Genomic DNA, 115343 nt, shown 5'->3' with positions numbered 1-115343 from the left:
GGATACCTGCTTCCGCCAGATAGGCTCCGATCGCTTCAGCGCCACCAGCAGATGTCGCAGTACCCACAACAATCGCTCCCTGGGCACCCAGCTGCAAGGCAATCGCCTTGCCAATACCGCGGCTGGCACCTGTAACCAGGGCTATTTTTCCTGCAAGACTCATCATGTTCTCCATCTTCAAACCAGTGCCGCCAGGCAGGCAGACAATCCGTCGGGGGTATCCAGGCTGTAGTTGGCCGCGCCTTTCAGGCAGCGCTTGTTCAAGCCACCCAGCACCTTGCCGGGACCACACTCAACCAGCCCGGCAACACCCTGCTCGCCCAGCCACTGCATGGACTCGACCCAGCGCACAGGGCTGTACAACTGGGCCAACAAATTCTGTTTCAGCGCTTCGAGGTCTGCGACCGCAGTAGCCGTCACGTTCTGCACCAGCGGAATCTGCGGAGCCTTGAGGCCAACCGCCTCGATATCGGCAGCAAACTGTTCCGCAGCCGGACGCATCAGGTCGCAGTGCGAAGGTACGCTGACCGGCAGCGGCATGGCACGCTTGGCGCCACGGGCCTTGCACGCCTCGATGGCACGCTCGACCGCAGCCGTGCTACCGGCAATCACCACCTGGCCCGGCGCATTGAAGTTGACTGCACTGACCACGTCGCCTTGCGCCACTTCGGCACAGGCAGCCAGCACGTCGGCATCTTCCAGGCCCAGAATGGCCGCCATGGCACCGGTTCCGGCAGGAACCGCCTGCTGCATCAGCTCGCCACGACGGGCAACCAGTCTGGCTGCACTGGCCAGTTCCATGGCACCGGCAGCCACCAGCGCGGAATATTCGCCCAAGCTATGGCCGGCAACAAATGCAGGACGCACGTCCGTTTTGGCACACCACAAACGCCATAAGGCGACCGATGCGGTCAGGATCGCGGGCTGGGTCTTGTCGGTCTGGTTGAGCTGTTCTGCCGGACCCTGCTGGCACAGCGCCCAAAGATCGTAGCCCAGCGCGGCCGAAGCTTCGGCAAAGGTCTCGGCAATCAGCGGTTCGGCATCGGCCAGTTCGCCCAGCATGCCAACTGCTTGCGAGCCCTGCCCGGGAAAAACAAAAGCAAGTGTTGCTGTCATTCAGAATTCCACCTGGTCAATAATCAGGCGCAGTCTGCCACGCCCATACAGATATAAACAAACCGACCATTGGATGATGGCCCGGGCATGCAAGTCACAACCGGCCGTGCGGTTTGCATCAACGGGCCGCCTTGTGTGTGCCATCCAGTGCATCCAGCCGTTGCGCCAGACGGGCGGGCAGGTCTTCCAGAGACATCCGCGCCGCAGTTTCCAGCGCCGCAAGAAAGGCGCGCTCACCGGCCCCGCCATGGCTTTTGATGACCAGCCCGTTGATACCCAGCAATGCTGCTCCGTTATAACGGTCAGGCGACCAGCGCCGCCCCAGTTCGCGCCACAGCCCGCGATTAAGGACAGCCAGCACCTTGCGCCACAGGGTGCGCCCGGCTTCTTCGCGCAGCTGCGTGGCCATCAGGCGCGCAACGCCCTCGGTGGTCTTGAGCAGCACGTTGCCGGTAAAACCGTCACACACAACCACATCGGCTTCATTGCGAAACACCGCGTCTGCTTCTATATAGCCGGTATAGTTGAGTGTACCGGCCTGCTCCAGACAGGATGCTGCCAGACGTACCTGCTGACTACCCTTGATGGATTCGATACCGATATTCAATAACGCGACCCGGGGCTGCGCCACACCGTCCAGCTCAAGCGCCAGCGAACCCATCAGCGCAAACTGCACCAGCTGATCCGCCGTGGCATCAACATTGGCCCCCAGATCCAGCAGATGGACCGGGCCGGACCGGGCCGGCAGGGATGTCATGATCGCCGGGCGATCAATGCCCGGTATCACCTTGAGCACATGACGCGCCAGCGCCATCAACGCCCCGGTATTGCCGGCACTAACACAGGCATCGGCCTGATGATCATGCACCAACTGCAGCGCGACCCGCATTGACGAATCCAGTTTGCCACGCAACATCTGGGCAGGCGGATCATCCATCAACACCACTTCGCTTGCGGGATGGATACTTAACCGGGAAGAAAGTTCGGAGGGGGTATTTGCCAGCAGCAAGGACAGCTGCGCGGGATCACCAACAAGGATGATCTGCAGGAAGGGATTGCGGCGCAAGGCCGAAAAACAGGCAGGCACAATGATGCGGGGACCATGGTCCCCGCTCATCGCGTCAACTGCAAGCCTGGTTGCAGTCAAGGATTACTCGTCAGCGCCCTGGGCAATGACCTGGCGACCACGGTACATACCTTCGGGGGATACGTGGTGACGCAGATGCACTTCACCGCTCTTGCTGTCGGTGGTTACAGCACGGGCGGTCAGCGCATCGTGGGAGCGACGCATGTCACGTGCAGAACGGGACTTTTTGCTCTTTTGAACAGCCATTTTACAACTCCTGAATTTTCAAATTCTTCACTGCGAAGGAAACTCTGAAAAGCGCCCGCTGACAAACAGCCGGCCACTTGTCGTGTCTGGCGATTTTCAGGGTTTCCTTAACTGCGCCAGCACACTGAACGGGTTGGACTTTGCAATCTCTTCACCGCTCAATTCGGGTTCAACATAGCCATCCGGGTGGTTGCACTCCCCTTCGGGGTGCTTCGGCACAATCGGCAGGCAAAGCAACAGCTCCTCCTCCACCAGCGCCCGCACATCCAGCGGCTCGTCGTCCAGTTCAACAATGTCATACTCTTGCGGCAACAGGCTGGTATCACTGCCCGGGCGAACCACCACATATTGGTAATCCCCGCCTACCGGCAATACCACCTCATCCAGGCAGCGCTGACACAACATGCCAACCTCTGCAGCCAGGTTCATCCGCACCAGCGGCAGCTTTTGCTCATCACGCAAAAAGGACAGCGAAATCTTCACTTCGCCGTCATTTGCAGTGACCAGCTCGCCCAGCCTCTCGAATGCCGAAAGCGGCCACTCGCCGATAAAAGTGAGTGCCCGATCGGCAAATCTGCGCGGGTCGACCTGATTTGGAATTGGACCGTTTGACATAAGCGCGGTATTTTAGTGATGCGCCGGACAACTGTCAAAGGGTATTGCATCAATGCCGGCACAAGGCTGGCTGCATCTTTTGCGCCGCTGGGACTTCTCCTGCCACCGGTACCACACACGGGCAGCACACCAGGGTGTCGCACCATGCTTTATTGCAACCGCATTTTATGCCAGACTTGTACCTTTATTAAAGGACGCATTGACAGGTGAACATGCCCCCGGTTTTGTTGAGTAGTGTCGCCATGGTTCTTTACCTGGCCAACAGCTTTTATCAGATACAGCGCTTTTTTACCCGGCGTCCGCTCTCCACGCCGCTCATGACCGGTTTGAGCCTGCTGGCTGCCGCCTGCCACGGGCTTGGCCTGTACCCCCTGCTGATCAATGACCAGGGACTACTGCTGGGTTTCTTCAATGCAGCCAGCCTGATCGCCCTGTTCATTGTCTTGCTGGTTCTGGTCTGCATGCGCTGCCTGACCGCCAACCTGATGCTGGCCCCCTTCCAGTTGCTGGCGACCCTGGCCATTGCCGGCAGCCTGCTGGTCACAGAAGGCCAGGTACAACCCATCCATGAAGCACCCGGCGTGCTGGCCCATATCCTGCTGTCGATCCTCGGCTACGGCATCATCAGCATCGGCGTGCTGCAATCGATCATCCTGCTGTTTCAGGAGCAGCAACTGCGCAAACGCCCCGTATCCGCCTGGATCCGCAGTTTCCCTCCCCTGCAGAGCATGGAAAACCTGCTGTTTTCACTGCTGTGGGGGGGCTGGATACTGCTGACCCTGTCCCTGGTGACCGGCTGGCTGTTCCTGGAAGACCTGTTCGCCCAACACCTGGTACACAAAACCTTCTTTTCCTGCCTGGCCTGGCTGATCTTCGGCCTGCTGCTCTGGGGCCGTCACCAGCTGGGCTGGCGTGGCCACAAAGCCATCCGCTTGACTCTGGCCGGTTTTTTCCTGTTGATGCTGGCCTATTTTGGCAGCAAACTGGTCCGTGAATTCATCTTGCTAGGTTGAGGCATCCACCATCCGTGAACAGCTTACCGCTAGGCTATCTGCTGGGTTTTCTGCTTTTTCTGATCCTGTGTTCGGCGTTTTTTTCCAGCTCGGAAACCGGCCTGCTCAGCCTTAACCGCTACCGCCTGCGTCACCTGCAAAGGGAAGGCCACAAGGGCGCACAGCGCGCCGGGCGCCTGCTGAACCAGCCAGACCGGCTGCTCGGCACCATTCTGGTCGGCAATAACGTAGTCAACATTCTGGCCGCATCCATTGCCACCGTGGTGGCCGTGGACATGTGGGGCGACGCCGGCGTCGCCATTGCCACCACCGGCCTGACCATTGTGCTGCTGATCTTTAGCGAAATCACCCCGAAAACCCTGGCCGCCCTGCGCCCTGAAACCATCGCCTTTCCTGCCAGCCGCCTGCTGTCGCTGCTGATGCTTGTGCTCTATCCGGTGGTCTGGCTGACCAGCGCAATCAGCAATATCCTGATCCGCATGCTGGGCATCAACCCGAAAGAACGCATCTCCGACGCCCTGTCAACGGAAGAGCTGCGCAGTGTCGTGCGTGAAGCCGGTGACGACCTGCCGGAACAGCGCCAGGACATGCTGCTCGGCATTCTCGACCTGGAAAACGTGACCGTAAACGACGTCATGATTCCACGCAACGAGATCATCGGCATCGACCTCAACGACAACCTGGACCACATCGTCTGGCAGTTGCGCACGACCAGCCACACACGCCTGCCGGTATACCGCGACAACATCAACCAGATCATCGGCGTGGTGCATATGCGCCAGATCGCCCGCCTGCTGACCCTGAACAAGCTGACCCACGCCGTGCTGGAAGCCGCCTGTGTCGAGCCATACTTCATTCCCGAAGACACCCCCCTGTCGGTGCAGCTGCTCAACTTCCAGAAACACAAGAAACGCATGGGCATCGTGGTTGACGAATACGGTGATATCGAGGGACTGGTAACGCTGGAAGACATCCTGGAAGAAATCGTCGGTGAACTGAGCGACAAGGAACAGGACCAGGAAGCCGAAATTACCCAGCAGGCTGAAAACAGCTACGAAATTGACGGCACCGCCTATATCCGCGACATTAACAAGATACTCGGCTGGGAACTGCCCTGCGACGGCCCCAAGACCCTCAACGGCCTGATCACCGAGATTCTGGAAAGCATTCCCGAAGGGGCGGTCTGCGTCAAGATCGGTCCCTATCTGGTCGAGACCCTGGAAGTACGCGACAACCGCATCAGCAAGGCACGCCTGACATTGCTGGAGTGATTCCTGCTGTAGATGCAAACTTGTTCGCACAAATCCTTGTGGCCCGGCACAGCCGGGCTTGTCCGAACAAATTCGGACCTACAATGGATACAAGCTGTTTTGCATACAACAACGCCGCTCAATGAGCGGCGTTTGTGTAGGTGCGAATTCATTCGCACAAGAGCCTTTGCAGCCCGGCATTGCCGGGCATTGCCCGGATAAATCCGGACCTACAAAAATCAGCGCCAGCCAATTCCACACGATAATTGGCGGACCACTGTAGGTGCGAATTCATTCGCAGAAGAGCCTTTGTAGCCCGGCATTGCCGGGCATTGCCCGGATAAATCCGGACCTACAAAAATCAGCGCCAGCCAATTCCACACGATAATTGGCGGACCACTGTAGGTGCGAATTCATTCGCAGAAGAGCCTTTGTAGCCCGGCATTGCCGGGCATTGCCCGGATAAATCCGGACCTACAAAAATCAGCGCCAGCCAATTCCACACGATAATTGGCGGACCACCGTAGGTGCGAATTCATTCGCACAAGAGCCTTTGTAGCCCGGCATTGCCGGGCATTGTCCGGATAAATCCGGACCTACAGCTCAACCTTGATTGCATCAATCACTGCATTGGCCTTGTCTCGTGCCTGTTGCAGGTCGTCCCCGCGGGCCAGCGCCACGCCCATGCGCCGCTCGCCAACCACTTCCGGCTTGCCAAACAACCGTAGTGCCGTGTCCGCTTGTGCCAATGCCTGCTGCAAGCCGCCAAACGATGGCTGCTTCGACTCGCCCTCAACCAGCAAGACGGCAGAGGCGCTCGGCCCCTGCTGACGGATGACGGGAATCGGCAGCCCCAGAATGGCCCGCGCATGCAGGGCAAATTCGGACAGATCCTGGGAGATCAGCGTGACCAGCCCGGTATCATGCGGGCGTGGTGACACCTCGCTGAACCAGACCTGCTCCCCCTTGATGAACAGCTCGACACCGAAAATTCCGCGTCCGCCCAGCGCCTCGGTCACCTTCAGCGCGATATCCCGCGACTTTTGCAGTGCGGCCGGACTCATCGGCTGCGGCTGCCATGACTCGACATAGTCACCACGCTCCTGGCGGTGGCCGATCGGCTCGCAAAACGTGGTACCGCCGGCATGGCGCACGGTCAGCTGGGTGATTTCATATTCGAAGTCGACAAAGCCCTCGACAATCACCCGGCCGGCACCGGCCCGCCCGCCCTGCTGGGCATGGTCCCAAGCAGCCTGCACATCATCCCGGCCACGCAGGGTGCTCTGGCCATGCCCCGAAGAGCTCATGATCGGCTTGACCACACAGGGAAAACCGATCTGTTCGACTGCCTGCACAAACGCCTGGTAATCATCGGCGAAGCGGTAAGGTGAAGTCGGCAGGCCCAGCTCTTCTGCAGCCAGCCGCCGTATGCCCTCACGGTTCATGGTCAGCCGGGCGGCACGTGCCGTCGGGATGACGGTGTAGCCTTCCTGCTCCAGCGCAACCAGCGTATCGGTGGCAATGGCCTCGATTTCCGGCACGATGTAATGCGGCCGCTCCTGCTCGATGATCCGGCGCAGCGCATCGCCATCCAGCATGCTGATGACATGGCTGCGATGGGCTACCTGCATCGCCGGCGCACCGGCGTAGCGGTCCACCGCAATCACCTCGACACCGAAGCGTTGCAGCTCTATCGCCACTTCCTTGCCCAGTTCGCCACTGCCACACAATAGAACCCGGGTGGCGGTCGCCGACCCCGGTGTACCTATTACCACCTGATCCTGATCTGTACTCAACGGATAAGCCCTTGTTCTCGTGCGCGCTGTTCGGTCTTGGCCAGAACAGCACGTCTTTGTTCATTGTCCATTTTTCCCCAATTGCTGATCTCCCGGCCGGTGCGCTGGCAGCCGACACAGAGGTCGCCTTCATCCAGCACACAGATACTGACGCAAGGCGAGCGCAGGGGCTTCTCGATATGGCCCGGCTCAGTCTTCATCGACCGCCAGCTCCTGCTTGTAACGCTGGGCGTTTTTCACATAGTGGGCCGCGTTGGCGCGGATTTTTTCCTTCTCCGCACCGGTCAGCTCGCGCAGCACCTTGCCCGGCGCACCCACCACCAGGCTGCCATCGGGAATCTCCTTGCCTTCGGGAATCAGCGCATTGGCGGCAATCAGGCAGTGCTTGCCCACTTTTGCACCATTCATGACCACCGCATTCAGGCCAACCAGACTGTAATCACCCACGGTGCAACCGTGCAACATGGCGTTGTGCCCCACGGTCACTCCCTTGCCGAGCGTCAGTGGAAAGCCCATGTCGGTATGCAGGGCGCAACCGTCCTGCACATTGCTGCCCTCGCCGACATGAATCAACTCGTTGTCGCCACGCAGGATCGCACCAAACCAGACCGAGGCCCCCTCGTCCAGGCGCACCTTGCCGATCACCGCGGCATCCGGCGCAACCCAGCTGCTTTCATGGGCTTGCACCCGTACATCTCCAAGACGGTATTTCATTCGTTGTTCCTCGCTATAGTTCTTTTTTTGTCAGGGGCGGCGGCACATCAAGCCGCAGCTTGCGGTCGTACAACAGGTTGACCAGTTCGACCACCATGACGGCGGTCAGCCCCCATATCTTGTAGTCACGGAAACGGTAACTGGGAACGTACCAGCTCTTGCCCAGATAATCGATCCGGTGAGTGGTTTCGCGCATATCCTCGGCAAAGAAATCGAGCGGTACCGCGAAAATGGAGTCAATCTCGCCGGCATTGGCACTGTAATTCAGTCCTTGCGGCACAATTCCGACATAGGGCGTCACCTCGATGCCATGGCGTGATACCAGCTGGCTCAGGCTGCCAATGACCTGTACGCAATGCGGGTCCAGCCCGACCTCCTCCTGGCTTTCACGCAAGGCAGTCTGCAGCAGGCTGCGGTCTTCGGGATCACGCCGGCCACCGGGAAACGCCACTTCACCACCATGGGTGGATAGGTCGCGGGCCCGCAGGGTCAGGATCAGCTCGGGATGCTCGGAACGGGTCAGCGGCATGAGAACGGCGGCCTGCGGCAACGGCAGTGCCGGCTGCAGCTTCTTTGGCATATAGGCTTCCAGCCGCTTTACAACTTCTTCTACCATGGAACCATCCCGACCACCCGATTCACTGCATGATGCCACGCCCGGCGGCTGCACCCAATACTGCAAAGGCATATATTACGTCATGCAGATTGTTCCGGCAGGCAAACGCCGGCTTCCGCTTGCAACAAAACCGCCGCCTTCCTAAAATCCGCTTCTTTGCCGATGCATCGGGCATCCGCAGCGAACCGGCACTGCCACGAGTTCTGCCAGCAACCATGAAACCACTGTTAGCCTTTCTTGCTTTTTTATTATGTGCCGGCCCGGTCTTTGCCAGCATCGGTGCCGAGCCGCCACTGGTCGACAAGGTGCTGGTGGTGAAGTCGGAACAGAAACTGCATTTGCTGCGCCAGGACAGGATCATCAAGTCCTACCGGGTCTCGCTGGGCAAGCAGGACGGTCCCAAGCAGTATGAGGGCGACCAGCGCACCCCGGAAGGAACCTACTGGATCAACTGGCGCCAGCACAGCAAGAAATATCACCTGGCCATGCATATCTCCTCCCCCAATGCCAGCGACCTGAAGCGTCCCTCCCAGCTGAACAAGCCGGTTGGCGGCATGATCATGCTGCACGGCACACCCACCGACGAGGAGTATCCGGAGTGGTTTTTCCATACCCTGAACTGGACCGACGGCTGTATTGCCCTGACCAATGACGACATGCGTGAGATCTGGGAGCTGGTGAAAGACAACACCATGATAGAGATCCGGCCGTAACCGAAAGTTTGTCCCGTTTGCGGGCCTGCAATCGCTCCGGACGGCGCCTCCTGCATGCCAGCCACGCACCGCATGCAGGTCCGGATTTATCCGGACAGGCTCGACATCACCAGACAAAAGCACCTGTGCGAATAAATTCGCACCTACACATGCTGCTTGCCGAACAGTTCCTTCTGTATGCCAGCCAAGCACCGCATGCAGGTCCGGGTTTATCCAGACAGACTCGACAGCGCCAGACAAAAGCACCTGTGCGAATAAATTCGCACCTACACATGCTGCTTGCCGAACAGTACCTTCTGTATGCCAGCCAAGCACCGCATGCAGGTCCGGGTTTATCCAGACAGACTCGACATCGCCAGACAAAAGCACCTGTGCGAATAAATTCGCACCTACGCAAACGCCGCCCATAGGGCGGCGTTGCTGGCCCGGACGGCGAGGCCGCCCGGGTGATGCGTTGACTGGTTTCGGGACCAGTCAAACAGCTATTGCTAGTTGACCCAGGCCCGGGCATTACCGAACAGGCGCAACCAGGCAGCGTCTTCCTGCCAGTCCTGCGGATGCCAGCTGTGCTGCACGGTGCGGAACAGGCGCTCGGGGTTGGTCATCAGCAGAGTGACACGGCCATCACGACTGGTCAGGCCGGTAATGCCGTCCGGCGTACCGCAGGGGTTGGCCGGATAGGCCTCGGTGACCTGGCCATGGTTGTCGGTGAAGCGCAGCGCCACCAATCCGGAGGCATTGGCAGCGGTACGCGCATCTTCACTGGCAAACTGCGCACGGCCACTGGCACAGGCCACGGCGACCGGCAGGCGTGAACCGGCCATGCCGGCCAGCAGGATCGACGGTGACTCCTGTACCTCGACCATGGCCAGACGGCCCTCGAAACGTCCGGACGTGTTGTCTGCAAACAGCGGCCAGTGCTCGGCACCGGGGATCAGTTCCTGCAGGCGGGCCAGCATCTGGCAGCCGTTACCGACACCCAGGGTGAAACTGTCGCTGCGGGCGAAGAAGCCGGCAAACTGCTCGCGCAGCTGCGCATCCAGCAAAATGCTGTTGGCCCAGCCGGCACCGGCACCGAAGGTATCACCAAAGGAGAAGCCGGCACTGACAGCCAGGCCCTTCATGTCAGCCAGACTGACCCGGCCGGCGGCCAGGTCGCTGGTGTGCACGTCAATGGCGGCAAAGCCGGCACGGTCAAAAGCGGCAGCCAGTTCGCTCTGGCCGTTGCTGCCCTGCTCACGCAGGATCGCCACCTGCGGGCGGCTCGCCAGATTCAGGTAGGGCGCAACCAGATCCTGATTGATATCAAAAGTCAGCCGGGCACCCAGCCCCGGGTTCTGCTCGTCGAGCAACCCGTCAAACTCCTGCTGTACGCAAGCGCTGTTGTCACGCAGGCGTTCGATCTGATAGCTGGTTTCGCTCCACACCTGATGCAGGCGGCTGCGCTGCTCGCTGTACATCAGCTGGCCGGCCAGGCTGATCCGGATCTCGTTGCCGGCTTGCGGCACGCCAATGACGTGAACGCAACCGGCCAGCCCCTGCTCCCCGAACAGCGCCTGTACTGCCGTGATATCGGAGTTGCGCACCTGAATGACCGCGCCCAGTTCCTCGTTGAACAGCGCTGCCATGATCTGGCTGCCGGCGATCTGCAATGCATCCAGTTCAAGCTGCAAGCCACAGTGACCGGCAAAGGCCATTTCTGCGACAGTGACCAGCAGGCCGCCGTCGGAACGGTCGTGGTAGGCCAGCAACTTGCCCTGCTGGTTCAGCTGCTGGATGCTGTCGAAGAACGCCTTGAGGTCGGAAGCCCGGTCCAGATCAGGGGTGACATCACCCAGCTCGGAATACACCTGCGCCAGGATGGAGCCACCGAGGCGATTCTGGCCACGACCCAGATCGACCAGCAACAGGCTGGTATCGCCCCGGTCCAGCTGCAATTGGGGAGTCAGGGTCCCGCGTACATCAGGTACCGGCGCAAAGCCGCTGATGATCAGGGACACGGGCGAAGTCACGGCTTTCTCTTCGCCGCCATCCTGCCAGCGGGTTTTCATCGACATGGAGTCCTTGCCGACCGGAATGCAGATGTCCAGTTGCGGGCACAACTCCATGCCCACCGCCTTGACGGTGTCGTACAAGCGTACGTCTTCGCCCGGGTGGCCGGCAGCGGCCATCCAGTTGGCAGACAGGCGGATGTCGCTCAGTTTCTCAATGCGGGCCGCAGCCAGGTTGGTGATGGTCTCGCCCACTGCCAGACGACCTGAGGCCGGGGCATTGAGGATGGCCACCGGCGTACGCTCGCCCATGGCCATGGCTTCGCCATGGAAACTGTCGAAGCTCTGGGCGGTTACCGCGCAGTCAGCCACCGGCACCTGCCAGGGGCCAACCAGCTGGTCGCGCACCACCAGACCGGTCACCGTGCGGTCAGACCCGGTGATGACAAAGTTCTTGCTGGCCACGCTCGGATGACGCAGCACGCGCTCGACACTCTGGATCAGGCTCAGCTGGTCGGCGGCAAACAGCTGCGGACAGCTGTCTTCGCGGCTCACATTGCGGTGCATGCGGGGCGGCTTGCCCAGCAGCACATCCAGCGGCATGTCCACCGGCTGGTTGCCGAAGTGGCGATCGCCCAGTACCAGCTGCTGTTCCGCGGTGGCTTCACCAACCACGGCAAAGGGGCAACGCTCGCGGGCACAGATATCGGCAAAGCGCTGCAGGTCTTCGCTGTCCACCGCCAGCACGTAGCGCTCCTGAGATTCGTTGCACCACAGCTCCAGCGGACTCAGGCCCGGCTGGGCGCTGGGCATGTCGCGCAACTCGAAGCGCCCGCCGCGGCCGGCATCGTTGACCAGCTCGGGAAAGGCGTTGGACAAACCGCCGGCGCCAACGTCATGGATGAAGCGGATCGGGTTGTCGTCACCCAGCTGCCAGCAGCGGTCGATCACTTCCTGGCAGCGACGACCCAGCTCGGGGTTGCCGCGTTGCACGGAAGCGAAGTCCAGGTCATCTTCGGCCAGGGTGTCGGCCGACGAGGCCGCACCACCACCCAGACCGATCAACATGGCCGGGCCACCCAGCACAATCAGCTGGCTGCCGGGCCTGATTTCACCTTTCTGCACATGCCCGTCACGGATGTTGCCCAGGCCGCCAGCCAGCACGATCGGCTTGTGATAGCCGCGTACCTCGGCGCCGTTGACGGTCTGCACTTCCTGCTCGAAGCTGCGCACGTAGCCATTGAGCACCGGGCGGCCAAATTCGTTGTTGAAGGCCGCACCGCCTTTCGAGCCCTCGATCAGCACCTCCAGCGCATCGACCATGCGGCCGGGCTTGCCGTATTGCAGTTCCCAGGGCAGCTCATAGCCGGGGATGTTCAGGCTGGACACGGTGAAACCGGTCAGGCCGGCCTTGGGCCGCGAACCGATGCCGGTGGCACCCTCGTCACGGATCTCGCCACCAGAGCCGGTACCGGCACCGGGATAGGGTGCAATGCCGGACGGATGGTTATGGGTTTCCACCTTCATCAGGATGTGCACCGGTTCCTGGTGGGCACGGTACTGGCCATCCTGTGCGTCGGGGAAAAAACGGCCGGTGGTGAAGCCCTCGATCACCGAGGAGTTGTCCTTGTAGGCGGACAATACACCGGCGCTGTTGTTCTGGTAGGTATTCTTGATCATGGCGAACAGCGATTTCTGCTGTGCTTCGCCATCAATGTCCCAGCTGGCGTTGAAGATCTTGTGGCGGCAGTGTTCTGAGTTGGCCTGGGCGAACATCATCAGTTCGACATCATGCGGATTGCGGCCCAGCTTGCGGAAGTTCTCTACCAGATAATCCATCTCGTCTTCGGCCAGCGCCAGCCCCAGCTCGGCGTCGGCCTTTTGCAGCGCGGCCAGGCCGCCACCCAAAACATCCACCACAGTCAGCGGGCGTGGCGCTTCTCCGGCAAACAGGGCAGCGGCAGCCTGCATGTCATCAAGCACGGTCTGGCTCATACGGTCGTGCAACAGGGCGCGTACCGCCTTGAACTGCGCGGCGTCCAGTTGTGCATCCAGGTAATAGGCAACGCCCTGCTCAATGCGGTTGAGCTTGTGCAGGCCGGCATGGCGCAACAGGTCTGTAGCCTTGCTGGACCAGGGCGACAGGGTGCCGATGCGCGGTACCACCAGCAGCAGGCGACCTTCCGGCTGCTGCGCCACCGCATCCGGGCCATAATCCAGCAGCTGCTGCAAGCGCTGTTCTTCTGCTGCATCCAGACCGGCACTCAGGTCCAGGAAATGCACAAACTCGGCATATACCTGCCCGGCTTCCGGCACTATGGCCTGGATTTTCTGCAGCAGGGATTGATGACGAAATTCGGTTAGGGCGGGTGCACCACGCAAAATGAGCATCGTTGAAACAGCCTCTGATCAGAGCAAACAGGAGGCAGTATTTTAATCGTCCATGCGACAAATGACCAATCAATTCTGCCCTTGCCTGTCGGCCGCTCCCGATACGGCTCCAGCCCTGCGGCCTGGCAACCGGGGCGGACGCCGATTATTCCGGAACAAGCTGTGTATTGGCCACTGCCAGCCAAGTTTGTATACTGCCGCCATGCCAGCCCCACACTTCACTCATCGTTTCCTGTCATGGCTATTTCCATTACTGCTTGCCCTGTCAGCCTGCCAGGACGAACACACCAGCAAATCCGTTGCGCCTGACGGCCTGGAGCAGGTCCGCGCCAGCGGCGAACTGGTGGTGCTGACCCGAAATACGCCATCAACCTACTTCCAGGACCGCAGCGACGCCTCGGGCTTCGAATATGACCTGGCCGAGGCTTTTGCCCGCCAGCTGGGCGTGACACTACACATTGAAACAGCCGACACCATCGAACAGCTGTTCCGGCGTACCCTGGCTGACAAGCGCCCTTTGCTGGTGGCCGCCGGCCTGACCAGTCATCCGGCACGTACTCCGGCATTGCTGTTCAGCGATAGCTATTTGCAGGTGACACCGCAGGTCATCTATCACACCAGTGCCAAACGCCCACAGCAGGCAGCAGAGCTAGCCGGCAAGCGCATCCTGGTTCTCAAGGACAGTGTCCATGCAGTCTTGCTGGAAGAGCTGAAAAAAGAACACCCGGATCTCGAATTTGCCGTCTCGGATACGGTCGAAAGCGTTGACCTGCTGCGCATGGTTGATGAAGGACAAATCGACATCACGCTGGTCAACTCCAACGAACTGGCCATGCACCAGGTCTATTTCCCGCACATCCAGCTGGCATTCAGCCTGGAGCCGGCCATCGGCCTGCAATGGGCCATTCGCCAGCCCGGCAACCATGCCGATACCAGCCTGCTTGACGCCATCAATGATTTTTTACAGCAAAGCCGTGATCAGGGCCTGATCGACCGGCTGGTCGAACGCTATTACGGCCATCTGGATGTCATGGGTTACGTCGGTGCCAACGCTTTTGCCAAGCACTTGCAACAACGCATGCCAAAATACGAAGCCCTGTTCCGCAAAAATGCCGAAAAATTCGGCCTGGACTGGCAGTTTCTTGCCGCCGTCGGCTACCAGGAGTCACACTGGGACCCGCAAGCACGCTCCAAGACCGGAGTACGCGGACTGATGATGCTGACCCAGCGCACCGCTGAAGAGCTGGGGGTAAAGGACCGGCTCGACCCGGAACAAAGCATCCACGGCGGGGCCAAATACCTGGCTCAGATGCTGGAGCGCCTGCCTGACAGCATCCAGTATCCCGAGCGCTACTGGTTTGCCCTGGCTGCCTACAATATCGGTCTGGGTCACCTGGAAGATGCACGCCGGCTGACCAGCCAGGCCGGGCTGGACCCGGACAGCTGGGTCGACGTACGCTCGATCCTGCCGCGTCTGGCGCAAAAGCAGTGGTACAGCCAGACCCGCTACGGCTTTGCCCGCGGTGGCGAGCCGGTCCACTTCGTCAACAACATCCGCCGTTATTACGACATCCTGTCCTGGTCAACCCGTCCTGCCAGCGAAGATACCATCCTCGGCGGCCTGCACACTCCGGCCATCAAGGGCCAATAAGCGGCCTGACTCCCGGATGTAAAGAGCCGGCGATCGCTCTGGAGCCGGCGCTGAATGCTGGATGCTGCGCCGTGAGCATTACCGTCTGTCCCGGAAAAATGCCCGCAACATCGCCGCCGACTCGTCCGCCAGCAAACCGCCCTCCACCAGTACCCGATGGTTGAGAAAACCCTGCTCGAAGAAACGCCCCTGGCTGGCGGCAACTCCCGCGCGGGGCTCGCTGGCGGCATACACCACCCGGGCAATGCGGGCATGGATCAGCAAACCCGAGCACATGCTGCATGGCTCCAGCGTGACGTACAGGGTGCTACCGGGCAGCCGGTAGTTTTTCACCGCCCGCGCCGCCGCCCGCACCGCCTGCATTTCCGCATGGGCACTGGGATCATGCAGGCCTATCGGCTGATTGAAGCCCCGCCCCAGCACCACACCATCGCGCACCAGCACTGCCCCGACCGGCACCTCGCCCAGCGCCGCGCCTTGTGCGGCCTGCTCCAGCGCTTCCTGCATGAACCCCCGGTCCAGACTGCGATCGATAATGGCCGGTGCATGGCACCCGACACTGTAACCCGGCTTCACTTGTCGTTGCTCCCCTTGGACAGGGTGATTTGCGGGTCCTGCCAGTCCCCGCTGATGGTATAGCGCACTGCCGCCATGCGGGCGAAACGGTCGCCCACCAGCCGGTCGATCACGAACAGCGCCCCGCCCACTGCTGGCGCCCCGACCGCCACTGCGGCCAGTGGCAGGTTGCGACTGATCGGCATGGCTACCTGCATGTCGGCCCTGATGCTGCCGGCGGGAACATCCAGGCTGCCATTGATGGTCAGGTTGCTGGAGATCCCTTCCAGTGTCAGCGCTTCACGGGTGCTGAACACTCCCCGCTCGATATCGATCACGCCATCAATACGGTCATAGGACAGCCCCTTGCCCCACAGGTCGGTGAAATCAAGCCGCAGCCGCCGGCCGATGGCATCAAAGTTGAGCAACCCAAAGACACGCAGTACCTGGGCGCTGCCATCGGCAGCCTTCAGCTGGCCCTTGCGGAACTTGAGTTGCGAAACACCGCTGAGACCCGCCACGGCAAAGTCCTGTGGCGCTCCCGGCCACTCAAGCTCCAGCCCGATGGTGAAACTCTCGCTGCTCATGGAAGGTACATAGCCCCAGTCCTGTAAAACCTGCTCCAGCTGTCCGCCTGTCAGCTGGCCCCTGAAACTGCTGCGCTGCCCGGGCTGGCCGTACCAGTGCAGGCTGCCCTCAAGTTGCAAACCCTTGAGGTTCGCCGTCAGATCATCGAAACGCACGCCGCCGGCATCATCAGGCACGCTGGCAAACGCCAGTGTGCCCAGCACCTCGTCACCCAGTGCCAGCTGGCGAATGCTGGCCTGTATTGCCGGCACATCAGCAGGAGTCAGCCCGCCTGCCTCCTGCAACAGGTTCTCGCCCGCATCCTGCGGCAGTTGCAGCCAGTCAAGATCAACGAGCAGGGCTCCCGAAGCCGGTATCCGCACCGCTCCTCTGGCCTGCTTGCTGGCAAGCGTAGCCAGCCAGCCGGCAGTATCCGGCCGGACATTCAACTGCGCCTGCTCGAGCGGGATACCGAAGCCTTCCAGACGGGCGATATCCAGCCGTATCTCCTGCAGACCGGCATCTTCGCCACCACCCGGTGCCGGGTTGTAACGTTCGACAGCAGCCAGCCAGTCAGGCAAAGGCAGCTGTGTCAGTTGTCCGGCAATCCACAGTCCGTTGCCGGCCGGTAACCGTGCCGGGCTCCCGCCCAGCATCAACTGGCCACGCACGGCCCGCTCACCGGTCTGTGCCACTGCAAACAGGCCGTTCACACGCGAACCGTGCACCAACCGGTAATGCAGCTCGGAGCCGTCCAGGGTCATGTGCCAGCTGGTTGGTACTTTTTCCGTCGCGGTCTTGGCCAATGGTGCCGGCAGGTCGATGGCCACACCCTGCAGGTCGGTGTTGATGGCCAGCTGACTGCCCTGCCCGGCCAGCGACAGGTCAAGCTGATACTCGAAGGCCCCGGCAAAAGGCAGAGGCTGCGCATGGCCCAGCCAGTCCTGCAAACGCTTGACCGGCATGCTGCCACGCGCCCGGATCTGGCTTGACCATTCCCGGCTCGCCGGTTGCGGACGCATGCTGGCCGTAAAGGGCTGTCCGAGAAAGCGGCCCAGCACGCCATTGCTGGTCATGCCTTTCAGGCTGTCGATGACCAGTTCGCCCTGCAACTGCTCCAGTCGCACGTCAAGATCCGGCATGTACAGACTGTTGTTGTCCAGCTGCATATCAAGCAGGACCTGCATCGTCTGACTGTCGGCAAAAGGAATCTCCAGCTGCAAATCGCCGGCCAGCCCGCCCTGTCCCTGCCAGCCGGCCATCACCGGCAGCTGCTGCGCCAGCGGTGTTTGCTGAACGACCTGCAGGGCATCGGCCATCGAGCCATCAAGCCGGGCCTGGATGCCCAGAGTGGAAGCGCCGGCAGCGTGGTAGGCCACCTCGGCATGGGCGTTGCTGATTTCCGTCTGCAGGATTCGCGCCCGTTCGATCTCGATCTCGACACCCTGGTCATGCACGTAGACCTGCGCCCGCCCGTCTTCCAGTACCGGCCAGCCCGGCTGGTAGGCCAGTTCGGCCTTGCTGACATCAAAATACAGGCTGATCGAGCGGGCACCCGGTGGGGCACCTGCCTCCAGTGATCCCTGATACTGGAAATACCCCTGATGCACATCCGCGCCCAGAATTGCATCATGCAACCAGCCCCACAATTGTGGCTGCTCGTCACGCAATACCAGCGGCAGATAACGGGCCTTGTAAGCGGCATTGCCGTCCCGCATGCCGACCCGCAGGTCCATGTAGCTTTCTTCTTCGTCAGCAGCCGGTAACCAGATGTCAAAATCACCGGCCAGGCTGCCCTCGTCACCCTGTACCTGCAGGTACGGACTGGTCAGCCTGAAGTCGAAGTTCTGGGCCAGAGACCAGGTCAGACGGGCCCGCGCCTGATGGTATTGCCAAGGGTCGGCAAACAGTTCGCGCAAGTACAGGCTGAAACCGCTGCTATCCAGATGCAGTTCGCCACCGGCCAAGCTGCCGAACAACCGCCCACTGATGCCGGTCGCGCCTGGCACATGTTTCCACGGGCTGTAATCCAGCCCTTGCAAGTTGGTGTCATACTCCAGCTGTTGCTGCCAGTGCACACCGGGCGTCCAGCGCAGGCGTGTGTTGGTCAGCCGGCCGCGAAAATCCAGTTGAGCAAGGATGTCGTGCGCCAGCCCGGGCATGGGTACATACTGCAGCACTGCCGTCATCAGCGGCTCCAGCTGCAGATGCCCGATGGTAATCTCGGTGGAGGTCTCCAGCAGGGGGCCGGTTCCTTGCTGGCGTGCCTGCAGCGCCAAACTCTGCATGGGCACTTGCGGCGACCAGCGTACATTCAGGTCAGGCAACCATAGCAGGCGTCCGCCGGCATCGGCCGTCATGCTGGCACGTACCCGGCCGAGTTCCAGATCCAGTTCCCGCTCCTGCCAGCGGCCGCGTACCTGTCCGCCGTCCGAGTCCAGCACCAGGGATCTCAGCTGCCCCTGTTCAATACCCAGCCATGCCTGCAAGGACAGCGCGGCACTATCCAGTTCCATGCCGGCCGGCAACAGCTGCTGCCAGGCCGGTGGCAGCCATTGCAGCCAGTTGCTGCCGGGGACACTGAGATAGGCATCAAGGCTACCCTGCTGCCAGTCGGCCACGTCCCCCCGCGCATGCGCCGCCACCTGCAGCTGCTGCCCGTCCGGCAACACCACGCTGGCCTGCAAGTGCCGGCTGCTGCCCTGTTGCTCCAGGGTAATGCCTGCCTGCTGCAACTCGAAAGGTGGCGTATCCGGCAAACGGATGCGCACACGGGCATCCACCAGACTCAAATGCCCGATGCGGCCTGCCCGCCCAAGTAGCTGTGTCCAGTCGGTGGAGGCCCCGTCTGCAGCACCCTGCAGTACCATGCCGTTGAGCAGCCAGGAATCAGCCTGCTGCTGCAGCTCGATATCCAGTCCCTGCAGGCTGATGGCGGCCAGTGTCCAGTCACCATGCCACAGGCTGGACAGCATGTCCGGCCGAAAATGCAGGCGCTCAATGTGTAGTGGTTGCTCGCCATCTCCCAGGCGCACGTCTTCCGCATAGAAGCGTGGGGACACTCCGTGCCAGCCGGCATGCAACCGGCCCAGATGCAACGGCTGGCCAAGCTGCCCGCCCAGCCAGTCCTGCACCTCGATCCGGTAGGCGTTGAGCATTGGTGTCAGAATGCGGCCGGCACTCACATACAGGGTGAGCATCAGCAACAGCAGCAGGCAAACCCACAGGCCACTGCGCCAAAACAACCGGTTAAGCTGCCGTATCATGAGCGGCCCCTACAGCAGGACGATGTCGTACTGCTCCTGGGAGTACAGGCTTTCCACCTGCAGCTTGATCGGCCGCCCGATGAAGGTTTCCAGATCCGCCAGGTTACCGGCTTCCTCGTCAAGCAACCGGTCAACCACGCTCTGGCTGGCCAGTACCAGGTAACCCTCGGCCTGGTAGGCCCGCGCCTCGCGCAGTATTTCACGAAACACCTCATAGCAGACCGTCTCCGCCGTGCGCAATTCACCGCGTCCCTGGCAGGTGCTGCAAGGTTCGCACAGCAGCTGGCTCAGGCTTTCCCGGGTACGCTTGCGCGTCATCTGCACCAGCCCCAGCTCGGTCAGGCCGGTAATGTGGGTTTTGGCATGATCGCGCTCGAGTTGTCGCTCCAGCGTGCGCAAGACCTGCCGGCGATGCTCTTCATCTTCCATGTCGATGAAGTCGATGATGATGATGCCACCCACATTGCGCAGTCGCAGTTGACGGGCAATTGCCATCGCCGCTTCGAGGTTGGTCTTGAAAATGGTTTCTTCCAGATTGCGGTGACCGACAAAAGCGCCGGTGTTGACGTCGATAGTGGTCATGGCTTCGGTCGGATCAATGATCAGGTAACCACCGGACTTGAGCGGTACCTTGCGCTCTAGCGCCCGCTGGATCTCATCCTCAATACCGTGCAGGTCGAACAGCGGCCGTTCGCCGGGATAATGCTCAATCAGCTCACCCACCCCGGGTACCAGCTCGGTGACAAACTGCAGCGCCTTGCCCAGGGTCTCGCGCGAGTCGATGCGGATTTTTTCCGTCTGCTCGCCCACCAGGTCACGCAGGGTGCGCAGAGCCAACGGCAACTCCTCGTAAATCAGGCAGTTGCCGCTGCAATCATTGATCTGTTCCTGCACCTGCTGCCACAAGCGATACAGGTAGCGGATATCGGCACGCATGTCGGCCTCGTTGACTCCCTCCGCTGCCGTGCGAATGATGAAACCGCCAAACTCGGGCAGAGTTTCCGCCTTGAGACAGTCTGCGACCAGCAGCTTGAGACGTTCGCGCTCGGTCTCGTCCTCGATTTTCAGCGAAACACCGATATGGTCACTGGACGGCATGTGTACCAGATAGCGTGAAGGCATGGAAAAATAGGTGGTCAGGCGGGCGCCCTTGCTGCCGATCGGGTCCTTGGTCACCTGCACCACCAGCGCCTGGCCGTCATGCAGCAGGCCGCTGATGCTGTCGATCTGGCGGCCCTCGGGGATCTGCAGTTCGCCCATGTGAATGAAGGCGGCCCGCTCCAGGCCGATATCGACAAAAGCCGCCTGCATGCCGGGCAACACCCGCACCACACGTCCCTTGTAGATATTGCCGACCAGCCCCCTGCTCTGGGTGCGCTCGATATGAACCTCCTGCAGAACACCGTTTTCCACCACAGCCACACGGGTTTCCATGGGGGTGATATTCATCAGGATTTCTTCACTCATGCCATTTTCCTTTGATCAGGCCGGGCGCCACCTGCACTACAGTACGCCATCCCGTACTGTTTCCGCAAAAAAATGCCGCACTCCGGCCGGGTGCGGCATTTTCCATGATTACTGCAGATTTTACAGCTACCAAAGGTTAAAACACAAAATTGATATGGCGGTTCTCGTCCAGTGTCAATGTGCGTTTTTGCGTCAGGCCCTGATAGCGTACCTCAATGTTGTACACACCCGGATCAAGCATCAATGACAAGGGCGTGGAACCATAAGGCTTCTTGTTGACCAGCACCTGGTCACCGTACTTATTGCTGCGCACGATCAGCGAAATCGATTGCGCTTCGCACAGCTCTGCCGAAGCGGCCAGCAATGCACAAGCCATCATCTTGCGTGGCCGCACATGCGCCCGCACATCGACATCGGCAGTTACAGTACCCTGCAGACTCATGCTGGCTTCAGTAAAGTCACGTGTAACCCTGGTGGTATACCAGTCGGAACTCAAACTGACGGGGCCAACAACGTCCTCCAGCTCCTTGCTCAGGACCTGCTGATAATGCTCTTCAATCCAGGTCTGGATGCGTGCTTCCAGCGGATATTCGCTCAGACAGCTGCCCAGGCTTTTGCTGGCCGGACACTTGAAGCTGATCGTCTCGCGAAAGTGCAAATTGCGCTCCAGTTGCTGCGCGACCTTTTGCACCCTGCGCAACGCTTCTTCACGCTGCTGCGAAGCGTATCGTGTCTGCAGGCGCTCAAGATCACGACGTTTTTGCGCCAGTTTCAACTGCCGCTCAGCCAGCTCTTGCTGCGTTACCAACAAAGCATCGGACAGCTGGCCCTCCTCACGGAGCAGTTCATCATATCGCCCGAACATGGCATCCAGACGGGAGCGCGAAGAACTGTTCTGCAGCACTTCATCCAGCTCGGCACGAATATTCTTCTTGCTCTCTTCCATCTGCAGCCGGGCTGACTCGTAACGGCTGGTCTCGACACTCAGCCGGTTATCCAGCTCTTGCTTGTCCCGCTCCATGCCTTCGACTTCCGCGACCAGCGCCGCGACATCCTTCTCGGTAATCTGCCCGCCGGCAACACCATGCCCGCCATCAGCAGAAGCAGTCTGCTGGCTGCCCGGGACCGGGACAGCCTGCCCGGCTGCTGAATCCGCAGCAGAACTTCCGCCTGCCAGACCGAACAGCAACATGCATCCAAACAGCCCCAGCAACACCATCGTCATTTTTGACCGATGCATTCCACTACGAAGGTTCCCTGCTGCTCCACACCGGCCCCATGCCCGTACAAACATAACAAAACCTGTCTATTATCAATCAGTTATATATAAGCGCACAAAACCCTAACACTCAACCTGCAATAGTTGCGCCACTGTATTACGCAATCCCGCCAGCGCCGATTGATGGCACTTCGCCCCCAAGTGTATAACAGTACACTTTTTTGCCCAAGCATATCCGTACCCGAGGCCTCCACAAAAAACTCTGTGACGAAACTACCGCGTGAAAAATGCCCGGCAATCCCTCCGTTTGTTGCAAACAGCCGTTACAACAAACACGTGAAAAGCTTCACGCACTGACAAAACGGAAAATATTCAGGCGGGCAACGCAAAGCGCCCTATTTGACATCCACCCCCGAAGGAAACAGCTTGCGGCAACCGGAATGCCGGCCCGATCCATGCCGTTTTTTATAGGGGGGGTGAACGCTGAGTTCGGACCAGGCCCGCATATTTTTATGCTAGCGGCCTGAACGGCTAGTTCGTGAACTCAAGTTCGGATGACTGCGGTTTCGAGGCAAGGCGCTGTGACAAGCCATAGCGGGGCTATGGCGAGGAGCAGCAACGCAGCATGAGAGCCTCAGACGCCGAAATTGGCTAATGGAATTAGTCGCACAGACCACTAGCGACGCAATAACCGGTGCACGCCATGCATGGCCAGATAGAACCAGGGCCAGAACAGGCCACTGATCAGGGCAGGCACCATGTATTGCGCAAACTGCTTGGGCGAACCGGTCAGCACATCCAGCCAGAAAGCCATCAGCTGGCCTGCCATGAACACCAGGGTCAGAATAAGCGCCTGCTGCCAGACAGGAAAAATACGCAGTCGCTGTTGCAGCCGGTGAATGGCAAAGGCAACCACAACCAGGAACAGGGCATGCAAGCCCAGCAGGCTACCGTACAGAATGTCCTGCATCAGGCCCGCCAGCCACGCCAGCAGCAGCCTGAAGCCGCCTGGCGACTCCAGCGCCCAGTAGGCAACCACCAATGCCAGCCACAGCGGACGCCAGTCCCGCATGGCTTCCGGCATGGGTGCCACCTCCAGGATAAGGGCAAGCAGCAGGCTGGTCAGGAACAACAGAGCGCTGACGATGGAAAAATGCCTCACGTATTCTCTCCCGCCGGTCTGGTCTGTTCCGGAGCCTGCGGCAGTGATTCATGTGGAACCAGTTCCGGATCCGGCGCCTCCTCACCCATATCTTCCGGCAAGGTCATGTCCATCTCGAGGTCATGCTCAAACTCCGGTTCCCGGCCTTCGGCAAAAACCAGCAAAAAATGACGGCTGCGGTCCAGCGCCGCCGCTGGAGTCGCCTGCACCACTGCAAAAGGCTGTCCGGTACCACGCTGCACATTCGTCACCACGCCGACCGGGTAGCCGGCTGGAAATCGCTGTGCCATGCCGGAAGTCACCAGCAGATCACCTTCCTTGATGTCGGCATTATCGGCCACATGGCGCAACTCGAAAATGCCCGGATGTCCGGTACCGCTGGCAATCGCACGCAAGCCGTTACGTGTCACCTGCACCGGCAGGCTATGGGTACTGTCGGTCATCAGCAACACACGTGCACTGTAGGGCATCACTTCGACTACCTGCCCCATCACACCACGCGCATCGAGCACCGGCTGCCCCTGATAGACGCCACGAGTACTGCCCTTGTTGATCAGCAACTTGTGTGTTTGCGGGTTCGGGTCCACTCCGAGCAGCTCGGCCACAACCACCTGCTCTTCCAGCAGCGCTGACGAGTTAAGCAACTCGCGCAGGCGGACGTTCTGCTCAGTCAGGGCCGCCAGTTTTTGCAGGCGCCGCTGCATGAGCAGGATATCGGCACGCAGCTTTTCATTTTCTGCCAGGATATCGGTGCGGCTGGCTATCATCTGCGACAGGCGGTCCAGGCTGCGACCGGGCAGGTCACCCACCCAGTACAGCGGCGTCAAGACGAGGCCCGCACTGCTGCGCAGCGGCTTCAGCCACTGGCTCTGTGCATCAACCGTCATCAGCAGCACCGACAACAGGGCGAAAAAAATGACGCGGACGGTTAACGATGTGCCTTTGGAAAATATCGGTTTGATGGGTTACACCTTGGGGTGAAAATACTGTGTCTGCAGCGCCCGGGAACGACCCCGGAGCAGGCTGCAGCGGTGTCCGGCATCATGACGGAAGCTTGCAGCTGTACCGGACACAACAACCGTCCCGACGGCCCGAGCCTGCCAACATGTCCAGCCACGGCTCACCGGTTCGCACACACAGCATGCCGGCACCGATGCCGAACAGGCCGGCAAACTGCCGGCTCCCGCATGAATCAGTCAGCCGACAACAGGTCCATGGCATGTTGTTCCATCATCGCCAGCGCACGACCGCCGCCAATGGCCACACAGGTTTTCGGGTCTTCGGCAACGATCACCGGCAGGCCGGTCTCCTGGGCCAGCAGCTTGTCCATGTCGCGCAACAGGGCTCCGCCACCGGTCAGCACCAGGCCACGTTCGGCAATGTCCGATGCCAGCTCGGGGGGTGACTGCTCCAGCGCGCTCTTGACCGCCTGGACAATCTGGCTCAGGGACTCTTGCAGCGCCTCCAGCACTTCGCTGGAGTTCAGCGTGAAGCTGCGCGGCACGCCTTCGGCAAGGTTGCGCCCGCGCACGTCAAATTCGAGCTGCTCGCCACCCGGGAAGGCTGTACCGATATGCTGCTTGATCTGCTCGGCAGTCGACTCGCCGATCAGACTACCGTAGTTGCGGCGCACATAGGTGATGATCGCCTCGTCAAAACGGTCCCCGCCGACACGGACGGATTCGGAATAGACCACGCCGTTGAGGGAGATCAGGGCGATTTCGGTGGTACCGCCACCGATATCAACCACCATCGAGCCACGTGCCTCCTCGACCGGCAGGCCGGCACCGATGGCTGCCGCCATCGGCTCCTCGATCAGGTATACCTCGCGCGCGCCAGCGCCCAGCGCCGACTCGCGGATGGCCCGGCGTTCGACCTGGGTCGACTTGCAGGGCACGCAGATCAACACCCGGGGGCTGGGCTGGATGAAACTGTTTTCATGCACTTTATTGATGAAATACTGCAGCATCTTCTCGCAGACACTGAAATCGGCAATCACGCCGTCTTTCATCGGGCGAATGGCCTGGATGTTGCCGGGAGTACGGCCCAGCATGCGCTTGGCGTCGGTACCGACCGCGACCACGCTTTTCTGGTTGCCCTTGGTGCGGATTGCGACAACAGATGGCTCATCCAGCACAACACCTTTGTCTCGTACACAAATCAGGGTATTGGCGGTTCCGAGGTCAATGGAGAGGTCGCTGGAAAAAATGCCACGAATTTTCTTGAACATGGGTAAAAAACCTAAACGGTGCGCTATTGACAAACGCTGCAAAAAACAATGGGAAACTCTAACAATCATCAGGCTTTTGGGCAAGCGCCGCACTGTGATAGATTGTATCTCTTTTGTAAAAGAACGCATTGCTGACCGACGAGCGGACAACAACCAACATGGACAGCGTATTGTCCGATTCATTCACTTCAAGGTTCCAGCAGGTCATGCGACACAGTGCCGGTGCCATATCCGGCACCGCAACATCACGCAGCAACGGACCTCTTCATGAGCGCAATGCCCCTTGAACCACCACGGAGACCCGACAGATGGCGTTTACATCTACCGACGTGCAAACCCTCGCGCGACTGACCCAGATCCGGCTAGACAATGACGGCCCCGACAGGCTGGCCAGCAATCTGGACCAGCTGACCGCCCTGACAGAATGCATCAGTGGCGTAGCCACCAACGGAATCGAGCCCCTGGTCAGCCCATTGGACATGACCCAGCGCCTGCGTGCCGACGTAGTCAGCGAGCCCAACCAGCGCGAACTGTACCAGAGCCTGGCTCCCGCCACCGAAAACGGTCTCTACCTCGTTCCCAAAGTGCTCGACTAAGGATTTCCACCATGCATCAGCAAACACTGGCCCAACAGGCACGGGCACTGGCCAAGGGCGACTACAGCGCCCGCGAGCTGGCCACCCACTATATCCAGCGCATCGAACAGCTGGACCCGCAGCTCAACAGTTTCATCACGCTGACTGCCGAACAGACACTGGCACAAGCCGATGCGGCAGACAGCGCCCGCGCCAATGGCAGCGCCAGCGCCCTGGCCGGCCTGCCGCTGGCCCACCAGGACACCTTCTGCAGCAAGGGCGTGCGTACCAGTTGCGGTTCGAAAATGCTCGACAATTTTGTCGCTCCCTACAGCGCGCACCTGCTTGAGCAACTGGCCGCAGCTGGCGCCGTCAGCCTGGGCAAAACCAACATGGACGAATTCGGCATGGCCGCCAGTGGTACCTCCAGCTTCTACGGTGCCACCCTCAATCCGCGGGATGCGCAGCGCATCAGTGGCGGCGCGGCCTGCGGCAGCGCGGTTGCAGTTGCCGCAGGCCTGGCTTCTGCCGCCAGCGGCTGCGACAGCTTTGGCGACATCCGCCTGCCGGCAGCCCACCATGGCCTGACCGGACTGAAACCGACCTATGGCCGCATCTCCCGGCTAGGCATGACCGCCAATGCTTCCAGTTTCGACCAGGCCGGTTTCATCACCCGCAGCGCAGAAGATGCCGCCCTGTTGCTACAGGCCGGTGCCGGTTTCGACCCGCGCGACTCAACCAGCGCCAGCGAGCCGGTGAGCGACTACAGCACCACTCTGGGCCAACCGCTCAACGGCCTGCGCATCGGCATTGCCCGCAACCTGTTCGACGAAGCACTGGACGGCCGCATTGCCGCACAGGTGCTGGCCAGCGCCGAACAGCTGCAACAGCTGGGCGCAACCCTGATCGATATCGAACTGGCCCATGCAGACCAGGCCGTGGCCTGTGCCACCATTATCGGCAGTGGCGAAGCCTCCACCAACATGTCGCGCTTCGATGGTGTCCGCTTTGGCCACCGCTGCGACAACCCCGCCAGCCTGGACGATCTCTACCAGCGTAGCCGCAGCGAAGGCTTTGGCCCGTCGGTACAGCTGCAAGTCATGCTCGGCGCATATTACCTGTCGGTCGGCCAGTACGAGCGCTACTACGTGCAGGCACAAAAAGTCCGTCGCCTGATCAAGCAGGCTTTTGTCGCCGCCTTTGATACGGTCGACCTGATCCTGGCCCCGGTCACCGCCGCCCTGCCACGCCTGCTCAGCGAAGCGGCCGATGTTGCCGCCGAACGTGACAGCCAGCGCTATACCGCCCTGGCCAACCTGGCCGGCCTGCCGGCCCTGTCCATGCCCTGTGGCCTGGTTGATGGCCTGCCCGTCGGCAGTCAGCTGCTGGCCCCCTGGTTCCAGGAAGCCCGTCTGCTCAATGCCGCCCACCAGTACCAACTCGCGACCGACTGGCATACCGGCCGCCCCAGCGGATACTAAGGAGATCCCGACATGCAATGGGAAACTGTAATCGGACTCGAAATCCACGCCCAACTGGCCACCAAAACCAAGATCTTCTCCGGCAGCAGCACCGAATTCGGTGCGGCTCCCAACAGCCAGGCCAGCGCCGGTGATCTGGCGATGCCCGGCACCCTGCCGGTACTCAATGAAGAAGCCGTACGCATGGCCTGCCTGTTCGGCCTGGCGGTAGATGCCGAAATCGGCGAAATCAGCCGCTTCGACCGCAAGAACTACTTCTATCCCGACCTGCCCAGCGGCTACCAGACCAGCCAGCTGGACCTGCCCATCGTCGGCAAGGGCCACATGGACATCACCCTGGAAGACGGCAGCACCAAGCGCATCGGCATCACCCGCGCCCACCTGGAAGAGGACGCCGGCAAGAGCCTGCACGAAGACTTCAGCGGCATGAGCGGTATCGACCTCAACCGGGCCGGCACCACCTTGCTGGAAATCGTCTCCGAGCCGGAAATCAGCAACGCCAAGGAGGCTGTAGCCTACGCCCGCGCCATCCACAGCCTGGTGCAGTATCTGGGCGTGTGCGACGGCAACATGGCCGAAGGCTCGTTCCGCTGCGACTGTAACGTGTCGGTGCGCCCGGTCGGACAGAAAGAGTTCGGTACCCGTACCGAGATCAAGAACGTCAACTCGTTCCGCTTCATCGAGCGTGCCATCAACACCGAGATCCGCCGCCAGATCGAACTGATCGAGGACGGTGGCAAGGTGGTGCAGCAGACCCGCCTGTACGATCCGGCCAAGGACGAGACACGCGCCATGCGCAGCAAGGAAGAGGCCACCGACTACCGTTACTTCCCCTGCCCCAACCTGCTGCCGGTGGTGATCGAACCCGGCTATCTGGAACAGCTGCGCACAACGCTGCCGGAACTGCCGGCACAGAAACGCGAACGCTTTCAGAGCCAGTTCAGCCTGTCCGCCTATGACGCCAGCGTGCTGACCGCCAGCCGCGCCATGGCCGACTACTTCGAGCAGGTGGAGAAAATCTGCGGTGATGCCAAGCTCGCAGCCAACTGGGCCATGGGTGAGCTGTCCAGCCTGCTCAACAAGGACAACCTGGAAATCGGGCAGTCCCCGGTCAGCGCGCAACAGCTGGGCGAGCTGCTGGTACGCATCAAGGACAACACCATCAGCGGCAACATCGCCAAGGCGGTATTTGAGGCCATCGCCAATGGCGAGGGCAGTGCCGATGCAATCATCGAAAAACGCGGCCTGAAGCAGGTCACCGACAGCGGTGCCATCGAGGCCATTCTCGACGAGATGCTGGCGGCCAACGCTACCGAGGTTGAGGAATACCGCAACGCCGATGATAACCGCCGCAAGAAGATGTTCGGCTTCTTTGTCGGTCAGGCGATGAAAGCCTCCAGAGGCAAGGCCAACCCGCAACAGGTTAACGAGCTGCTGCTCAAGAAGCTGGAAGGTTAGTTTTTTGCACTGCGGTGTGATGCCGTTCGGGCAAGGCACTACGTTCGGCTGACGGCCGCCCTTCTGTTAAAAGCAGAAGGACAGGCTGATGCCGAACTCCGGCCTTACCCGGACGGCATGACTCTTTGCTAGGTTGGAGGGAATTGGCCCGACTGCGCCGGGCTTTTTGTGCGAACACAACCCGTAGGTGCGAACTTATTCGAACATTGCCCAGCAAGCTCAGCCTTGCGGCTGGAAGCACAGAGTCTCGTTGGCACCCGTTGTGCGAATAAATTCGCACCTACAGAGAGTTCGTGTAAAAAGATCTGTGCGAAGGGACTTGCCCCCGAGAAAGCGCATACTTTCTGCCTCTCGGGGGCAAGCTCCCTCCCACAAAATTCATGATCACACCACGCGACAGCAGGCCGGCGTAGCCGGCCCACTCCCCCACAAACGCATGGGTGAATCTGCAGATTGGTAGAGGCCGTAGCAAAGCATCAGCAACAGGGGCGAAGCTTGCTTCGACACTGGCAGCGTCCGCTTTGCGGAGTGCTCTGGCAAGCTGCCTCACCCAAGGTAAAAACAACTATCACTGGAAATGAATTTTCAGCTTGCCATTCACCACCGGCGGGCACCAGTAATAGCCACCGGTAACCGGCCGGCTGAAACGGAACAGGCCATCGACAATCTCGTCGTCCAGGCCGATCATGCGGCGCAGCTGCACTTCGAACTGATCCAGCGACTCACCAAACGCCAGAAATACCAACCCGGCCACATCACCATCGATGTAGGGCATGGAACGACGCACGACAAAGGCTTCCGGCTCAAAATCTTCCATGGCGGTACGCTTGACATGGGCAAACTCGGGAGCGTCTTCGATTTCCTCGTTGTCACTCAACCGGCGCCCAATGATATGGTCCTGGTCCTGCTGCGGCAGCGACTTGAAATAACCCAGGTCATGCTCCCAGTGCTGGATGGCCGCATAGCTGCCGCCCTCTGCGCCCGTGGCAGTAACCACCGCCACCGCTTCGTCATCAACCGGGTTTTCGGTACCGTCCTCATAGCCGGACAAGTCATGGCCGGACAGGTAACGGAATGCATCAGTGACCTGCACCGGCTTGAACGCCGGCGCCAGCGCCTTGTCCAGCTCCATGGTACGGAACAGCAATTCGCCGCGATCATCGCCACGCAGCCACAGCCACAGCGCCTGCTGGGTGGACGGGATATTGATGCCCTGGTGGCTCAACGCCGGAAACATCCGCAGTGACGCCGGCGATTTGCCCAGTGCCTGCATCACGCCAATGCCCAGCCCGGCCACGACCGCCTCACCGTCAGCCAGTTCCGCCAGGGCAGCCAGCGCCCTTGGCAGGTCGGCCACATCGGCCAACGTATAAAATACATGCCGTGCCACTGCAGGCACCGGTTCAATCAAAATACCCTGTTGACACTTCATGTCGGAATCTCGCTTGCTGAAAACTTCACGCAGCACTATAAAGCAAGCCGGAAATGATTGCAGCCTTGCCCCCTGCTACAGATTTACCCGATATTTACCCGCCCCCGGCTGCCCAAACCGGTAACAACAGGTATCTTGTATACCCGTGACCCATTTTCATTACCCGTAAAGGAAAATACCCATGACCTTACTGAACTGCAAACACAGCCTGATCGCCCTCGCTAGCGCCGCCCTTCTGGCCGGCTGCGCCAGCAACAACCCTTATGAAAACGAGCGCAACGTCAACCGTACCGCAGTCTACGGTGGTATCGGTGCGGCTGCCGGCGCCATTACCGGCGCTGCGGTATCCAGTAAAAAAGACCGCACCAAGGGCGCACTGATCGGTGCTGCCGTCGCCGGCGCTGCCGGTGCCGGCTATGGTTATTACGTTGACCGCCAGGAAGCCGAGCTGCGCCGCGCGATGCAGGGCACCGGTGTCGAAGTGCAACGCGATGGCGACAATTTGACGCTGGTCATGCCTGGCAACGTGACCTTTGCTACCGACTCGGCCACCATTTCCGGCAGCTTTTACGGTGCCCTCAACAACCTGGCCCAGTCATTCCGTGAATACAACCAGAACACCATTGATATCGTCGGCCATACCGACAGCACCGGCGCCTACCAGTACAACATGGACCTGTCCCGGCGTCGTGCGCAGAGCGTGGCCAGCTATCTGCAAGGACAGGGCGTGGACTATTCGCGCATGAGCGTACGCGGCATGGGCCCGGACCAGCCGGTTGCCAGCAACGCCGACAGCTATGGCCGCCAGCAAAACCGCCGTGTCGAGATCAACCTGCGGCCGATGCCGGGCGCCTACCAGTAACGGCCCCGGCCGCACACAACAAAAACAAAAAGGCTGCCCCCGGCAGCCTTTTCGTTCATTCACACATTGACCGGACAAGCCCGGGCTCAAGTACGTGGCAAGGTCACACCCTGCTGGCCCTGGTATTTTCCGCCACGGTCCTTGTAGGACACCTCGCAGTCTTCGTCCGACTCGAAGAACAGCATCTGCGCCACGCCCTCGTTGGCATAAATCTTGGCCGGCAGCGTGGTGGTGTTGGAAAATTCGAGGGTCACATGCCCTTCCCACTCGGGTTCCAGCGGGGTGACATTGACGATGATGCCGCAACGGGCATAGGTGCTCTTGCCCAGGCAGACCGTCAGCACATTGCGCGGAATACGGAAGTACTCAACAGTACGAGCCAGCGCGAAGGAGTTGGGCGGAATGATGCAGTACTCACCCTTGACGTCGACGAAGCTTTTCTCGTCGAAGTTCTTCGGATCAACGGTCACCGAGTGCAGGTTGGTAAACACCTTAAATTCGTCGGCACAGCGTACATCATAACCGTAACTGGATACGCCATATGAAATCAGCCGCTCGTCGCCGTCAGTACGCACCTGCCGCTCGACAAAGGGCTCGATCATGCCGTGCTCGGTTGCCATACGCCTGATCCAGCGGTCCGCCTTGATACTCATGAATCACCTCGACTGATGCCCAATTAAGATCGGCACATCTTACCCGAGCCGCTCCAGTGCTGAAAGCACTACAGTACCGGGTACGAATGCCGGCCATAAAAAAACCCGCCGGAGCGGGTTTTTTGCAATGCTTTCAAGTTCAGATCAGTTGAACTTCTTCAGCTTGCATGCCTTTCTGGCCACGAGTGGCAACGAAAGAGACCTTCTGGCCTTCTTTCAGGCTCTTGAAGCCTTCAGCCTGGATGGCACGGAAGTGCACAAACAGGTCTTCGCCGGACTCTGGAGTAATGAAGCCAAAGCCTTTTTCATCGTTGAACCACTTGACGGTGCCGTTTTGACGGTTAGACATTGCTGTCTCCTTATCTTGAGTAAATAAATGCGGACCACTTGTCCGCGTATACTGAGTGCAAGGAGTAACAGGAGTCGCAATGTTTAAACATCGAATGATCCACGGTGACGCATGCAGCAACAGTGGCGAGTACTTTACCTGATTTTTTGCAGAGTGCCAGTGTTATTTTCAACAAACTCCGCAAATTCTGCCAACAGCTTCACATTCACCAGCGTCAAGCCGGATCATTCCGGGTCAGCAACTCTTCCGGCCAGTGCTCGACATAGTCGTCTTCCTGTGGCGGCATCTGCAAGTGAAACCCTTGATTTTCAAGGTTGTCCAACACCTTGTGGATATCCTCGCTGGCCAGCTTGCGCTCGGGGCTCAGTACCAGGTCAAAGCTGTGGCGGGGCGTACCAAACAGCTTCAACAACTCTGCCGGCACCCGCGCCAGCGCATCAGCCTTGAGCACATACAGGTACATGCCCGGCTTGCGCGGGCTCTGATAAATCGAACAGATCTTCTTCATTACACTTCTCCATCCAGTGCCTGCTGCAACAACGGCCCCAGATGCTCAAGGCGCCAGCCCTGCAACGCATCGGGCAGGTGGTAGGGGCCGGCCGGCCAGCCGGTAGCCAATGCATCCACCAGGATTCTTTTCTTCAGGGCCAGCTCGGGTGCCATCTGCTGTTCGGCGGCAAACCTCTCACCCACTTTTTTCAAACGCTTGAGCGTCGCTCCCGCCTCCAGTGGCAAGGGCTCCGGCAGCACCTGCGGCAGGGCACTGTCGCTCAGCCCGCGCGCCTCCTCAAGCATCGCCAGCAAAGCCCTGGAATGATGACGCAACAACCCCGGTGACAGGCCCTCGACTGCGGCCAGCCCGCTATTGTCGGCAGGCATTTTTTGCGCCAGCGCCAGCAGGGCCTGCTCTTTCAGCACCCAGTTGCGCGGGATATCGCGAGCCTGTGCCTGCTTCTCACGCCAGGCACACAGCAGCCGCAGCGCGGCAGCCTGCTGCGCAGTCAGGGTCCAGGCGAGCTTGACGTTTTTCCACAGCTCTTCCGGGGCCACGGCATGCTGCTGTGCCGCCACCAGCGCTGCGCCGTCTTCCAGCAACCAGGCCCGCTTCTGCGCCGTCAGCAAGGCATCAAGCAAGGGATACAGCCGGGCCAGATAGCTGACATCCTGCACCGCATACAGTTGTTGTTCGGCGCTGAGCGGACGCTGCAGCCAGTCGGAGCGAGTTGCCCCCTTGGGCAATTCGACCGCCAGAAAATGCTGCACCAGACGCGCATAGCCCCAGGAAAATCCCAGATTGGCATAGCCGGCAGCCAGCTGGGTATCGTACAACGGTTGCGGCAAGGCACCCGTGAGACGCTGGAAGACTTCCAGGTCTTCGCCGCAGGCGTGTACCACCTTGGCCACTTGCGGGTTTTCCAGCAAGCACGCGAAGTCGCTCCAGTCATCAATCTGTAGCGGGTCAAGCAAATAATTGCCCGTCAAGGTTGCCAGCTGGATCAGCCCCGTCTGCGGATAGTAGGTATCAACCCGGACAAACTCCGTGTCCAGCACGACAAACGGCTCCGCCTGCCACTGCAGGCACAGCTCCTGCAGCTGCCGGTTACCGGTTACCCAGTGAAAATCTTGCATGAAAACGCCTTGTAGCCAAAAGTGGTTGACCGTAAAACTGCCGTGGATACCGGTTTGCCCCGTTTCCGGAGCAAACCCGCTCAATCAGTCAAAAATGACGGTCTTGTTGTCATGAATGATCACCCGGTCTTCCAGGTGATAGCGCAGTCCCCGCGCCAGCGCCATTTTTTCCACATCCTTGCCCAGCCGCACCATGTCTTCAGTGGTGTTGCGGTGACTGACCCGCATCACGTCCTGTTCGATGATGGGGCCGGCATCCAGGTCCTGGGTCACATAGTGACAGGTGGCACCGATCAGCTTGACTCCGCGCAGCGCTGCCTGGTGATAAGGCTTGGCGCCGACGAAAGACGGCAAAAAGCTGTGATGGATATTGATCACCCGCCCCGCGTATTTTTCACACAGGTCGGGAGGCAGGATCTGCATGTAACGGGCCAGCACCACGCAGTCGGCCTCATGCTCGTCAATCAGCCGGCTGACTTCCTCGAAGGCCGGCTGCTTGTTTTTCGGATCGACCGGCACATGGAAAAACGGGATGCCATGCCACTCGACCATGCTGCGCAAATCATCATGGTTGGCGATCACGCAGGGAATGTCGCAATCAAGCTCCTTGCGGTGCCAGCGGTGCAACAGGTCGGCCAGGCAATGGGATTCCCGACTGGCCATCAGCACCACCCGCTTTTTGACCGCAGAGTCACTGACTTGCCAGATCATGGAGAATTCCCTGGCGATCGGGGCAAACGCCTGACGGAAGCCCTCAAGGTCAAACGGCAACGAGTCGGCACGAATCTCGTGACGCATGAAGAACCAGCCGCTGTGCTCATCCGAGTGCTGGCTGGCCTGATGAATCCAGCCGTTGTAGGTGACCAGGAAGTTGCTCACCTTGGCAACGATGCCCACCCGGTCCGGACAGGCAATCGTTAAACGAAAAGTCCGCATCTGTTACTCCGCAAACCGTAAAAGGCAATATTCTACCGCCTGTCAGACGGCAAGTCATTGGCCAGCTTGCGACACTCGCGCAACTCCGGTCCCGCGCCCCTGCCCGGCCGCCCCTGCCAACCAGTTTTTTTCAAATCTGGCCAATTAGCCGACAAACAACCGGCAAGCGGATTAACTGCAGATTAAAAACCGCAATCATTAGTTACAAACAACCAAATAAATCCCCATGCTCTAATAAATATTTTTACAATGACAATGCATCAACTGTTTACATGATCAAGAGACATAAACTAGAATGGCGGCGAAATACCGGAAACCTTGATACAGGTTGATCGCTGCATACCGTCGGACATCCTGTTTCAACTTGATCAAACCCCGGACCAGCAGTTTCAATCTGCCGGCCAGACGGACACAACTGCCCATCAAACATGGGTGTCATGTCCGGCCTGATTATCCGAATGCTCTCCGGGCCCGGTCAGCACTGGCATTCACGCCATGCTTAACCCATACACTTGTACATTATCAGGAAGTTCAACATGCCTACCAAAATCAATCGTTTTCACAGCACCAAAAAGGCCATTCAGGAACTGCAACAGCAGCTGGAAGCCCTGTCAAACGATCCAGAGCTGAAAAAAGAAATGGAGTTCGAAACCAAGCTGCGCACCCTGATGTCCGACTACAACAAGTCCCTGCGCGACATCAATGCCATCCTTGACCCGCAGCAAGCCGCAGCCCCGGCGCCACGCGCGGCTGCCGGTCGTCGCGAGCGCCGCACCAAACGCTACACCAACCCGCACACCGGTGCCGTGATTGAAACCAAAGGCGGCAACCACAAAGAACTGAAAGAGTGGAAGCAAAAGTGGGGCAATGACACTGTTGAAAGCTGGTCCGTTACCCTGTAATCGGCCCGCGCCAATAAAAAGCCGGGATATCCAGACGGATATCCCGGCTTTTTAATTCATGGCCGGCCATAAACACCAGATGTACCACTACCTGTTCAGCCTATAATGCCCGGGCGACCACCCCTTTCTGCCCAGTACTGCACAAGCACAGCCGGCCCTCCATATCCGCGCAGTTATTTGAAGCTCCTTTAAAGGGCGTGCATGCCTGACTCTGTGCTCGACCTGCTTTTAATTTTTTAGCGGTAGCGCTGCTCCAGCCCGGCTACATATTGCTGCCATTGACGGATCACTTCATTTTCCCGCTCCTCCGGTAACAACTCCGTACAAGCACGGGTAAAACCATCCAGCGTAAGCGGCGCTCCGGCTTGCGCATCATGCAACCGTTGCTGGCAAAACACATACCATTGCTGTTGTTCCGCCGCTGTCAGGGTGTGCGGATAATTGCGCGCACGATACCTGAACAGCAGCTCCGGCAAGCGTTGATCATCAAATGGCCAGACAGCGCCAGCCAGCGCCTGCGCATCACTTTGCACAACCTGCCGACACAGCTCCCGGTCCCGCTCGCCCAGAAACCCGCCATATAGCTGCTGTTCCGGGTCCTGTCGCGACGCAAATGCTTCGGGCCGGAATACTTCCCGCAGCTTTTCCTGCACGGCAGACAGGTTATCCAGCAACAGGCGGCCATTATGGCGCCAGAGAGCATCATCGATCTGCAGCCAGGGCTGCTTCTCTGCGCAAAGGCTGTCCATGCCGGTCAGTGCCGGGCATTTGTTGGCATGAATCTTTTTCACCGGAACCGGGCTTGCCCCGGCCGGCAACTCATCATGCCGGGTGTACAGGCGCTGCCTGATCTCTGCCGCCGGCAACTCCAGCAGCGGGCTGATATCGGCCAGCAAGTCGCACACGACATAGGCGTTCTTGTTGGCCGGATCAATCAGTAGAGGCATGACGATCGACAGGTAGCGCCGCTGCCACCCCTGTTTGCCGGAGACATGCACCACCGGACGACCGATGCGCAAGGCATTGTGCACCAGGTTCTTGTCACGCATCCGGTACAGGTGCGCGTACAACTGGGGTTGCGCCCGGCGCAACAGCCGAGCCATGGCAATGGTGGCCCGCACATCGGCCAGTGCATCATGGGCCTGGCCATGTTCGATACCATTGGCGCCAGTCAGCAGCTCAAGCCGGAAGCTGGTACGGCCTTCATCGTTTTGTGGCCAGTTGATTCCCTCCGGCGCCAGTGCCCAGGCACAGCGCAGGGCATCCAGAATGTCCCAGCGACTGTTGCCGCCCTGCCACTCGCGGGCATAAGGATCATGAAAGTTGCGGTACAGGCCGTAACGTGTAAATTCGTCATCAAAACGCAGGCTGTTATAGCCTGCCGTGCAGGTTTGCGGCTGCAACATTTCATGGTTGAGACGGCCGACAAATTCGGCCTCGGTCAGGCCCTGCTCCTGCACAACCTGCGGGCCGATACCGGTCACCAGGCAGGCACGCGGGTGCGGCAGGATATCGTCACTCAGCCGGCAGTAGATGTTCAGCGGCTCGCCGATCTCGTTCAGTTCCGCGTCCGTACGAATACCCGCCACCTGCATTGCCCGGTCGGCAGCCGGATTGATCCCGGTGGTTTCAAAGTCATACCAGAAAATGCTGGCGCTCATGGTCTTTTCCTTCTTTCGATAGCGGGACCAGCCATGTTAGCCTGAAAACACCGGCCTTCACATCAGCACCACCAGCAGTCCCTCGCGCCCTGCTGCTCACACAGCCGGCAAACCGCTTCCTGTCCGTTACATATATCAGTCCGGAGATCACGCGAAGCCCATGCCATATCTTCACACATGAATATCACTCCCCATATATGAATGAATAAAACTGCGATAAACTGACAGTCATTTAGCCATTGCTGATACATGGTTGTCTGGGAGACTCGCTTAATGAAAACGCGCTTTTATACGCTACTGTGTTGTGGCCTTCTGCTGGGTGGCTGTCAATTGTTGCCCGGCACACCAGACAATGCTCCGGGCAAGCGCCTGCAGGGGGAGCTGGGTTACATCGACGGCCAATGGCAACTGACCACCTGTGATGGTGGCAGCCTGTTACCACTGGAGCTTGCCGAACCCTGGCTGCAGGCCGCCGCCAGTTGTGATGCGGAACAGGGGCAGAGCTGCTTTGCCGATCTCGAAGTACGCCCTGCCGGACAAGTCACCCGGGTTCACCGCATACAACACGAGGGCCACGGTTGTGCTGATGACGAATTCGGGCACCTGCTGATCCGCGCCGCCGGCAACGAGCCGTTCTGGAGCGTGCGTCTGAACAGCCACGGACTTGTCCTGCAGCAACCCGGCCAGCCGGCTATTGCCTTACCCTATATCCACGAGCAGCTCGGCGACGGCCTGCAGTACATCAGCAGCCAGGCCGATCACCATGTCTTGCAGCTCTGGATCAGCCCGCAACCCTGTATCGACAGCATGAGCGGTGCCTGGCATGCGTTGTCCGCCCGCCTGCAGTGGCAAGGCGAAACATTTACCGGTTGTGCCTACCATGGTGCACAACAGATCTCTTCCCCCTGACAGGGTGTTTGTCAAAACCTACAAGGAGCTTCACCATGCTGAGAATCGCCATCAATGGCTATGGCCGCATTGGCCGCAATGTTCTGCGCACCCTGTTTGAACGCGGTCTGCACAACAAGATCCAGATTGTCGCCATCAACGACCTGGGTGATGCGGCCATGCTGGCCCACCTGACCCGCTTCGACTCAACCTTTGGCCGCTTTGGCATCAACTGCCATGCCAGCGGTGATACCCTGCAGGTCGGCTCGCAAAGCATCCGCCTGCTGCGCGAACCCGAACTGGTCAACCTGCCCTGGCAACAGCTCGGCGTTGATGTCGTGCTGGAATGCACAGGCCGGGTCAAGAAACGCGTGGACGCCGAAAAGCACCTGACAGCCGGTGCCCATAACGTCCTGATGGCCCACCCGCTGGCCGATGCCGACCTGACCGTGGTGTATGGCGTGAACCATCAGCTGCTGGGCAACCAGCATATTGTCTCCAACGCATCCTGCACCACCAACTGCCTGGCACCGCTGGCCAAGGTACTGCACGAAAGCGTGGGCATCGAGCATGGCCTGATGACCACCATCCATGCCTATACCAACGACCAGAACCTACTGGACAAGAACCACAACGACCTGTACCGCGCCCGGGCGGCCGCCCACTCCATGATTCCCACCAGCACCGGTGCGGCCAAGGCCATCGGTCTGGTCATCCCCGAGCTGGCCGGTCGTCTGGACGGTCTCGCCGTGCGCGTCCCCACCATGAACGTGTCGCTGGTCGACCTGAGCTTTACCGCCGGCCGCAGCACCAGCATCAATGAAATCAACGAAATCCTGTCTGCCGGAGCCCAACAGTTTCCGGAAGGTGTCATGGAGTGCAATCAGGAGCCGCTGGTCTCCTGCGACTTCAACGGCTACCCGGTCTCTTGCGTCGCCGACCTGACCCAGACCCGCGTCCACGACAATCTGGTCAAGGTGCTGGCCTGGTACGACAACGAATGGGCCTATTCCAACCGCATGCTGGACACCCTGCTGGCCTGGCGCGGCTGATCCGCGGGCGGCCTGCACTGCCAACCCGTGGGCACTCCCATCTAAAACGGCTGTCATTGGCAGCCGTTTTTTATCCTTCAATAATGCGGCGGCGGCTCGTTCGGCACGTCCTGGTACTGCTGCGCATGCTCTTCCTGCCGTTCACGCAGGCGCTGCAATTCAAGATTGAGACGGTCAATCTGCTTCTGCTGGTCGGCCACCACATCACTGAGCATCTGCAGGGCGTCATCCTGAAATGCCTGTCGTATCTCCAGTTCGGCCATGCGCTCGTCCACAGTGCTCATACCTCCTGTACCTCAAGGCCGCTGGCCTCAAGCACCTGCAGCATCTGCCGGCGCATGCCGTCCTGCTCTTCTTCGCTGTAGGGCACCGGCGTGCCACGGCCCCACACCGGCGCCGGCCAGCTCTCATCCCCTTCCCGACGTACTACCAGATGCATGTGCAGCTGGCGCACCACATTACCCAGGGTGGCAATGTTCATCTTGTCGGCGGCAAACGCGCCGGCCATCGCCTGTGCGAGCTGGCGGCTCTCGTCCCACAACTGTTGCTGCTGACCGTCATCCAGTTCAAAGACCTCACTGACAGCTGCAACCCGCGGCACCAGAATCAACCAGGGATAGCGGGCGTCGTTCATCAACAACACCCGGCATAGCGGTAAATCGGCCAGCCAGCAGGTGTCCTGCTGCAGGCGTTCGTCCAGTATAAACATCCTCACCTCACCTTGTAGTTGATTGGGGCAGCGTGACAGACTCCAGTTGCCCTTGATAACGCTGATGGCGCAGGCTGCGCTGTCCCTGCAGCATGATCTGCAGGCAACCCCGCAGCCCAAGCGTCCTTGTGCGAATGAATTCGCACCTACCGGGTTGCGCCAGCCAACTGTAGGTCCGGATTTATCCGGACAAAGCCCGGCAGCGCCGGGCCACATCGATGCCTGTGCGAATGAATTCGCACCTACAGCTGCACCTGCAATTCCAGGTCACGCACTATGCGCAAGTCATTCACCGCGCTGGCCGGCCCTTCGCTGTAATTCAGCCGAAACAGCTGTTTATCGGCAGCCGCCAGCCCCTGATAAGCAGCAATCACCTGGTACAGCCAGATCTCGGCATCCCACTCCAGCTTTGAGCCCTGCAGCCAGTCCAGCGCGCTGCGCGCCTGCTGTTGCTGCCAGACCTGCAGGAAGAAACCTTCCACATCCTGCTGCAATGCCCGTCGCCGTGCCAGCACTACCTCATGCTCAGCATGGCTGACCGCCCCCACCGCCTCCGCGGGCATGGCACGCGGGCGGGGTGCCGGCGGCAATGCCTGCAACAGCTCGCGCAGCACATCGCCGTCCTGCAGGCGGTCCAGCGACAGGCCGGCGGCGGCCTGCAAGGAGCGGGCCTGATTGAACAGTGGCGGCACCTCGGTGCGCTGGGCATAGTCGCCCGGCTTGAAATTGGGGTGGCGCTGCAAATGCGCCAGCATGCCACGCACCAGGCGGTTACGGGCATGTTGCTGGCGGAAGCGGGCCAGCAGTTCGATCAGCCGCTGCTGCACTTCGCGCAGACGGTTAAAGTGCTCGCTGACCTGCGCCTGCAGCTCGCGCACCAGCAAATTGCGCAGTCGCGCATTGCTACCGCACAGGTTGATCAGCTCGGCAAAGTCGATCATCTTCAGGCCTTCCAGCCAGCGCTCCACTTCCTTGCCGGCCTTTTCGTTTTCGGCCATTTTTTCCGGCAGGCTGCTGACAAAGGCAAAGTCGCTGTTGAGCCGGTTCCACAGGCTTTCCAGCCCATTGATGATGCGGCTGTTGAGGTCGTCCACGTCCTGGCTGAGGCCGCCAAACAGATAGTCGGCATGGCTGTGGTTGCCCTGCTGCTGGGCCTGATTGACTTCGTTGGCCAACCGGCGAATTTCCTCCAGAAAGTCGCCAATTTCCGGATTCACCTTGCGCCGGCGTTCGTCGGCAATCAGCTGGGCAATCAGCTGGCGGGCCGGTTCGCCCAGTTTGGGGCCGCTATGTTCATCCACATGGGAAAAAATCCGCGCGCCGAGCAAACGCTCGATGGACTTGTCCTGGCCCAGCTCATCAATCGGCTCGCCGTAATAACTGCGCATCACCAGTTCGGCGTGCTTGCCCAGCAGCTTGAGCCGCTCAACCCCCTGGCGGAAACTTTCGCCCTGATAATCCAGGCTGCTCATGACAGCAGCGCCTCCTGCTGCGCGGCGGGCTCGTCGTCGAGCTGGATGCGTTCTTCTTCCTGGATAAAGCGTACCAGTTCCAGCAGGTAATCAATCTTGCCGGTAACGACAAAATGCTGGCGGTCCTTGTGCGGCTGCAGCAGGTAGCCCTGCTGACGCAGGCGCTCGAACACCAGCTTGAGCTGGCCGCCGGTGTCCTCGCTCTGCGACTGGAACAGACGGGTGGTACACAGCTGTTGCAGTTGCTGGCGCAGGCTGGGGTTGTTTTCAATGCGCGCGGCCAGGTCGTGCCGGTTGAGCACGTCATGGGCACTGAGCACGCGGTCGCTGCCGGTGGTGTCCTGCACCAGCTGCATCAGGGTCAGCATCGGCATCAGGCTGTCCAGGGTGTCGCGCAACTGCTGGCTGAGGCTGTCGCGCAGTTCCTGGTTCAGCTCCAGCCAGGCCAGATACCAGACTGCACCGTCGGCACTGCTGGCCAGCCGGCGGTTGAGCGGACGCAGGTACTGGTCAAGCTGCTCGCGCAGCGCTTCATTTTGCAGACGCTCGTGGTTGTGGCTATCGCGCACCTGGCAGACAAAACCGCCGCCCAGCAGGTCTTCAAGCAAGGGGCCGTACTGGATCATGGGGTTACCTCCTGGCGTTGTTGCTGCAGCAGCTGGCTCAGGCGGCTCAGTTGCGGCTCGATGCGCTTGAGCCGGGTCGGCTGGCCCGGTTTGCGCTCAATCAGGTAACGCTGACGGAACAGCGTCAGTACGTCCGATTCGGGGTTGGGGAAGGCACCGACAATATAGATATTGTTGTTGGCACAGGCGGCAAACAGTTTTTCCACGTTGTGGTAGGCCAGCGTGCCGATCTCGTCAATCGGCCAGTGGATGGTCACCCTGGCTTCGCCACGCAGCAGGCGGGTAAAGGCCAGCAGGTATTTGCACAGAATCAGGTAGGCCATGCCATGGCTGGATGATTCCAGCAGCTGACGGTCATTGCGGATAACCAGGTCGGAGCCGCCCTCATTGAGGTGCAGTTCCAGCCGGATCAGGCTTTCAAAACTGAACTGCTGGTCACTGCGCAGCAGCTCGGCCACATCGCCCAGCTGCTTCAGGTAGCTTTCCGGCGGCAGCTCGCCCGGGTGTTGCTCCCACTGCTGGTGCAACGCTGAAAAGGCTTTCAGCGGCTGCCAGAAACCCAGCTCGTCAATGGTGGACTGGATACGCACCTCGGACTTGCCGATGCCTTCCAGTGCAAACTCCTCGGTGACTTCAGCACTCAGGCGACGGCTTTGCTCGCTGATATGGCGGTTGAGATCGCGGAATACGGTGAAGAAGTTATACAGGTCGCCGCCATAGTTGCGGCCCTGCTGGATCAGGTTTTGCTGCTGGTCTTCCAGCAGGCGCAGCATGCCGGCAAAGCCCTGTAGCAGCGCACGGGCTGGCGGCTGTTCACCCAGCTGGTGCAGTTGCTGCTGCCAGGTATCCATGAAATCGGCGGCGCTGTCGCGGATCAGCTCGCGCTCGAACTGCTGCAAGGCACTGCTCACCGCACCGGCCCGTTCGCTGCGTTCGGCCAGCGCCTGCTGCATGCGGGCAATGCGTTCGCGGCAGTCGGCGCTTTGCAGCGGCTCGCCTTCGGGCACGGCCGGCAGCTGCGGTAACTGCTCCAGCTGGCGCAGCAACTTCTGCACACTGTCCAGTTGCTGTTGCAGGGTCTGGGCCTGCTGGCGACCGTCCTTGATGCGCTGTTGCTGGTGCTTGCGCTGCTCGTTGAACGCCTCACTCAACGCACGCAGGGCTTCTTCCAGCGTCACCCGCCGCTGGTGCAGTTCGTACTCGCTGGCTACCAGCTGCGGCTTGCGCTGTTGCCAGTCCACACGGATAAATTCCTGGTAATCCTTCAGCTCGTCGCTGCGCTCTTCGGTAGTGCGGATGCGCTGGCGCAGCTCCCTGAGTTTGGCTTCCAGCTGGCTGACCCGCTCCGGGTCGATGCCCTGCTCCAGCAGTTCCTGCTTGAGCGCCTGTTCCAGCTGGCGGATCTGTTCTGCACAGCTGCGCTGGCGCGCCTGCAGGTTTTGCTCATGCTGGCGGTAGGTTTCCTTCAAACGGCCCAGCTGTTCGTCCGAGTCGGCCAGTTCTTCCAGTTTGCGGGTATTAAAGGCGGATTCGCGTTCGCGCAGCAGTGACTTCTGGCGCTCCTGCTGCTGGTGCAGTCGCTGCTCCAGCTCCTGTAGTTGTTGCTGCAGGTCTTCGCGGCGGCGGCGCTTGAGCTGTTCCAGCTCCTGGCGGTATTGCTCCAGGCTGCCCCTGGCCATATCCAGATCGCCGCGCAGGCGCTGTACCTGCTGACGGGCCAGACTGACATGGCGCGCCGCTTCGTCGCTGGCCTGATTGAACAGCTTTTGCTGTTTTTCCAATGCTTCCAGCAGGGCCTGCTCTTCACGCACCCGGGCCATGGCCTGTTTAAGTGCCAGCGCCAGCTGCTCGTCATCACGGGCATGGGGCGGCAGCTCCAGCCGGCTCAGGTCCAGCTTGAGCTGATACAGGCTGGCCTCGGCCTGCGGCATCAGTTGCGGGTTGAGGTCAGTGCGCTCCAGTAACTCGGCGCGGATCACCTTGCCGATGCGCTGTTGCCAGCCCGGTTGCTGCTCCTGCAAAAAAGCGCGCAAACTGCCGGCTTTCGGCTCACTCTGACGCTGCAGCTCCTCATGTTCCTGCTGGGCCCGCTGCAGGCTCTGGCGCTGATTGCCGACCTGCTGCAGGTGGCCATCCTGCTCGCGGCGTGCCCGTTCATGCTCCTGACTCAGACAATCCAGCTCGGCGGTTTTCTGGTTGAGTTGGTCCTGGGCGCTGTCCACCCGTGCCTGCTGTTCTTCCAGTCGTTCCAGCTCCAGGCTTTCCAGCAGGCTGCCTTCCAGCCGAACCTTGACTTCTTTTTGCTGGCCAATCAGTTGCAGGCGCTGTTCGTTGAAGCGCTCGCGCTCGACATTGACCTCGCGCTGGTAATCCTCTTCCAGCTCACGGCGCTTGCGTGCCTGCTCATCACGCACGCGGTTTTCCTGCTGGCGTACCTGCTCCAGCTGCTGGTCAACCTGGTTGCGAAACTCCAGCAGCTCGTCCTGCAACTGGTGGCGGCGCGACTCGAAACGCTGGCGCGAACTGCCCTCGGCCTCGCGCAACAGCAACAGCTCCTCATCCAGCCCGTCACGCTCGGCACGCCAGATACCCAGCTGGGCCACCGCCTGCTCGAGCGCCTGCATGTCGCGCAGCTCGTAGTCGTGAAAACGCTGCTCGATGTTGTCCAGCGTCAGCTGGGTCTGCTGCTGCTCGCTTTTGACCTGGCTGAGTGTGTTGTCCTGCTCCAGCCGCTGCGCATCATAGCTGTCTGCCTGCTGTTGCAGTTCACCCTGCCACTGGCTGATCTGCTGTTCAAGGTCGGCATGCTGGCGCTTGAGGTCGCCGGCATCCTGCTGCAACAGCGGCTGCAAGCGGGCAATCAGCTGCTCGCAATCTTCCAGCTGCAACACCTGGCCGTCCAGCTTGCCGAACTGCTGGCGCAAGCCCTGCAGCCGGCGTGACTGGCGCACCTGTTGCACCCATTCGCGCACCTGGGCGCTCTTGATGCGGGTGCTGGGCAGGTCGACGCCCTCCTCCTCAAAGATGGCCGCCAGCATGGTTTTCAAAGTATCCATCTTGCCTTCCTTGGCATGCACGGCACTGACCAGTTTTTCGATATGGCGCAGACGGTGCGGGTTGTCGCACAGGCTATAGCGCAAGGCGTCCTGGCGCAGACGGTTGACTGCCAGCCGATCCAGTTTCAGGCCACCGACATCGTTCTGGATGATGGCACGGTAATCACTGATGCTTTCGATCTTGTTGGAAAAGCCGATATTTTCCACCCGCAGGTGGCGGACAAAATCCGCATAGCTGCGGGCATGCAGCTCGCCGTTGTCCTGCTGCTGCAAAAACAGGCTGCTGTCGTAAGGAGCGGCCACCAAACGGTAATCGACGCCCTCATCGGTCCGGCGCATCAGTACCGCCATGCACTGCGCGCCGGACTCGCGGCGGTATTCGTATACCAGATAGGAGTTGGCGTGCGGCAGGTAATAACGGTCGAATTTCTGCCTTGTGCGCGGCACCACGGCATTGGGCCGCTCGCCGTAAAACACCGGAACCAGCCGCTGCAGAGTGGTCTTGCCCGAGGCATTGCTACCGCAAATATTGCTGTGCCCCTGCACATCCAGTTCCACCACGCCATCGAGGTGGCCGTTGATCATGATGATGCGTAACAAGTGCGCCATGGTGTCATCCTGAACTGCGATCGAAACGGGCAAGTTTACAGGAAATTTGTCTGGTTAAGCGGGGGATTGATCGCGCGCGGCGGTATTTGCGCGGCGGTGGGGTTTGTGGCTACGCTCTGCCACCCTGCAGATTTATTCCTTCCAGGGTGCTTGCAGGTAACGGGTGCGGTTGAAGGTTTCCAGCCATTCCGGCTTGAATACTACCAGCGCGGTTATCAGGGTGCCGTTGATGAAGGCTTCGGGAAAGGCCACCAGCAACACCATGCCGAAGAAGTCGTCGAGCCAGGGCGGAAATTCGTACAGGCCGTTGAGCCAGAGCAATGCAAAGCCGCAGCTGGCGCATAACACCGCCGTCAGTGCGGCCGGAAAAAAGCAGGAGCAAAAGATGTAGACGAACAGGTTGTCCGGTTTGAAGCGCTCAACCCAGGCTGCCGCCAGCTCGGCGATCAGCACCGGCAACAGCACCAGCAACAAACCATTGATGCCCACTGCGACCAGCTCCGGCTTGCCGAAAAAAACGATCACCAGTTGGGCAAACAACCCGGCCAAAATGGCCAGCGGCCAGTGCAACAGCAGGGTAATTGCAGTCATACCGATGAAATGTATCGCCACGCCACTGGGAAAGTCGCGACGCAGCAACCACAGCATGCACAGGCAGAAAACGGTACCAAACAGCAAGTGCTGGCGCCGGGTATCGCTGAATAGCTCGACCCAGGGGGCCTTGCACAGCGCCAGCAGGATCACCGGCCCATACAGCAGCCAGCCCAGCCACAGGGTCAGGTCATTGAGCACCATGCTTGCAATCATTGTTTATCCTGTTTGTCTCGGTTTTGACTGCACACTAAAAACTGTCAATCACAGGTCTGGATTTATTCGGATAAAGCTCTTGTGCGAATGAATTCACACCTACAGATGTGTTTCGCCGGCCAATTGTAGGTCCGGATTTATCCGGACAGATCACGTGTGCGAATGAATTCGCACCTACAAATGTGGTTCGCCGGCCAGCTGTAGGGCCGGATTTATCCGGACAGATCACGTGTGCGAATGAATGCGCACCTACAAATGTGGTTCGCCGGCCAGCTGTAGGGCCGGATTTATCCGGACAGATCACGTGTGCGAATGAATGCGCACCTACAAATGTGGTTCGCCGGCCAGCTGTAGGGCCGGATTTATCCGGACAGATCACGTGTGCGAATGAATGCGCACCTACAAATGTGGTTCGCCGGCCAGCTGTAGGGCCGGATTTATCCGGACAGATCACGTGTGCGAATGAATGCGCACCTACAAATGTGGTTCGCCGGCCAGCTGTAGGGCCGGATTTATCCGGACAGATCACGCGTGCGAATGAATTCGCACCTACAAATGTGTTTCGCCGGCCAGCTGTAGGTCCGGATTTATCCGGACAAAACCCGGCAACGTCGGGCAACAAAAGCTCTTGTGCGAATAAATTCGCACCCACAGCGCCCCCTGTTAATGCATGCCCTGGGCAAAGCCGACCATCTTCACCGGCTCGGCCTGGCTGCCGGGCAACGGGCCATTAAAGATATGCGGCTTGATCTTGCCAATCACATGCATTTCGCAGGGGCGGCAGTCGAATTTCAGCGTCAGCACTTCATTGTCATGCACCAGCTGCATGTCACTGGCGTTATTGCGCACGCCAGTGAAGCCCTTGGCCTGTTTGGGGCACAGATTGAACGAGAAACGCAGGCAGTGCTTGGTAATCATCACCGGCACTTCGCCCTGCTCCTGGTGCGCTTCAAAGGCAGCATCAATCAGTTGCACGCCGTATTTGTGATAAAAGGCGCGGGCTTTTTCATTGTACACATTGGCCAGAAACGACAACTGAGTGTCGGGATACACCGGCGGCGGATTGCTAACCGCCTTGCGGCTGCCCTTGGGGCGTGCCTGCTCGCGGGCGGCATCCAGCAGGGCAATCGCTTCACGGCGAAGCTTTTTCAGCGCGGATGCCGGCACAAACAGTCCGTTTTGTACTTGGGTATCTATCTGTGTGGCGTGATAAATGGTGGTGCCGAGCTGGGTAAATGCATCACGCAACTGCTCGTCCAGCGGCTGCGGCTTGCTGGCGGTGGCAAAGGGCCCCTCCAGTTTGGCGGTCACGCTGACGCCTTCTTCGCTGGTTGCGGTGGCGCTCAAGCTGTGCTCGTCCAGCATGAGCTGCCAGCGCAGCCCGACGCGGCGTTCGGCAGAAGTCTTTTGCAACGCCTGTTGCCAGTTGTGATCCAGATTGCGGTTTAGCGCATGGCCGGCGCGCAACTGGCGGATTTCATCTGGCAACTCGTTGGGCAGCAGACGGTATTGATAATGCGGCTGGCCGTCCTGCTCGTATTCGGCAAGCAATTGTGCGGTATTGACGCGAAAACCGCTGATTTCGCGTTTGTACAGCACGTTCAGGCCATCACCGTTATTCAGTGGCGTGGTGGTTTGCACCATCAGATCGTTTTTGCCCACGCTGAGGATTTCCCCCACCGGCAGGCCGATAAACTTGGGCGAATCGAAAGCGCCAATGTCGATTTTGCGCTCGGTGACAAAATAGTCGGTGCTACCACGATGGAAGGTCTGCTCGGGGTTGGGTGCAAAGAAATGCTCGGTGCGGCCACTGGACGCGCGCGCCAGCTCAGGCTGTTGCTCCAGAATGGCATCCAGCAACTGCCGGTAATGAGCGGTGATGTTTTTCACATAGCCCATGTCCTTGTAACGGCCTTCAATCTTGAAAGAACGCACCCCGGCATCCACCAGCGCCGCCAGATTGGCGCTCTGATCGTTGTCCTTCATCGACAGCAAATGCTTGTCGTAGGCCACTACCCGCCCCTGATTGTCCTTGAGCGTGTAGGGCAAACGACAGGCCTGCGAGCAGTCACCCCGGTTGGCACTGCGACCGGTCTGGGCATGGGAAATATTGCACTGCCCCGAATAGGCCACGCACAGCGCACCATGAATGAAAAACTCGATAGCAGCATCGACCTGGCCGCTAATTTCGCGGATTTGCTGCAAATTTAGCTCACGCGCCAGCACCAGCTGGGAAAAGCCCGCTTGCGATAGAAACCGCGCCTTGTCCAGCGTGCGGATATCGCACTGGGTACTGGCATGCAACTCGATCGGCGGAATATCCAGCTCCAGCACGCCCATATCCTGCACGATCAGCGCATCCACCCCGGCATCGTACAATTCATGAATCTGCCGGCGGGCCGGCTCCAGCTCGTTGTCGTGCAGGATGGTATTCAGGGTGACAAACACCCGTGCATGAAACTGGTGGGCAAATTCAGCCAGTTGGGCGATATCCTGCACCGAATTGGCGGCATTGTGCCGTGCGCCAAAACCCGGACCGCCAATGTAGACGGCATCGGCACCATGCAAAACGGCTTGTTTGGCAATAGAAATATCACGGGCGGGGCTGAGCAGCTCCAGATGGTGGGCAGGCAGGGACATGGCGGCAGACTTCAAAAATGGATCAGAATCAGGAAAGCGGGCCATGGATTTTGCGTATCCCGCCCATTGATGGCAATCTGTCATTCCACCATCAATAACGAAACATAGCTTAACACAACAGCCCGGCTTCAGTGCGGAGGATGCACCATCATGAAAACAAGAATACTGTCATTGACCTCTGTTTTACTGCTGGCAGTCACCAGCCAGACACAGGCCCTGGAGTTCTCGGTTGCCGCCGGCGGCACCGGCCATGGCGATCCGGTACTGCGCGCCGGCCTCACCAGCGACTGGCAGCACCAATGGTTTGCCAGCGATACGGGCCAGCTAAGCGGCTACTGGGATACCGGCTACACCTACTGGTCGTCCGGACGCCACTCGGCCGCAGCTCACAGCCTGTCACTGGCACCTGTATTTACCTACACCTTCAACCGGCCTGTCCTCAAGCCCTTTATCGAGGGCGGCATTGGCGTGGCCGTATTCAGCAAAACCCGCGTCAACGGTCGCAAACTGGGCTCTTCGCTCAACTTTGAAGACCGTATCGGTGCCGGCATCCAGTTGCCCAACAATGGCAAGCTCGGCATCCGTGCCATTCATTACTCCAACGCCGGCCTGAAAAACCCCAACGACGGCGTGGACAACTACAGCCTGTTTTACCGACACCCGCTATAAAGCACAGAAGCATCATTGCGAGCGGAGCGAAGCTGTATTTGTTCATGCATAACCAGGTGATTATGAGCTGCCACGTTGCTTCGCTGCTCGCAACACCGGGTTTGATCAGTTCTTCCTTAACAGCAACAGGATTATCTGCATGTTCAATGCTTCATTTAACTTTCTGTTACATGAATGAAGCCAAACTTTTCAGCGAGCGTCTCCAGGAATCCATGCTTACAGCCGGCTACGAGGCACGCCCGGTAGTATTGGAGCGCGAATTTAACCAGCGTTACTGGGGAAAACCCTTGACGGTTCAAGCCGTGCGCCGCTGGCTGCTGGGCAATGCCATCCCCACCCAGGACCGTTTACAGGTACTGGCCGAATGGTTGAATGTGGACCCGCACTGGCTGCGCTTTGGTGAAAAGCTCAGCGGCTCGGTGCAGCAACAGCGCAAACGCTGGGATGCCAAGATGACGCCACAGGAACGTCAGGCCATCGAGGTATTTCTCGCATTACCACCCGACAAGCGCAAGATGGTGGGCGAAATCATTCACGCCCTGGCCAAGCCCTGAGCAAACGCTGACGATACATCTACACCGCCAACAGCAGCCTGAGCTCATCCAGCAACAGCCAGGCTGCCGTAATTGCCAGGCTGACCCCCATCAGGGTATTGAACAGCTGCAGATGCCGCGGACTCTGCAGCGCCAGCCGCAGCCGGTCACCCAGCCAGGCCCACAGCAGCACACAGGGCAGGCTGACCAGCGTATCGGTGATGCCGATCAGTGCGGCGGCAGGCATCACCGGCCCGGCAGCCGGCATGAACAGCGCGGCCATGTTCAGCATCATCACCCAGGCCTTGGGATTGACCCACTGAAACAGCACCATCTGCATGAAAGTCAGCGGCCGGCTTTGCTCACCGGTTTCCGGTGCGCTGGCCCGGTAGATATGCCAGGCCAACCACAGCAGGTACAGGCAGCCGGCTACCGCAATCGGCAGGCGAATCACCGCCATCAGCTCAAACAGGTGCCCAAACATCAGCATGCTGACAAAACAATGAAAGCCGCCGCCCAGGGCAATGCCCAGCATCATCGGCAACGTGCGGCGCAGCCCGTAGTTGACCCCTGATGCCGCCAGCAATACGTTATTTGGTCCCGGCGTGATGGCCATGACAAGAATATAGGTGGCTAGGGCCAGACTGATGACATCCATTACCGCTTTCTGCCTTTGATCTGAAATTATGGCTTGCAAGAACAGGTGCCGTATAATCCACGCCTTTCCAGCCAATCGCAAGCCTGCTCATGACCCTGACCTACATCCCCGGCAAAGATGTCGCCCTCGAACAGACCATCACCCGCTTCCAGCAGCAGCTGGCCACGCTGGGCTTCAATATCGAGGAAGCCTCGTGGCTCAACCCGGTGCCCCATGTCTGGTCGGTACACATCCGCGACCGCGATTGCCCGCAATGCTTCACCAATGGCAAGGGTGCAACCCGTGAGGCCGCACTGGCCTCGGCTCTGGGCGAATTTTTCGAGCGCCTATCGTGCAATTATTTCTTTGCCGACTTTTATCTGGGCCGTGATACCGCCAGCGGCTCGTTCGTGCACTACCCGGACGAGCGCTGGTTTGCCCTGACCGAAGACGACAATCTGCCCGCCGGCCTGCTGGACGAGCACCTGCTGGAGCTCTACCAGCAAGAGGGTGAACTGCACGCCAGCCAGCTGCTGGACTTGCAGTCCGGCAACGAAGAACGCGGCATCTGCGCCCTGCCCTTTGTGCGCCAGCGTGACGGGCAGACCAGTTACATTCCGGTCAACATCATCGGCAACCTGTATGTCTCCAACGGCATGTCTGCCGGCAACAACAGTGCCGAGGCACACAGCCAGGCACTGGCGGAAATTTGCGAACGGCACGTCAAGCAGCGCATCCTGACCGAGGCCATCAGCCTGCCGCCGATTCCCGACAACGTACTGAACGAGCACCCCGGAGTGCGTGAAGCGCTGGACCGGCTGGACGCTGCCGGCTATCCGGTACTGACACTGGACGCCTCGCTGGGCGGGCAGTTTCCGGTGGTCTGCGTGGTGCTGTTCAACCGTGACAACGGCACCAGCTTTGCCTCCTTCGGGGCGCATCCGAACTTTGCCGTAGCACTGGAACGTACCGTCACCGAGCTGCTGCAGGGCCGCAGCCTGAACCAGCTGGACGTTTTTGCCGAGCCCACCTTCGACAACGGGCTGGTGGCCGACCCGACCAACCTGGAGACCCACTTCACCGACTCCAGCGGCTACCTGGGCTGGGACATGCTGCGCACGCCGGCCGATTTCGAGTTCTGTCGCTGGGACTTCATCAGCGACAACCCGAATACCCGCCAGCACCTGCTGGAGCTGCTGCACGGCCTTGGTCATGAGGTCTACATTGCCGATTACGACCACCTGGGCGTCAGCGCCTGCCGCATCCTGGTACCCGGCCTGTCGGAAATCTATCCGCTGGACGATCTGGGCCACGCCAACAACAACACTGGCCTAGGCTGGCGCGAACTGCTGTGCGGCCTGCCTGATGTTGCAGCGGAACCGGAAGACTTCCTTGGCCTGCTGGATACCCTCAACGAGGAAAGCCTGGCCGATGACCTGCTGATCGGCGAGTTTCTCGGCCTGCTGTTCGAGCCGGGCAGCGGCTGGGCCAGCCTGCGCATGGCCGAGCTGAAAGCGATGCTGGCGCTGGCCGGCGGCGACCATGCCACCGCGCTGGAGTGGGTACAATGGCTGCTCAATTACAACCAGAACGGCCTCGGCCGCGAGCGTTTGCGCCATTACCTGTGTCTGCTCAGCCTGTTGCAGCTGGGCCAGCTGCACGGTTTCGAGGCACTGGAGCATTACGCCGAAGCACTGGCCTGGCAGTACGGCGAACCAGTACTGGACGACGCCCTGGCGGTGGTACTTGGCGAGCAGCGCTTTTATGGGCTGGAGGCCATCGACAGCGAGGGCTTCGGCAACTTGCCGGCCATGCAGCGCCTGCTGGCAGCCTACGGCAAGTTACAGCGGGCGAAGACCTAATGGCCTGTACGGGCTAATTCCATTAGTCAATTTCGGCGCCTGAGGCTCCGATGCTGCGTTGCTGCTCCTCGCCATAGCCCCGCTATGACTCGTCACAGCGCCTTGCCCCGAATCCCCAGCCATCCGAACTTGAGTTAACGAACTAGCCGTTCAGGCCACTAGCGGCCTGCGGCGGCGGTGCATGGGTGTACATGCAGTGACCCTTCGCAACCTGTGCACCGATACTGCAAAGCCGACATTTTCACATCAGACCTGATGACATATCCCGCATAGCCGGTTTAGACTGCGTTTTTTTGCCAGGGAGAGGTCTCCATGCTGCGCTATCGTCTGGTTTTCAACCCCCAGCCATTGCCCGGTTTCACACTGGAGCAGGTGCAGTCGAACCTGCGCCAGCTACTGAAGCTCAATGACACCCGGCTGCACCAGCTGTATATCAATCCGCAGGCCGTACTCAAAAAAGATCTGGAACACGACAAGGCCGAAGCCTATCTGCGCAAACTGGCCCAGTTCGGCATTGCAGTACGCATGGAACCCGAGTTCGAGCTGTCACTGGAGCCGATCGAAACACCCGAGCCGGAGCAGCCCGCACCAGACCAACCGACCAGTACCCGCGCCAGCTTTGCCATACAGGACGATACCCCGGAGCCGGCCATACGCCGGCCCGAGCCGCTGAAAACCAGCACCGGCACACTGAGGGAACCCCTGCCGGCGGCAGAGCGCCTGCATGCCTCCGCGACACGGCACGTGCCCATGCAGTTCACCGGTAACGGCCGCGAGTACTTCGGTATCTGGATCATCAATATCGTGCTGACGGTACTGACGCTGGGCATCTATTCGGCCTGGGCCAAAGTACGCAACCGGCAATACTTTTATGGCAACACCCTGCTGGACGGCAACAATTTCCAGTATCTGGCCGACCCGAAAGTGATTCTCCGGGGGCGCATCATCGCCTTTTTCGTCCTGGTGGCATGGAACCTGACATCCAACTTCATGCCCATACTCAGCCTGTTCCTGCTGCTGGCGATCCTGCCGGCGATTCCATGGGTGCTGGCGCGTTCTCTGCGTTTCAACGCCATCAACAGCGCCTACCGCGGCGTGCGTTTCAATTTTGTAGGCACCTATGGCGGTGCGGCCAAGGTGGTGCTGCTGTGGCCTTTCGTCTCGGCCATCACCTTCTCGCTGGGCCTGCCGCTGAGCCTGCACCAGAAACACAAATACCAGGTGGAAAACAGCCGCTACGGCCTGGCCGCCTTCCAGTTCAACGGCACCCTGACCAGCTATTACCTGTTTGGCCTGAAAGTGCTGCTGACCATCATCGCGGCCGGCGTGCTGGCCGTGGCAGTGCATCCGCTGGTGGCACTGCTCGGCTACTTGCTGGTATTCGGCTATTTCATGGCATCGCTGACCAACCTGTATCTCAACAACATCGCGCTGGCCGGCCACCGTATCGAGTCCAGCATGAGCAAGCGCACCACGCTGTGGATCTACTTTTCCAACAGCATCCTGATCATGCTGACGCTGGGGCTGTACACACCCTGGGCCAAGGTACGCATGGCCCGCTACCGCGCCGAATGTACCACCATCATTATCAACGGCGATCTGGACAAGTTCGTCGGCACCCAGATCGAGCAGGTCAATGCCCTCGGCCAGGAGCTGGGCGACATGTTCGACATGGATATGGCGATCATCTAGATGCAAGCCCGTGGCTCCTACTTTGACGGCCTGAGTTCGCAGCGCCACGACGCCCGGCTGGAACTGGCTGCCGACGGCAACTGGTGCCTGCATTACGATACGCATGTCCGCAGCTATCCACCCGCCAGCGTGCAGGTCGGCAGCCGGCTGGGCAACAGCGCGCGCATGATCAGTTTTGATGATGGTGGCCACTTTGCCAGTGATGATCATGCCGCACTGGACCTGATGATGCGCCACCTGCACGGTGCCCGCCACGGCTGGCTGCACAGCCTGGAATCCAGCTGGAAATGGATGCTGCTCAGCGTTGTGGTGCTGTTGCTGAGCCTGTATCTGGGGCTGACCCGGGGTGCGCCGCTGGCCGCACGCGGGATTGTCGCAGCACTGCCGCCGGGCATCGAAGCCCATATTGGTCGCCAGACCCTGCAGTTTCTGGATGATTACCTGCTCGAGCCCAGCCAGTTGCCGGCCGAGCGCCAACAACAGTTGCAACAACACTTTGCGCCCCTGCTGGCGGCGCACCCGGACTTGCGCCTGCGTGTGCATTTCCGTCAGGCCAGCATCGGTGCAAACGCCTTTGCCCTGCCCGGCGGCGACCTGGTATTTCTGGACGATATTGTCGAACTGGCCGAAGACGATGACGAACTGAGTGCAGTACTGGCCCATGAAATCGGTCACGTGGCCGGCCACCACGGCATGCGCCGCATCGTGCAGAACGGCCTGCTGTACTGGGGCATGATGGCGATTACCGGCGACATTTCCGCCGCTTCCGATACCCTGGCCGGCGCACCGGCCTACCTGATGAACATGGCCTATTCACGCGACATGGAAAGCGAAGCCGATGACTTTGCCCTGCAACAACTGCACCATCAGGGCATTGCCCCCGTTCACTTTGCCAACATCATGCGCCGCCTGGACACAGCCGCCGCCAGCGAGGAGCCGGCCCGCCGCACGGAAAAACTGCTGCACATGCTGTCCAGCCACCCCGATACCCGTGAGCGGGTACGCAAGTTTGAGTAGGGCCATGCTACCCCGGACAGCAATCTTTGCTAAGCTGCCCCGCAACATTTGACCGACCCGGATACGAGATTTGCCATGACCACAACCCGCCTGCTCACCCTGGGTGAGAACCTGCTGACCGGCGAACCCGTCGGCCATTCCCTGCGCCTGGCCAACCGCCACGGCATCATCGCCGGTGCCACCGGTACCGGCAAGACCGTGACCCTGCAACGCCTGGTGGAAGAGTTCAGCGACGCTGGCGTAGCGGTATTTGCCGCCGATGTGAAAGGTGACCTGAGCGGCATTGCCACCGCCGGCACCCCGTCCGGCAAGATTGCCGAGCGCATTGCCAGCATGAACTGGCTGCAGCACTCGCCAAAAGGCTATCCGGTCTGTTTCTGGGATGTCTTTGCCAGCCAGGGCCACCCGCTGCGTACCACCATCAGCGACATGGGCCCCCTGCTGCTGGCCAACCTGCTGGAGCTGACCGACGCCCAGCAGGCAGTGCTCTACACCACCTTCAAGGTGGCCGATCGTGAAGGCCTGCTGTTGTTGGACATGAAAGACCTCAAGGCAATGATCAGCCACCTGCTCGATAATCCTGAAGCACTGGCCGACGACAGCGCGCTGTTCACCCGTCAGTCGGCCAACGCGCTGCTGCGCAAACTGGCCACGCTGGAGCAGCAACAGGCCGACCAGTTCTTTGGCGAGCCGGCGCTGCAGCTGGGCGATATCCTGCAGCCTTCGGCCGACGGTCGCGGCACCATCCATATTCTCGACGGCACCCGGCTGGTGCATGAAGCGCCCAAGCTGTATGCCACCTTCCTGTTCTGGCTGCTGTCGGAGCTGTTCGAACAGTTGCCCGAACGCGGTGACGCCGACAAGCCGGTACTGGCACTGTTTTTCGACGAGGCCCACCTGTTGTTCAAGGGCACGCCCAAGGCGCTGCAAGACCGCATCGAACAGGTGGTGCGCCTGATCCGCTCCAAGGGTGTCGGCGTGTACTTTGTCACCCAGTCGCCGTCCGACCTGCCGGATGCGGTGCTGGCCCAGCTCGGCTTGCGCGTGCAGCACGGCCTGCGTGCCTTCACCGCCAAAGAGCAGAAATCACTGAAAGCGGTAGCCGACGGTTTCCGTCCCAATCCGGTGTTCGGCACCTTGCAGGAACTGACAACCCTGGGCATCGGTGAAGCCCTGTTTGCCACCCTGGAGGACAAGGGTACGCCAAGTGTGGTGCAGAAGGTGGCCATTGCTCCGCCCCAGTCACGGGTCGGACCGCTGACGGACGGCGAGCGTGCGCAACTGGTCCGCCAGTCAGGGCTGGGCAGCCGCTACGACAAACCGTTTGACCGTGAATCGGCCTACGAAATCCTTGCAGCCCGTGCCGAACAGGCGACCCGCGAAGTACAGATTCCGGAAAAACCGGCACCGGCGAAGAATGCTGCCAGAAAGGGGGCGGCCGACGCCGCCGACGGCGTATTGGGTGACCTTGCCGGCAAGGTGGTGCGAAGCACCATCCGGCAGGCTACCAACCAGATCAGCCGGCAGATCGTGCGCGGTATTCTCGGCTCGCTGATGGGCAAGAAATAGCCGTCTTGCAGCAGTCAGTAGCCTGTGCTGTTAGCTGTTGCATACCAGGGTATACAACCGGCTCTGGCGCTCCAGCTGTAGCGCCCTGTCCGGTTGCGGGCTGTTGTCGGCATCCAGTGGTACCAGAACGGCGCGACTGCAGTTGAGCAGATAACCGGTCTGGTCGACATGATCGACAAAGGCCTGCTCAAAGCTGTACAGGCGAAAGCGGGCAATACGCTCGCCGTCCTGTGAGGCCAGCTGCACCTTGTCCGGCTCGATCACGCTAAAACCCATTTTCAGCGGCACGATAAACGTCCAGGGGCGCCAAAACGCCGGCTGCTCGCGCACTTCGGTGACTACCGAGCCTGCCGGCAACTGGGCCTGAGTACGCTCGAACCAGCTGTACTCCATGTAAATCTGGTAGCCCAGAATGCCCAGACCGGCAGCGGCTGGCACGATCCATTTGGGCAGTTTCTTGGCGGTCAGCAGACGGGCGTACTGCGCAATACCGGCGGCCAGAAAGGCAGCGCCTGCTGCTGTCAACAATGTCCAGATCATGAATTTTTCCTGTCTTGGAGTAAAACAGGCTTCCCGAGGGAAGCCTGTTGAGGTTGCCTGTACCTGCATAACGAGTCATGCAGGTGACATTACAGGGATTAGTGATCCATGGCTGCGCCGGCACCTTTCGGGTAACGCACGCTTTCCACCAGATCCTGGATCTCTTGTGATGGTTCTTCGGTGGACAAGGATACAGCATAGGCCACGATGAAGTTAACGATAGCTGCGATGAAACCGATACCCAGCGGGTTCACGCCAAAGAACCAGTATTCAGCGGTATCCGGGAAGTTGTTGGTCCCGGCGATGAAGAACCAGCCCTTGAACATGAAGATGTACACCAGGGTCAGGGTGATACCCGCCAGCATACCGGCGATAGCACCTTTACCGTTGATGCGTCGGGAGAAGATACCCATCATCAGCGCAGGGAACAGGGACGATGCAGCCAGACCAAAGGCCAGCGCCACCGTCTGCGCGGCAAAACCAGGCGGGTTCATACCCAGATAGGCACTGAGCATCAGAGTAGCCAGCATGGCAATACGCGCCACGTTCATCTCGCCTTTTTCTGTCATGTCAGGCTTGAGGGCAACCTTGACAATGTCATGGCTCACCGCAGAGGAAATGGCCATCAGCAAACCGGCAGCAGTGGACAGCGCGGCAGCAATCGCACCGGCAGCCATCAGGCCAATGGTCCAGCCTGGCAGCTTGGCAATTTCAGGGTTGGCAACCACGATGATGTCATTGTTTACGGTCAGCTCGTTACCCGCCCAGCCACGCTCGGCAGTCAGCTCTTTACCTTTTGCACTGGCATCGTTGTAGTACTGAATCAGGCCGTCACCGTTTTTGTCTTCAAACTTCAGCAGACCGGTTTCCAGCCAGTTGTTCATCCAGTCCGGACGGTGCTCGTAGTCAATCGGGTCAGCCTGGGCACCATTTGGATACACAGTCTCCATCAGGTTCAGACGAGCCATGGACGCAACCGCAGGTGCAGTCAGGTACAGCAGCGCAATGAACACCAGAGCCCAGCCAGCAGACCAGCGGGCTTCAGCCACTTTACGCACGGTAAAGAAACGGGCGATTACGTGCGGCAGGCCCGCAGTACCCACCATCAGGGTGGCAGTCAGCAGGAAGTAGTTCAGCGGGTCGGCAGCAAACCCGGTGTACTCGGCAAAGCCCAGCTCGGCCAGGATGCCGTCGAGTTTTGGAATTACATTAATGCCTTCGTTACCCACTTCGCTCAGCATACCCAGTTGAGGAATCGGGTTACCGGTCAACTGCATAGAGATGAAGATCGGCGGAACCAGATAAGCCACAATCAGTACGCAGTACTGGGCAACCTGGGTGTAGGTCACGCTCTTCATGCCGCCCAGTACGGCGTAGAAGAAGGTAATACCGGCAGCAATCCAGATACCCAGATCAATAGATACGTTCAGGTAACGGGCAAATACCACGCCGGAACCGGTCATCTGGCCGATCATGTAGGTCAGCGAGATGCACAGCAGGCTGACCACCGCGATCATTCGGGCAGTACGGCTCTGGTAACGGTCTTCTACGAAAGCAGGCACAGTAAACTTGCCAAACTTGCGCAGATAAGGAGCCAGCAACATTGCCAGCAGAATGTAACCGCCGGTCCAGCCCATCAGGAACGCAGAACCTGCGTAACCCATAAAGGCCACCATGCCGGCCATGGACAGGAAGGAAGCCGCAGACATCCAGTCACCGGCAACGGCAACGCCGTTGGTAACCGGGTGAATACCACCGCCCGCTACGTAAAATTCCTTGGTGGAACCGGCGCGGGTCCAGAGCGCAATACCAATGTACAGCGCAAAGGACAGGCCGATAAAAATCATGTTGACTGCAAACTGACTCATGATCTCACTCCTCCGCCATGCCAAAGTGTTTGTCGATCTGGTTCATTCTCCACGAGTAGAAAAAGACCAGAGCAATGAAGGTCAGGATGGAACCCTGCTGTGAAAACCAGAATCCGATATCCACACCACCAATAGTTATGCCTACCAGGACGGGGCGCAGGAACATGGAAATGCCGTAGGCCGTAAAGGCCCACACCACCATGCACCCGACGATCAGGCGAAGGTTCGCCTTCCAGTACGCCTGTGCTACTTCTTTATCGACCATAATGCGATCTCCGCTTGTTTTTGTTTTTCGGCCATGCCGCACCAAAGCTGGCGCTGCAAGGCTTCCGGGCGGAATATTGCAAAAAATGAACAGCTTTATAAAGCCCCGACATTAGTCTTATGAGCATGCTATCAAGTAGCTTGCACACCAATTAAACAACTGAAAACTTGCCGTACACTTGCCACTAAAAACCTGGGGAACAGGTTCGGAAAACAATAAAGCCAGCACTGAAAACAAGCACAGAATTGCCAAAACAATTCATTAGCATGTAGAGCTAACCAATAAAAACAAATAGTTAGGAGGCTTTCAAATTCAACGTAAAATTACAAAAAAACGCACGGCATATTTAAGGAAAGGATTCTCCGGCATCTGCAACATGTTTATTGCATCAATAAAAAACATGCCGGCCAACATCAAATAAAAAACAGCGACAAACCCAATGCTTTCCCGCTACCGACCAAAGGATGACGGACATCAGCGCCCGATGTCGGCTGTAGCGGGCAGCCATCGGCCGTGCAAGCGGCTGCTGCCTGCAGGTACACTGTGCTCCCTTGCTTCCCGTCATTCGGTATCACTCCATGCATGCTCCAACCCTGTTGATCGCCCTGCCCGTCCTGGCTGCCATTGTTTTGTTGCTGTCCGCACTGCTGCACAGGCGCTCGCTCCGGCTGCGCATTTTGCTGGCCGGCGTGCTGGTATTGGCCGGCGGTGCGGCCTCGCTGGCCTATCAGGATTATCACTGGGCCACCGGCGTGCGCGACGGCCTGCCAGCCAGCGCCCTGATCGTCAGCCAAACGCAGGAAACGCTGCCACTGCACCCCTGGACACTGCTCTGGCCGCCCGTTACCCGCATAACCGCCATCGACAATGCAGGAACCGCGATGGAGGCCAATGGCAGCCTGCTGCTGGAATTTGATCTGTTTGAGTTTCGTCAGAGCGGAGAGGCCCGCGACGGGGCACAACGCCTGATGCTCAATTGCACCAGCCAGGACCTGGTATCACATCTGGGTGACAGCATCCTGATCGAAACCCTGCCGGCAGGAGACCCGCTGTTACGTCTGCTGTGTCACCCGCAGTGATGACCGGATGCCAGACACAGCAAAGTCAGATGGAAAAAGGGGTCAGGTACATTAATGTACCTGACCCCTTCGCAGCATCGGAGCCTCAGACGCCGAAACTGACTAATGGAATTAGCCGTACAGGCCGCTAGATCACGATCAGGTCGGCCTGCAGGGCGCCAGCCTGTTTCAGCGCTTCCAGGATGGCCATCAAGTCGGATGGCGCAGCCCCCACCTGGTTGACCGCACGGACAATTTCATCCAGCGTGGTGCCCGGTGCGAACTTGAACATGGGGCGTTTTTCCTGCTCGGCGCTGACTTTCGAGCGCGGTGTCACCACCGTCTCTCCCTGTGAAAACGGCTCCGGCTGGCTGACCGAAATGTCTTCACTGATCGCCACGGTCAGGCTGCCATGGGTGACGGCAGCCGGCTGCACCCGTACATCCTGCCCGATGACAATGGTACCGGTACGCGAGTTGATGATGACCTTGGCCACCGCCTTGCCGGCCTCCACCTCAAGGTTCTCGATGACCGACAAATAGTTGACTCGCTGGCTCGGATCAAGCGGTGCCGCGACCCGGATAGAGCCGGCGTCCAGCGCCATGGCAACACCAGGACCCAGCAGGTCGTTGAGCTTGTCGGTGATGTTCTTGGCTGTGGTAAAGTCCGGCCGGTTCAGGTTCAGGGTCAGATAGTCACCCTGATCAAAGGCGCTGGGCACCGCCCGCTCGACGGTGGCACCGGACGGAATGCGGCCCGCCGAGGGCACGTTGACGGTAATGCGCGAGCCATCGGCTCCGCCGGCATCAAAGCCGCCCACCACCAGGTTGCCCTGGGCAATGGCATAGACGTTGCCGTCAATCCCCTTCAGCGGCGTCATCAACAGGCTGCCGCCGCGCAGACTCTTGGCGTTACCGATCGATGACACCGTGATGTCGATGGTCTGTCCGGGTCGGGCAAACGGCGGCAGATCAGCGTGCACCGAGACCGCCGCAACGTTTTTCAACTGGATGTTGCCGCTGCCGGCCGGCACCCGGATGCCGAACTCGGCCAGCATGTTGTTGAATGTCTGTACGGTGAAAGGGGTTTGTGTGGTCTGGTCACCGCTACCGCTCAGGCCGACCACCAGGCCATAACCGATCAGCTGGTTGGTACGCACGCCCTGAATGCTGGCGAGATCCTTCAGCCGTTCGGCCTGGGCGGTGTTGCCGAGGCCCAGCGCCAGCACTGCAAACAGAAAGTATTTATACATGGCAGACAGCCTCCATTAAAACGGCCAGACCGGACTCATGAAAAAGCGCGACAGCCAGCCCGGCTGACTGGCATTGGCAAAGGTGCCGGTGCCCGAGTAGGTGATGCGGGCATCGGCGATCCGGGTCGAGGACACGGTGTTGTCGGTGCTGATATCGTCCGGACGCACCAGCCCGGAAATGCGGATCAGCTCGTCACCGGTATTCAGCGTCAGCCACTTCTCGCCACGCACCACCAGCACGCCATTGGGCAGCACATCAGCCACGGTGACGGTGATCGAACCAGCCAGGCTGTTGCTCTGCCCGGCCTGGCCCGAACCCTTGGTGCTGCGCTTGGCATTGGCACTGGCTTCCAGGCTCAGGTTCTTGTTGGTCATGCCCAGAGCGCTGATACCGGATAGCGGGTTCTTCGGCGACACCGCCATGCCCAGAATGTTGGGCACACCGATATCCAGATCGCTGTCTTTCTGGATGGTCGAGCTGGCATTCTTGCTCGCCTGCATGCGCTCGTTCAGGTTAATGGTGATAATGTCGCCCACCCGGAACGCCTTGCGGTCAGTGAAGTAATTGCTTTCGAAACTGGGCTGGTAAATCGCACCCATGTTCTGCTCGGCCGGCATCGGTACCCGTGGCACCACCGGCGCATAATAGGGATCATTGGGCTTCGGTGGTGCCTGCATGCACCCACTCAGCAGCACTGCTGCCGTCAGCTGTGCAAGGATCAATCTGGTTTTCATGGCATCACCCCGGGCTCAATCAAAGCTTCTGTGTAATGAAGGACAGCATCTGGTCTGCGGTGGAGATCACCTTGGAATTCATCTCGTAGGCCCGCTGGGTGGTGATCATGTTGACCAGCTCTTCCACCACGCTGACGTTGGAGTTTTCCAGCGTGTTCTGCAGCACATTGCCCAGACCGTTGGTACCTGGCGTACCGGCTTGCGGCGCACCGCTGGCCGCCGTTTCCAGGAACAGGTTGTTGCCGATGGCTTCCAGTCCGGCATAGTTGATGAAGTCAACCGTCTGGATGTTGCCGAGAATCTGCGGCTGCGGGTCACCTGCCACCGTCACCGATACCGTACCGTCCTCGCCTACCGTGAAGGTCCGCACTTGTTCGGGCAGCACGATCGCCGGTTCCAGCGGGAAACCACTGGAGGTCACCACCTGGCCATCGGAATTGAGCTGAAAACTGCCATCCCTGGTATAGGAAATGGTGCCGTCCGGCATCAGGATCTGGAAAAAACCGCGTCCGTTCACGGCCAGGTCAAGCGGCTGCTCGGTAGTTTGCAGGCTGCCCTGGGTAAAGATCTTCTGGGTACCGACGATGCGCACACCGGTGCCCAGCTGCAAGCCGCTGGGCAGCTCGCTGTCCTGGCTGGACTGGCCGCCGGGCTGGCGCCGGATCTGGTACAACAGGTCTTCGAACTCGGCACGATCGCGCTTGAAACCGGTGGTGGACACGTTGGCCAGGTTGTTGGAAATGGTGGTCAGGTTCATGTCCTGGGCGGACAGGCCGGTTTTGGCAACCCAGAGTGAAGGCAACATGGTGTCTCTCCTTATGTGTCAATTTTGCGACACATATGTACAAATATTCTGTGTATCAGCTCAGCTGCATGATCCGTGCCATCGATGATGCATTTTCCTGTGCGGTACTCATCATCTTGACGTGCAGCTCGAACTGGCGTGACAGTGACAACATCGCGGTCATCTCGGCCACTGCGTTGACGTTGCTCGATTCGGTGTAGCCTGACACCATCCGGGCGTTGGCATCCGGTTCAAACTGCTGGCCATCCTTGCCGCGCACCAGGCCATCCTGCATTTTTTGCAGCTGCCCGCGCTCGGGCAGCACCAGCTTGATGCGGTCAACTTCGGCCATCACATCAGGCGTTTCGCCCAGTGCGCGGATGCTGATGGTGCCATCCTGGGCAATCTCGATTTTCTGTTCCGGCGGAATGGCAATCGGGCCGGCATTGCCCATCACCGGCAAGCCGTTGGCGGTACGCAGAATGCCAAAGGTGTCCACCTGCATGCTGGCGGTACGCACATAGGCTTCGGAGCCATCGGGAGACTGCACGGCAATCCAGGCATCGCCCTGCACCGCCACATCCAGATCACGTCCGGTTTCCTGTAATGTGCCGTGGGTAAAATCGGTGCCGGGGCGCTCGGTCATGGCATAGGCCCGAGCCGGCAGGCCATCGCCGAAGACCGGCATCGAACGCGCCTGTTCGAAGTCGCGGCGAAATCCGCTGGTGGATACGTTGGCCAGGTTGTTGGCATGCGCCTGCAGCGCCTTGCTGTTCTGGCTGGCGCCGGTCATGGATATGTAGAGCATCTTGTCCATGGGTAATCTCCGTCAGCGACCGCAAATTGACGGTCCTGTGTGTTTGCAGAGATCACAGCAAGATATATGCCAGCTTTATTTTTGATTATGTACGGGCGGGTGTGTGGTGTAGCAATGGGTTTGCAGCATCGGGGTACAGGTTCCGCGGGGTCGCTGCAAGTACATCCTTGTAAGCTTTGTGCCGCGCTCTGACCGCCATGGATGGCGGAAATGCAGTTTTTGCAGGAGCAAAAAACTGCCCTGGCGGCACAGCCCTGCTACACCTGCACCCCGATACTGCTATCAGGTACCGTGCATGCGGCAAGCTTCATAAAGAAAAGCAAAAACAAGAATCAGACAAAGCGACAGCAGCCCGGCAAAGCCGGGCCACACTCTCTCCGCCTGCACATGGTTCAGGGGGTAGGCAAGGCCGGAGCAAACCCTGTGTCGCCAGGGATGGCGACACGGAGCCTACATGGACGTACTCGCGGCGTGTTTGCGCAGCGCCTTGCCCACCCCACGCTCCACAAAACCACAAAACCACAAAGCAAAAAACCTACTTCTTCTGCCGTTTCTTGCGATATTCCATCTCTTTCTTGCGGGTCATCAGGCGCTTCTTCTTGTTGACCTGCCGCTCACTGAGCTTGTTCTTCTTGTCGGCATAGGGGTTGTCACCGCCCTTGAACTCGATGCGGATCGGCGTACCCACCAGATTCAATACCCGGCGATAGGTGTTTTCCAGATAGCGCACATAGCCCTTGGGCACGGCACCGGTCTGGTTGCCATGGATAATGATCAGCGGCGGGTTGGCACCGCCCATGTGGGCATAACGCAACTTGATGCGCCGGCCGTTGATCATCGGCGGCTGGTGCTCCTGCACCGCGCCCAGCAGGATATTGGTCAGCTTGTTGGTCGGCCAGCGGGTAATCGCCGCGGTGAAGGCCTGCTCAACCGACCGGTACAGATGCCCGACACCGGTACCGTGCAGTGCGGAAATGAAGTGGATATCAGCAAAACCGACAAAGTACAGCCGGCGCTCCAGCTCGGTCTTGACGTAGTCACGCTCCGAGGGCTGCATGCCGTCCCACTTGTTGACCGCCATCACCAGCGCCTTGCCCGCTTCCAGGGCAAAACCGAGCAGGCTCAGGTCATGCTCGACGATGCCCTCACGTGCATCGACCACAAAGATCACCACGTTGGCATCCTTGATCGCCTGCAACGTCTTGACCACCGAGAACTTTTCCACGTCTTCGTGGATACGGCCACGGCGGCGCACACCGGCAGTGTCGATCAGGGTGTACTTGCGCTCTTCACGCTCAAAGGGAATGTAGATGCTGTCACGGGTGGTGCCGGGCTGGTCATAGACCACCACCCGCTCTTCACCCAGGATGCGATTGACCAGCGTCGACTTGCCGACATTGGGACGGCCAATGATGGCTATCTTGATGCCGTCCTGCTCGCTGGGGCCGGGAATGCGCACCGGATCCTCGCCCTCGATCAACTCGATCTCGAACTCTTCTTCCGGTTCCGGCTCGACACCGGCCAGGGCGGATTCCATCAGCTGCTGGATGCCACGGCCATGGGCAGCCGAGACGCCCAGGGTTTCAGCAACCGCCAGCGGACTGAACTCGGCACGGGCGACTTCGACATCCAGGTTGTCGGTCTTGTTGACCAGCAACAGGGTGCGCTTGTCACGCTTGCGCAAATGGGCGGCAATGTGTTCGTCGGCCGGACACAGGCCGTCACGGGCATCGACCAGAAAGAACACGATGTCGGCTTCTTCAATCGCCAGCAGCGATTGCTCGGCCATCTTGGCATCAATACCTTCTTCATCGCCGGAGATGCCACCCGTATCGATCAGGATATAGTCCCGTCCCTGCCACTTGGCAGTGCCGTACTGGCGGTCACGGGTCAACCCGGGAATGTCGCCGACGATGGCGTCCCGGCTACGGGTCAGGCGGTTGAACAGCGTGGACTTGCCCACATTCGGGCGGCCCACCAAAGCAATTACGGGAACCATCGGCCCCTCCGGACAGTTGTAGCCAGCCATGCCGGCGGGCTCATTCATTGATTTCAGTTACAGCCGGGCAAGCACGGGTTGTCGCTTTCCCAAAAAACACAAAAGCCGCCGTCACACTGCGACAGCGGCCAGTCCGTGTGTACCCGGATTTACTGGATGGTCAGCGCAACCAGCTTGCCGCCATTACCGTACACATACATCCAGCCGCCTTCGACCAGCGGTCGGACACGAATGCCCTTGCTGTCAATACGGGTGCGCGCGACAAAACGCCCGTCCACCTGACTCAGCAGGTGCACATAACCTTCCAGGTCACCGGTTACCACATAGCTGGACAAGGTACCCAGCCCGGTCGGCTCGCGGCGCAGCAGGCTTTCATTGCGCCACATGACACTGCCGGAGCGCTCGTCCACCGCCTCGATGGTACCGCCATCAAGGCTGACATAGGCGTTGCCATAACCCTGGGCCACCGCGCCGGTGCTGGAGCTTGCGCGCTGCCAGAGGACGCGGCCAGTCTGCTCATCCAGGCCGGCGGCATGACCATTGAAGGCCGATACATACAGCACGCCATCCTTCAGCACCAGGCTGCCATCGACATCAACCATGCGTTCCAGCTCGGTACGGCCACTGGGCACGGCAATGCGCTGCTCCCACACCGGCAGGCCATGCTCCAGTTCAACGGCAATCACCTTGCCGGTGGAAAGGCCGGCATACACCACATAATCGGTCAGCAGCGGCGCGCTGGTACCACGCAGTGTCAACAGGGCCGGCGTGCTTTCATGCACCCAGCGCTGCGCACCGGTAAAGGCATCCAGGGCGATCAGGCGGTCATCCTGGGTTTGCACCACCACCACGCGGTCATTCACCGCCGGCGCTGCCAATATTTCGCTACCGATGCGGACACGCCACAGGTCGTTGCCGGTTGCGGCATCCAGTGCAATCACCTCACCAGCCAGGGTGCCCAGTACCACCTGTCCGGCACCGGCGCCAATGGCACCGGATATTTCCGTTTTCTTCAGCTTGCGCTGCCAGTTTTTCTTGCCGGTGTAACGGTCCAGCGACAGCACCAGTCCGCCAGCGTCGGCAACAAACAGCTGGCCGCCATCGATGGCCGGGGTCAGGCGATTCCACAGCTTGCCCTGTCCGACGCCGACCGACGTGCTCCATTCCTTGTGCAGTTTGACTTCAGCGCTGATCTTTTCCAGCGCTACCGGTTTCTCGGCTTTTTTCTCGCCCTTGCTGCTGCATCCTGCGGCCAGCAGGCCGGCCAGCAGCAGAGCCACGAACTTGTTCGCTTTCATGTCAGGCATCCTTGGAACTGAGGTCGTCAAGCTTCATCATCAGGCTGCCGGCAGCACTGCCATCGTCCAGATTGTCACGCGCCGCCTGGTAGGCCTTGCGGGCTTCATCGGTGCGGCCCAGCTGAACCAGCACATCACCGCGCAATTCGTCCCGCGCCGCCTGATAAGCTTCCAGTCCCTTGCCGCTGAGCAGCGTCAGCGCTTCTTCGGCCTTGTCACCGGCAGCCAGCACGCGGGCCAGACGCTGACGGGACAGCTCGCCCAATACAGGGTTGGCCGGTTTGTCGGCCACCTGGCGCAGCAGAGCGGCAGCATCATCCAGGCGGTCTTCAAGTACCGCAACGCGGGCCACCAGCATGCGGGCATACTGGGTGTAGGCGTGGTCCGGCTTGACCGACTCCAGGGTTTGCAACAGTTTCAGCATGTCACCGGCACTGGTGCCTTCGTTGCTGAAGGCGGCTTCCAGCAGTTGCTGGTAGGTGGCAGAGAGCTGTTCGGCCTGGCCGGCCTGACGTTTTTGCCAGCCCTGCCAGCCAAATACCAGTGCCACCGCCAGGATGGCGCCCACCAGCAGCGGCTTGCCATTACGGCTCCACCAGTCCTTGAACTGTGCGATCTGTTCTTCTTCAGTGTAATGGCTCACGCGGATCTCCCGTCAGTGTCAGACCAAAAGGGTCGCCAGCTTGTCCGTCAGCTCGTCAAGAGCCACGGTCTGCTGTTCGTCTTCAGTACGCAACGGCTTGATGCCGATGCAGTTGTTGTCAAGTTCGTGCTCGCCCAGAATCAGGGCATAGGCCGCAGTGCTGCGGTCGGCCTTCTTGAACTGGCTCTTGAAACTGCCACCGCCGGCGTTGACCTGCAGGCGCACGCCCGGCAGCGCATCACGGATGCGTTCGGCCCATTGCACGGCAGCCAGCTCGGCAGCCTCGCCAAAGGCACAGAAATAGACATCGACCTGCTGTGCCAGTTGCGGCGGCACCTTGCCGAGGGTTTCCAGCATCAGGATCAGGCGCTCGATGCCCATGGCAAAACCGACGCCGGTGGTGGGCTTGCCGCCCATGGTCTCGACCAGACCGTCATAGCGTCCGCCGCCACACACGGTACCCTGGGCACCCAGCTTGTCGGTGGTCCACTCGAACACGGTCTTGCTGTAATAGTCCAGCCCGCGCACCAGCCGGTTGTTCAGCACATAGGGAACACCAGCAGCGTCCAGCCGGGCACGCACACCGGCAAAATGGCTGGTGGACTCCTCGTCCAGATAATCCTCCAGCTTCGGCGCAGCGGCCAGAATGGCCTGTGTCCGCTCGTCCTTGGAGTCCAGCACACGCAACGGGTTGGTCGCCACGCGACGCTGGCTGTCTTCGTCCAGCTGGTCAAAATGACCGTTCAGGTAATCGACCAGTGCGGCGCGATAGGCGGCACGCGACTCGGAAGTACCCAGGCTGTTCAGCTCCAGGGTCACGCTGTCGGCAATGCCCAGCGCATGCCACAGGCGCCAGGTAAGCAGGATCAGCTCGGCATCGATATCAGGCCCGGGCAAGTTGAACACTTCAACACCCACCTGATGGAACTGGCGGTAGCGGCCCTTTTGCGGGCGTTCGTGGCGAAACATCGGGCCAATGTACCAGAGCTTCTGCACCAGCCCGTTGTTGATCAGGCCGTGCTCCATCACTGCGCGCACGCAACTGGCGGTACCCTCGGGACGCAGGGTCAGGGAGTCGCCGTTGCGGTCGGCAAAGGTGTACATTTCCTTTTCGACGATGTCGGTAACCTCGCCGATCGAGCGGCGAAACAGCTCGGTAAACTCGACCACCGGCATGCGGATTTGCTGATAGCCGTAACTGTCGAGCACTCCGGCCACTGTCTGTTCAAAATAACGCCAGAGCGGTGTTTGCGCCGGCAGGGTATCGTTCATGCCACGGATGGCTTGCAGGGTCTTGCTCACAAATTGTCCTTGTACTGCTTAGCTGCGGGCAATGACTGCCGCGTCTTGAGCCTGTTTTTTGGCGGCCTGTTCGCGAATCATGCGTTCCAGCTCGTCAACCAGTTGCGTGTTGTCCAGCTTGGTGGCGGGAGCGCCGTCAATGTACACCAGATTGGGCGAGCCGCCGGTCAGGCCCAGATCGACCTCTTTGGCTTCGCCGGGACCATTGACCACACAGCCGATCACCGCCACGTCGAGCGGCACCAGCACGTCTTCCAGCCGCTGCTCCAGTTCGTTCATGGTTTTCACCACGTCGAAGTTCTGCCGCGAGCAGCTGGGGCAGGCAATGAAGTTGATGCCGCGGGTACGCAGGCGCAGCGACTTGAGAATGTCGAAACCGACCTTGATCTCCTCGACCGGATCGGCGGCCAGCGAAACGCGGATGGTATCGCCAATGCCTTCGGCCAGCAGCATGCCCAGCCCGACCGCCGATTTGACGGTACCGGAGCGCAGGCCGCCGGCTTCGGTAATGCCCAGATGCAACGGCTGCTCGATCTGGCGGGCCAGCTGCCGATAGGCTTCAACCGCCATGAAGACATCCGATGCCTTGACGCTGACCTTGAAGTCCGGGAAGTTCAGCCGGTCCAGGTGCTCGACATGGCGTAGCGCCGATTCGACCAGCGCCTCTGGCGTGGGTTCGCCGTATTTCTTTTGCAGGTCCTTTTCCAGCGAACCGGCGTTGACGCCGATGCGGATCGGAATGCCGCGATCGCGGGCGGTATCCACCACCGCCTTGATGCGCTCGTTGTTACCGATATTGCCCGGATTGATGCGCAGGCAGTCAACGCCCAGCTCGGCCACACGCAGGGCGATCTTGTAGTCGAAATGGATATCGGCCACCAGCGGAACCTGCACTTGCTGCCTGATGCGGCCGAACGCCTCGGCGGCCTCCATGCTTGGCACGGAGACGCGCACGATATCGGCACCAGCCTGCTCGAGCCGGCTGATCTGGGCCACGGTGGCATTCACATCACAGGTTTCGGTATTGGTCATGCTCTGTACGCTGACAGGTGCATCGCCACCGACAGCCACGGAACCGACATGTATTTTACGTGAAACACGACGTTTGATCGGGGAGGGGTTATGCACTTGATTCAGCCCAGTTTGATGCGGGCAACATTGCCCCGGATGCTCGAATGGATGTCGACCGGCTGGCCATTGAAGCGCAATTGCACACCACTGGCGTTGCCCAGATGCAGCTCGAAGGGAGTGTCGCCGCTGAGTTGCAAAACCTCGCCGGCCTTGCGCAGGCCACTGGCCACCTCAGCACCGGTACCATCGGTGATGCGAATCCAGCATTCATCGGTAAAAATCAGCTCCAGCCGGTGCTTGCCGGCAACCGCCGGGCCATCAGCCGCCTGCTCAGTGCCTGCTGCCACAGCATCGGCATTGACAGCAACGGGTTCGCCCTCCGCGCTGACAGGCTCATCAGCTGCCCCTTCGTCATCGAACGGCAATGCAGACTGCAGCGAGTCAAGTGCGATCTCGGCGACTTCCAGGTCGGCAGTGTAGGCATCCAGCTCATCCAGGCTCTGGATATACAACGTGCCGTCGACCCGCTCGATCTCGACCTGGCTGAATGGGGTTTCTTCGGCATCCAGACTCAGGGACTTGCCGCCCTGGCCATCCTGCCACCAGAAATAGCCGGCCACCAGCGCGCCAATAACCACCAGCAGCAACAGGGTGACAAGCAGGCGGCCACGCGAGCGGCTACGGGCTACGGTGCGGCCCAGATCAGGCAGTGCCCTGACCGGTTCGGTGACTGTAGTCTGGCTGTATTGCCGGGCCAGCACGTCAGGGTCAAGTCCGAGCAGCTTGGCATAGGCTCGTATGTAGCCACGCACAAAGGTTACACCGGGCAGATCCTCATAGCGGTCGGCTTCCAGGCTGGCGACGGCGGACTCGGTCAGATGCAGCTTGCCCGCCACTTCGGCAATGTTCCAGCCCTGTTGTTCACGGGCCTGTTTCAGTGCAGCTCCGGGCAAACCGGACTGCTCGGCGGCCTCCCCGGCCGCCGCCTGTATTTCGCTCATCGTTGCTCCAGTAGGTAGGCCTTGTATTCGGGGCTGGCCGGATACAGTTGTTTCAGGCGCAAGCCGAGGCTGGCGGCTTCATCCCGGTTCTGGTAGACAGTCGCTACCCGGGCCCCGAGCAGCAGGCTGCGGGCATCATGCTCGGCCTGTTGCATGTAGGTTTCATAATAGTGTTTCGCCGCCGGATAATCACGCACGCTGTAGGACAGCATGCCCATTTCCAGCAGGCTGCGCAGCTGTGTCGCATCCAGACGCAGGGCGCGCTCGAAGTAATGCATGGCCTGGCTGTTGTCGCCCATTTTCAGCGCAGTCAGCCCCATGTTCTCGAATACCCAGGAACGGCTGGGATACATGTTGTCCTGTGCGGCTTCCTGGTAGATTTCCATGGCTTTTTCATAGGCACCTTCCTCAAACAGGAAGCTGCCATAATTGTTCAGGATCCGTGCCGAGCGCTGGCTCGACAGTGCCTTGCGAAAATGCTTGTCGGCAAGCTCCGGCTCCATTTCCTGCTGGAACACCAGCGCCAGCACCTCATGGGCCTCGGCATTGGAAGGATCTATTTTAAGCGCGCTCTGCAACGGCGGCTTGGCCTGACCGGTCAGCCCTTCGCGCAAATAACCCTTGCCCAGTTCAATATAGGCCTGTCTGGCCTGTTCGCGGCCTTCTCCGGTCCGCATCGGCTGTACATCACCGGTCTGCACACAGCCGCCCAGCACGGCAAGCACGCCGGCAAGAACCAGCCAGCGTCGCAGGCCCGTGACCTGATGTTTGAATCCGTTATGCATTAAGCTGCCTCACCGCAATATACCTTTCGCTGCGCCGGGTACGATCGGCCACCTGGCCCACCAGCTGCCCGCATGCCGCATCAATGTCATCACCACGCGGAGTACGCACGGTGACATTGTAGCCTGCATGGTGCAGTGCATCCTGAAAGCGGCGGATGGCATTGTTGCTGGGCCGCTCATAACCGGAGTGCGGAAAGGGATTGAAAGGAATAAGGTTAACTTTGCACGGCACATCACGCAACAGTTGCACCAGCTCGGCAGCGTGTTCCGGCTGGTCGTTGACTCCGGCCAGCAGCGTATATTCCACCGTCAGACTGCGCTTTTCGCCCAGTCCCGTGATGTAACGCTTGCAGGCATCAAGAATGACCGCCAGCGGATATTTTTTATTGATGGGCACCAGCTGGTCGCGCAGCGCATCGTTCGGCGCATGCAGCGACAGCGCCAGGGATACATCAATCACCTCGCCCAGCTTGTCGACCATCGGCGCCACGCCGGCAGTGGACAGTGTCACCTTGCGTTTGGAAATGCCATAGCCCAGGTCATCCATCATGATGCTCATGGCAGCGACCACGTTATCGAAGTTGAGCAGCGGCTCGCCCATGCCCATCATCACCACGTTGGTGATGGCACGGTCCATCTTGGCGGGAATGGTGCCAAATGACTTGTTGGCCACCCACACCTGTCCCACGATTTCGGCAGCGCTCAGGTCGCTGTTGAAGCCCTGCTTGCCAGTCGAGCAGAAACTGCAGTCCAGCGCACAGCCGGCCTGCGAGGAAACACAAAGGGTGCCACGGCCGTTTTGCGGGATATATACCGTCTCCACACAACTTCCACTGGCCACACGGATCACCCATTTGCGGGTGCCGTCTTCGGAAATGTCTTCACTGACCACTTCCGGACCGCGAATATAGGCGGTATTTTCCAGCTTTTCACGCAACGCCTTGCCGACATTGGTCATGTCGGCAAAGTCGTCAACGCCGAAATGGTGAATCCATTTCATCACCTGCCCGGCCCGGAAGCGTTTTTCGCCCAACTGTTCGAAGAACGCTTCCATCTGTGCCAGGGTCAAGCCCAGCAAATTGACCTTGTTGGTTGTTGCCTGTGTCATGGATTCACCTGTACAGCAGTGTTTCTTCTCTTAGCGGATGCGGTCGCACAGCTCGGTGCTGGAGAAGAAGAAAGCGATTTCGCGGGCAGCAGCGGCTTCGGAGTCGGAGCCGTGTACCGCGTTTTCGTCGATGGACTCGGCGAAGTCGGCGCGGATGGTACCGGCGGCGGCTTCTTTCGGGTTGGTGGCGCCCATCAGTTCGCGGTTCTTGGCGATGGCGTCTTCACCTTCCAGCACCTGCACAATGACCGGACCGGAAGTCATGAAGCTGACCAGGTCGCCATAGAAAGGACGCTCCTTGTGCTCGGCGTAGAAACCGCCGGCTTCACGTTCGGACAGCTGTACCATTTTGGACGCAACAACGCGCAGGCCGGCTTTTTCGAAACGGCTGGTGATTTCACCGATTACGTTTTTGGCAACGGCGTCGGGCTTGATGATGGAAAAGGTACGTTGTACGGCCATGGATAACTCCAGTCATTGGTTTGAGAATCAATAAGTTGCCACCACCCGGAAGAAACCGGAAATCGGCGGGATACAAGACCGGGGATTATACGTGCTTTCAGGGAAAAAGCGTAGCGCTCAAGATATCGGCGCCGGGAAAGGATTTGCTTTTCCCGCACTGTCCTGCTGGGCATCACCAGGCCTGGCCGGGGGCGGGCGGCAACAGCGCAACCGGTCTGCTGCTGCCTGCGGAAATGACAGACGTGCCGCAGGAGCGGCGTTCGACCCAGCGGTCTGCCTGGTCAGTGGATCAACTCAAGCCCGGATGACTGTGGCCACGAGACAAGGCCTGCGACGAGTCATCGCGGGACGATGAGAAGCTGCAACGCAGTATCGGAGTCACAGGCGCCGGAGTTGACCAATTGAATTGACCGGTCAGGCCACTAGTCCAGTTCCTCGATCCAGGCGGCCTGGATGGCTTCCAGCACCTTTTCGCCACTGCGCTGGGGGTCATCATCAAAATCGTCCAGCTCTGTCACCATGCGGTGCAGATTGACGAAGTTGATGTAGCGCGGGTCGGTATCGGGATGTTTTTCCGCCAGTTCGATGGCGATATCCAGTACGTCAATCCATTTCATGGCAGTCTCCTACTGGCGCTCGGACACCTGGTTGATGGTGTATTTGGGGATTTCCACTGTCAGGTCCTCGCCAGCGACCATGGCCTGACAGGACAGGCGCGACTCGTGCTCAAGACCCCAGGCCTTGTCCAGCATGTCGTCCTCCAGCTCGTCGGACTCCTCCAGCGAATCAAAACCTTCACGCACAATGACGTGACAGGTGGTGCAGGCACAGGACATCTCGCAAGCATGCTCGATATCAATACCGTTACGCAATGCGGCATCAAGGATGCTTTCGCCCGGCCTGGCTTCAACCACCGCGCCATCCGGACAAAGTTCGGCATGCGGCAAAAATACGATCTGGGGCATCATCTACTCCTAAAGTTCTTCCAGCTGCCGGCCGGCAAAGGCCCGCCGGACGGTGGCGTCCATACGCCTTGAGGCAAATTCGTGAGTCGCCTGATTGACCTTCTGCACCTGTCGGGCGATGGCACCCTGATCATCCGCCGATGCCAGCTGTTCAAGCAGTTCCAGCTGCTCGTCGATCAGGGCACGCTCGGCCACATCCAGCAGGTCACCATCGGTTTGCAGGGCCACCCGTACCGTTTCCAGCAGACGCCCGGCATTGACCTGCTGTTCACGCAGGCCGCGCGCCTTGCGGTCATCTTCGGCGTGGGCCATGGACTCTTCCAGCATCCGGCTGACGGCTTCATCACTGAGACCATACGATGGTTTGACCTCGACATGGGCCTCCACACCGGAGCGGGCCTCCCGCGCCGTTACGCTGAGCAAACCGTCGGCATCCACCTGGAAGGTCACTCGGATCTTCGCCGCGCCGGCCACCATCGGCGGAATGCCGCGCAATTCGAAGCGTGCCAGCGAACGACAGTCGCTGACCAGTTCGCGTTCGCCCTGCACCACATGCAGTGCCATGGCGGTCTGGCCGTCGCGGGCGGTAGTGAAATCCTGGGTGCGGGACACGGGAATGGTGGTGTTACGCGGAATGATTTTTTCCACCAGCTCGCCCATGGTTTCCAGCCCCAACGACAGCGGGTTGACGTCCAGCAACAGCAAATCATTATTGCCGGACTGGTTGCCGGCCAGAATATCAGCCTGGATGGCCGCACCCATGGCAACCACCTTGTCCGGGTCGATATCGGTCAGCGGCTGGCAGTCAAACAGTTGCGCCACCCGCTCGCGCACCATGGGCACACGGGTGGAACCACCCACCATGACCACGGCAGTGACTTCGCCGGTGTCGATGCCCGAGTCCCGTACCGCCCTGCGACAGGCGCGCAGGCTGCGGGAGACCAGCGGCTCGATCAGTTGCTCGAAGCGGCTGCGGGTCAGCTCGCCCTGCCAGTCGCCATAGCTGGCGGTCACGGACTCCGCCTGACTCAGGGCTTCCTTCAGATCGCAGGCCATGCGCAGCAGCGTGCGCTGCTCGCCGGGCGACAGGTCAGTGCTGCTGCCGGACTGCTGAACGATCCAGTCCGCCACCACATGATCAAAGTCATCGCCGCCCAGAGCGCTATCGCCTCCAGTGGCCAGCACCTCGAACACACCCTGGCTCAGGCGCAAAATGGAAACATCAAAGGTGCCACCACCCAGGTCGTAGACCACCACCACGCCTTCCGCCTGGCGGTCAAGCCCATAGGCCACCGCCGCCGCGGTCGGTTCGTTGAGCAGGCGCAATACCTTGATGCCGGCCAGCGTGGCCGCATCCTTGGTCGCCTGACGCTGGGCGTCGTCAAAATAGGCCGGCACGGTGATCACCGCACCAAACAGGTCGCCATCCAGGGCCAGCTCGCCACGGTGACGCAGCACCTTGAGGATTTCTGCCGAAACCTCGACCGGGCTTTTCGCCCCCTGCACCGTCTCGATCAGCGGCATGTGCGATTCGCCCGCCTGAAAACGGTATGGCATCTGCTCGCCCAGCTGCTGTACATCCTCGACACCACGCCCGATCAGGCGCTTGACCGAGAGGATGCAGTTGAGCGGATCACAGCTGGCACACTGGCGGGCATCATGCCCGACACTGACGCTGTCGTCCTGCAGGTAACGCACCGCCGACGCCAGCGCAAAACAGCCCTGCTCATCCGGCAGTGGCACCACCTGGCCCTCGCGTACGGTTGCGATCAGGGAGTTTGTCGTCCCCAGATCAATGCCGACCGCCAGACGGGGTTGTCCGGAAGCAGCCGGAGCATCAGGTTCGACGATCTGCACAAGAGACATAGTTTTCTTTTTCATCAGGGTATCCCGGGGAGGGACACGGGTTAAAAATCATCCAGCCGCTCTTCCAGCTGCCGCACTTCGTACAGCACCTTGTCCAGGAACTGCATGCGGCGCACCAGCCGCTCGGCCCGGGGACGCTGGGCCGGATCTTGCCAGACACCCGAAAACTCTTGATCAACGTCCTGGCGTGCCCGAATCAACCGCTGCCTGAAAGTATCAATGGCAGCGAAGTCGGCACTGTTGCCAAGCTCTTCCAGCTCTTCTCGCCACTCCATCTGCTGGAACAGGAACTCAGGGTCCTGCACGGTGGCCTCTTCATCCAGCGCCGCCTGCAGATTGAGCAGGTAGAGTGCACGCCGGCTGGGTGACTTGAGCACCTGATAGGCTTCATTCAGGGCGGCGGCACGTTCCACCGCTGCGCGCTGCTCCGGCCCTGAGGCAGCAACGAAACGGTCCGGGTGTACCAGCTTTACCGCCTCGCGGTAGCGCCGGTCCAGCTCACCCGCATCCAGCACAAAAGCCTGCGGCAAGCCGAACAGCTCAAAATGGGTGGCCGGCTCAGACACTGAAGCTCTCGCCACAGCCACACTCGCCACGCACGTTGGGGTTGTTGAACTTGAAGCCCTCGTTGATGCCCTCGCGGACGAAGTCCAGCTCGGTACCGTCGAGGAAGTCCAGGCTGTCTTCGTCCACCACCACTTTCAGTCCGTGGCTCTCGAAGACGCAGTCGCTGTCGAGCAGATCGTCAACGTACTCCAGCACGTAACCCAGGCCGGAGCAGCCGGTGGTTTTCACACCCAGCCGCACTCCCTCACCCTTGCCACGCTTTTCCAGGGAGCGGCGTACATGGTCGGCAGCGGCCTCTGTCAAGCTAATTGCCATTTGACACCTCTTGAAAATTACTGCTTCGCCTGCTTCTCTTTGTAGTCACGCACGGCGGCCTTGATCGCGTCTTCCGCCAGTACCGAGCAGTGGATCTTCACCGGCGGCAACGCCAGTTCTTCGGCAATGGTCGTATTCTTGATTTGCTCGGCCTCATCCAGCGTCTTGCCCTTCATCCATTCGGTGGCAAGCGAGCTGGAGGCAATGGCCGAACCACAGCCGTAGGTCTTGAATTTGGCGTCCTTGATCACGCCGCTCTCGTCGACCTCGATCTGCAGGCGCATCACGTCACCACAGGCGGGGGCTCCCACCATGCCGGTACCCACGTTGGGTGCATCGGCATCAAGCTTGCCCACGTTGCGCGGGTTCTCGTAATGGTCGATCACTTTATCACTGTATGCCATGGTCATAATCCTCGCTATTAATGGGCCTGCCACTCAACCTTGGACAGGTCGACGCCGTCTTTGTACATGTCCCACAGGGGCGACAACTCACGCAGTTTGGCCACGGCTTCACGCACCTGGGCAGCTGCAAGGTCGACTTCTTCTTCGGTGGTGAAGCGGCCAAAGGTAAAACGGATCGAGCTGTGTGCCAGCTCGTCGTTGCGGCCCAGGGCACGCAACACATAGGACGGCTCCAGCGAAGCCGAAGTACAGGCCGAGCCTGAGGATACCGCCAGGTCCTTGAGCGACATCATCAGCGACTCGCCCTCGACAAAGTTGAAGCTCAGATTGAGGAAGTGCGGCATGCGCTGCGTCTTGCTGCCGTTCAGGTAGACTTCTTCCATATCCTGCAACTGGCTGTAGAAGCGCTCGCTCAGCCTGGCCACATGGGCACGGTCTTTTTCCATGTCCTGCCTGGCGATGGCAAATGCCTCGCCCATGCCGACAATCTGGTGGGTAGCCAGCGTACCGGAGCGCATGCCGCGCTCATGACCGCCACCGTGCATCTGGGCCTCCAGACGCACACGCGGCTTGCGACGCACATAGAGGGCACCGATGCCCTTGGGGCCATAGGCTTTGTGACCGGAGAAGGAAATCAGGTCAACTTTCATGCTTTCCACGTCAATCGGGGTCTTGCCGGCGGACTGGGCTGCATCCACATGAAACAGCACCTTGTTGGCACGGGTGATCTCGCCAATCGCGGCAATGTCGTTGACGGTGCCGATCTCGTTGTTGACGTGCATGATGGACACCAGGATAGTGTCATCACGCAGGGCATCCTTTACCTGCTCGGGGCTGATGATGCCGTGCGTATCCGGGTCAAGGTAGGTCACCTCGAAGCCCTCACGCTCCAGCTGGCGCATGGTATCCAGCACTGCTTTATGCTCGATCTTGGAGGTGATCAGGTGCTTGCCCTTGGTGGCATAGAAATGCGCCACACCCTTGATCGCCAGGTTATCCGACTCGGTAGCCCCTGAGGTCCAGACAATCTCGCGCGGGTCGGCATTGATCAGGTCGGCCACCTGCTGACGGGCATTTTCCACTGCTTCTTCGGCGCGCCAACCGTAAACATGGGAGCGCGAAGCAGGGTTGCCAAAGTTGCCGTCCATGGTGAGGCAGTCGATCATTTTCTGCGCAACACGCGGATCAACCGGTGTGGTTGCGGAATAGTCCAGATAAACGGGTAACTTCATTTCTATACTCCTCGATACTTGGGCAGTGCTGCCGTTCAGGCTTCGGCACCCGACAGTTCTTCGCTACAGGGAATCCGCTGTTGCTGACGTCGGGCAATGTCGCGGATCTCGGCCCGCTGCACCAGACTCCCCAGGGTAATGTCGCTCAAAAAATCATGAATCTGCTCGCTCAGCTCGCACCACAGATAGTGCGTCAGACAGGTCTCGCCACCCTGGCAATTGCCCTTACCTTTACAGCGCGTGGCATCGACCGATTCATCAACCGCATCAATCACTTGTACAATCTGGATGGCCGAGGCCTCACGCGCCAGCTGATAACCGCCGCCAGGGCCGCGCACACTGGAAACCAGTTCGTTGCGGCGCAACTTGGCGAACAGCTGCTCAAGATAGGACAACGATATGCCCTGACGCTCGGAGATGTCGGCCAGCGAAACCGGAGCTTCCCGTGCGTTCAGTGCCAAATCCAGCATGGCGGTTACCGCATAACGTCCTTTGGTAGTCAATCGCATCGTTCACACCACAGGTCATGAATCAATTGACACACATTATGCTATTCCCGAGTAAGCCGGTCAAGTATTCAATCAGCACGCAGGCGGGCAGGTCCGGACGCCGGCCTCACCGTCTTGCGGCTCACGCTCCGCTCAGCGATGCTCGTCAGTGCCCGTCTCGCTTGCAGTTTTCGCTTCCGGATCGGGACCGCCAAAACTGTTGTCCGGCAGTTCGGGCAACTCCTGGGCGCAATAATCACTGCCAAGGTCGCGCAGGGCATCACACATGCCGTCAACCCGCCCTTCCATGGCTTTCAGGTGCGTGAGGATGGCACCAATGGAGCGGGCCACCGGGTCCGGCATGTCGCCACTGATGCCATAGGCATCAAAGTCGGCCTGTTCGGGAGCCTGATCTTTTTTCGCCTCGATGATCCGCCCCGGAATGCCGACTGCGGTGGCACCGGCAGGTACCTCCTTGGTCACCACGGCATTGGAGCCGATCTTGGCACCCGCCCCGACAGTGAACGGCCCCAGCACCTTGGCACCGGCACCCACCACTACTCCGTCCAGCAGGGTCGGGTGGCGCTTGCCCTTGTTCCAGGTGGTTCCGCCCAGGGTGACACCGTGATAGAGAGTCACATCATCACCGATTTCTGCGGTTTCACCGATCACCACACCCATGCCGTGATCAATGAAGAAACGCCGGCCAATTTTCGCTCCAGGATGAATTTCGATACCGGTCAGCCAGCGGCTGACATGCGACACCAGCCGCGCCAGCAACTTCCAGTTGTGCCGCCAGAGCCAGTGCGCAACCCGGTGCAACCAGATGGCATGCAGGCCCGGATAGCAGGTCAGCACCTCAAAAGTATTACGCGCGGCCGGATCACGGTGAAAAATGCTCTGGATATCTTCACGCATGCGACTAATCATGCTCACTCCTCCGCTGCTGCAGCTCGCCACGGGCCGCCTTTTGTGTTTCGGTCAGGATGCCGCGCAGGATATTGACTTCCGACTTGCTCAGCTGGTTGCGGCCAAACAGCCTGCGCAAGCGGGTCATCAGGTGACGCGGCTTTTCCGGGTCAAGAAATTCGATATCGATCAGGGTACGCTGCAGGTGCGCGTAAAACAATTCCATCGCATCATGGGTGGCCGGTGCACTGCCGAGCAAGCCGGTCCGCTCGACCGCCTCCATGCACAGGGGCTGTTCGCTGGCCTGCAGCCAGGCCATGCGCAACTCGTATACCAACACCTGTACTGCGGCGGCCAGGTTCAGGGAGCTGAACTCGTCGCAGGACGGAATATGTACATGATAGTGGCACTGGTGCAGCTCGTCATTGGTCAGGCCGGCATGCTCGCGCCCGAACACCAGCGCCACCTCGGCTGCATCATCCACCTGCAAATGCTGCAGCACCACGGCAGCGCCATCGCGCGGATTGACCAGCGGCCAGGGCAGGCGGCGATCCCGGGCACTGGTACCCAATACCAGGTTGCAGCCGGTCAGCGCCTGCTCCAGGGTCGCCACCACCTGCGCCTGCTGCAAGATATCATCAGCGCCGGACGCCCGGGCACTGGCATCCGGACTGGGAAACTCTTTCGGGTCCACCAGCACCAGCCGACTCAGCCCCATGTTTTTCATGGCCCTGGCGGCTCCGCCGATGTTCCCCGGATGGCTGGTATTGACCAGCACCACACGCACCTTGCTTAACACCTGCTACCCCGGCAATCGAAAACCTCAAAGCTTACCCAAGGTTGCCCGGCGTTTCCATGGCAAAGCGATTTTTCTTCAACGCACAACGCCCGACTTTCTGTTAGAATGTGCGCCTCTTCTTTAACAACCCCAGGTATTCCTCCATGCAGCCCATGCTGAATATTGCGCTGCGCGCTGCGCGCGCTGCCGGCGAACTGATTGTCCGTTCCATGGACCGTCTCGACTCGCTGTCAGTCAATGAAAAAGACAGTAAAGACTATGTTACCCAGGTTGACCAGGCCGCAGAAAAAACCATCGTCAACACTATCCTCAAAGCCTATCCCGACCACGGCATCCTTGGCGAGGAAGGCAGCAGCGTTGCAGGCCAGGGCGAAGGAGCAGACTACCAGTGGGTAATTGATCCGCTCGACGGCACCACCAACTACATTCACGGCATCCCCCACTTTGCGGTCAGCATTGCCTGCAAATACCGTGGCCGGGTCGAGCATGCCGTAATCTATGACCCGATGCTGGATGAAGAATTTCTCGCCAGCCGTGGCCGCGGTGCCACCCTCAACGGCCGTCGCCTGCGCGTCACCAAGCGCAACAACCTGACCCATGCGGTGCTGGCCACAGGCTTTCCGTTCCGTGACGGGCAGATGGAGCATATCGACAACTACCTGGCGATGTTCCGCGAACTGGCCGGACAAAGCGCCGGTATCCGCCGCGCCGGTGCCGCCAGCCTGGATCTGGCCTATGTTGCCGCCGGCCGCTATGACGGCTTCTGGGAGTACGGTCTGTCAGAATGGGACATGGCAGCCGGTGCCCTGCTGATCCAGGAAGCGGGCGGCCTGATCAGCGACTTCGCCGGCGGTCACCAGTTCCTGGACAACGGCCATGTGGTGGCGGGCAACCCGAAATGCTTCAAGGCCATCCTGACCAGCATCCAGCCACACGTACCAGCCAGTTTCAAGTAATCAGCCAATAGTGAAACAGGGGGGCAGGTACACTCAAGCATGCTTAAGTGTACCTGACCCCTTTTTCTGTCGCTCGCTCAATATCCGGCTTGTGCCATAACCACACGCCCCTGCTCATCCAGCGGCAGGCGGCGGCCGGGGTCCTGGTCCATACGCACGGTGCGCACCTTGCCGCCCAGCTCGTAGCTGACGTCATAGCCGGCAAGCTTTTCGCTGACATCATACTCGGTGGTGCACCGCCGCTCGGTGGCGGTATAGGTATTGTTCTGCTGAATATGTTGCTGGGCCTTGTTGCCGGCATAACCGCCGCCAGCCGCACCGGCAACCGTCGCCAGCTTTTTCCCGTTGCCCTTGCCCACCTGGTTGCCCAGCACGCCACCAACCACGGCGCCGATCGCCGTACCGGCCACGCGATGTTCGTCCTTGACCGGCTTGCGTTTGGTCACCTGTACATCACGGCATTCCTGGCGTGGTGTCTTCACCGTTTCCATAACCGGCTTGACCGCCACCACTTCCGCGTATGAAGGACCGGACATCAGATTATAGGTGGCAAAGGCACCACCGGCAGTGACAGCCACTGCCCCCAGCACGCTACCAACCAACAGGGATTTGTTCATTGCGTTTCCTCGCTTGATGAATGATCTGCTGGTTGGAAAGAAAAAAACCGTGCAAGTTCACACCTGCACGGTTTTTTACCATTTCCTGACACTTTGCTGGCAAATGGCCGCCAGTTCGTAGCCTTTAGCCATCAACCCGCTGACAGATCAGGGGGTTTCATCAACCTCTTGCGCCGGCGTCGGCGGTATCAGGTCTTCCACGGTCAGCTTCAGCCGAATCAGGGTGATACTGGAAATGTAGATCGACGAGAAAGTACCTGCGGTGATGCCCACCATCAACACCAGGGCAAAGCCCCACAGGTTATCGCCGCCGAAGAACAGCAGTGCCGCCACCGCCACCAGCGTGGAAATCGAAGTGGCCAGCGTCCGCAGCAGCGTCTGGGTGGTGGAGATGTTGATGTTGTCGATCAGCGAGGTGTTACGCAGCAGACGGAAGTTCTCACGGATCCGGTCAAAGATCACAATGGAGTCGTTGAGCGAGTAACCGATGATCGCCAGCACCGCTGCCAGTACCGTCAAATCGAACTGAATCTGGAACCAGGCGACTACGCCCAGGGTCACGATCACGTCATGCACCAGACCGATAATTGCGCCCAGCCCAAACTTCCACTGGAAACGGAAGCCCAGGTACACAAGGATGCCGGCCAGAGCCACCAGCATGCCGATACCGCCCTGGTCACGCAGTTCCTCGCCCACCGCCGGACCGACAAACTCGACCCGGTTGACGGTGAAATCCTGACTGCCGCTTTCCTTCAGCACTGCGGCAATTTGCTTGCCCAGCTCGGGATCATCACCGGGCGTGCGGATCAGCACATCGGTGATCGCCCCAAAGCTCTGCACCACGGCATCCTCGTATCCCCCGGCCTGCAGCTGGCCACGAATGGCGTTCAGATCAGCTGCTTCGGCGTAGTTGAGCTCAACCAGGGTACCGCCGGTGAAATCCAGACCAAAGTTGAAACCCTTGATCGCAATGGCACCCAGCGAAGCCAGGCACAACACCAGCGTGATGCTCACGGCAATCACGCGTATACCCATAAAGTTGATGGTACGTTTCATGGTGATTACCCCTTAAATCCAGATCTTCTTCAGGTCATTGCGGCCGCCGTAGATCAGGTTGACCATGGCGCGAGTGACGAAGATGGCGGTGAACATGGAGGTGACGATACCCAGTGACAGGGTCACGGCAAAGCCCTTGATCGGGCCGGTACCCATGGCAAACAGGATCACGCCAACCAGCAAGGTGGTCAGGTTACCGTCAATGATGGCCGAGAACGCCTTGTCAAAGCCCTCATGAATAGCCCGCTGGATGGACGCACCGTTGGCGATTTCCTCACGGATCCGTGAAAAGATCAGCACGTTGGCATCCACCGCCATACCCATGGTCAGTACGATACCGGCAATGCCGGGCAGCGTCAGGGTGGCACCGAGCAGCGACATCATCGCCACCAGGTTGACCATGTTCAGGCCCAGCGCCAGCACCGCCAGCAAGCCGAAGAACTTGTAGATCAGCAGGATGAAAATGGCCACGAAGATGAAACCGTAAACCGCCGCCTTCACGCCCAGCTCGATGTTCTCGGCACCCAGGCTCGGGCCGATGGTACGTTCCTCGGCAAAGTACATCGGAGCGGCCAGACCGCCGGCACGCAGCAGCAGTGCCAGCTCGGATGATTCACCCTGTCCGTTCAGGCCGGTGATACGGAACTGGCTGCCCAGCGCCGACTGGATGGTGGCCAGGCTGATCACCTGCTTCTCTTCCTTGAAGCTCTGGATCGCCACTTCCTGCTCGACACCGTCAACCACTTCCTTGACGTAGCGGGTGACCGGGCGCTGCTCGATGAAGATCACCGCCATGCTGCGGCCGATCGAGCTGCGGGTGGCGCGGTTCATCAGCTCGCCACCATGACCGTCGAGACGGATGTTGACCTGCGGACGGCCGTTTTCGTCATAGCTGGCCTGGGCATCGGTGACCTGGTCACCGGTGATGATCACGCTGCGCTCCAGCGCCACCGGTGCCCGGCCTTCCTCGCGGAAATCAAACATTTCAGTGGCCGCCCTGGGCGCATCGAAATCGGCCATCAGACGGAATTCTAGGTTGGCGGTCTTGCCGAGGATACGTTTGGCCTCGGCGGTATCCTGCACACCGGGCAATTCGACCACGATGCGGTTGGCACCCTGGCGCTGCACCAGCGGCTCAGCCACACCCAGTTCGTTGACCCGGTTGCGCACTGTGGTCAGGTTCTGCTTGATTGAATATTCACGAATTTCAGTGATCTTGGCCGGCAACAGGGTCATCAGCAGGACCTGGCGACCACCGCGCTCAATCACCTGCTGCTCGAAATCGGTGAAGCTCTTGCGCAGCAAACCACGAGCCTTGTTCAGGGTAGCGCTGTCGTCAAAGCCGAGCTGGATACCGTTTTCCAGAGCCGGCATGCTGCGATAACGGATGCGTTCTTTACGCAGGATGCTTTTGGCTTCGGTGTCATACACTTTCAGGCGGGCGGAGATGGCTTTTTCCATGTCCACTTCCAGCAGGAAGTGCACACCACCGGACAGGTCAAGGCCGAGTTTCATCGGGCTGCCGCCCAGGCTGCGCAGCCAGCCGGGTGTATTTTGCGCCAGGTTCAACGCCACGACGTAATCATCGCCCAGGGCGCGACGCACCACTTCCTTGCCGGGCAACTGGTCTTCCTGGTCCAGCAGGCGCAACAGACCGGCACGCTGGGTCAGCTCGGCAGACTTGATTTCGATGCCGGCATCACGCAACGCCTTGGCAGCGCGATCCAGATCGGCCTGCTCAACCTCCAGCGCACTGCTGTTGCCGCTGATCTGGATGGCCGGATCATCGGGGTAGAGGTTCGGCAAGGCATAAATGAAACTGATGGCAAGTATCGCTGTGATCAGCAGGTACTTCCACAAGGGATATTTGTTGAGCATGACACCGCCCACGGTCAGGCAAGCCGCTAACGGCTTGCGATTGAAGCAGAAACGAGCCAGTGGCAACCCTGTGTCGCCACTGGCCCGAAGAATGGAATCAGATGGCCTTCAGGGTGCCTTTGGGCAGGGCCGCAACAACCGCCTGCTTCTGGAAGCGCAGCTCGATGTTGTCAGCCACCTCAACCATGATGAACTCGTCGGAAACCTTGGTCACCTTGCCGGCCACACCGCCGGAGGTTACCACTTCATCACCTTTTTGCAGGCCGCCAATCAGGTTGCGGTGATCCTTGGCACGCTTGGACTGGGGGCGCCAGACCATCAGGTAAAACACCACCAGAAAACCGCCCAGCAGGGCAAACTGGATAAATTCGCCGCCCGGCGGGGTGCCTGCTGCTGCGGTATCGGCGTAAGCCATCGGAATCAAAAAGCTCATGTGTTACTCCTCAAGGTTTTAAAAGCAAAATCACAATGCCGGAACGGGCAAGCCCCGCTTGGCATAAAACTCTTCTACAAAGCGCGACAATGTACCCTGTTGGATGGCCTCGCGTAAACCGGCCATCAGCACCTGATAATGTCGCAAATTGTGAATGGTGTTCAGCATGCTGCCCAGCATTTCGCCACAACGGACCAGGTGATGCAGATAGGCACGGCTGAAATTCTGGCAGGTGTAGCAGTCGCAAGTGGCATCCAGCGGCGAATCATCGTGACGATGCACCGCATTGCGGATCTTCACCACGCCGGTATCAACAAACAGGTGGCCGTTACGGGCATTGCGGGTTGGCATCACGCAGTCGAACATGTCGATACCACGACGCACGCCTTCGACCAGGTCGGCCGGCGTGCCGACGCCCATCAGATATCGGGGCGTGTCCGGCGGCATTAAAGGTGGCAAAAAGTCCAATATGCGGATCATGTCCTCCTTGGGCTCGCCCACCGACAAACCGCCAATGGCCAGGCCGTCGAAGCCGATTTCGCACAAGCCTTCCAGCGAGCGCTGGCGCAGCGCTTCGTGCATGCCGCCCTGGACAATGCCGAACAGCGCTGAAGGGTTGTCGCCATGGGCGATTTTCGAACGCCGGGCCCAGCGCAACGACAGCTCCATCGACCGTTCGGCCACATCGAAATCAGCCGGGTATGGCGTGCATTCATCAAAGATCATCACCACATCCGAGCCCAGCTCGCGCTGCACCTGCATCGACTCTTCCGGCCCCATGAAGACCTTGCGTCCATCGACCGGCGAGGAGAAGTACACCCCCTCCTCCCTGATCTTGCGCATCGCGCCCAGGCTGAATACCTGAAAGCCGCCGGAATCGGTCAGGATCGGCCCCTGCCACTGCATGAAGTTGTGCAAATCACCGTGCTCGCGAATCACTTCGGTGCCCGGACGCAGCCACAGGTGGAAGGTATTGCCCAGAATGATCTGGGCACCGATATCCTTGATGTCACGCGGCAACATGCCCTTGACCGTGCCATAGGTACCCACCGGCATGAACACCGGTGTTTCCACCGTGCCACGCGGAAAGGTCAGGCGACCGCGACGGGCCCGGCCATCGGTGGCCAGCAATTCAAACTGCATAAAAGACATCAGGACTCTCCGGGCACATCCGGCTGCGGATTACGGGTAATGAACATGGCATCGCCATAACTGAAAAATCGGTATTGCCCGGCCACCGCTTGCTGGTAGGCGTGCATTGTCGCCGAATAACCGGCAAATGCCGACACCAGCATGAGCAGGGTGGATTCCGGCAAGTGAAAATTGGTCACCAGCGCATCCACCACATTGAAACGGCAACCGGGATAGATAAATATATTGGTATCGCCGCTATAAGGCTTGAGTTCACCGCTTTTCGCCGCAGTTTCCAGCGAGCGCACACTAGTGGTGCCCACCGCCACCACCCGGCCGCCACGCGCCCGGCAACGCTGCACCGCATCCACTACAGCCTGGCTGACTTCCAGCCATTCACGATGCATCTGGTGATCTTCAAGCTGCTCAACCCTCACCGGCTGAAAGGTGCCGGCCCCCACATGCAGGGTGACAAAGGCGGTATCCACACCCATGCCGGCCAGCTGCTCCAGCATGGACCGGTCAAAATGCAGACCCGCCGTCGGCGCTGCCACCGCACCGGCATGCTCGGCATACACTGTCTGATAGCGCTCACGGTCGGACAGCTCGTCGGCCCGGTCAATGTAAGGCGGCAACGGCATGTGACCGATCTGTTCCAGCAGCGGCAGCACCGGCTGGTCGAACTCCAGCTCAAACAGTGCATCATGCCGCGCCAGCATCAGGGCACTGCCCCGCTCCAGCAACAGGCGGCTGCCCGGTTTTGGCGCCTTGCTGGCACGCACATGGGCCAGCACGCGATGCTCGTCCAGCACCCGCTCGACCAGTACCTCCGCCTTGCCGCCGCTTTCCTTCTGCGCAAACAGCCGCGCCGGAATCACCCGGGTATTGTTGAACACCAGCAGGTCACCGGCACGCAGGTAGTCCGGCAGGGTGGCGAAATGCTCATGCTGCAGGGAACCATCCGCGCCATCCAGCACCAGCAAACGGCTGGCGCTGCGCTCGGCCAGCGGATAACGGGCGATCAGCTCATCAGGCAGGTCAAATTGGAAGTCGGCAACACGCATGGACATTCATCAAAAATCAGGAGGCCAGATGGTAACGGAAAAAGAAGCCTCTGGCCACGCAAAATCCATTGACCTTGCCCGGTTGCCTCCCTATAATCCGGCGCCATGCCCCGGTGGCGGAATTGGTAGACGCAGCGGATTCAAAATCCGCCGCTGGTAACAGCGTGGGAGTTCGATTCTCCCCCGGGGCACCAAATAAAGCCCGCAAGCTATTGATACTTGCGGGCTTTTTTACGTCTACTGTATTTGTGGTACCAATTCCCGCTTCCTGGCTGCCAGCCTGGTTGCCAGGCAACGCTCGGGCCGCACATGCAGTTGCCCCGGAAAAATACAGGGAAGCACCATGCCCGGTTTTCGCGCTACAACTTTCATTGCCAGCCTGTGCTGGGCCGCAACCGGCCTGGCTGCCGAACTGGCGGAGTACGGCGGCGAGTGGATTGAACAGGCCGATGACCCGCTCAAAATCAGCCTGCAGCCGCTCGATGCAGAGCACCTCGAGGCCCGCATCCGCCACGGTCGCAGTGACCGGGTGCGCAGCCTGACCCTGCGCAACAACAACGGGCAGCTGGTCGATGAATCCGGTACGGCGCGGTTTACCCTTGAACACGGCAAGCTGCGCCAGCTGGATACACCGCTGTTGGTGCTGTTTGTCAGGCTACAATGAAAAAAGGGGTCAGGTACATTTAACCGGCATTTAAATGTACCTGCCCCCTTTTTCCTTTTTTCACCCGCCGCGCTCCAGCGCTTCGGCCACCCGCTGATCCAGTCCGTAGCTGTCGGCACGGAAACGCAGTCGCCCATCCACATCCACTTCGACGGTCCAGTACGCCAGCAGCACAGGTGTAAGGCGGGCCAGATTGACCTGACGGGTCTCACCACTGTCCAGCAGCTGTTCGATGCGCTGCCTGGTCGAATCATCCGCGGCCAGCAGATCCAGCAGACTGAAGACCCCCTCGACCCGCACACAGCCAGAACTGACGGTGCGGGTGGCGCGGCCAAACAGGTGCTGGCTCGGCGTGTCATGCAAATATACGGAAAAAGGATTGGCAAAGCGGATAGCCACCCGGCCCAGCGCATTGCCCGGGCCGGCGGCCTGGCGCAGCATGATATTGCCGGGCGCACTCCAGTCAACCGAATAAGGGTCCAGCACCTGTCCCTGGCCATTTAGCACCTGCATGCGGCTGCGCTCCAGATAACCGATATCCTTGCGGATGGCCGGTAGCTTGTCCTTGCGGAAAATGGTCGGCGGCACGGTCCAAGTGGGGTTCATGGTCAGGTGGGTAATACGCGACTTGAGCAGTGGTGTCTGCCGCCCCACGGTGCCCACCTGGGTGCGGGTACGCCAGGCGACCTGACCGTTTTCCACATACAGCAACCGGGCACCGGCAATATCGACAATCAGCAGGTTGGGCTCCAGATATTTTTCCAGCCAGCGCAACCGCTCAAGATTGACCCTGACCTGCATCAGCCGCTGGCGCGGCGACACATTAAGCTCCGTCAGGGTCGCCGGGCCGACAATACCGTCATCCTCAAGATAATGATCCGCCTGGAAGGCTTTCACGGCAGTTTCCAGCCTTTCGTCATACAGGTACGGATCCGCGCTGTCAGCATCCGGCTGGTCCACCGGTAGCACGCCGCCCTGTTGCAGGCGCAGGCGCAGGTCGACCACCCGTGCGTCCCGTATGCCGGGCTTCAGGCTCTTGCCTGCAGCAACCACAATCCAGTCATCCTGCTGCAGCCAGGTCCCATCACGCAGCTGTTCACGCAACTGTGCATAGAGCAACTGTGCCGGGCGAGCCTGCGCAAAACTGCGCGCCAGATCGCCCGCTGTCTGCAAGGCCAGATCCACCACCGGTAGCGGCTGCCTGAGCGCAGCTGCAGCCTCCACCCAATAAGGCTCGACTCCGGCCTGCACCAGCCGGCCATGCTGCAGGTGGTGTAGCGCCAGCAGATAATCATGGCTGATGCCGGCATCGGTGCAATACGGCACGACAGGTGCGGTACCCGCCTGCTGCAGCCCGTGCAAGTACTCCTGCGGCTCAAGGCCGTCGTACTGCAGATCCTCCAGCAGCGAGCGCAAGAGGTTGCGCCGTGCGACATCCTGCCACTGCAGCTGGTCACCCTGGCGGCGGTAGTATTCCTGCACCCGGACGCCATCAACCGCGCTGGCAGCAAAGCGCTGGTATTCTGCCGGACAGGCACTGGCCAGGTCCGTTGTCATACCGGTATCAGGTTCCATCTGCCCCATGGCAGCAGCCATGCCTGTAAACGCAACCAGTACCGGCAGCAATATCCAGTTAAAACTTTTCGACAAGTGGCTATACCTTTGTGTGCAGGCTGCTGTTAGGATCTGGCCTTTATTTGACCAGACTCCATGCCCTGTCGCCAATCAATCGGGGCATGGCGGCATCCGCTGCCCTGACACATGGCGTTTCAGTGGCAGTATACACAGAATATTTCACTCTCCGGGATGCAGATAGTGAAAACGGCACGGTCTGCCACAGCGGCGACCAATACCCGTCATCCCTCCCCGAGCGGCACATGGTGCCAAGGTTTACGATTGATGTTCAAACACGCCCTGTCCCTGTTTTCCCTGACCCTGGCCGGCTTGGCCTTTCACAGCGTGCAAGCGGCCACTCCGGCAGCATTGCACAACAGCCTCCGGCAAAGCGCACCACAACTCGACCAGCAGGTGCTCAGCCACGCCCTTGATGCCGTCCAGTGCGCGCTGCAACAGGGCAACAAGGCCGCCGAGCGTCTGGCCGTGATCGACTTTTCACTGCCCTCCAGCGAAAAGCGCCTGTGGATCTTCGATCTGAAAAAACGCACCCTGCTGCTCAATGATTTTGTCGCGCACGGTGCCAAATCCGGCGACAACCTGGCCAGCAACTTCTCCAATATCAATGGCAGCCACCAGTCCAGCATCGGCCTGTTCCGCAGCGCCGAAAGCTACAGCGGCAAGCATGGCTACTCCTTGCGCATGGACGGCCTGGAACCGGGCTTCAATGACCGCGCCCGTGAGCGCGCCATTGTCATCCATGGTGCCGACTACGTGAATCCCGAGTGGATTCCTCGCCAGGGCCGCATCGGCCGCAGCCAGGGTTGCCCGGCGGTCCGTCCGGAAATCACCAAAACCGTGGTGGATGCCCTCAAGGACGGCCAGCTGGTCTTTACCTGGTACCCGGACCCCCAGTGGCTGCAAACCTCGTCCTTCCTCAACTGCCCCGGCCCGCGCCTGGCTGACCGCAATAGCCAGCGCCATGCCGGCGACAGCTGATGCGTTGTCTCATTTCCCGCTGTATCCTGCTGGCTGTTTTCGGGTTGCTGGCGGCCTGCCAGCAGGCATCCGCGCCCGCCCTGACTGACAGCAGCGGTCAGCCCCTGGACACGGACGGCAAATGGCTGCTGATCAATTACTGGGCCACCTGGTGCAAACCCTGCCGCGCCGAAATTCCCGAGCTGAATGCCCTGCACCATGAGCTGGCCGACCACAACATCATGGTGCTGGGCTACAACTTTGACCGCCTGGAAGGCGACGCGCTACTGGAAGCCGGTCACCAGCTCGACATCGGTTTCCCCCACCTGTCGAGTGCCGCCATCGCACAGCTCGGCCTGCCCGGAGTGGCCGGCATTCCCGTCACCTTTCTGGTCAACCCGGCAGGCGAATACAGCGCCCGGCTGAACGGCGAACAGGACCGCGCCAGCCTGCTGGCCGCGTTGCAGAACAGCGGCGCGCTGACGCCGTAACCGGTCACATCTGCAGGCAGTGCAATCAGGCCAGACCTGCTAGAATGCCTGCCATGTCCAACAAGGGAGGCCACACCATGACCCAGTACACCTACTACCACAACAGCCGCTGCAGCAAGTCCCGCGACGGACTGGAACTGCTGGCCCAGCACAACATCGAGCCGGAAGTGGTCAACTATCTGGACACCCCGCCCACCGCCATCGAGATCAAGACCCTGCTAGACAAGCTCGGCATGAGCGCACGCGAGCTGATGCGCACCGGCGAGGAAGCCTACAAGAACCTTGGTCTGGACAACCCCGGCCTGACTGAAGAGCAGCTGGTGGATGCCATGGTGCGCGAGCCAATCCTGATCCAGCGCCCGGTCTTCACCAACGAAAAGCGTGCCGTGATCGGCCGCCCCACCGAAAAGCTGCTGGAAATCCTGCCATGAGTGCACCCTACGTTCTGGTGCTGTATTACAGCCTGCATGGTGCCACAGCGGAAATGGCCCGGCTGATTGCCCGTGGCGTCGAGCAGCAGGGCCTGGAAGCACGCATACGGACGGTGCCGAAAGTGGTCACCGAGGTCAGCGAACCCGCTCCTGCGGTACCTGAAGAGGGCGCGGTCTATGCCACGCTGGACGACCTGAAGAACTGTGCCGCATTGGCACTGGGCAGTCCGACCCGCTTTGGCAACATGGCCGCTCCAATGAAGTACTTTCTCGACGGCACGCTCAACCTGTGGCTGACCGGCGAGCTGATCGGCAAGCCGGCCGGGGTATTCACCTCGACCTCATCCCTGCACGGCGGCCAGGAAACCACCCTGCTGACCATGATGATGCCGCTGCTGCACCACGGCATGCTGATCTGCGGCCTGCCCTACAGCGAAACCGCCCTGATCGAAACCCAGGGTGGCGGCACGCCCTACGGCCCGAGCCATCTGGCCGGTGCCGACAGCAAGCGTGTGCTGGACGAACATGAAAAGCAGCTATGCGTGGCCCTGGGTAAACGCCTGGCACAGCTTGCCAGCCAGCTGGAGCCGGCACGTGGCGCGTAAGAAAAACAAACCGCTACCGTCACCGGAGTGGCTGCAGCCGCGCATGCGGCTGATGCACCTGTGCAGCCTGTTTCTGCTGACCGCGCTGGCCATTCTGCTGGTGGTCTGGAACCAGTTCTTTGCCGACCTGCATGGTGCCCGTACCTGGGTCATCAGCGGCATCGAGCTGTTTCCGTTGTTGCTGGTGGCACCCGGCATGCTGCTGGGCTCGGCCCGGGTGCATGCCTGGGCCTGCTTCGTGATGAACCTGTATTTCATCAAGGGCGTACTGGCCTGGATCGACCCGGCCCGCGCCTGGCTGGGCATGCTGGAAACGCTGATCAGCGTAACCCTGTTCACCAGCGCCCTGCTCTATGTGCGCTGGCGTTACCAGTACGAACGTCACCTGGCCGGTGAAACGGCCGAACCAGCCACCACTTGATCTTGATAGAGGCGGCTGGTCGCCGGAACGCTCTTAGCCTTTCCCTTCCAGGTACTTCTCCACATCCAGTGCAGCCATGCAGCCGGCACCAGCCGAGGTGATGGCTTGGCGGTAGACATCATCGGCCACGTCACCCGCAGCAAATACACCTTCGATGCTGGTGGCGGTGGCATTGCCCTCGCGGCCGCCATTGACCACCAGATAGCCATCCTTCAGCTCCAGCTGGTCCTTGAACAGGCCGGTATTGGGGTCATGGCCGATGGCAATGAACACACCTTCAACCTGCAGTTCGCGGGTGCTGCCGTCGTTGTTGCGCAGGCGCACTCCGGTCACGCCCATGGCATCACCCAGCACCTCGTCCAGCTGGGCGTTGAGCGCCAGCTCGATCTTGCCTTCGGCAACCCGCGCCTGCAGCTTGTCTTGCAGGATTTTCTCGGCGCGGAAGGTCTCGCGGCGATGCACCAGAATCACCTTGCTGGCGATATTGGACAGGTACATGGCCTCTTCAACGGCAGTGTTGCCACCACCGACCACTACCACTTCCTTGTCACGGTAGAAAAAGCCGTCACAGGTGGCACAGGCAGAAACACCACGACCCATGAAGCTCTCTTCAGACGGCAATCCCAGATAGCGGGCGCTGGCACCAGTGGCGATGATCAGTGCATCACAGGTGTAGGTACCGCTGTCACCGATCAGGGTGAAGGGGCGCTCCTGCAGTTTGGCAGTATGGATGTGGTCAAACACTATCTCGGTATCGAAACGCTCGGCATGGGCCTGCATCTGCGCCATCAGGTCCGGACCGGTCAGCCCTTCGGGGCCACCGGGCCAGTTGTCGACATCGGTGGTGGTGGTCAGCTGGCCACCGCTCTGCATGCCGGTGATCAGCAGCGGCTTCAGGTTGGCACGGGCGGTGTAGACAGCTGCACTGTAGCCGGCAGGGCCGGAACCGAGAATCAGCACTTTGGCATGACGCACTTCAGACATGGACGTTCTCCGGATGGGGCCCGCCAGCGCGGGCACTTTTGCAAGGATTCACAGTCTCACCAGCAGCCTCCCTGCTGCCTGTTGCTGTAAAAAACATGCGGCAAGAGTACACTAACCGGCAATTTTTTTCCTTTTCGCTGACAGGGAATCCTGCTTTTTTCATTCAAGGTCCTGCATGTCCGTCAACGCTTTTTCCGGCCCCGACTATCTGGCCGCCGGTTTCAGGATGATCAGCCGACCCGGCCTGCGCCGCTTTGTCATCCTGCCCTTGCTGATCAACATTCTGGTCTTCACCGGCCTGCTCTGGTTTGCCTTCAGCCGTTTCAACGGCTGGGTCGAGGCGTTCGTGCCGAACCTGCCCGACTGGCTGTCATTCCTTAACTACGTACTCTGGCCGCTATTCGTTGCACTGGTGGCACTGATGGTGTTTTTCACCTTCACTACCCTGGCCAACCTGATCGCCTCTCCATTCAATGCCTTTCTGGCAGAAAAAGTCGAGATCGTTGCCCGTGGCAAGGACCCGTTTCCGCCCTTCAGCTGGACCGAACTGGCCGCCATGGCACCGCGCACCCTGTGGCGTGAGCTGCGCAAGCTGGGTTATTTCTTGCCGCGCGCGCTGGGCTTGCTGATCCTTTCGCTGATACCTGGCGTCAACCTGGTGGCCGCGCCGCTGTGGCTGCTGTTCAACGTCTGGATGATGGCCGTGCAGTACATCGACTATCCGGCCGACAACAACAAGGTCAGCTGGCCGGCCATGCTGTACTGGCTGCGCCAGCACCGCTGGGCCAGCCTGAGCTTTGGCGGCATCACCTATCTGGCCGTCATGGTTCCGCTGTTCAACCTGCTGGCCATGCCGGCGGCAATTGCCGGCGGCACACTGCTCTGGGTTGACGGCAACCCGGAGACCGACAGCGACTGAACAAAAAACGGATGCCCGCGGGCATCCGTTTTTTTACCTCTCTTCCTGATCAGCTGACCTCAACCGCTTGCAGCTGCCAGATATCGTTGTTGTAGTCCTGCATGGTGCGGTCCGTCGAGAATTTGCCGCTGCGTGCGGTATTGAGAATGCTCAATGTGGTCCAGCCCTCGACATCGGCAAACGCCTGCGCCGCCTGCTCCTGAACATCGACATAGCTACGGAAGTCGGCCAGGGTCACCCAGGGATCTGCATAGGCTTTTACGCCAGCAATCAGGTCATCAAACAGCCCGTATTCGTGCTGGTTGAAATGCCCCGACTCCAGCAGGTGCATCACAGCCTGCAGGTCGCTGTCACGGTCAATGTAATCTTGCGGATTGTAGTGCGGCACCAGTTGCTGCACCTCGTCGGCATGCAGGCCGAACAGGAAGAAGTTTTCCTCGCCAACCTCTTCGCGAATCTCCACGTTGGCACCGTCCAGCGTACCTATGGTAACGGCGCCGTTCATCATGAACTTCATGTTGCCGGTACCTGATGCTTCCTTGCCCGCGGTAGAGACCTGTTCTGACAGATCGGTACCGGGCGCAATCACCTCCATGGCGGAAACGCTGTAGTTGGGGATGAACACCACCTTCAGACGGTTGCCAACTTCCGGGTCGCCATTGACCACCCTGGCGATATTGTTGATCAGCTTGATGATCTTTTTCGCCATGTGGTAGCCCGGTGCGGCCTTGCCGCCAAACACCACTACGCGGTCAACCCAGTTGGCGGTGTCGCCCCGCTTGATGCGGGCATAGAGATGAATCACATGCAGCGCATTGAGCAACTGGCGTTTGTATTCATGGATACGCTTGACCTGAACATCAAACAGCGCATTCGAGCTGACACGGACACCGGTTTCGCGTTCGATCAGGGCGGCCAGCCGCTGCTTGTTTTCCAGCTTGATGTCACGCCAGGTCTGGCGGAAAACCGGATCGTCCAGATAGCCTTCCAGTTGCGACAGCCTGGACAGGTCGGTGACCCACTGCTCACCGAGCACTTCATCAAGCAGCGCACGCAGCCCCGGGTTGGCAGCCGCCATCCAGCGTCTTGGGGTGACGCCATTGGTCTTGTTGTTGAACTTTTCCGGCCACAGCTGATAGAAGTCGTTGAACAGGCCGTCCTTGAGCAGCTCCGAGTGCAGCGCGGCAACACCGTTGACCGAGAAACTGCCGACGATCGCCAGATGCGCCATGCGCACCTCGCCATGTCCGCCAATGATGGACAACCGCTGCTGACGCTCGACGTCACCCGGCCATTTCATCGCCACCTTGGCCAGGAAGCGCCGGTTGATCTCCTCGATGATCTGCATCGGGCGCGGCAGCAGTCGCCACATCAATGCGCCCGGCCAGGTTTCCAGCGCCTCGGGCAGCAGGGTGTGGTTGGTATAGGCCATGGTGGCGGTAACGATCTTCCATGCCTCATCCCAGGGCAGGCGTTTTTCATCGATCAGCAGGCGCATCAGCTCGGCCACTGCCAGGCTCGGGTGGGTATCGTTAAGCTGAAACACGTTGTTTTCGGCAAACGTCTCATACCCTTCGTTGAAGCGCTCCCAGTTGGCCAGCACATCCTGCAGGCTGGCTGACACCAGGAAGTACTGCTGGCGCAGGCGCAGTTCCTTGCCGCTCTCGCTGGAGTCGTTGGGGTACAGCACCATGGTGATGTTTTCCGCCTCGTTCTTGGCGGCCACCGCCTCGAAGTAGGAGCCGGCATTGAACGCATTGAGCTTGAAGCTTTCCTGGGCCTTGGCGTGCCACAGGCGCAGGGTGTTGACGGTCTGGTTCTTGTAGCCCGGAATCGGCACGTCAAACGGCACCGCCAGCACTTCTTCGGCATCTTCCCAGTGCACGATGTGCACGCCCGTCTCAGGGTTCACATAATCACGGCAGTAACCGCCAAAACGCACAGTTCTGGTGTATTCGGCGCGTTTCAGCTCCCACGGATAGCTGCCAAACGCCAGCCAGTGATCCGGCTCTTCCACCTGGAAGCCGTTCTGGATCAGCTGGCGGAACATGCCGTATTCATAACGCAGGCCATAGCCCATGACCGGCAACTGCAGGGTCGCACAACTGTCGATGAAGCAGGCGGCCAGCCGCCCAAGGCCACCATTGCCCAGTCCGGCATCGCTCTCGACGGCCTCAATGGCTTCAAGGTCCTGGCCCAGCTCCTGCAAGGCTTCGGCGACATCCTCTTCCAGCCCCAGGTTGAGCAGGTTGTTGCCCAGTGTGCGACCAATCAGGAACTCCATCGACAGGTAGTAACCGCGCTTGGGCTGGGCCTTGTGATAGCTGGCCCAGGTCTGCCGCCAGTTGTCTACCAGCCGGGCGCGGATCACCAGTATCAGTGCGCGCATCTTGTAGTCGACATCCGAGGTCAGTTCGCGGCCCAGGTGGTAACGCAAATAATTGATGAAATCTTGCTCAAGACTGTCCTTGTCATTCTGCAGCCTGCTTTCGAAGTTCTGCTTCATTGTTTAGTGCTCCTTGGTATAGAGATCTGCATACGCCCGGGCGCTCTGCGCCCAGGAAAAAGACTGCTCCATCGCCGTGCGCTGCATCTGTTGCCACAACCCCGGCCTGGAATACACATACAGCGCATGCTCCAGTGCCGAGCGCATGGCGTGCGCACTCTGGTCATAAAAAACGAAACCGGTAGCGGTCTTGCCTGCCAGGTTCTCGTCGCTGGCATTGACCACCGTATCAGCCAACCCGCCAGTGTGATGGACCAGCGGCAGCGTGCCATAGGCCAGGCTGTACAGCTGGTTCAGCCCGCAGGGCTCAAAACGTGACGGCATCAGGAAAATATCCGCTCCGGCTTCAACCTGATGCGCCAGTTCCTCGGAATAGCCGATGTGGACAAAGGCGTGCTCCGGAAAGCGGGCGGCCAGCTCGCGCAGCGCCTGCTCGAAGCCGGCATCACCACTGCCGACACAGACAAGGTTGACGCGGCCCTGTTGCAACAGTGACGGCAGCACTTCCAGTATCAGGTCGACGCCCTTCTGGGTCACCAGCCGGCCGATGAAACCCAGCAGCGGCAAGTCCGCCGCCACTGTAGCGGCCGGTGCGCCCAGCTGTTGCAGCAATGCCTGGCGGTTGCTCCGCTTGCCGGCAGCAAGGCCATCGTCCAGCGTGTAGTTTGCAAACAAATAGGGATCAGTCGCCGGGTTCCAGTAGCGGGTGTCGATACCGTTCAGAATGCCATGCAGACGGCCCTGCCGGCGGGTTTCCCGCATGATGCCGGCAAAGCCGTAGGCAAAGGCTTCGGTACAGATTTCACGGGCATAGCCAGGGCTGACCGTGGTCACGGCATCAGCATACTGGATGCCGGCCTTGAGCATCGACAGCTGGCCATAAAACTCGACACCCTCAATGCTCCACCAGTGCCAGGGCAGCCACAGGCTGTCAAACAGGGACCTGGGAAAGAAACCGGCATAAGCCATGTTGTGAATGGTGAACAGGGTACGCGGCGGCTGGTATTCTTCACGCAGGAATGCCGGCACCAGCCCGGTCTGCCAGTCGTTGGCATGTACCACATCGGCCCGCCAGTCGAGCCCGGCACGGTTCATCGCCAGCTCGGCGACGGCACGGGAAAAGGTACCGAAGCGCTCGCCGTTATCCCACCAGTCCTTGCCGTCGGCAGCCAGGTAAGGGTTGCCGGGGCGCCGGAACAGCTCGGGAATATCCAGCAGCCAGACCTTGCGCTCCAGCTCCGGCACCCACACTGCCAGTACGCGCACGCCCAGCATGCGGCCGGCACCACCGACAGCGAAATGCGACAGCACCTCGTGTTCCGGATATTTCTCCAGCACGCTCTGGTAAGCCGGCAATACCAGCCGGACGTCGTGCCCCAGTTGCGCCAGCGCCACCGGCAGACTACCGGAGACATCGGCCAGCCCGCCGGTCTTGACCAGCGGGTGCGCCTCGGAGGTTGCAAACAGTATTTTCATCAGCGGCTCACTCGTGCGGGTTGCTCTTGTTCCGTCCCGGCCCGTGTTCGCTTGAACACCACACAGGCCAGCGGCGGCAAGGTCAGGCTGGCAGACACCGGCTGGCCCATCCAGGGATGCGGATCAACCCTGAGTGCCCCCTGGTTGCCCAGATTACTGCCGCCGTACCAGTCCGAGTCGGAGTTGAACACCTCGACATAGTCGCCATCGCCAGGCAAACCGATACGGTAACGCTGGCGCGGAACCGGGGTGAAGTTGAAAACGCAGACCAGGCTTTCTTCATCACCATGGCGGGCAAAGCTCAGTACCGACTGGTTGTAATCATGGCAGTCGATCCAGCTGAAGCCCTGCTGCTCGAAGTCCCGCTGGTGCAGGGCCGGTTCGCTGCGATACAGCCGGTTGAGCTGACGCACCAGCTGCATCACGCCACGGTGATTGGGGGCGTCACACAGATGCCAGGGCAGCCCGGTGCTGTCATTCCACTCGGTCCACTGGCCGAAGTCACAGCCCATGAACAGCAGCTTCTTGCCCGGATGCAGCCACTGGTAACTGAGCAGCAAACGCAGGTTGGCCATTTTCTGCCAGTCATCACCGGGCATCTTGCCGGACAGCGAGCCCTTCAGGTGTACCACTTCATCGTGGGAAAACGGCAAAATGAAATTTTCGCTGTAGGCATACATCTGGCTGAAGGTCAGCTGGTTATGGTGAAACGGTCGATAGACCGGGTCCTTGCTGAAGTAGTCGAGGGTGTCATTCATCCAGCCCATATTCCACTTCATGGAAAAGCCCAGCCCGCCCATCCAGGTCGGCCGCGATACCATCGGCCAGGAAGTCGACTCTTCGGCCATGACCAATGCACCCGGGTGCTGGCTGTGCACCTCGTGATTGAGCTGCTGCAGGAACCTGATGGCATCCAGGTTTTCCCGTCCGCCATGCTCGTTGGGCAGCCAGTCGCCTTCGTTGCGCGAATAGTCCAGATACAGCATGGACGCCACGGCATCCACGCGCAGGCCGTCGATGTGAAACTCTTTCAGCCAGTACAGGGCATTGGCAATCAGGAAGTTGCGCACCTCGTTACGACCGAAGTTGAAAATGTAGGTACCCCAGTCACGGTGCTCGCCCAGACGCGGATCAGCATGCTCGTACAGGGCGGTACCGTCAAAACGCGCCAGTGCAAAGAAGTCCCTGGGAAAGTGCGCCGGTACCCAGTCCAGAAACACGCCAATGCCATGCAAGTGGCAGTGATCGACCAGATAGCGGAAATCATCCGGCGAGCCGAAACGGCTGGTCGGCGCATAGTAACCGGAGGTCTGGTAGCCCCATGACTCGTCCAGCGGGTGCTCGCTGACCGGCAGCAGCTCGACATGGGTATACCCCATCCACTTCACATATTCGACCAGCCGGTGGGCGATTTCCCGGTAATCGAGGAAGCCGCCAGCGTCATTGCGCTGCCAGGAGCCCAGATGCACCTCATAGATGCTGACCGGCTCCCGGTGCCAGGCGAACTGCGCCCGCTGCTGCAACCACTCGCCGTCACGCCACTGGTACTGGCTGTCGAACACGCGGGACGCAGTTTGCGGGCGCAATTCCATGGAGCGGGCATAGGGATCGGTCTTGCCAAATACGTCACCGCTATGGGCATTGCGGATCTCAAACTTGTAGTTGTCACCCTGCTGCAGGCCGGGAATGAACAGCTCCCAGACGCCGGAGCCGCCACGGCTGCGCATCGGATGCCGGAAGCCGTGCCAGCCATTGAAATCGCCAACCACCGAGATGCGTTCGGCAGAAGGAGCCCAGACAGCAAACTGGACACCGCTGATGCCATTGACGGTTTTCTGCTGCGCCCCCAGGTGCTCGTAGATTTGCCAGTGCTGGCCTTCGGCAAACAGGTGCAAGTCCAGCTCGCCCAGCAACACATCAAAAGAGTAAGGGGAAACCTGGCTATAGCTGTTGCCGTCATGGTCATCCCAGTGCACATCGTAATGGACCGGCAGCGCCTCGAATTCGGCGGCACTCAGCTCCAGCACAAACAGTCCGCTGTCGGTCTGGCGCTGCATCGGCAGCCGTCCCTCAAGGCGTACCCGGTGCGCCGTCGGCATCCATACACGGATAACCCGGCCTTTGCCGGACGGATGGGCACCAAGCAGCCGGAAGGGGTCATGCAGGCGCCCCTGCTCCAGCCGGGTAATCAGTTCCTGCTGCATTGCTCGCCTCCTGCCTGTATCAGGCGGTTGCTTTGTTCAACCTCATGGCGGATGCGCTCCGCCAGCGCGTCCGGCACCTGCTCCCACTGGAACTGCCAGCCCCAGTTGCCTTCGGTGGTGCCGGGAACATTCATGCGGTGGCTGCCATCCAGCGCCAGCCAGTCCTGCATGGGTACGATGGCCCATTGCGCCACCGATTCCAGGGCGGTGACGATCAGCGGCCAGGGCATTTCACCGGCCCCGAGCGCCACCTGCGTCAGCATCCAGTCACGGGTACCGGGGTGCAAATCATCCAGCCAGCCCAGGGTGGTATCGTTATCATGGGTGCCGGTATACACCACCGAGTTTTCCACCTGGCTGGCCGGCGAATGGGGATTGTCCGGCAGGCCGCTGAAACCGAATTGCAGCACCGACATGCCGGGCAGGTCAAACCGCTCTTTCAGTGCCACCACTTCCGGAGTGATGATGCCCAGGTCCTCGGCCACCAGCGGCAGCGGGTCGAATACCTGTTGCAAGCGGCCAAGCAAGCGCTCTCCCGGAGCCTTCTGCCAGCGCCCGTTGATCGCGGTCGGCTCGCCGGCATCGATTTCCCAGCTGGCCTCAAGGCCACGGAAGTGGTCGATGCGGACCAGGTCAAACAATCCGAGAGCCGCTTCGACACGGCGGCACCACCAGCCGAAACCGTCCTGTTCCATCGCCGCCCAGTCATAGTGGGGGTTGCCCCAGCGCTGTCCGGTTGCGGAAAAATAGTCCGGCGGCACGCCGGTCACCACCGCCGGCTCCAGGTTTTCATCCAGCCGGAACTGCTGCGGCTGCACCCAGACTTCAACACTGTCATGGGCGACAAAAATCGGCATGTCGCCAAACAGCCGGATCCCCCTGCCCGCCGCATCCCGGCGCAACTGCTGCCAAAGCGTTTGCAGCTGGAACTGGGCCTTCTTCAGCTGCAACATCTGCTCCAGCTTGCTGTCAGCAACCTGTGCCAGCGCTACCGGGTTACGCAGCTTGTACGGTTCGGGCCACTGCGACCAGGGGCTGTGGCCAAACTGCTCGCGCAACACCATGAACAAAGCGTAATCATTGAGCCAGTGCGGCGGCTGTTCGAGATAGCGTCTGAAGGCCTCCGGGTCAACCTGCGCCTCCCAGTCCGGCGGCAGCAACCGGGGGTTCAGAGCAAAGGCCGACAGGCTGTGATAGGGTGACAGGTCATCATGGGGCGCGGTCAACGGCAGTACCTGCCAGATCGACAGGCCTGCCGCCTGCATCCAGTCAAGGAATCGCCAGGCATGTGCATCCAGCACACGGTTGGGTAACGACGTCGGATGCAAGAGCACCCCTGCGGCGCGTTCTGCCATGTAATTTGCTGCTCCTTCTCAAGTGCCAGTGAAATGGCAAAGCGCCCGTGGGCGATGCTGGTCATGTGGCCGGCCACAGCAGGCCCTGGCGGCCTTGCTACAAATTGCGCCGCATGGTGCCGGAGTTCTCCATGTGCCCGCCACCATGTGATACCGGTTGCGCCAGACGCGGCGGCACCGGCTCGCCCAGCAGCTCGTACAGTTTTTCCAGGTGCTGACGGTACAGCAGCTCAAAATCACGCACGGACTCGGCCGGATTGTAATCACCGAACCACCAGAACCAGTCCGAGCCCTCGCAGATGGCCAGTTGTGCTTCCACTGCCTGCTTTTGTACCGGGCCCAGCCGGCCGCTGGCGAGTACCCGGTCAAAGGCCTGCCGGGCTTCCACCAGCAAGTCCCAGCCGAGGTTCTTGTCCTTTTCGCCAATCCAGGTGGAAAAAGAGCCATACACCCAGCTGCCGGCTGACAGCCTGGACAGCGGCAGCGGCTCGGCCCCCTGCGCCAGCGCATCACTGAAGGTGGTCATTTCCACCCGTGGGTGGTGCGACAACGCACGATAAAATGCAGTCAGAAAATAATGCGCGTTTTTCGGGTAGTACTCCCAGGCATTTTCACCATCGAGAATCACCGTGACCACCCGCTGGCCCGCCTGGTCGCCGAGGAAGTTGGCAATGTTCTCGGCATGCTGGCAAAAGTCCCGTGCCGCATCATCGGCGTGCCAGTCCTTGTACTGGAAGCCGATCAGGTCGGACAGGCCGTCATCGCGGAAAAACAGCTTGCAGTTGCTGTCTTCCAGCTGCGCCGGCCGGTACAGCGCACGGTTGCACGACCTCACCTCGTTCAGGCCCGAACGCAGGCACGAGTCGTGCCAGACTTCCTGCCCGGATGCGGTCCACTGTATGTCATAGTCATCCAGCAGGTGCACCGCAGCGGTACTCACCGCTCCTTCCGACAACCAGATGCCGCGCGGCCGGTGGCCAAAGTAGTGGTCAAACACCTGCAATCCCCGGTCCATGTGCCAGCGCGCCCGCTCCTTGCCGCCCGGATAGGCCGGGTGGTGCGGACGCGGCGCGTCAGGCTGGGCATCTGCCATGCTGTCGAAATCCAGCAGCAGCGGCACGATCGGATGCCCGTAAGGCGTGGTCGACAGTTCGATCTGACCCCGTTCGTACAGGGCACGGTACCTGGGAATGATGCCCGCCACCGCATCATGGATGATCTGCAGCAGCATGCGCCGGTCAGCCGGCTCAAACCCCCGTGCCTTGTCCATCAGGATACCGACCCGGGGATCGGACTGATGCACGCTGACGCCCATCCAGGCCAGGTGATACCAGACCAGCAGGTCGATGAAAAACTGCTCGCTCAGGAACATCAGGCCCTGCCCGGCCATCGCCGCATGATGCAACAGCGGCTGACAGACATCCAGCAACCCCTGAAACTCTGCATAGGGGGCAATCATGGTCGGGTGGTGCGCCCGCTGACAGTCCTGCAGCAGCCGGGCCCGTTCGTCCGGGCAAGCAGGAAACGCCGCTACGCCCGCCAGCATGTTGAGCATGGCGTCCTGCATCGGCTGCCCGTCTTCAAGCCAGCCCCCGGTCTGCCGTGCATAGTCGTCCAGCTGCTCGAGCAGCACGGGGGCAAAGTTCACCACCACCCGCGCCTCCGGCATGGCCTCCAGGTGGGCTGCCATGTCGGTGTAATCCTTGATCGCATGCAGATAGACCCAAGGCAAACGGTACTGCCCGTCCTTTCCATCCCGATAATGCGGCTGGTGCATATGCCAGCACAGCACAACTTTCAACTTGTCTGCATGTGTCACAGCAATACCTTCAAAACAAATATCAATCAGGGCGTCAGATAATGACCGCTCAATTATACCTGCCCTGCCGCTCCCGGACATGTGCTGACACCAATGCTTTTCGCATCCGAACACCATGCTGTACAAGGAAGCTGCCGGGCCGGCAGCATGGCCACAAAGGCACAGCCCTAACGGGTAAAGTGCAGCGACTGCCCAAGCATGTCCGGGGTGACCAGCACCAGCCCGCTGTCATCATCGACATGGAAGCGCTTGCGGTCTTCGACCGGGTCATGCCCGATACGGGTACCGGGCGGAATGATGCAGCCCTTGTCGATGATTGCCCGGTTGATCGAGCAATGCCGGCCCACATCCACATTGGGCAGCAACACCGAATCCTTGATTTCCGAATAGCTGTGCAGGTTGCAGCCGCTGGACACCACCGAGCGCTTGATCCTGGCACCCGAGACGATACAGCCAGCCGATACCATGGAGTCGATCGCCTGCCCGCGGCGGCCCTCGTCATCAAAGGTGAACTTGGCCGGCGGCATTTGCGCCTGGTAGGTCCAGACCGGCCAGCTGCGGTCATACAGGTTCAGCTCGGGGACGATTGAACAGAGGTCCATATTGGCCTGCCAGTAAGACTCCAGCGTACCGACATCACGCCAGTAGGCCGGCTCGCCCTGATCATTCTGGAACGGATAGGCCAGTACATGGTGACTGTTGATGATCGACGGAATGATGTCCTTGCCGAAGTCGTTGCTGGATCTGGGATTGTCGTGGTCCTCGATCAGCTTCTGGAACAGGAACTCGGTGGAAAAGATGTAAATTCCCATCGATGCCAGTGCCACACCCGGCTTGCCGGGAATGCTCTCGGGGCTGGCAGGTTTTTCGGTGAAGCGCTCAACCCGCATCTGTTCATTGACCGACATCACGCCGAAGCCGCGTGCTTCCGCCACCGGCACCTCGATGCAGCCAATGGTCACATCCGCACAGCGGCGGACATGTTCGATCAGCATCTGGCTGTAATCCATGGTGTAGATATGGTCGCCACCCAGCACCAGTACATAGTCCGGGCTGTAACGGCGCAAGATGTCCAGGTTCTGGTACAGGGCATCAGCCGTGCCCCGGTACCAGCCCTTGTCGATGCGCTGCTGAGCCGGCAGCAGTTCGACGAACTCGCCAATTTCGTAGCGCATGAAGTTCCAGGCCCGCTGCACATGCCGGATCAGCGAATGCGACTTGTACTGGGTCAGCACACCAATCTGGCGGATGCCGGAATTGACACAGTTGGACAGGACAAAGTCGATGATGCGGTATTTGCCGCCAAAGGGCACGGCCGGCTTGGCCCGCCACTGGGTCAGCGCGCGCAGGCGACTGCCCTCGCCGCCAGCCAGCACCAGCGCCAGAGTACTGCGTGTCAGCCCGCTGACCGACTTGATCTGGGTGAAATCATCCATCGTTACCGCCCTCCAGCCTATGAATTAACAAGTTGTCGCACCATCAGTGCCGCGCCCCGCAGCCCGGGCTGCGGGGCTGTCACCAGATATACCGGCAGGCCGGCCACCAGCTCATGCATCCGCCCCTTGGCCTGCATGGCCTGCAAGAAGGCCGGCTGCTGCAACCAGTGGCGGATATGCAGCGCGACACCGCCCACAATGTAGATTCCGGCCCGTGCCGGCCACAACAGCGCCAGATTGCCCAGATAGCTGCCATACATGGCGACAAAAGTTGCCAGTGTCTGGCAGGCAACCGTCTCGCCGGCTTCGGCACGGGCGGTAATATCGGCCGCTGCTATCTGCCCCGCCTGCTCCGGATGCGGCACCCCGGAAAAGAACCCATACAGCAACTCCAGCCCGGGACCGGACAGGAGCCGCTCGCAGGACACGTGCTCCCATTGTTGCCACAACCAGCGTTGCAAGTCTTGCTGAATGTCATCGGCTGGTGCGAAATCCATGTGGCCGCCCTCACAGGCCAGAGGAACATGACGTCCCTGGCAGAAAAACACCGGTGCCACCCCCAGCCCGGTACCGGCGCCTGCAACCAGCCTGGGCCCCTGCAGGTCCGGCTGGCCAGGGTTGAGCACCAGCAGCTGATCCGCCGTGAGCGCATCGACCCCGCACGCTGCCGCCTGAAAGTCATTGACCAGCTGCACCCGCCCGATGCGGCAGGTGCTTTCCAGCTCGTCGGCATCCACCTGCCAGGGCAGGTTGGTCAGGGCCACCCGGCGACCAGCAACCGGCCCGGGCAAGCCCAGGCAGGCAGCGACAAAATCCGGCAAGCCGTGCCGTTGCCGAAAGTGATTGATCACATCGGCCAGCGTGGCAAAATCGCCACTGGCAAAGGTCTCACTGACAAGCGGCTGCCCGTCTTCCAGCGCCTGCAGTCGCGCCCAGGTTCCACCAATATCAGCAGCCAGCAACATGCAGCCCCTCCGTGCCACGCACCAAACAACTAACAATGTTGTAGAGTGTAGCAGAATTACAGGTATTCAATATTGATCCATCCCCTGCTTTGATCAGTGCCGGCGGGTATCAAGGCATACCTCCGGAAACAACAAAGCCGGCCACAGGGGCCGGCTTTGCTCGCAGCAGAATCTGACTCAGCCTTTCAGCGGAACCAGGCGTGGCGCGATCATGTGCTCGGGTTTGAGGATGTCGAGCAGCATTTCCTCTTCCAGCAGGCACTCTTCCCGCACCAGTTCCAGCACGCTGCGGCCGGTGGCCAGCGCCTGTTTGGCAATACGGGAGGAGTTTTCATAGCCGATGTAGGGGTTCAGCGCGGTGACCAGACCGATGGAGCGCTCCATCAGCTCGCGACAGTGCTGCTCGTTGGCGGTGATGCCCTCAATGCAGTGCTCGCGCAGCATGTCCATGGCGCGGCGCAGCAGGCGGATCGAATCGAACATTTTCCACGCAACCAGCGGCTCCATCACGTTGAGTTGCAGCTGACCGGCTTCAGCCGCCATGGTCAGCGCCAGATCGTTGCCGATCACGTCAAAAGCGACCATGTTGACCGCTTCGGGGATCACCGGGTTGACCTTGCCGGGCATGATCGAGCTGCCCGGCTGACGGGCCGGCAGGTTGATCTCGTTGATGCCGGTGCGCGGGCCGCTGGACAGCAGGCGCAGGTCGTTACAGATCTTCGACAGCTTGGTCGCGGTACGCTTGAGCATGCCGGAGAACAACACAAAAGCCCCCATGTCGTAGGTGGCTTCGATCAGGTTGGGTGCCGGCTTGATCGGATGGCCGCTGATCACCGCCAGACGCTCGACCGCCAGCCCCTGGTAACGCGGGTCGGCGTTGATGCCGGTACCGATCGCAGTACCACCCAGGTTGACCAGACAAAACAGGTCCTGTGCCAGGGTACGGAAACGGCCGAGATCTTCGCTCAGGTTGTGGGCAAACGCCTTGAATTCCTGGCCCAGGGTCATGGGCACCGCATCCTGCAACTGGGTGCGGCCCATCTTCAGCACGCCGGAAAACTCGTCGCCCTTTTGCTCGAACGCCTTGATCAGGCGGTCCAGGCTCAGCAGCAGCTCGTGATGGCCCAGCATCAGGCCGACACGAATGGCGGTCGGGTAGGCGTCGTTGGTAGACTGCGCCATGTTGACGTCATTGTTCGGATGCAGGAACTCGTACTCGCCCTTTTCCTTGCCCATGTGCTCCAGCGCCAGGTTGGCAATCACCTCGTTGGCGTTCATGTTGGTGGAGGTACCGGCTCCGCCCTGGATCATGTCGACGATGAACTGGTCATGGTGATGACCCTGGATGATCTTGTGGCAGGCATCGGTGATGGCTGCATGTTTCTCTTCACTCAGATAACCCAGCTGGTGGTTGGCATCGGCCGCCGCCTGCTTGACCATGGCCAGCGCACTGACAAAGTCGGGGTAATGGGAGAGGGGCACACCGCTAAGATTGAAGTTGTGCATCGCCCGCAATGTCTGGATGCCATAATAGGCATCCTTGGGAACGGGCAGTGAGCCCAGCAGGTCGTGCTCTGAACGAAACGATGTGGTTGACATATTTACCTAACCTTGTGTGCCTGTGTTGATTGACGCCATCATCCCTGAAGGGGGCTGAAAAGCCGCCGGTAACTTTAAAGCCAAGCGGGCCCTTTGTTCAAATTTTTTTTCGGCATCGGCCAAATAAATTTCCGGACACTACCAAATGCCCCTCTACCGGCTGCCGGACAGGTGCCAAGGCAGTACAGACGCCGGACGCAACCCCTGTCATGGCGCCGGCGTTTCTGCAGATACGGCGGTTTCCGGTTCCTGCCCCTTGTCTTCTTCCCGCTCCGCACCCAGCTCGGAGATGGTTTTCAGGCGTGCGACCACCTTGCCATTGATGCTGTCATCGGGGAAGTGTCCTTCCTCGTCAGCCTGCCCCGGTTGCTGGCCACTGAGCAGGGCCAGCGCCTGTTCGACATGATCGACCACATAAACCGAAAACTGCCCGGCATCCACTGCGGCGATCACTTCGTCACTGAGCAGCAGGTTCTTCTGGTTGGCGCGGGGTACTATCACCCCCTGCTCGCCGGTCAGGCCACGCTCGCGGCACAGCTTGAAAAAGCCCTCAATCTTCTCGTTGACACCACCGATGGCCTGAACCTCGCCAAACTGGTTAATCGAGCCGGTAATGGCAAAACACTGCTTGAGCGGCACCCGCGCCAATGCGGAAATCAGCGCACAGATCTCGCCCAGCGAGGCACTGTCGCCGTCAACATAGCCATAGGACTGCTCCAGGGCAATGCTGGCCGAAATCGCCAACGGATATTCCTGCGCATAATGGCTGCCCAGATACCCGGTCAGAATCATCACGCCCTTGGAGTGGATCGGCTGGCCAAGCGTCACCTCGCGCTCGATATCCACAATGCCGTTGCTGCCCGGGTGCACGGTGGCGGAAATCCGCGCCGGCACCCCGAATACCGAGTCGCCGGCCTGCAGGACGGTCAGCCCGTTGCATTTGCCGATGGTTGCTCCCCCGGTATCAATCAGGATCACCCCGTCCAGCATGTCATCCAGAATGCGGCGCGAAACCCGGCCGGTGCGCCGCATTCTGGCATTGATGGCCTGCTCCACATGGCTCGCATCGGTCCACTGGTCCTGGTGCTTGCCACGCAGGAAGTCCGCCTCACTGACCACCTGGAACAGCTCCGACAGATGTGCCGACAGGCGTTCCTGGTGTTCCGACAGACGCATGCTGTAGCGGGCCAGCCGCTGCACGGCACAACGGGTCAGCGGGGCCATGCCCTCCTCGCTGGTACGGTTGCGCACCAGCTGTGCAAATTGCAGCAGGCTGTCCTGCTCCAGCGGCAGATCCTCCTCGAAATCCACCAGCACACGGAACATGTCCTGAAAATCCGGATCCAGCTCCTGCAAGGCGTAATAGAGGTCGCGTGATCCGATCACGATCACCTTGACCTGCAGCGGAATCACCTGCGGTGTCAGGGTCACGGCAGCCATGCGGGTCAGCTCCAGCAGCGGTGACTCCATTTTCAGCTGCCTGGAGTGCAGGGCACGTTTCAATGCTTCCCAGACAAAGGGTTCCGGCAACAGCTTTTCCGCTTCCAGGATCAGGTAACCGCCATTGGCCCGGTGCAGTGCACCCGGCCGCAGCTGCCGGTAGCTGGTATACAGCATGCCCTGGTCAGAGCTGTATTCGATACGTCCGAACAGGTTGTCATAGGTCGGATGCGGCTCGAACACCACCGGCGCACCGCCATTGTGGCTGTGCCCCATCACCACGTTAGGGCTGTACTGTTCTTCCAGCAACTTGCGCCGGACACTGTCGCTGTGCTCCTCGTCAACCAGTTGCTCAACCACGGTTTTCAGCAGGTTACCCTGCATGGCCTGCAAGTAGGCCTGCACACTGGGATAATCGCCATATTTGGCAGCCAGTACCGCCATGCTCGATTCCAGCGCCAGGCTGATGGTTTCCTCGTTGAGCCGACGCAGCTCGTTGCTCGATTCACGCTTCCACAACGGCAGGCTGGACAGTTCGGTGTTCAGCTGCTCTTCCAGCCAGGCGATATCGGCATGAAACTGCTCGCGCTCGCTTTCCGGCCGCTGGGCAAACTCGGCCTCATCCAGCGCCCTCCCCTCGAACATCGGCGTAAAGGCGATATTGCTGCTGTCACGATAGAGCGCGATGTTCTTTTCCAGCGCCAGCTTCTCGATACGGTCGAGCGCCTTGTCATACTTCTTGTTGAAAGCGCGATCAATGGCGCTTTTTTTCTGCTGCCAGCTGGGTGTTTCAAACACGGCAGGAAACGCCGAGAGAATGGTATCGAGCAGACCGGAAATATCCCGGCAGAATTCACTGCCCATACCCGCCGGCAACTCGATCGCATGGGGTTCGCGCGGCTCGTCAAAATGGTTGACATACAGCCAGTCGGACGGCGTATGCGCCTGCCGGGCCACCTCGTCCAGATAACGGCGCACATAGGAAAAACGGCCAGAGCCCGGCTCACCCATGACAAAGACGTTATAACCGGAACGCGGCATCGCCACACCAAACTCGAGCGCCTCGACTGCCCGCGTCTGCCCCAGCACACCGCTGAACGGCTCAAGTTCGTCAGTCCGGCCAAACGGAAACATTTCTTCAGGCAGTGAGCGTGTCAGGCTGGCAGCCGGTAAACGCAGCTGCTGCAGCATGGAGTCAGACATGGGGAATCCTTGTAATCGTTGAAAGGAGGGGTGCAAGGCAATGGCATCCCTCACGCATGATCATGTTGTGGTGCATTGTCGCCGCTGGTGCCGGCCAATGCAATGCGGGGGAAGCTGCCGCCAGGTGGCCAGCTGCAAGATACTTCAGGAATGTTTTGCCAACAGCACGGAGCCTGCAGCAGCAACGTTGTACAGCTGTGGCAGGGGCATGACAACCGAGCGACCAGCCTGAAGAAAACCCGTCAACAGCACGCAATTTGTTGGGAAGATACGGGCATGTCAGTACAAAACCTTTGTCGCCAGAGCCCTGGCGACAAAGAACCTGCACCAATATGCTTGCGGCGTCTTTGTGCGATACGTTCCGCAATCACCGCAGAGTATGCACAGCCAGCTGTTTCACGCCAGAACTAGACGATCCCCTGCGCCAGCATGGCATCCGCCACCTTGACGAAGCCTGCGATATTGGCCCCCTTGACGTAGTTGACCTTGCCGTTTTCGGTACCGTAGTTGACACATGACGCATGGATGCCCTGCATGATGCTGTGCAACTTGGCATCCACCTCGCCATCGGTCCAGAGCAGGCGCATGGCGTTCTGTGTCATTTCCAGGCCACTGACGGCCACACCGCCGGCGTTGGATGCCTTGCCCGGCGCAAACAGGATACCGGCTTCCTGGAACAGATCGATCGCCTCAAGGGTGGATGGCATGTTCGCCCCTTCCGCCACGCACACGCAGCCATTCTTGATCAACTGGCGGGCATCATCGCCATTCAGCTCGTTCTGTGTCGCACAGGGCATGGCAATGTCGCACTCAAGGTGCCATGGTCGCTGCCCGGGGAAAAACTGTGCACCAAACTCACGAGCCATTTCCTCGATGCGACCGCGACGCACTGTTTTCAGATCCATCAGATAGGCCCAGTGCTCGCCATTCAACCCCTCGGGCATGTACAGGGTGCCGCCGGAATCCGACAGTGACACCACCTTGCCGCCCAGCTCGGTGACTTTCTGTGCCGCATACTGCGCCACGTTGCCGGAGCCTGAAATGGCAACACGCTGGCCCTCAAAGCGGCGCTTGATGCTTTTCAGCATCTGTTCGGCAAAATACACACAGCCATAGCCAGTGGCTTCAGGACGGATCAGGCTGCCACCATAGGTCATGCCCTTGCCGGTAAACACCGAGGTGAACTCATTGGCCAGCCGCTTGTACTGGCCAAACATGTAGCCCACCTCGCGGGCGCCGACACCAATGTCACCGGCAGGCACATCCAGATGCTGGCCGATATGACGGTACAGCTCATTCATGAAGGACTGGCAGAAGCGCATCACTTCCTGCTCGGACTTGCCCTTGGGGTCGAAGTCCGCCCCGCCCTTGCCGCCACCCATAGGCAGCGAAGTCAGGGAGTTCTTGAATACCTGTTCAAAGGCGAGAAACTTGAGCACGCCAAGGTTGACCGACGGGTGGAAACGGATACCGCCCTTGTAGGGGCCGATTGCGCTGCTCATTTGAATCCGGTAGCCACGATTGACGTGAACCCTGCCCGCATCATCAACCCAGGGTACACGGAACAGGATGACGCGTTCAGGCTCGACCATGCGCTCAATGATGCCATTTTGCACGTACTTGGGGTTTTCCTGCAAAAATGGCCACAGTGTACGCAGCACTTCTTCAACAGCCTGGTGGAATTCTGGCTGCTCGGGATCACGCTGTTTGATGTGTTGAAGGAAGGAATCGAGGCTGTATGACATGATGGTTTCCTGGGTGTGCGTTCTAAACTAAAGACAAACAGGACAAGGCGACAGGGGTCTGGATTGCCCGTACCCGCTATATTGTCGGCTGTTTTCAGGGAAGCACTGGTTAATTGGCAAACGAAGGTTGCGCACATCATACAGGCAGGACCGGACCCGGTCATGTCCGTCGTTGCAGCGCAGCCGGCAAGGTGCCCACGCCACTCTTCCCTGGACGCTAAACTTTAGCAGCATGGCCGGCGTTGCGATAGTAAAACATCAGTTTTATGCTGACCCCACAGGCCACCAGAGTCACGAAAAAGGCTGCCTGTACGGCATAAAGTACAGCTAGTCAGCCACCCCTGCACACAGTATAATCGCCCGCGTGCAGGAGAGTGGTCCAGATACCCGCCGAAGGCGCAAACTCCCATAAACGCTCAGGCTCAAGTACTGCACAATCCATTATCGCCAACTGGAGAGCGGTTGCATCGACAACCCACCGAAGGGGCAAGCAGCAGCGCTGCACAAACTCTCAGGTAACAGGACAGAGGGAGGGGCATTAACAGAATGCAGGTGCTTTCTGATGCTGACCTATATCTTTGTCATTGCGATTACCGCTGAAGCCATGTCCGGGGCACTCGCTGCCGGACGGCGCAACATGGACCTGTTCGGCGTTGCCCTGATCGCCTTCATGACCGCCCTGGGCGGCGGAACCGTACGCGACATGCTGCTGGGCAACTATCCGGTCACCTGGACGCAACATCCCCTCTATATCTACATGACCATCGGTGCCGGGCTGTTCACCATCGTCATCGCCAAATACATGCGCCGGCTCAACCGGCTGTTCCTGCTGGTTGACGGCATGGGGCTGGTCGCCTTCACCATCATCGGTTGCAACGTCGCCCTGCGCCTGGACTATGAGACACCTGTTGTCATCATGGCCGGCATCACCACCGGCATCTTTGGCGGTATCCTGCGTGACATCATGTGTAACCGCACGCCCCAGGTATTGCGCCACGAGCTTTACGCCAGCGTATCCTTCCTGGTTGCCATCCTCTACCTGGCCCTGATCTACTTCGGAGTCAACGAGAACCTTAACCTGCTCATCTCGTTTGTATTCGGCTTGAGCATGCGCATGGCCGCCCTGAAATGGAAGTGGTCATTACCTGTATTCTCCTACTCGCCAGACCGCTGGAACGATTAAGCAGCAGTAGACGTGCCAGCGTCTGGCGGCCCTAACGCTAGACAGGGGCTCTTCATAGCCAACAAACAACCCCTACAGAACTCTATAGGGGTTGTTTGCTTTAAGCTTGGCGGATAACACGTTTGGGGCAGGTTGTCATACTCTCGCTCTGACCCTTTATAGAGCAGAGCATATGTAGGTGCGAATTTATTCGCAC

At 59.9% G+C, this 115343-nt stretch carries 103 protein-coding genes, 1 tRNA gene and 1 riboswitch (1 of these 105 running past the window's edge); of the genes, 28 read left to right on the top strand and 76 right to left on the bottom strand.

What is annotated here, in order from left to right; genetic code table 11:
- From fabG to AR306_RS03855, 5 genes are all read right to left on the bottom strand, one after another.
- Positions 1 to 163 carry the beginning of a 3-oxoacyl-ACP reductase FabG gene (gene fabG, locus AR306_RS03875; protein ID WP_101496495.1) on the bottom strand. The gene continues 578 nt to the left of window position 1, outside the view, so only the first 163 of its 741 coding nucleotides appear in the window; it begins with the start codon at positions 161 to 163; its stop codon lies beyond the left edge, outside the window.
- Positions 164 to 177: 14 nt separating this feature from the next.
- Positions 178 to 1116 carry an ACP S-malonyltransferase gene (gene fabD, locus AR306_RS03870; RefSeq protein ID WP_101496244.1) on the bottom strand — a complete coding sequence of 313 codons (939 nt, stop codon included), beginning with the start codon at positions 1114 to 1116 and terminating at the stop codon, positions 178 to 180.
- Positions 1117 to 1234: 118 nt separating this feature from the next.
- Positions 1235 to 2263 (bottom strand): phosphate acyltransferase PlsX, encoded by a 1029-nt coding sequence (gene plsX / locus AR306_RS03865; RefSeq protein WP_101496243.1) that lies wholly within the window; start codon positions 2261 to 2263, stop codon positions 1235 to 1237.
- 3 nt (positions 2264 to 2266) lie between these two features.
- A complete protein-coding gene (gene rpmF, locus AR306_RS03860; protein WP_101496242.1) occupies positions 2267 to 2449 on the bottom strand; it encodes a 50S ribosomal protein L32 in 183 nt (60 codons plus the stop codon).
- Positions 2450 to 2545: 96 nt separating this feature from the next.
- Positions 2546 to 3064 carry a YceD family protein gene (locus tag AR306_RS03855; protein ID WP_101496241.1) on the bottom strand — a complete coding sequence of 173 codons (519 nt, stop codon included), beginning with the start codon at positions 3062 to 3064 and terminating at the stop codon, positions 2546 to 2548.
- 212 nt (positions 3065 to 3276) lie between these two features.
- Between AR306_RS03855 and AR306_RS03850 the strand changes: the two genes are divergently transcribed.
- Together AR306_RS03850 and AR306_RS03845 are read left to right on the top strand one after the other, a co-directional pair.
- Positions 3277 to 4077, top strand: a complete 801-nt coding sequence (locus tag AR306_RS03850) for a cytochrome C assembly family protein (RefSeq protein ID WP_101496240.1) — start codon at positions 3277 to 3279, stop codon at positions 4075 to 4077.
- 14 nt (positions 4078 to 4091) lie between these two features.
- A complete protein-coding gene (locus tag AR306_RS03845; protein WP_101496239.1) occupies positions 4092 to 5348 on the top strand; it encodes an HlyC/CorC family transporter in 1257 nt (418 codons plus the stop codon).
- Positions 5349 to 5923: 575 nt separating this feature from the next.
- Here AR306_RS03845 and purT read toward each other — a convergent pair.
- From purT to AR306_RS03825, 4 genes are read right to left on the bottom strand one after another with little or no spacing between them, the layout of a single operon-like run.
- Positions 5924 to 7102: a formate-dependent phosphoribosylglycinamide formyltransferase gene (gene purT, locus AR306_RS03840; protein WP_101496238.1), complete on the bottom strand. Its 1179-nt coding sequence runs from the start codon at positions 7100 to 7102 to the stop codon at positions 5924 to 5926.
- A gap of 17 nt (positions 7103 to 7119) precedes the next feature.
- The gene (locus AR306_RS03835; protein WP_101496237.1) at positions 7120 to 7323 is read right to left on the bottom strand and encodes a DUF1289 domain-containing protein; all 204 of its coding nucleotides are present in this window, start codon (positions 7321 to 7323) and stop codon (positions 7120 to 7122) included.
- Positions 7313 to 7837, bottom strand: coding sequence for a gamma carbonic anhydrase family protein (locus tag AR306_RS03830; protein WP_101496236.1), 525 nt, complete (start codon positions 7835 to 7837; stop codon positions 7313 to 7315). Before AR306_RS03830 ends, AR306_RS03835 begins: the two co-directional genes overlap by 11 nt.
- A 13-nt stretch (positions 7838 to 7850) precedes the next feature.
- On the bottom strand, positions 7851 to 8453 hold the full coding sequence (locus tag AR306_RS03825; RefSeq protein WP_101496235.1) for a CoA pyrophosphatase: 603 nt from the start codon (positions 8451 to 8453) through the stop codon (positions 7851 to 7853).
- A 215-nt stretch (positions 8454 to 8668) separates the two neighbouring features.
- Between AR306_RS03825 and AR306_RS03820 the strand changes: the two genes are divergently transcribed.
- Positions 8669 to 9166, top strand: a complete 498-nt coding sequence (locus AR306_RS03820) for a L,D-transpeptidase family protein (protein ID WP_101496494.1) — start codon at positions 8669 to 8671, stop codon at positions 9164 to 9166.
- 488 nt (positions 9167 to 9654) lie between these two features.
- Here the strand turns inward: AR306_RS03820 and purL are convergent, their stop codons facing one another.
- The gene (gene purL / locus AR306_RS03815; protein ID WP_101496234.1) at positions 9655 to 13548 is read right to left on the bottom strand and encodes a phosphoribosylformylglycinamidine synthase; all 3894 of its coding nucleotides are present in this window, start codon (positions 13546 to 13548) and stop codon (positions 9655 to 9657) included.
- A gap of 202 nt (positions 13549 to 13750) precedes the next feature.
- Here purL and mltF point away from each other — a divergent pair, with 202 nt between their 5' ends.
- On the top strand, positions 13751 to 15199 hold the full coding sequence (mltF, locus tag AR306_RS03810; protein WP_101496493.1) for a membrane-bound lytic murein transglycosylase MltF: 1449 nt from the start codon (positions 13751 to 13753) through the stop codon (positions 15197 to 15199).
- Positions 15200 to 15277: 78 nt separating this feature from the next.
- Here mltF and tadA read toward each other — a convergent pair whose 3' ends face one another.
- The 7 genes from tadA to AR306_RS03775 form a co-directional block, all read right to left on the bottom strand.
- A complete protein-coding gene (gene tadA / locus AR306_RS03805; RefSeq protein WP_101496492.1) occupies positions 15278 to 15706 on the bottom strand; it encodes a tRNA adenosine(34) deaminase TadA in 429 nt (142 codons plus the stop codon).
- Positions 15707 to 15771: 65 nt separating this feature from the next.
- Complete coding sequence (locus AR306_RS03800; RefSeq protein ID WP_101496233.1) at positions 15772 to 19587, bottom strand: YhdP family protein; 3816 nt, start codon at positions 19585 to 19587, stop codon at positions 15772 to 15774.
- A 9-nt stretch (positions 19588 to 19596) separates the two neighbouring features.
- Complete coding sequence (rng, locus tag AR306_RS03795; RefSeq protein WP_101496232.1) at positions 19597 to 21054, bottom strand: ribonuclease G; 1458 nt, start codon at positions 21052 to 21054, stop codon at positions 19597 to 19599.
- Positions 21055 to 21190: 136 nt separating this feature from the next.
- On the bottom strand, positions 21191 to 22279 hold the full coding sequence (locus AR306_RS03790) for a PEGA domain-containing protein (protein WP_166627839.1): 1089 nt from the start codon (positions 22277 to 22279) through the stop codon (positions 21191 to 21193).
- Between the two features lie 670 nt (positions 22280 to 22949).
- Positions 22950 to 23435 carry a rod shape-determining protein MreD gene (gene mreD, locus AR306_RS03785; protein ID WP_166627838.1) on the bottom strand — a complete coding sequence of 162 codons (486 nt, stop codon included), beginning with the start codon at positions 23433 to 23435 and terminating at the stop codon, positions 22950 to 22952.
- A complete protein-coding gene (gene mreC / locus AR306_RS03780; protein WP_101496229.1) occupies positions 23432 to 24397 on the bottom strand; it encodes a rod shape-determining protein MreC in 966 nt (321 codons plus the stop codon). Before mreC ends, mreD begins: the two co-directional genes overlap by 4 nt.
- A 230-nt stretch (positions 24398 to 24627) precedes the next feature.
- A complete protein-coding gene (locus AR306_RS03775) occupies positions 24628 to 25665 on the bottom strand; it encodes a rod shape-determining protein (RefSeq protein ID WP_101496228.1) in 1038 nt (345 codons plus the stop codon).
- A gap of 308 nt (positions 25666 to 25973) precedes the next feature.
- Between AR306_RS03775 and gatC the strand changes: the two genes are divergently transcribed.
- Genes gatC through gatB form a run of 3 tightly spaced genes read left to right on the top strand, consistent with a single transcriptional unit; the run spans position 25974 to position 29179 of the window.
- A complete protein-coding gene (gene gatC / locus AR306_RS03765; protein WP_101496226.1) occupies positions 25974 to 26261 on the top strand; it encodes an Asp-tRNA(Asn)/Glu-tRNA(Gln) amidotransferase subunit GatC in 288 nt (95 codons plus the stop codon).
- 11 nt (positions 26262 to 26272) lie between these two features.
- A complete protein-coding gene (locus AR306_RS03760; protein WP_101496225.1) occupies positions 26273 to 27721 on the top strand; it encodes an amidase in 1449 nt (482 codons plus the stop codon).
- A gap of 12 nt (positions 27722 to 27733) precedes the next feature.
- Positions 27734 to 29179: an Asp-tRNA(Asn)/Glu-tRNA(Gln) amidotransferase subunit GatB gene (gene gatB / locus AR306_RS03755; protein WP_101496224.1), complete on the top strand. Its 1446-nt coding sequence runs from the start codon at positions 27734 to 27736 to the stop codon at positions 29177 to 29179.
- A gap of 568 nt (positions 29180 to 29747) precedes the next feature.
- Here the strand turns inward: gatB and AR306_RS03750 are convergent.
- Complete coding sequence (locus tag AR306_RS03750) at positions 29748 to 30611, bottom strand: Dyp-type peroxidase (RefSeq protein ID WP_101496491.1); 864 nt, start codon at positions 30609 to 30611, stop codon at positions 29748 to 29750.
- Between the two features lie 181 nt (positions 30612 to 30792).
- Between AR306_RS03750 and AR306_RS03745 the strand changes: the two genes are divergently transcribed.
- Positions 30793 to 31473 carry an OmpA family protein gene (locus tag AR306_RS03745; protein ID WP_101496223.1) on the top strand — a complete coding sequence of 227 codons (681 nt, stop codon included), beginning with the start codon at positions 30793 to 30795 and terminating at the stop codon, positions 31471 to 31473.
- Between the two features lie 86 nt (positions 31474 to 31559).
- On the opposite strand, the gene dcd is transcribed toward AR306_RS03745, so the two are convergent.
- The 5 genes from dcd to purU all read right to left on the bottom strand — a co-directional run bounded on the left by dcd (position 31560) and on the right by purU (position 35040).
- Complete coding sequence (gene dcd, locus AR306_RS03740) at positions 31560 to 32126, bottom strand: dCTP deaminase (RefSeq protein WP_101496222.1); 567 nt, start codon at positions 32124 to 32126, stop codon at positions 31560 to 31562.
- Positions 32127 to 32265: 139 nt separating this feature from the next.
- Positions 32266 to 32475, bottom strand: coding sequence for a cold-shock protein (locus tag AR306_RS03735; protein ID WP_101496221.1), 210 nt, complete (start codon positions 32473 to 32475; stop codon positions 32266 to 32268).
- A 214-nt stretch (positions 32476 to 32689) separates the two neighbouring features.
- The gene (locus AR306_RS03730; protein WP_101496220.1) at positions 32690 to 32983 is read right to left on the bottom strand and encodes a YcgL domain-containing protein; all 294 of its coding nucleotides are present in this window, start codon (positions 32981 to 32983) and stop codon (positions 32690 to 32692) included.
- Complete coding sequence (gene rnd, locus AR306_RS03725) at positions 32983 to 34104, bottom strand: ribonuclease D (protein WP_101496219.1); 1122 nt, start codon at positions 34102 to 34104, stop codon at positions 32983 to 32985. The genes AR306_RS03730 and rnd overlap by 1 nt, the downstream gene beginning before the upstream one ends.
- 84 nt (positions 34105 to 34188) lie before the next feature.
- The gene (purU, locus tag AR306_RS03720; protein WP_101496218.1) at positions 34189 to 35040 is read right to left on the bottom strand and encodes a formyltetrahydrofolate deformylase; all 852 of its coding nucleotides are present in this window, start codon (positions 35038 to 35040) and stop codon (positions 34189 to 34191) included.
- A gap of 536 nt (positions 35041 to 35576) precedes the next feature.
- Here purU and AR306_RS03715 point away from each other — a divergent pair.
- On the top strand, positions 35577 to 35942 hold the full coding sequence (locus tag AR306_RS03715; protein ID WP_101496217.1) for a histone-like nucleoid-structuring protein, MvaT/MvaU family: 366 nt from the start codon (positions 35577 to 35579) through the stop codon (positions 35940 to 35942).
- 236 nt (positions 35943 to 36178) lie between these two features.
- Here AR306_RS03715 and sbcB read toward each other — a convergent pair whose 3' ends face one another.
- Positions 36179 to 37603: an exodeoxyribonuclease I gene (gene sbcB, locus AR306_RS03710; protein WP_101496216.1), complete on the bottom strand. Its 1425-nt coding sequence runs from the start codon at positions 37601 to 37603 to the stop codon at positions 36179 to 36181.
- Between the two features lie 273 nt (positions 37604 to 37876).
- Between sbcB and AR306_RS03705 the strand changes: the two genes are divergently transcribed.
- A complete protein-coding gene (locus AR306_RS03705) occupies positions 37877 to 38512 on the top strand; it encodes a COG3650 family protein (protein ID WP_101496215.1) in 636 nt (211 codons plus the stop codon).
- A 35-nt stretch (positions 38513 to 38547) separates the two neighbouring features.
- The gene (gap, locus tag AR306_RS03700; protein ID WP_101496214.1) at positions 38548 to 39543 is read left to right on the top strand and encodes a type I glyceraldehyde-3-phosphate dehydrogenase; all 996 of its coding nucleotides are present in this window, start codon (positions 38548 to 38550) and stop codon (positions 39541 to 39543) included.
- Between the two features lie 77 nt (positions 39544 to 39620).
- Here gap and AR306_RS03695 read toward each other — a convergent pair whose 3' ends face one another.
- The 7 genes from AR306_RS03695 to AR306_RS03665 all read right to left on the bottom strand — a co-directional run bounded on the left by AR306_RS03695 (position 39621) and on the right by AR306_RS03665 (position 49462).
- A complete protein-coding gene (locus tag AR306_RS03695; protein WP_240622471.1) occupies positions 39621 to 39827 on the bottom strand; it encodes a SlyX family protein in 207 nt (68 codons plus the stop codon).
- Positions 39824 to 40252 carry an HIT domain-containing protein gene (locus AR306_RS03690; protein ID WP_101496213.1) on the bottom strand — a complete coding sequence of 143 codons (429 nt, stop codon included), beginning with the start codon at positions 40250 to 40252 and terminating at the stop codon, positions 39824 to 39826. Before AR306_RS03690 ends, AR306_RS03695 begins: the two co-directional genes overlap by 4 nt.
- A gap of 242 nt (positions 40253 to 40494) precedes the next feature.
- Complete coding sequence (locus tag AR306_RS03685) at positions 40495 to 41724, bottom strand: hypothetical protein (protein ID WP_101496212.1); 1230 nt, start codon at positions 41722 to 41724, stop codon at positions 40495 to 40497.
- Positions 41721 to 42350, bottom strand: a complete 630-nt coding sequence (locus AR306_RS03680; RefSeq protein WP_101496211.1) for a condensin complex protein MksE — start codon at positions 42348 to 42350, stop codon at positions 41721 to 41723. Before AR306_RS03680 ends, AR306_RS03685 begins: the two co-directional genes overlap by 4 nt.
- Entirely contained in the window at positions 42347 to 46015 is a 3669-nt protein-coding gene (locus tag AR306_RS03675; protein WP_101496210.1) for an ATP-binding protein, read from the bottom strand. The genes AR306_RS03680 and AR306_RS03675 overlap by 4 nt, the downstream gene beginning before the upstream one ends.
- Positions 46016 to 46147: 132 nt before the next feature.
- Positions 46148 to 46822 carry an energy-coupling factor ABC transporter permease gene (locus AR306_RS03670; RefSeq protein WP_101496209.1) on the bottom strand — a complete coding sequence of 225 codons (675 nt, stop codon included), beginning with the start codon at positions 46820 to 46822 and terminating at the stop codon, positions 46148 to 46150.
- Positions 46823 to 47485: 663 nt separating this feature from the next.
- On the bottom strand, positions 47486 to 49462 hold the full coding sequence (locus tag AR306_RS03665) for a peptidase U32 family protein (RefSeq protein WP_101496489.1): 1977 nt from the start codon (positions 49460 to 49462) through the stop codon (positions 47486 to 47488).
- Positions 49463 to 49612: 150 nt separating this feature from the next.
- Between AR306_RS03665 and AR306_RS03660 the strand changes: the two genes are divergently transcribed.
- Together AR306_RS03660 and AR306_RS03655 are read left to right on the top strand one after the other, a co-directional pair.
- On the top strand, positions 49613 to 50131 hold the full coding sequence (locus AR306_RS03660; protein ID WP_101496208.1) for an acyloxyacyl hydrolase: 519 nt from the start codon (positions 49613 to 49615) through the stop codon (positions 50129 to 50131).
- Positions 50132 to 50343: 212 nt separating this feature from the next.
- Complete coding sequence (locus AR306_RS03655; protein WP_240622470.1) at positions 50344 to 50685, top strand: transcriptional regulator; 342 nt, start codon at positions 50344 to 50346, stop codon at positions 50683 to 50685.
- Between the two features lie 19 nt (positions 50686 to 50704).
- Here the strand turns inward: AR306_RS03655 and AR306_RS03650 are convergent, their stop codons facing one another.
- Positions 50705 to 51322 carry a LysE family translocator gene (locus tag AR306_RS03650; RefSeq protein ID WP_101496206.1) on the bottom strand — a complete coding sequence of 206 codons (618 nt, stop codon included), beginning with the start codon at positions 51320 to 51322 and terminating at the stop codon, positions 50705 to 50707.
- 89 nt (positions 51323 to 51411) lie between these two features.
- Between AR306_RS03650 and ycaO the strand changes: the two genes are divergently transcribed.
- The 4 genes from ycaO (at position 51412) to AR306_RS03630 (ending at position 57441) form a co-directional block, all read left to right on the top strand.
- On the top strand, positions 51412 to 53163 hold the full coding sequence (gene ycaO, locus AR306_RS03645) for a 30S ribosomal protein S12 methylthiotransferase accessory factor YcaO (protein WP_101496205.1): 1752 nt from the start codon (positions 51412 to 51414) through the stop codon (positions 53161 to 53163).
- A gap of 312 nt (positions 53164 to 53475) precedes the next feature.
- Entirely contained in the window at positions 53476 to 54855 is a 1380-nt protein-coding gene (locus AR306_RS03640; protein ID WP_101496204.1) for a YjgN family protein, read from the top strand.
- A complete protein-coding gene (locus AR306_RS03635; protein ID WP_101496203.1) occupies positions 54856 to 55872 on the top strand; it encodes a M48 family metallopeptidase in 1017 nt (338 codons plus the stop codon).
- Positions 55873 to 55947: 75 nt separating this feature from the next.
- The gene (locus AR306_RS03630; RefSeq protein WP_101496202.1) at positions 55948 to 57441 is read left to right on the top strand and encodes a helicase HerA-like domain-containing protein; all 1494 of its coding nucleotides are present in this window, start codon (positions 55948 to 55950) and stop codon (positions 57439 to 57441) included.
- 30 nt (positions 57442 to 57471) lie between these two features.
- Here the strand turns inward: AR306_RS03630 and AR306_RS03625 are convergent, their stop codons facing one another.
- The 3 genes from AR306_RS03625 to AR306_RS03615 all read right to left on the bottom strand — a co-directional run bounded on the left by AR306_RS03625 (position 57472) and on the right by AR306_RS03615 (position 60114).
- Positions 57472 to 57981 (bottom strand): hypothetical protein, encoded by a 510-nt coding sequence (locus AR306_RS03625; protein WP_101496201.1) that lies wholly within the window; start codon positions 57979 to 57981, stop codon positions 57472 to 57474.
- A gap of 98 nt (positions 57982 to 58079) precedes the next feature.
- Positions 58080 to 59849, bottom strand: a complete 1770-nt coding sequence (locus tag AR306_RS03620; RefSeq protein WP_101496200.1) for a sodium:solute symporter family protein — start codon at positions 59847 to 59849, stop codon at positions 58080 to 58082.
- 4 nt (positions 59850 to 59853) lie between these two features.
- Positions 59854 to 60114: a DUF4212 domain-containing protein gene (locus AR306_RS03615; RefSeq protein ID WP_101496199.1), complete on the bottom strand. Its 261-nt coding sequence runs from the start codon at positions 60112 to 60114 to the stop codon at positions 59854 to 59856.
- A gap of 578 nt (positions 60115 to 60692) precedes the next feature.
- On the opposite strand from AR306_RS03615, the gene AR306_RS03610 reads away from it, so the two are divergent.
- A complete protein-coding gene (locus AR306_RS03610; RefSeq protein ID WP_101496198.1) occupies positions 60693 to 61193 on the top strand; it encodes a hypothetical protein in 501 nt (166 codons plus the stop codon).
- Positions 61194 to 61320: 127 nt separating this feature from the next.
- Here the strand turns inward: AR306_RS03610 and AR306_RS03605 are convergent, their stop codons facing one another.
- The 23 genes from AR306_RS03605 to AR306_RS03495 form a co-directional block, all read right to left on the bottom strand.
- The gene (locus tag AR306_RS03605; protein ID WP_101496197.1) at positions 61321 to 62424 is read right to left on the bottom strand and encodes a flagellar basal body P-ring protein FlgI; all 1104 of its coding nucleotides are present in this window, start codon (positions 62422 to 62424) and stop codon (positions 61321 to 61323) included.
- A 15-nt stretch (positions 62425 to 62439) separates the two neighbouring features.
- Positions 62440 to 63159: a flagellar basal body L-ring protein FlgH gene (gene flgH / locus AR306_RS03600; RefSeq protein ID WP_101496196.1), complete on the bottom strand. Its 720-nt coding sequence runs from the start codon at positions 63157 to 63159 to the stop codon at positions 62440 to 62442.
- 19 nt (positions 63160 to 63178) lie between these two features.
- On the bottom strand, positions 63179 to 63964 hold the full coding sequence (gene flgG, locus AR306_RS03595; RefSeq protein WP_101496195.1) for a flagellar basal-body rod protein FlgG: 786 nt from the start codon (positions 63962 to 63964) through the stop codon (positions 63179 to 63181).
- 55 nt (positions 63965 to 64019) lie between these two features.
- Positions 64020 to 64760 (bottom strand): flagellar basal body rod protein FlgF, encoded by a 741-nt coding sequence (locus tag AR306_RS03590; RefSeq protein ID WP_101496194.1) that lies wholly within the window; start codon positions 64758 to 64760, stop codon positions 64020 to 64022.
- A 535-nt stretch (positions 64761 to 65295) separates the two neighbouring features.
- Positions 65296 to 66759: a ribosome biogenesis GTPase Der gene (der, locus tag AR306_RS03585; RefSeq protein ID WP_101496488.1), complete on the bottom strand. Its 1464-nt coding sequence runs from the start codon at positions 66757 to 66759 to the stop codon at positions 65296 to 65298.
- Between the two features lie 149 nt (positions 66760 to 66908).
- Positions 66909 to 68066: an outer membrane protein assembly factor BamB gene (gene bamB / locus AR306_RS03580; RefSeq protein WP_101496193.1), complete on the bottom strand. Its 1158-nt coding sequence runs from the start codon at positions 68064 to 68066 to the stop codon at positions 66909 to 66911.
- Complete coding sequence (locus AR306_RS03575) at positions 68059 to 68700, bottom strand: YfgM family protein (protein WP_101496192.1); 642 nt, start codon at positions 68698 to 68700, stop codon at positions 68059 to 68061. The genes bamB and AR306_RS03575 overlap by 8 nt, the downstream gene beginning before the upstream one ends.
- Before the next feature lie 18 nt (positions 68701 to 68718).
- Complete coding sequence (gene hisS, locus AR306_RS03570; protein ID WP_101496191.1) at positions 68719 to 70002, bottom strand: histidine--tRNA ligase; 1284 nt, start codon at positions 70000 to 70002, stop codon at positions 68719 to 68721.
- A gap of 18 nt (positions 70003 to 70020) precedes the next feature.
- The gene (gene ispG, locus AR306_RS03565; RefSeq protein WP_101496190.1) at positions 70021 to 71130 is read right to left on the bottom strand and encodes a flavodoxin-dependent (E)-4-hydroxy-3-methylbut-2-enyl-diphosphate synthase; all 1110 of its coding nucleotides are present in this window, start codon (positions 71128 to 71130) and stop codon (positions 70021 to 70023) included.
- 5 nt (positions 71131 to 71135) lie between these two features.
- A complete protein-coding gene (locus AR306_RS03560) occupies positions 71136 to 72074 on the bottom strand; it encodes a RodZ domain-containing protein (RefSeq protein ID WP_101496189.1) in 939 nt (312 codons plus the stop codon).
- Positions 72071 to 72859, bottom strand: coding sequence for a type IV pilus biogenesis/stability protein PilW (gene pilW / locus AR306_RS03555; RefSeq protein WP_101496188.1), 789 nt, complete (start codon positions 72857 to 72859; stop codon positions 72071 to 72073). The genes AR306_RS03560 and pilW overlap by 4 nt, the downstream gene beginning before the upstream one ends.
- Positions 72852 to 73967 (bottom strand): 23S rRNA (adenine(2503)-C(2))-methyltransferase RlmN, encoded by a 1116-nt coding sequence (gene rlmN / locus AR306_RS03550; RefSeq protein ID WP_101496187.1) that lies wholly within the window; start codon positions 73965 to 73967, stop codon positions 72852 to 72854. The genes pilW and rlmN overlap by 8 nt, the downstream gene beginning before the upstream one ends.
- Before the next feature lie 30 nt (positions 73968 to 73997).
- Complete coding sequence (ndk, locus tag AR306_RS03545) at positions 73998 to 74429, bottom strand: nucleoside-diphosphate kinase (RefSeq protein ID WP_101496186.1); 432 nt, start codon at positions 74427 to 74429, stop codon at positions 73998 to 74000.
- 422 nt (positions 74430 to 74851) lie between these two features.
- Positions 74852 to 75046, bottom strand: a complete 195-nt coding sequence (iscX, locus tag AR306_RS03540) for a Fe-S cluster assembly protein IscX (protein WP_101496185.1) — start codon at positions 75044 to 75046, stop codon at positions 74852 to 74854.
- 9 nt (positions 75047 to 75055) lie between these two features.
- On the bottom strand, positions 75056 to 75394 hold the full coding sequence (gene fdx / locus AR306_RS03535; protein WP_101496487.1) for an ISC system 2Fe-2S type ferredoxin: 339 nt from the start codon (positions 75392 to 75394) through the stop codon (positions 75056 to 75058).
- Positions 75395 to 75403: 9 nt separating this feature from the next.
- Positions 75404 to 77260, bottom strand: coding sequence for a Fe-S protein assembly chaperone HscA (gene hscA / locus AR306_RS03530; RefSeq protein ID WP_101496486.1), 1857 nt, complete (start codon positions 77258 to 77260; stop codon positions 75404 to 75406).
- Between the two features lie 41 nt (positions 77261 to 77301).
- Positions 77302 to 77826: a co-chaperone HscB gene (hscB, locus tag AR306_RS03525; RefSeq protein WP_101496184.1), complete on the bottom strand. Its 525-nt coding sequence runs from the start codon at positions 77824 to 77826 to the stop codon at positions 77302 to 77304.
- Complete coding sequence (gene iscA, locus AR306_RS03520) at positions 77819 to 78142, bottom strand: iron-sulfur cluster assembly protein IscA (RefSeq protein WP_101496183.1); 324 nt, start codon at positions 78140 to 78142, stop codon at positions 77819 to 77821. Before iscA ends, hscB begins: the two co-directional genes overlap by 8 nt.
- A gap of 17 nt (positions 78143 to 78159) precedes the next feature.
- Entirely contained in the window at positions 78160 to 78546 is a 387-nt protein-coding gene (iscU, locus tag AR306_RS03515) for a Fe-S cluster assembly scaffold IscU (RefSeq protein ID WP_101496182.1), read from the bottom strand.
- A gap of 17 nt (positions 78547 to 78563) precedes the next feature.
- Positions 78564 to 79778, bottom strand: a complete 1215-nt coding sequence (locus AR306_RS03510) for an IscS subfamily cysteine desulfurase (RefSeq protein WP_101496181.1) — start codon at positions 79776 to 79778, stop codon at positions 78564 to 78566.
- A gap of 35 nt (positions 79779 to 79813) precedes the next feature.
- Complete coding sequence (gene iscR / locus AR306_RS03505) at positions 79814 to 80287, bottom strand: Fe-S cluster assembly transcriptional regulator IscR (protein WP_101496180.1); 474 nt, start codon at positions 80285 to 80287, stop codon at positions 79814 to 79816.
- Positions 80288 to 80419: 132 nt separating this feature from the next.
- On the bottom strand, positions 80420 to 81196 hold the full coding sequence (gene cysE / locus AR306_RS03500) for a serine O-acetyltransferase (protein ID WP_101496179.1): 777 nt from the start codon (positions 81194 to 81196) through the stop codon (positions 80420 to 80422).
- Positions 81189 to 81974 carry an RNA methyltransferase gene (locus AR306_RS03495; protein WP_101496178.1) on the bottom strand — a complete coding sequence of 262 codons (786 nt, stop codon included), beginning with the start codon at positions 81972 to 81974 and terminating at the stop codon, positions 81189 to 81191. The genes cysE and AR306_RS03495 overlap by 8 nt, the downstream gene beginning before the upstream one ends.
- A gap of 143 nt (positions 81975 to 82117) precedes the next feature.
- On the opposite strand from AR306_RS03495, the gene AR306_RS03490 reads away from it, so the two are divergent.
- The gene (locus AR306_RS03490; protein WP_101496177.1) at positions 82118 to 82930 is read left to right on the top strand and encodes an inositol monophosphatase family protein; all 813 of its coding nucleotides are present in this window, start codon (positions 82118 to 82120) and stop codon (positions 82928 to 82930) included.
- Between the two features lie 77 nt (positions 82931 to 83007).
- On the opposite strand, the gene AR306_RS03485 is transcribed toward AR306_RS03490, so the two are convergent.
- The 6 genes from AR306_RS03485 to queA all read right to left on the bottom strand — a co-directional run bounded on the left by AR306_RS03485 (position 83008) and on the right by queA (position 89109).
- On the bottom strand, positions 83008 to 83547 hold the full coding sequence (locus AR306_RS03485) for a glycine zipper 2TM domain-containing protein (RefSeq protein ID WP_101496176.1): 540 nt from the start codon (positions 83545 to 83547) through the stop codon (positions 83008 to 83010).
- Between the two features lie 147 nt (positions 83548 to 83694).
- Positions 83695 to 84603, bottom strand: a complete 909-nt coding sequence (gene secF / locus AR306_RS03480; RefSeq protein WP_101496175.1) for a protein translocase subunit SecF — start codon at positions 84601 to 84603, stop codon at positions 83695 to 83697.
- Positions 84604 to 84615: 12 nt separating this feature from the next.
- The gene (gene secD / locus AR306_RS03475; RefSeq protein ID WP_101496174.1) at positions 84616 to 86481 is read right to left on the bottom strand and encodes a protein translocase subunit SecD; all 1866 of its coding nucleotides are present in this window, start codon (positions 86479 to 86481) and stop codon (positions 84616 to 84618) included.
- A 97-nt stretch (positions 86482 to 86578) separates the two neighbouring features.
- On the bottom strand, positions 86579 to 86914 hold the full coding sequence (gene yajC / locus AR306_RS03470; protein ID WP_101496173.1) for a preprotein translocase subunit YajC: 336 nt from the start codon (positions 86912 to 86914) through the stop codon (positions 86579 to 86581).
- A gap of 30 nt (positions 86915 to 86944) precedes the next feature.
- On the bottom strand, positions 86945 to 88057 hold the full coding sequence (gene tgt / locus AR306_RS03465) for a tRNA guanosine(34) transglycosylase Tgt (RefSeq protein ID WP_101496485.1): 1113 nt from the start codon (positions 88055 to 88057) through the stop codon (positions 86945 to 86947).
- Between the two features lie 8 nt (positions 88058 to 88065).
- Entirely contained in the window at positions 88066 to 89109 is a 1044-nt protein-coding gene (gene queA / locus AR306_RS03460; RefSeq protein WP_101496172.1) for a tRNA preQ1(34) S-adenosylmethionine ribosyltransferase-isomerase QueA, read from the bottom strand.
- 107 nt (positions 89110 to 89216) lie between these two features.
- On the opposite strand from queA, the gene AR306_RS03455 reads away from it, so the two are divergent.
- Both AR306_RS03455 and AR306_RS03450 read left to right on the top strand, forming a co-directional pair.
- Positions 89217 to 89303, top strand: a tRNA-Leu gene (locus AR306_RS03455).
- A 149-nt stretch (positions 89304 to 89452) separates the two neighbouring features.
- Positions 89453 to 89773 (top strand): hypothetical protein, encoded by a 321-nt coding sequence (locus tag AR306_RS03450; RefSeq protein ID WP_101496171.1) that lies wholly within the window; start codon positions 89453 to 89455, stop codon positions 89771 to 89773.
- Positions 89774 to 89833: 60 nt separating this feature from the next.
- Here the strand turns inward: AR306_RS03450 and AR306_RS03445 are convergent, their stop codons facing one another.
- Positions 89834 to 91423 carry a L,D-transpeptidase family protein gene (locus AR306_RS03445; RefSeq protein ID WP_133539649.1) on the bottom strand — a complete coding sequence of 530 codons (1590 nt, stop codon included), beginning with the start codon at positions 91421 to 91423 and terminating at the stop codon, positions 89834 to 89836.
- Between the two features lie 249 nt (positions 91424 to 91672).
- On the opposite strand from AR306_RS03445, the gene AR306_RS03440 reads away from it, so the two are divergent.
- From AR306_RS03440 to AR306_RS03420, 5 genes are all read left to right on the top strand, one after another.
- Positions 91673 to 92386: a murein L,D-transpeptidase catalytic domain family protein gene (locus tag AR306_RS03440; RefSeq protein ID WP_101496169.1), complete on the top strand. Its 714-nt coding sequence runs from the start codon at positions 91673 to 91675 to the stop codon at positions 92384 to 92386.
- Positions 92386 to 92856, top strand: a complete 471-nt coding sequence (locus AR306_RS03435; protein ID WP_101496168.1) for a TlpA family protein disulfide reductase — start codon at positions 92386 to 92388, stop codon at positions 92854 to 92856. Before AR306_RS03440 ends, AR306_RS03435 begins: the two co-directional genes overlap by 1 nt.
- Before the next feature lie 77 nt (positions 92857 to 92933).
- The gene (gene arsC / locus AR306_RS03430; protein ID WP_101496484.1) at positions 92934 to 93287 is read left to right on the top strand and encodes an arsenate reductase (glutaredoxin); all 354 of its coding nucleotides are present in this window, start codon (positions 92934 to 92936) and stop codon (positions 93285 to 93287) included.
- Positions 93284 to 93892, top strand: coding sequence for an NAD(P)H:quinone oxidoreductase (gene wrbA, locus AR306_RS03425; RefSeq protein ID WP_101496167.1), 609 nt, complete (start codon positions 93284 to 93286; stop codon positions 93890 to 93892). The genes arsC and wrbA overlap by 4 nt, the downstream gene beginning before the upstream one ends.
- Before the next feature lie 43 nt (positions 93893 to 93935).
- Positions 93936 to 94313, top strand: coding sequence for a DUF2069 domain-containing protein (locus tag AR306_RS03420; protein WP_240622483.1), 378 nt, complete (start codon positions 93936 to 93938; stop codon positions 94311 to 94313).
- 33 nt (positions 94314 to 94346) lie between these two features.
- Here the strand turns inward: AR306_RS03420 and trxB are convergent, their stop codons facing one another.
- Entirely contained in the window at positions 94347 to 95297 is a 951-nt protein-coding gene (gene trxB / locus AR306_RS03415; RefSeq protein ID WP_101496165.1) for a thioredoxin-disulfide reductase, read from the bottom strand.
- Positions 95298 to 95472: 175 nt separating this feature from the next.
- Here trxB and cysZ point away from each other — a divergent pair, with 175 nt between their 5' ends.
- The gene (gene cysZ / locus AR306_RS03410; protein ID WP_101496164.1) at positions 95473 to 96216 is read left to right on the top strand and encodes a sulfate transporter CysZ; all 744 of its coding nucleotides are present in this window, start codon (positions 95473 to 95475) and stop codon (positions 96214 to 96216) included.
- Positions 96217 to 96265: 49 nt separating this feature from the next.
- Here the strand turns inward: cysZ and AR306_RS03405 are convergent, their stop codons facing one another.
- From AR306_RS03405 to gdhA, 10 genes are all read right to left on the bottom strand, one after another.
- On the bottom strand, positions 96266 to 98722 hold the full coding sequence (locus AR306_RS03405; RefSeq protein WP_101496163.1) for a glycogen/starch/alpha-glucan phosphorylase: 2457 nt from the start codon (positions 98720 to 98722) through the stop codon (positions 96266 to 96268).
- Between the two features lie 3 nt (positions 98723 to 98725).
- Positions 98726 to 100198, bottom strand: a complete 1473-nt coding sequence (gene glgA / locus AR306_RS03400; protein ID WP_101496162.1) for a glycogen synthase GlgA — start codon at positions 100196 to 100198, stop codon at positions 98726 to 98728.
- Positions 100198 to 102402, bottom strand: a complete 2205-nt coding sequence (glgB, locus tag AR306_RS03395; protein ID WP_101496161.1) for a 1,4-alpha-glucan branching protein GlgB — start codon at positions 102400 to 102402, stop codon at positions 100198 to 100200. Before glgB ends, glgA begins: the two co-directional genes overlap by 1 nt.
- Positions 102387 to 103757: a 4-alpha-glucanotransferase gene (malQ, locus tag AR306_RS03390; protein ID WP_101496160.1), complete on the bottom strand. Its 1371-nt coding sequence runs from the start codon at positions 103755 to 103757 to the stop codon at positions 102387 to 102389. Before malQ ends, glgB begins: the two co-directional genes overlap by 16 nt.
- 97 nt (positions 103758 to 103854) lie before the next feature.
- Positions 103855 to 105534, bottom strand: coding sequence for a glycoside hydrolase family 57 protein (locus tag AR306_RS03385; protein ID WP_206167958.1), 1680 nt, complete (start codon positions 105532 to 105534; stop codon positions 103855 to 103857).
- Positions 105535 to 105743: 209 nt separating this feature from the next.
- Entirely contained in the window at positions 105744 to 107012 is a 1269-nt protein-coding gene (glgC, locus tag AR306_RS03380; RefSeq protein ID WP_101496158.1) for a glucose-1-phosphate adenylyltransferase, read from the bottom strand.
- Positions 107013 to 107029: 17 nt separating this feature from the next.
- Positions 107030 to 107977 carry a glucokinase gene (glk, locus tag AR306_RS03375; RefSeq protein ID WP_101496157.1) on the bottom strand — a complete coding sequence of 316 codons (948 nt, stop codon included), beginning with the start codon at positions 107975 to 107977 and terminating at the stop codon, positions 107030 to 107032.
- 177 nt (positions 107978 to 108154) lie between these two features.
- Complete coding sequence (locus tag AR306_RS03370) at positions 108155 to 109576, bottom strand: aspartate ammonia-lyase (protein ID WP_101496156.1); 1422 nt, start codon at positions 109574 to 109576, stop codon at positions 108155 to 108157.
- 207 nt (positions 109577 to 109783) lie between these two features.
- On the bottom strand, positions 109784 to 112219 hold the full coding sequence (locus tag AR306_RS03365; RefSeq protein WP_101496155.1) for a Lon protease family protein: 2436 nt from the start codon (positions 112217 to 112219) through the stop codon (positions 109784 to 109786).
- A gap of 407 nt (positions 112220 to 112626) precedes the next feature.
- Positions 112627 to 113964, bottom strand: coding sequence for an NADP-specific glutamate dehydrogenase (gene gdhA / locus AR306_RS03360; RefSeq protein WP_101496154.1), 1338 nt, complete (start codon positions 113962 to 113964; stop codon positions 112627 to 112629).
- A gap of 441 nt (positions 113965 to 114405) precedes the next feature.
- Positions 114406 to 114501: riboswitch (glycine riboswitch) on the top strand.
- Between the two features lie 25 nt (positions 114502 to 114526).
- On the opposite strand from gdhA, the gene AR306_RS03355 reads away from it, so the two are divergent.
- On the top strand, positions 114527 to 115147 hold the full coding sequence (locus AR306_RS03355) for a trimeric intracellular cation channel family protein (protein WP_101496153.1): 621 nt from the start codon (positions 114527 to 114529) through the stop codon (positions 115145 to 115147).
- Positions 115148 to 115343: the final 196 nt, after the last annotated feature.

Source organism: Thiopseudomonas denitrificans (genome assembly GCF_002866065.1).
GTDB classification, from domain to species: Bacteria; Pseudomonadota; Gammaproteobacteria; order Pseudomonadales; family Pseudomonadaceae; genus Thiopseudomonas; species Thiopseudomonas denitrificans.
This window is presented reverse-complemented; position numbering and strand designations above follow the sequence as displayed.

What these genes read in the sequence shown, in the direction of transcription:
- fabD (WP_101496244.1), bottom strand. Translation starts at nt 1,116, where the DNA reads ATGACAGCAACACTTGCTTTTGTTTTTCCCGGGCAGGGCTCGCAAGCA.
- rpmF (WP_101496242.1), bottom strand. Translation starts at nt 2,449, where the DNA reads ATGGCTGTTCAAAAGAGCAAAAAGTCCCGTTCTGCACGTGACATGCGT.
- AR306_RS03855 (WP_101496241.1), bottom strand. Translation starts at nt 3,064, where the DNA reads ATGTCAAACGGTCCAATTCCAAATCAGGTCGACCCGCGCAGATTTGCC.
- AR306_RS03850 (WP_101496240.1), top strand. Translation starts at nt 3,277, where the DNA reads ATGCCCCCGGTTTTGTTGAGTAGTGTCGCCATGGTTCTTTACCTGGCC.
- AR306_RS03835 (WP_101496237.1), bottom strand. Translation starts at nt 7,323, where the DNA reads ATGAAGACTGAGCCGGGCCATATCGAGAAGCCCCTGCGCTCGCCTTGC.
- AR306_RS03830 (WP_101496236.1), bottom strand. Translation starts at nt 7,837, where the DNA reads ATGAAATACCGTCTTGGAGATGTACGGGTGCAAGCCCATGAAAGCAGC.
- AR306_RS03825 (WP_101496235.1), bottom strand. Translation starts at nt 8,453, where the DNA reads ATGGTAGAAGAAGTTGTAAAGCGGCTGGAAGCCTATATGCCAAAGAAG.
- AR306_RS03820 (WP_101496494.1), top strand. Translation starts at nt 8,669, where the DNA reads ATGAAACCACTGTTAGCCTTTCTTGCTTTTTTATTATGTGCCGGCCCG.
- purL (WP_101496234.1), bottom strand. Translation starts at nt 13,548, where the DNA reads ATGCTCATTTTGCGTGGTGCACCCGCCCTAACCGAATTTCGTCATCAA.
- mltF (WP_101496493.1), top strand. Translation starts at nt 13,751, where the DNA reads ATGCCAGCCCCACACTTCACTCATCGTTTCCTGTCATGGCTATTTCCA.
- tadA (WP_101496492.1), bottom strand. Translation starts at nt 15,706, where the DNA reads ATGCAGGAAGCGCTGGAGCAGGCCGCACAAGGCGCGGCGCTGGGCGAG.
- AR306_RS03800 (WP_101496233.1), bottom strand. Translation starts at nt 19,587, where the DNA reads ATGATACGGCAGCTTAACCGGTTGTTTTGGCGCAGTGGCCTGTGGGTT.
- rng (WP_101496232.1), bottom strand. Translation starts at nt 21,054, where the DNA reads ATGAGTGAAGAAATCCTGATGAATATCACCCCCATGGAAACCCGTGTG.
- AR306_RS03790 (WP_166627839.1), bottom strand. Translation starts at nt 22,279, where the DNA reads ATGACGATGGTGTTGCTGGGGCTGTTTGGATGCATGTTGCTGTTCGGT.
- AR306_RS03775 (WP_101496228.1), bottom strand. Translation starts at nt 25,665, where the DNA reads ATGTTCAAGAAAATTCGTGGCATTTTTTCCAGCGACCTCTCCATTGAC.
- gatC (WP_101496226.1), top strand. Translation starts at nt 25,974, where the DNA reads ATGGCGTTTACATCTACCGACGTGCAAACCCTCGCGCGACTGACCCAG.
- AR306_RS03760 (WP_101496225.1), top strand. Translation starts at nt 26,273, where the DNA reads ATGCATCAGCAAACACTGGCCCAACAGGCACGGGCACTGGCCAAGGGC.
- gatB (WP_101496224.1), top strand. Translation starts at nt 27,734, where the DNA reads ATGCAATGGGAAACTGTAATCGGACTCGAAATCCACGCCCAACTGGCC.
- AR306_RS03750 (WP_101496491.1), bottom strand. Translation starts at nt 30,611, where the DNA reads ATGAAGTGTCAACAGGGTATTTTGATTGAACCGGTGCCTGCAGTGGCA.
- AR306_RS03745 (WP_101496223.1), top strand. Translation starts at nt 30,793, where the DNA reads ATGACCTTACTGAACTGCAAACACAGCCTGATCGCCCTCGCTAGCGCC.
- dcd (WP_101496222.1), bottom strand. Translation starts at nt 32,126, where the DNA reads ATGAGTATCAAGGCGGACCGCTGGATCAGGCGTATGGCAACCGAGCAC.
- AR306_RS03735 (WP_101496221.1), bottom strand. Translation starts at nt 32,475, where the DNA reads ATGTCTAACCGTCAAAACGGCACCGTCAAGTGGTTCAACGATGAAAAA.
- AR306_RS03730 (WP_101496220.1), bottom strand. Translation starts at nt 32,983, where the DNA reads ATGAAGAAGATCTGTTCGATTTATCAGAGCCCGCGCAAGCCGGGCATG.
- rnd (WP_101496219.1), bottom strand. Translation starts at nt 34,104, where the DNA reads ATGCAAGATTTTCACTGGGTAACCGGTAACCGGCAGCTGCAGGAGCTG.
- purU (WP_101496218.1), bottom strand. Translation starts at nt 35,040, where the DNA reads ATGCGGACTTTTCGTTTAACGATTGCCTGTCCGGACCGGGTGGGCATC.
- AR306_RS03715 (WP_101496217.1), top strand. Translation starts at nt 35,577, where the DNA reads ATGCCTACCAAAATCAATCGTTTTCACAGCACCAAAAAGGCCATTCAG.
- sbcB (WP_101496216.1), bottom strand. Translation starts at nt 37,603, where the DNA reads ATGAGCGCCAGCATTTTCTGGTATGACTTTGAAACCACCGGGATCAAT.
- AR306_RS03705 (WP_101496215.1), top strand. Translation starts at nt 37,877, where the DNA reads ATGAAAACGCGCTTTTATACGCTACTGTGTTGTGGCCTTCTGCTGGGT.
- gap (WP_101496214.1), top strand. Translation starts at nt 38,548, where the DNA reads ATGCTGAGAATCGCCATCAATGGCTATGGCCGCATTGGCCGCAATGTT.
- AR306_RS03695 (WP_240622471.1), bottom strand. Translation starts at nt 39,827, where the DNA reads ATGAGCACTGTGGACGAGCGCATGGCCGAACTGGAGATACGACAGGCA.
- AR306_RS03690 (WP_101496213.1), bottom strand. Translation starts at nt 40,252, where the DNA reads ATGTTTATACTGGACGAACGCCTGCAGCAGGACACCTGCTGGCTGGCC.
- AR306_RS03685 (WP_101496212.1), bottom strand. Translation starts at nt 41,724, where the DNA reads ATGAGCAGCCTGGATTATCAGGGCGAAAGTTTCCGCCAGGGGGTTGAG.
- AR306_RS03680 (WP_101496211.1), bottom strand. Translation starts at nt 42,350, where the DNA reads ATGATCCAGTACGGCCCCTTGCTTGAAGACCTGCTGGGCGGCGGTTTT.
- AR306_RS03675 (WP_101496210.1), bottom strand. Translation starts at nt 46,015, where the DNA reads ATGGCGCACTTGTTACGCATCATCATGATCAACGGCCACCTCGATGGC.
- AR306_RS03670 (WP_101496209.1), bottom strand. Translation starts at nt 46,822, where the DNA reads ATGATTGCAAGCATGGTGCTCAATGACCTGACCCTGTGGCTGGGCTGG.
- AR306_RS03665 (WP_101496489.1), bottom strand. Translation starts at nt 49,462, where the DNA reads ATGTCCCTGCCTGCCCACCATCTGGAGCTGCTCAGCCCCGCCCGTGAT.
- AR306_RS03660 (WP_101496208.1), top strand. Translation starts at nt 49,613, where the DNA reads ATGAAAACAAGAATACTGTCATTGACCTCTGTTTTACTGCTGGCAGTC.
- AR306_RS03655 (WP_240622470.1), top strand. Translation starts at nt 50,344, where the DNA reads ATGCTTACAGCCGGCTACGAGGCACGCCCGGTAGTATTGGAGCGCGAA.
- AR306_RS03650 (WP_101496206.1), bottom strand. Translation starts at nt 51,322, where the DNA reads ATGGATGTCATCAGTCTGGCCCTAGCCACCTATATTCTTGTCATGGCC.
- ycaO (WP_101496205.1), top strand. Translation starts at nt 51,412, where the DNA reads ATGACCCTGACCTACATCCCCGGCAAAGATGTCGCCCTCGAACAGACC.
- AR306_RS03640 (WP_101496204.1), top strand. Translation starts at nt 53,476, where the DNA reads ATGCTGCGCTATCGTCTGGTTTTCAACCCCCAGCCATTGCCCGGTTTC.
- AR306_RS03635 (WP_101496203.1), top strand. Translation starts at nt 54,856, where the DNA reads ATGCAAGCCCGTGGCTCCTACTTTGACGGCCTGAGTTCGCAGCGCCAC.
- AR306_RS03630 (WP_101496202.1), top strand. Translation starts at nt 55,948, where the DNA reads ATGACCACAACCCGCCTGCTCACCCTGGGTGAGAACCTGCTGACCGGC.
- AR306_RS03625 (WP_101496201.1), bottom strand. Translation starts at nt 57,981, where the DNA reads ATGATCTGGACATTGTTGACAGCAGCAGGCGCTGCCTTTCTGGCCGCC.
- AR306_RS03620 (WP_101496200.1), bottom strand. Translation starts at nt 59,849, where the DNA reads ATGAGTCAGTTTGCAGTCAACATGATTTTTATCGGCCTGTCCTTTGCG.
- AR306_RS03615 (WP_101496199.1), bottom strand. Translation starts at nt 60,114, where the DNA reads ATGGTCGATAAAGAAGTAGCACAGGCGTACTGGAAGGCGAACCTTCGC.
- AR306_RS03610 (WP_101496198.1), top strand. Translation starts at nt 60,693, where the DNA reads ATGCATGCTCCAACCCTGTTGATCGCCCTGCCCGTCCTGGCTGCCATT.
- AR306_RS03605 (WP_101496197.1), bottom strand. Translation starts at nt 62,424, where the DNA reads ATGTATAAATACTTTCTGTTTGCAGTGCTGGCGCTGGGCCTCGGCAAC.
- flgH (WP_101496196.1), bottom strand. Translation starts at nt 63,159, where the DNA reads ATGAAAACCAGATTGATCCTTGCACAGCTGACGGCAGCAGTGCTGCTG.
- flgG (WP_101496195.1), bottom strand. Translation starts at nt 63,964, where the DNA reads ATGTTGCCTTCACTCTGGGTTGCCAAAACCGGCCTGTCCGCCCAGGAC.
- AR306_RS03590 (WP_101496194.1), bottom strand. Translation starts at nt 64,760, where the DNA reads ATGGACAAGATGCTCTACATATCCATGACCGGCGCCAGCCAGAACAGC.
- der (WP_101496488.1), bottom strand. Translation starts at nt 66,759, where the DNA reads ATGGTTCCCGTAATTGCTTTGGTGGGCCGCCCGAATGTGGGCAAGTCC.
- bamB (WP_101496193.1), bottom strand. Translation starts at nt 68,066, where the DNA reads ATGCCTGACATGAAAGCGAACAAGTTCGTGGCTCTGCTGCTGGCCGGC.
- AR306_RS03560 (WP_101496189.1), bottom strand. Translation starts at nt 72,074, where the DNA reads ATGAGCGAAATACAGGCGGCGGCCGGGGAGGCCGCCGAGCAGTCCGGT.
- pilW (WP_101496188.1), bottom strand. Translation starts at nt 72,859, where the DNA reads ATGCATAACGGATTCAAACATCAGGTCACGGGCCTGCGACGCTGGCTG.
- rlmN (WP_101496187.1), bottom strand. Translation starts at nt 73,967, where the DNA reads ATGACACAGGCAACAACCAACAAGGTCAATTTGCTGGGCTTGACCCTG.
- ndk (WP_101496186.1), bottom strand. Translation starts at nt 74,429, where the DNA reads ATGGCCGTACAACGTACCTTTTCCATCATCAAGCCCGACGCCGTTGCC.
- iscX (WP_101496185.1), bottom strand. Translation starts at nt 75,046, where the DNA reads ATGAAATGGATTGACGTACTGGATATCGCCATCGAACTGGCGGAAAAA.
- fdx (WP_101496487.1), bottom strand. Translation starts at nt 75,394, where the DNA reads ATGCCCCAGATCGTATTTTTGCCGCATGCCGAACTTTGTCCGGATGGC.
- hscA (WP_101496486.1), bottom strand. Translation starts at nt 77,260, where the DNA reads ATGTCTCTTGTGCAGATCGTCGAACCTGATGCTCCGGCTGCTTCCGGA.
- iscA (WP_101496183.1), bottom strand. Translation starts at nt 78,142, where the DNA reads ATGGCAATTAGCTTGACAGAGGCCGCTGCCGACCATGTACGCCGCTCC.
- iscU (WP_101496182.1), bottom strand. Translation starts at nt 78,546, where the DNA reads ATGGCATACAGTGATAAAGTGATCGACCATTACGAGAACCCGCGCAAC.
- AR306_RS03510 (WP_101496181.1), bottom strand. Translation starts at nt 79,778, where the DNA reads ATGAAGTTACCCGTTTATCTGGACTATTCCGCAACCACACCGGTTGAT.
- iscR (WP_101496180.1), bottom strand. Translation starts at nt 80,287, where the DNA reads ATGCGATTGACTACCAAAGGACGTTATGCGGTAACCGCCATGCTGGAT.
- cysE (WP_101496179.1), bottom strand. Translation starts at nt 81,196, where the DNA reads ATGATTAGTCGCATGCGTGAAGATATCCAGAGCATTTTTCACCGTGAT.
- AR306_RS03490 (WP_101496177.1), top strand. Translation starts at nt 82,118, where the DNA reads ATGCAGCCCATGCTGAATATTGCGCTGCGCGCTGCGCGCGCTGCCGGC.
- AR306_RS03485 (WP_101496176.1), bottom strand. Translation starts at nt 83,547, where the DNA reads ATGAACAAATCCCTGTTGGTTGGTAGCGTGCTGGGGGCAGTGGCTGTC.
- secF (WP_101496175.1), bottom strand. Translation starts at nt 84,603, where the DNA reads ATGAAACGTACCATCAACTTTATGGGTATACGCGTGATTGCCGTGAGC.
- secD (WP_101496174.1), bottom strand. Translation starts at nt 86,481, where the DNA reads ATGCTCAACAAATATCCCTTGTGGAAGTACCTGCTGATCACAGCGATA.
- yajC (WP_101496173.1), bottom strand. Translation starts at nt 86,914, where the DNA reads ATGAGCTTTTTGATTCCGATGGCTTACGCCGATACCGCAGCAGCAGGC.
- tgt (WP_101496485.1), bottom strand. Translation starts at nt 88,057, where the DNA reads ATGCAGTTTGAATTGCTGGCCACCGATGGCCGGGCCCGTCGCGGTCGC.
- queA (WP_101496172.1), bottom strand. Translation starts at nt 89,109, where the DNA reads ATGCGTGTTGCCGACTTCCAATTTGACCTGCCTGATGAGCTGATCGCC.
- AR306_RS03450 (WP_101496171.1), top strand. Translation starts at nt 89,453, where the DNA reads ATGCCCGGTTTTCGCGCTACAACTTTCATTGCCAGCCTGTGCTGGGCC.
- AR306_RS03440 (WP_101496169.1), top strand. Translation starts at nt 91,673, where the DNA reads ATGTTCAAACACGCCCTGTCCCTGTTTTCCCTGACCCTGGCCGGCTTG.
- AR306_RS03435 (WP_101496168.1), top strand. Translation starts at nt 92,386, where the DNA reads ATGCGTTGTCTCATTTCCCGCTGTATCCTGCTGGCTGTTTTCGGGTTG.
- arsC (WP_101496484.1), top strand. Translation starts at nt 92,934, where the DNA reads ATGACCCAGTACACCTACTACCACAACAGCCGCTGCAGCAAGTCCCGC.
- wrbA (WP_101496167.1), top strand. Translation starts at nt 93,284, where the DNA reads ATGAGTGCACCCTACGTTCTGGTGCTGTATTACAGCCTGCATGGTGCC.
- AR306_RS03420 (WP_240622483.1), top strand. Translation starts at nt 93,936, where the DNA reads ATGCGGCTGATGCACCTGTGCAGCCTGTTTCTGCTGACCGCGCTGGCC.
- trxB (WP_101496165.1), bottom strand. Translation starts at nt 95,297, where the DNA reads ATGTCTGAAGTGCGTCATGCCAAAGTGCTGATTCTCGGTTCCGGCCCT.
- cysZ (WP_101496164.1), top strand. Translation starts at nt 95,473, where the DNA reads ATGTCCGTCAACGCTTTTTCCGGCCCCGACTATCTGGCCGCCGGTTTC.
- AR306_RS03405 (WP_101496163.1), bottom strand. Translation starts at nt 98,722, where the DNA reads ATGAAGCAGAACTTCGAAAGCAGGCTGCAGAATGACAAGGACAGTCTT.
- glgA (WP_101496162.1), bottom strand. Translation starts at nt 100,198, where the DNA reads ATGAAAATACTGTTTGCAACCTCCGAGGCGCACCCGCTGGTCAAGACC.
- glgB (WP_101496161.1), bottom strand. Translation starts at nt 102,402, where the DNA reads ATGCAGCAGGAACTGATTACCCGGCTGGAGCAGGGGCGCCTGCATGAC.
- malQ (WP_101496160.1), bottom strand. Translation starts at nt 103,757, where the DNA reads ATGGCAGAACGCGCCGCAGGGGTGCTCTTGCATCCGACGTCGTTACCC.
- AR306_RS03385 (WP_206167958.1), bottom strand. Translation starts at nt 105,534, where the DNA reads ATGCACCAGCCGCATTATCGGGATGGAAAGGACGGGCAGTACCGTTTG.
- glgC (WP_101496158.1), bottom strand. Translation starts at nt 107,012, where the DNA reads ATGGATGATTTCACCCAGATCAAGTCGGTCAGCGGGCTGACACGCAGT.
- glk (WP_101496157.1), bottom strand. Translation starts at nt 107,977, where the DNA reads ATGTTGCTGGCTGCTGATATTGGTGGAACCTGGGCGCGACTGCAGGCG.
- AR306_RS03370 (WP_101496156.1), bottom strand. Translation starts at nt 109,576, where the DNA reads ATGTCAACCACATCGTTTCGTTCAGAGCACGACCTGCTGGGCTCACTG.
- AR306_RS03365 (WP_101496155.1), bottom strand. Translation starts at nt 112,219, where the DNA reads ATGTCTGACTCCATGCTGCAGCAGCTGCGTTTACCGGCTGCCAGCCTG.
- gdhA (WP_101496154.1), bottom strand. Translation starts at nt 113,964, where the DNA reads ATGTCATACAGCCTCGATTCCTTCCTTCAACACATCAAACAGCGTGAT.
- AR306_RS03355 (WP_101496153.1), top strand. Translation starts at nt 114,527, where the DNA reads ATGCTGACCTATATCTTTGTCATTGCGATTACCGCTGAAGCCATGTCC.